Origin of the sequence: Flavobacterium labens (assembly GCF_048286755.1) — a bacterium.
Classification (GTDB): Bacteria; Bacteroidota; Bacteroidia; order Flavobacteriales; family Flavobacteriaceae; genus Flavobacterium.
Map to the genome: position 1 here is coordinate 173,015 of NZ_JBLVPL010000004.1, position 94,042 is coordinate 267,056.

At 32.8% G+C, this 94,042-nt stretch carries 77 protein-coding genes and 1 pseudogene (1 of these 78 only partly in view); 39 read left to right on the top strand and 39 right to left on the bottom strand.

All coding sequences use genetic code 11. The features are described from left to right. The 4 genes from ACNQF8_RS11095 to ACNQF8_RS11110 all read left to right on the top strand — a co-directional run. On the top strand, positions 1-1,017 hold the 3' portion of the coding sequence (locus tag ACNQF8_RS11095; RefSeq protein WP_417950146.1) for a glycosyltransferase family 2 protein. 393 nt of this gene lie to the left of the window's left edge; 1,017 of the gene's 1,410 nt are visible here — the last part of the coding sequence; its start codon lies beyond the left edge, outside the window; its stop codon occupies positions 1,015-1,017. 393 nt (positions 1,018-1,410) lie between these two features. Then, entirely contained in the window at positions 1,411-3,474 is a 2,064-nt protein-coding gene (locus ACNQF8_RS11100; RefSeq protein WP_417953519.1) for a sulfatase-like hydrolase/transferase, read from the top strand. After that, positions 3,471-4,736 carry a YaiO family outer membrane beta-barrel protein gene (locus ACNQF8_RS11105; RefSeq protein ID WP_417953518.1) on the top strand — a complete coding sequence of 422 codons (1,266 nt, stop codon included), beginning with the start codon at positions 3,471-3,473 and terminating at the stop codon, positions 4,734-4,736. The genes ACNQF8_RS11100 and ACNQF8_RS11105 overlap by 4 nt, the downstream gene beginning before the upstream one ends. Before the next feature lie 91 nt (positions 4,737-4,827). Continuing rightward, positions 4,828-6,180 (top strand): DEAD/DEAH box helicase, encoded by a 1,353-nt coding sequence (locus tag ACNQF8_RS11110; RefSeq protein WP_315207822.1) that lies wholly within the window; start codon positions 4,828-4,830, stop codon positions 6,178-6,180. A gap of 58 nt (positions 6,181-6,238) precedes the next feature. On the opposite strand, the gene ACNQF8_RS11115 is transcribed toward ACNQF8_RS11110, so the two are convergent. Further along, positions 6,239-7,351, bottom strand: coding sequence for a lactonase family protein (locus ACNQF8_RS11115; protein WP_315207820.1), 1,113 nt, complete (start codon positions 7,349-7,351; stop codon positions 6,239-6,241). A gap of 182 nt (positions 7,352-7,533) precedes the next feature. Here ACNQF8_RS11115 and ACNQF8_RS11120 point away from each other — a divergent pair, with 182 nt between their 5' ends. The 4 genes from ACNQF8_RS11120 to ACNQF8_RS11135 all read left to right on the top strand — a co-directional run bounded on the left by ACNQF8_RS11120 (position 7,534) and on the right by ACNQF8_RS11135 (position 11,831). Next, on the top strand, positions 7,534-9,462 hold the full coding sequence (locus tag ACNQF8_RS11120) for a BatA domain-containing protein (protein ID WP_417953516.1): 1,929 nt from the start codon (positions 7,534-7,536) through the stop codon (positions 9,460-9,462). Between the two features lie 113 nt (positions 9,463-9,575). After that, the gene (locus ACNQF8_RS11125; RefSeq protein WP_417950158.1) at positions 9,576-10,829 is read left to right on the top strand and encodes a dihydroorotase; all 1,254 of its coding nucleotides are present in this window, start codon (positions 9,576-9,578) and stop codon (positions 10,827-10,829) included. A 4-nt stretch (positions 10,830-10,833) separates the two neighbouring features. Further along, on the top strand, positions 10,834-11,178 hold the full coding sequence (locus ACNQF8_RS11130; protein WP_417953515.1) for a hypothetical protein: 345 nt from the start codon (positions 10,834-10,836) through the stop codon (positions 11,176-11,178). Positions 11,179-11,183: 5 nt separating this feature from the next. Beyond that, positions 11,184-11,831, top strand: coding sequence for an alpha/beta hydrolase (locus tag ACNQF8_RS11135; protein WP_417951275.1), 648 nt, complete (start codon positions 11,184-11,186; stop codon positions 11,829-11,831). Between the two features lie 7 nt (positions 11,832-11,838). Here ACNQF8_RS11135 and ACNQF8_RS11140 read toward each other — a convergent pair whose 3' ends face one another. The 3 genes from ACNQF8_RS11140 to ACNQF8_RS11150 are packed head-to-tail and all read right to left on the bottom strand — an operon-like array spanning position 11,839 to position 13,564. Continuing rightward, the gene (locus tag ACNQF8_RS11140; protein WP_417950162.1) at positions 11,839-12,285 is read right to left on the bottom strand and encodes a hypothetical protein; all 447 of its coding nucleotides are present in this window, start codon (positions 12,283-12,285) and stop codon (positions 11,839-11,841) included. Between the two features lie 2 nt (positions 12,286-12,287). Next, entirely contained in the window at positions 12,288-12,788 is a 501-nt protein-coding gene (locus ACNQF8_RS11145) for a hypothetical protein (protein WP_417950163.1), read from the bottom strand. An 11-nt stretch (positions 12,789-12,799) separates the two neighbouring features. Then, the gene (locus ACNQF8_RS11150) at positions 12,800-13,564 is read right to left on the bottom strand and encodes an MBL fold metallo-hydrolase (protein ID WP_417950165.1); all 765 of its coding nucleotides are present in this window, start codon (positions 13,562-13,564) and stop codon (positions 12,800-12,802) included. Positions 13,565-13,658: 94 nt separating this feature from the next. On the opposite strand from ACNQF8_RS11150, the gene ACNQF8_RS11155 reads away from it, so the two are divergent. Beyond that, complete coding sequence (locus tag ACNQF8_RS11155; protein WP_417950166.1) at positions 13,659-15,119, top strand: TonB-dependent receptor; 1,461 nt, start codon at positions 13,659-13,661, stop codon at positions 15,117-15,119. 79 nt (positions 15,120-15,198) lie between these two features. On the opposite strand, the gene bcp is transcribed toward ACNQF8_RS11155, so the two are convergent. Beyond that, on the bottom strand, positions 15,199-15,651 hold the full coding sequence (gene bcp / locus ACNQF8_RS11160; RefSeq protein ID WP_417950168.1) for a thioredoxin-dependent thiol peroxidase: 453 nt from the start codon (positions 15,649-15,651) through the stop codon (positions 15,199-15,201). 89 nt (positions 15,652-15,740) lie between these two features. Between bcp and ACNQF8_RS11165 the strand changes: the two genes are divergently transcribed. Further along, entirely contained in the window at positions 15,741-16,391 is a 651-nt protein-coding gene (locus ACNQF8_RS11165) for an endonuclease III domain-containing protein (RefSeq protein WP_315207802.1), read from the top strand. A 303-nt stretch (positions 16,392-16,694) separates the two neighbouring features. Here the strand turns inward: ACNQF8_RS11165 and ACNQF8_RS11170 are convergent, their stop codons facing one another. The 8 genes from ACNQF8_RS11170 to ACNQF8_RS11205 form a co-directional block, all read right to left on the bottom strand. Next, positions 16,695-17,279 (bottom strand): RNA polymerase sigma factor, encoded by a 585-nt coding sequence (locus ACNQF8_RS11170; protein ID WP_282715214.1) that lies wholly within the window; start codon positions 17,277-17,279, stop codon positions 16,695-16,697. A 343-nt stretch (positions 17,280-17,622) separates the two neighbouring features. Beyond that, on the bottom strand, positions 17,623-18,378 hold the full coding sequence (locus tag ACNQF8_RS11175; RefSeq protein ID WP_417953514.1) for a glycoside hydrolase family 16 protein: 756 nt from the start codon (positions 18,376-18,378) through the stop codon (positions 17,623-17,625). Between the two features lie 6 nt (positions 18,379-18,384). Next, complete coding sequence (bglX, locus tag ACNQF8_RS11180; RefSeq protein WP_417953512.1) at positions 18,385-20,685, bottom strand: beta-glucosidase BglX; 2,301 nt, start codon at positions 20,683-20,685, stop codon at positions 18,385-18,387. 65 nt (positions 20,686-20,750) lie between these two features. After that, complete coding sequence (locus tag ACNQF8_RS11185; protein WP_417953511.1) at positions 20,751-22,394, bottom strand: family 16 glycosylhydrolase; 1,644 nt, start codon at positions 22,392-22,394, stop codon at positions 20,751-20,753. A 91-nt stretch (positions 22,395-22,485) separates the two neighbouring features. Continuing rightward, positions 22,486-24,081: a PKD domain-containing protein gene (locus tag ACNQF8_RS11190; RefSeq protein WP_417953510.1), complete on the bottom strand. Its 1,596-nt coding sequence runs from the start codon at positions 24,079-24,081 to the stop codon at positions 22,486-22,488. A 19-nt stretch (positions 24,082-24,100) separates the two neighbouring features. Next, the gene (locus ACNQF8_RS11195; RefSeq protein ID WP_417950177.1) at positions 24,101-25,579 is read right to left on the bottom strand and encodes a RagB/SusD family nutrient uptake outer membrane protein; all 1,479 of its coding nucleotides are present in this window, start codon (positions 25,577-25,579) and stop codon (positions 24,101-24,103) included. An 11-nt stretch (positions 25,580-25,590) separates the two neighbouring features. Then, positions 25,591-28,650, bottom strand: a complete 3,060-nt coding sequence (locus ACNQF8_RS11200; RefSeq protein WP_417953509.1) for a SusC/RagA family TonB-linked outer membrane protein — start codon at positions 28,648-28,650, stop codon at positions 25,591-25,593. A gap of 236 nt (positions 28,651-28,886) precedes the next feature. After that, positions 28,887-31,655 carry a helix-turn-helix and ligand-binding sensor domain-containing protein gene (locus ACNQF8_RS11205; RefSeq protein WP_417983519.1) on the bottom strand — a complete coding sequence of 923 codons (2,769 nt, stop codon included), beginning with the start codon at positions 31,653-31,655 and terminating at the stop codon, positions 28,887-28,889. Between the two features lie 220 nt (positions 31,656-31,875). Between ACNQF8_RS11205 and uvrA the strand changes: the two genes are divergently transcribed. Further along, complete coding sequence (gene uvrA, locus ACNQF8_RS11210) at positions 31,876-34,674, top strand: excinuclease ABC subunit UvrA (protein ID WP_417950181.1); 2,799 nt, start codon at positions 31,876-31,878, stop codon at positions 34,672-34,674. 5 nt (positions 34,675-34,679) lie between these two features. Here the strand turns inward: uvrA and ACNQF8_RS11215 are convergent, their stop codons facing one another. The 5 genes from ACNQF8_RS11215 to ACNQF8_RS11235 form a co-directional block, all read right to left on the bottom strand. Further along, positions 34,680-34,979, bottom strand: coding sequence for a hypothetical protein (locus tag ACNQF8_RS11215; protein ID WP_417953507.1), 300 nt, complete (start codon positions 34,977-34,979; stop codon positions 34,680-34,682). 378 nt (positions 34,980-35,357) lie between these two features. Beyond that, complete coding sequence (locus ACNQF8_RS11220) at positions 35,358-36,827, bottom strand: lipopolysaccharide biosynthesis protein (protein ID WP_417950185.1); 1,470 nt, start codon at positions 36,825-36,827, stop codon at positions 35,358-35,360. Between the two features lie 47 nt (positions 36,828-36,874). Further along, a complete protein-coding gene (locus tag ACNQF8_RS11225; protein WP_417953506.1) occupies positions 36,875-38,158 on the bottom strand; it encodes a glycosyltransferase family 4 protein in 1,284 nt (427 codons plus the stop codon). A 76-nt stretch (positions 38,159-38,234) separates the two neighbouring features. Continuing rightward, entirely contained in the window at positions 38,235-40,661 is a 2,427-nt protein-coding gene (locus ACNQF8_RS11230; RefSeq protein WP_417950188.1) for a YfhO family protein, read from the bottom strand. Positions 40,662-40,709: 48 nt separating this feature from the next. Continuing rightward, entirely contained in the window at positions 40,710-40,991 is a 282-nt protein-coding gene (locus ACNQF8_RS11235) for a DUF4834 family protein (protein ID WP_417950190.1), read from the bottom strand. Between the two features lie 125 nt (positions 40,992-41,116). Here ACNQF8_RS11235 and ACNQF8_RS11240 point away from each other — a divergent pair, with 125 nt between their 5' ends. Both ACNQF8_RS11240 and ACNQF8_RS11245 read left to right on the top strand, forming a co-directional pair. Further along, the gene (locus ACNQF8_RS11240; RefSeq protein WP_417950192.1) at positions 41,117-42,076 is read left to right on the top strand and encodes a transporter; all 960 of its coding nucleotides are present in this window, start codon (positions 41,117-41,119) and stop codon (positions 42,074-42,076) included. Further along, positions 42,076-43,194, top strand: a complete 1,119-nt coding sequence (locus ACNQF8_RS11245; RefSeq protein ID WP_417950193.1) for a GTP cyclohydrolase — start codon at positions 42,076-42,078, stop codon at positions 43,192-43,194. The genes ACNQF8_RS11240 and ACNQF8_RS11245 overlap by 1 nt, the downstream gene beginning before the upstream one ends. 90 nt (positions 43,195-43,284) lie before the next feature. On the opposite strand, the gene ACNQF8_RS11250 is transcribed toward ACNQF8_RS11245, so the two are convergent. Continuing rightward, positions 43,285-43,758: a hypothetical protein gene (locus ACNQF8_RS11250; RefSeq protein ID WP_417953505.1), complete on the bottom strand. Its 474-nt coding sequence runs from the start codon at positions 43,756-43,758 to the stop codon at positions 43,285-43,287. A gap of 120 nt (positions 43,759-43,878) precedes the next feature. Further along, positions 43,879-45,141 (bottom strand): cysteate-C-fatty acyltransferase, encoded by a 1,263-nt coding sequence (locus ACNQF8_RS11255; RefSeq protein WP_417950197.1) that lies wholly within the window; start codon positions 45,139-45,141, stop codon positions 43,879-43,881. Between the two features lie 307 nt (positions 45,142-45,448). Here ACNQF8_RS11255 and ACNQF8_RS11260 point away from each other — a divergent pair, with 307 nt between their 5' ends. After that, complete coding sequence (locus tag ACNQF8_RS11260; protein ID WP_315207766.1) at positions 45,449-46,213, top strand: NYN domain-containing protein; 765 nt, start codon at positions 45,449-45,451, stop codon at positions 46,211-46,213. On the opposite strand, the gene ACNQF8_RS11265 is transcribed toward ACNQF8_RS11260, so the two are convergent. Then, positions 46,210-48,591: a hybrid sensor histidine kinase/response regulator gene (locus ACNQF8_RS11265; protein WP_417953504.1), complete on the bottom strand. Its 2,382-nt coding sequence runs from the start codon at positions 48,589-48,591 to the stop codon at positions 46,210-46,212. The genes ACNQF8_RS11260 and ACNQF8_RS11265 overlap by 4 nt on opposite strands. A 1,073-nt stretch (positions 48,592-49,664) precedes the next feature. On the opposite strand from ACNQF8_RS11265, the gene ACNQF8_RS11270 reads away from it, so the two are divergent. The 4 genes from ACNQF8_RS11270 to ACNQF8_RS11285 all read left to right on the top strand — a co-directional run bounded on the left by ACNQF8_RS11270 (position 49,665) and on the right by ACNQF8_RS11285 (position 53,721). Beyond that, entirely contained in the window at positions 49,665-50,243 is a 579-nt protein-coding gene (locus ACNQF8_RS11270) for a non-canonical purine NTP diphosphatase (protein ID WP_417950201.1), read from the top strand. A 205-nt stretch (positions 50,244-50,448) separates the two neighbouring features. Continuing rightward, on the top strand, positions 50,449-52,380 hold the full coding sequence (locus ACNQF8_RS11275; protein WP_417950203.1) for a DEAD/DEAH box helicase: 1,932 nt from the start codon (positions 50,449-50,451) through the stop codon (positions 52,378-52,380). A gap of 88 nt (positions 52,381-52,468) precedes the next feature. Next, a complete protein-coding gene (locus tag ACNQF8_RS11280; RefSeq protein ID WP_315206817.1) occupies positions 52,469-53,236 on the top strand; it encodes a carboxypeptidase-like regulatory domain-containing protein in 768 nt (255 codons plus the stop codon). Positions 53,237-53,382: 146 nt separating this feature from the next. Beyond that, entirely contained in the window at positions 53,383-53,721 is a 339-nt protein-coding gene (locus tag ACNQF8_RS11285; protein WP_417950206.1) for a DHCW motif cupin fold protein, read from the top strand. 253 nt (positions 53,722-53,974) lie between these two features. Here the strand turns inward: ACNQF8_RS11285 and ACNQF8_RS11290 are convergent, their stop codons facing one another. Continuing rightward, positions 53,975-55,438 (bottom strand): aminoacyl-histidine dipeptidase, encoded by a 1,464-nt coding sequence (locus ACNQF8_RS11290; protein WP_417950207.1) that lies wholly within the window; start codon positions 55,436-55,438, stop codon positions 53,975-53,977. 109 nt (positions 55,439-55,547) lie between these two features. Between ACNQF8_RS11290 and ACNQF8_RS11295 the strand changes: the two genes are divergently transcribed. Continuing rightward, positions 55,548-56,609: a DUF3810 domain-containing protein gene (locus ACNQF8_RS11295; protein WP_417950209.1), complete on the top strand. Its 1,062-nt coding sequence runs from the start codon at positions 55,548-55,550 to the stop codon at positions 56,607-56,609. Positions 56,610-57,047: 438 nt separating this feature from the next. Here ACNQF8_RS11295 and ACNQF8_RS11300 read toward each other — a convergent pair whose 3' ends face one another. Beyond that, the gene (locus tag ACNQF8_RS11300) at positions 57,048-58,352 is read right to left on the bottom strand and encodes an NAD(P)/FAD-dependent oxidoreductase (RefSeq protein ID WP_417953502.1); all 1,305 of its coding nucleotides are present in this window, start codon (positions 58,350-58,352) and stop codon (positions 57,048-57,050) included. A gap of 304 nt (positions 58,353-58,656) precedes the next feature. Between ACNQF8_RS11300 and ACNQF8_RS11305 the strand changes: the two genes are divergently transcribed. Together ACNQF8_RS11305 and ACNQF8_RS11310 are read left to right on the top strand one after the other, a co-directional pair. Beyond that, on the top strand, positions 58,657-59,160 hold the full coding sequence (locus tag ACNQF8_RS11305; protein WP_091171887.1) for an RNA polymerase sigma factor: 504 nt from the start codon (positions 58,657-58,659) through the stop codon (positions 59,158-59,160). Further along, positions 59,157-59,789 (top strand): hypothetical protein, encoded by a 633-nt coding sequence (locus ACNQF8_RS11310; RefSeq protein ID WP_417950214.1) that lies wholly within the window; start codon positions 59,157-59,159, stop codon positions 59,787-59,789. The genes ACNQF8_RS11305 and ACNQF8_RS11310 overlap by 4 nt, the downstream gene beginning before the upstream one ends. 76 nt (positions 59,790-59,865) lie before the next feature. Here the strand turns inward: ACNQF8_RS11310 and ACNQF8_RS11315 are convergent, their stop codons facing one another. Together ACNQF8_RS11315 and ACNQF8_RS11320 are read right to left on the bottom strand one after the other, a co-directional pair. Further along, positions 59,866-60,675, bottom strand: coding sequence for a lysophospholipid acyltransferase family protein (locus ACNQF8_RS11315; RefSeq protein ID WP_315206833.1), 810 nt, complete (start codon positions 60,673-60,675; stop codon positions 59,866-59,868). A gap of 137 nt (positions 60,676-60,812) precedes the next feature. Next, positions 60,813-61,454 (bottom strand): NUDIX hydrolase, encoded by a 642-nt coding sequence (locus tag ACNQF8_RS11320; RefSeq protein ID WP_417953501.1) that lies wholly within the window; start codon positions 61,452-61,454, stop codon positions 60,813-60,815. A gap of 94 nt (positions 61,455-61,548) precedes the next feature. On the opposite strand from ACNQF8_RS11320, the gene ACNQF8_RS11325 reads away from it, so the two are divergent. After that, a complete protein-coding gene (locus ACNQF8_RS11325) occupies positions 61,549-61,989 on the top strand; it encodes a DUF4268 domain-containing protein (RefSeq protein ID WP_417953500.1) in 441 nt (146 codons plus the stop codon). A 193-nt stretch (positions 61,990-62,182) separates the two neighbouring features. Here the strand turns inward: ACNQF8_RS11325 and ACNQF8_RS11330 are convergent, their stop codons facing one another. The 5 genes from ACNQF8_RS11330 to ACNQF8_RS11350 all read right to left on the bottom strand — a co-directional run bounded on the left by ACNQF8_RS11330 (position 62,183) and on the right by ACNQF8_RS11350 (position 67,286). Then, positions 62,183-62,593: a hypothetical protein gene (locus tag ACNQF8_RS11330; protein ID WP_282715152.1), complete on the bottom strand. Its 411-nt coding sequence runs from the start codon at positions 62,591-62,593 to the stop codon at positions 62,183-62,185. 10 nt (positions 62,594-62,603) lie between these two features. After that, a complete protein-coding gene (locus ACNQF8_RS11335; protein WP_417950218.1) occupies positions 62,604-63,548 on the bottom strand; it encodes an NAD(P)H-dependent flavin oxidoreductase in 945 nt (314 codons plus the stop codon). Positions 63,549-63,560: 12 nt separating this feature from the next. Next, a complete protein-coding gene (locus ACNQF8_RS11340) occupies positions 63,561-65,177 on the bottom strand; it encodes a S8 family serine peptidase (RefSeq protein ID WP_417950219.1) in 1,617 nt (538 codons plus the stop codon). 132 nt (positions 65,178-65,309) lie between these two features. After that, entirely contained in the window at positions 65,310-66,497 is a 1,188-nt protein-coding gene (gene mnmA / locus ACNQF8_RS11345) for a tRNA 2-thiouridine(34) synthase MnmA (protein ID WP_417950221.1), read from the bottom strand. Positions 66,498-66,569: 72 nt separating this feature from the next. Beyond that, positions 66,570-67,286: a toxin-antitoxin system YwqK family antitoxin gene (locus ACNQF8_RS11350; RefSeq protein WP_417950223.1), complete on the bottom strand. Its 717-nt coding sequence runs from the start codon at positions 67,284-67,286 to the stop codon at positions 66,570-66,572. 459 nt (positions 67,287-67,745) lie between these two features. Here ACNQF8_RS11350 and ACNQF8_RS11355 point away from each other — a divergent pair, with 459 nt between their 5' ends. Next, the gene (locus ACNQF8_RS11355) at positions 67,746-68,708 is read left to right on the top strand and encodes a fasciclin domain-containing protein (RefSeq protein WP_417950226.1); all 963 of its coding nucleotides are present in this window, start codon (positions 67,746-67,748) and stop codon (positions 68,706-68,708) included. A 49-nt stretch (positions 68,709-68,757) separates the two neighbouring features. Here the strand turns inward: ACNQF8_RS11355 and yidC are convergent, their stop codons facing one another. From yidC to guaA, 6 genes are all read right to left on the bottom strand, one after another. Next, complete coding sequence (gene yidC / locus ACNQF8_RS11360) at positions 68,758-70,662, bottom strand: membrane protein insertase YidC (protein ID WP_417950229.1); 1,905 nt, start codon at positions 70,660-70,662, stop codon at positions 68,758-68,760. 66 nt (positions 70,663-70,728) lie between these two features. Continuing rightward, positions 70,729-72,342, bottom strand: a complete 1,614-nt coding sequence (locus tag ACNQF8_RS11365; RefSeq protein WP_417950231.1) for a CTP synthase — start codon at positions 72,340-72,342, stop codon at positions 70,729-70,731. Positions 72,343-72,494: 152 nt separating this feature from the next. Then, positions 72,495-72,728, bottom strand: a complete 234-nt coding sequence (locus ACNQF8_RS11370) for a DUF3820 family protein (protein ID WP_099714715.1) — start codon at positions 72,726-72,728, stop codon at positions 72,495-72,497. An 87-nt stretch (positions 72,729-72,815) separates the two neighbouring features. Continuing rightward, entirely contained in the window at positions 72,816-73,217 is a 402-nt protein-coding gene (locus tag ACNQF8_RS11375; RefSeq protein ID WP_315206865.1) for an OsmC family protein, read from the bottom strand. A 64-nt stretch (positions 73,218-73,281) separates the two neighbouring features. Then, positions 73,282-75,234 (bottom strand): PBP1 and LysM peptidoglycan-binding domain-containing protein, encoded by a 1,953-nt coding sequence (locus ACNQF8_RS11380; protein ID WP_417950234.1) that lies wholly within the window; start codon positions 75,232-75,234, stop codon positions 73,282-73,284. 129 nt (positions 75,235-75,363) lie between these two features. Continuing rightward, complete coding sequence (guaA, locus tag ACNQF8_RS11385) at positions 75,364-76,893, bottom strand: glutamine-hydrolyzing GMP synthase (RefSeq protein ID WP_417950236.1); 1,530 nt, start codon at positions 76,891-76,893, stop codon at positions 75,364-75,366. A 187-nt stretch (positions 76,894-77,080) separates the two neighbouring features. Between guaA and ACNQF8_RS11390 the strand changes: the two genes are divergently transcribed. Next, positions 77,081-77,608, top strand: coding sequence for a hypothetical protein (locus ACNQF8_RS11390; protein WP_417950238.1), 528 nt, complete (start codon positions 77,081-77,083; stop codon positions 77,606-77,608). Positions 77,609-77,633: 25 nt separating this feature from the next. On the opposite strand, the gene ACNQF8_RS11395 is transcribed toward ACNQF8_RS11390, so the two are convergent. Beyond that, entirely contained in the window at positions 77,634-78,329 is a 696-nt protein-coding gene (locus ACNQF8_RS11395) for a hypothetical protein (protein WP_417953499.1), read from the bottom strand. A 120-nt stretch (positions 78,330-78,449) separates the two neighbouring features. Beyond that, on the bottom strand, positions 78,450-79,055 hold the full coding sequence (locus tag ACNQF8_RS11400; RefSeq protein WP_417953498.1) for a hypothetical protein: 606 nt from the start codon (positions 79,053-79,055) through the stop codon (positions 78,450-78,452). 284 nt (positions 79,056-79,339) lie between these two features. Here ACNQF8_RS11400 and ACNQF8_RS11405 point away from each other — a divergent pair, with 284 nt between their 5' ends. The 7 genes from ACNQF8_RS11405 to ACNQF8_RS11435 all read left to right on the top strand — a co-directional run bounded on the left by ACNQF8_RS11405 (position 79,340) and on the right by ACNQF8_RS11435 (position 86,964). Further along, entirely contained in the window at positions 79,340-79,750 is a 411-nt protein-coding gene (locus ACNQF8_RS11405; protein WP_099714710.1) for a RidA family protein, read from the top strand. Positions 79,751-79,784: 34 nt separating this feature from the next. Beyond that, positions 79,785-81,041 carry a voltage-gated chloride channel family protein gene (locus ACNQF8_RS11410; RefSeq protein WP_417983517.1) on the top strand — a complete coding sequence of 419 codons (1,257 nt, stop codon included), beginning with the start codon at positions 79,785-79,787 and terminating at the stop codon, positions 81,039-81,041. A gap of 83 nt (positions 81,042-81,124) precedes the next feature. Continuing rightward, positions 81,125-82,600 (top strand): rhomboid family intramembrane serine protease, encoded by a 1,476-nt coding sequence (locus ACNQF8_RS11415; RefSeq protein WP_417953496.1) that lies wholly within the window; start codon positions 81,125-81,127, stop codon positions 82,598-82,600. 176 nt (positions 82,601-82,776) lie between these two features. Beyond that, positions 82,777-83,781 (top strand): DHH family phosphoesterase, encoded by a 1,005-nt coding sequence (locus ACNQF8_RS11420; RefSeq protein ID WP_315206887.1) that lies wholly within the window; start codon positions 82,777-82,779, stop codon positions 83,779-83,781. Between the two features lie 3 nt (positions 83,782-83,784). Then, positions 83,785-84,438: a gliding motility-associated peptidyl-prolyl isomerase GldI gene (gldI, locus tag ACNQF8_RS11425; RefSeq protein WP_417950249.1), complete on the top strand. Its 654-nt coding sequence runs from the start codon at positions 83,785-83,787 to the stop codon at positions 84,436-84,438. Positions 84,439-84,560: 122 nt separating this feature from the next. Further along, positions 84,561-85,688, top strand: a complete 1,128-nt coding sequence (locus ACNQF8_RS11430; RefSeq protein WP_417950251.1) for a peptidylprolyl isomerase — start codon at positions 84,561-84,563, stop codon at positions 85,686-85,688. A gap of 34 nt (positions 85,689-85,722) precedes the next feature. Further along, positions 85,723-86,964 carry a peptidylprolyl isomerase gene (locus tag ACNQF8_RS11435; RefSeq protein ID WP_417950253.1) on the top strand — a complete coding sequence of 414 codons (1,242 nt, stop codon included), beginning with the start codon at positions 85,723-85,725 and terminating at the stop codon, positions 86,962-86,964. A 139-nt stretch (positions 86,965-87,103) separates the two neighbouring features. On the opposite strand, the gene ACNQF8_RS11440 is transcribed toward ACNQF8_RS11435, so the two are convergent. Next, positions 87,104-87,544: a hypothetical protein gene (locus ACNQF8_RS11440; RefSeq protein WP_338647908.1), complete on the bottom strand. Its 441-nt coding sequence runs from the start codon at positions 87,542-87,544 to the stop codon at positions 87,104-87,106. Positions 87,545-88,032: 488 nt separating this feature from the next. Between ACNQF8_RS11440 and ACNQF8_RS11445 the strand changes: the two genes are divergently transcribed. The 8 genes and pseudogenes from ACNQF8_RS11445 to ACNQF8_RS11480 all read left to right on the top strand — a co-directional run bounded on the left by ACNQF8_RS11445 (position 88,033) and on the right by ACNQF8_RS11480 (position 93,905). After that, positions 88,033-88,194 carry a hypothetical protein gene (locus ACNQF8_RS11445; protein ID WP_417950255.1) on the top strand — a complete coding sequence of 54 codons (162 nt, stop codon included), beginning with the start codon at positions 88,033-88,035 and terminating at the stop codon, positions 88,192-88,194. Next, a complete protein-coding gene (xerA, locus tag ACNQF8_RS11450) occupies positions 88,133-89,077 on the top strand; it encodes a site-specific tyrosine recombinase/integron integrase (RefSeq protein ID WP_417950257.1) in 945 nt (314 codons plus the stop codon). The genes ACNQF8_RS11445 and xerA overlap by 62 nt, the downstream gene beginning before the upstream one ends. A 116-nt stretch (positions 89,078-89,193) precedes the next feature. Further along, positions 89,194-89,985 (top strand): hypothetical protein, encoded by a 792-nt coding sequence (locus ACNQF8_RS11455; RefSeq protein ID WP_417953495.1) that lies wholly within the window; start codon positions 89,194-89,196, stop codon positions 89,983-89,985. Between the two features lie 237 nt (positions 89,986-90,222). Continuing rightward, the gene (locus ACNQF8_RS11460) at positions 90,223-90,786 is read left to right on the top strand and encodes a TetR/AcrR family transcriptional regulator (protein WP_417950261.1); all 564 of its coding nucleotides are present in this window, start codon (positions 90,223-90,225) and stop codon (positions 90,784-90,786) included. Between the two features lie 40 nt (positions 90,787-90,826). Further along, positions 90,827-91,237: pseudogene (locus ACNQF8_RS11465) on the top strand (DUF1348 family protein). 11 nt (positions 91,238-91,248) lie between these two features. Next, entirely contained in the window at positions 91,249-92,217 is a 969-nt protein-coding gene (locus tag ACNQF8_RS11470; protein WP_417950262.1) for an alpha/beta fold hydrolase, read from the top strand. A 172-nt stretch (positions 92,218-92,389) separates the two neighbouring features. Next, the gene (locus ACNQF8_RS11475; RefSeq protein WP_417950263.1) at positions 92,390-93,307 is read left to right on the top strand and encodes an alpha/beta hydrolase; all 918 of its coding nucleotides are present in this window, start codon (positions 92,390-92,392) and stop codon (positions 93,305-93,307) included. A 187-nt stretch (positions 93,308-93,494) separates the two neighbouring features. Continuing rightward, a complete protein-coding gene (locus ACNQF8_RS11480; protein ID WP_417950264.1) occupies positions 93,495-93,905 on the top strand; it encodes a hypothetical protein in 411 nt (136 codons plus the stop codon). Positions 93,906-94,042: the final 137 nt, after the last annotated feature.

Consider the following 94,042-nt stretch of genomic DNA (forward strand, 5'->3'; position numbering starts at 1 on the left):
AACCCCGCTTTTGAAAAATTAATTGTGGTAGATAAGGAAAATGGAGGTAAGGCTGATGCATTAAATACCGGATTAAACATAAGTCCAAATAAATATGTAGCTTGTATAGATGTAGATTGCTTATTACTAGAAGAATCTTTACAAAAAATGATTAAACCTTTTTTAGAATCTACTGACAAAAAAGTGATTGCAGCAGGCGGAGTTATTCGTATTGCAAATTCATGTGTTATCAAAGATGGTAAATTATTAGATGTCAACTTGCCAAAAAACTTAATTGTAAGGGGACAAATTTTAGAATATCTAAGAGCCTTTTTATTAGGTCGAATGGCTTGGAGTAAATTGAATGGTTTATTAGTTATTTCGGGCGCCTTTGGATTATTCGATAAAAAAATAGCCATTGAAGTTGGAGGTTATGATACTAAAACTGTTGGAGAAGATATGGAAATCATTGTAAGAATGAGAAGACATATGGAGGAGAAAAAAATAAAATACAAAGTGGCTTATATCCCAGATCCTCTTTGTTGGACTGAAGCTCCTGATAATTATAAAATATTTATTTCACAAAGAAATAGATGGACACGCGGAACTATAGAAACATTAAAAAAACATCGTGAAATTGGTTTTAATCGTAAATACAATGCATTAGGAACAATTAGTTTTCCATATTGGTTAATATATGAAAGACTAGCTCCTGTGATTGAAGTATTGGGTTTGTTTTATTTTTCATTTCTATTAATAAATCATAACGTTAAATGGGATTATGCCATTGCATTTATTGTCCTTTCTTATTTATTTATTGTATTCTTTTCGATTATAACTATCATATCCGAAGAGCTTACTTACCATCAATATAAGAAAAAAGGGATGGGCTTAAAATTGATAACTACAGCTTTTTTAGAACCTTTTACAAATCATCCCTTTATTTTGTATGCTGCAATAAAAGGTAATTTTGACTACTATTTTAACAAAAAAATAAAATGGGGAGAAATGACTAGAAAAGGAATGACAAATGATTAAATTGCTCAAAAAACAGAAGAATAAAATATGAAGATTAAGTCCTTTTTAAATAATTGTTACCCGTATATTTATTTAACAATTTCCTTAGTAATTGCTTTTGGTTTCATTAGTGTTTTTGAAATATATACAAAGATAACTAACGGTATAAACATCCCAAATGTAACTGCAACACTCTTCTATAAATTAATTAATGAATTGGTTATAGGAGTATTAATTGGATTATTGTTTTTTCCAATCTATATCATTTTTTATTTGATTAGAAAACCATGGAGCGTCGTTGCAATAAAAATCATATTTTCATTAGTAATCATTGGTCAATTTGCATTAGTTAAATACAACCTTACCACTCTTGTAAATCTAGGTGCAGATATTTTAGGATATTCCTACAGTGACATGTATACAACTGTAACTGCATCTGAGTCATTATCCTACTTATATTTCATTCCTTTTGTTATTTTCCCACTTCTTTATTTAGGAATTAATAACCTTTTTGTAAATTATGGAAATCCAAAAATCGCTTATATTATTTCAGGAATTTCAATACTAATTTTAGGTGCAATAAAATTTGGATTGCCCGACGTGTCAGATTCATCTTATCAAAACAAACTATCCTTCTTTGTAAGCGATATTTTTCGTTTTCAAAATGATAAAAATGCATTTAATGCCGATGATTTATTTTATAAAAAAGAATACCCTCTGCTCCAGCCATTTTCATCTTCTCCTGATGTTTTAGCCCCATTTTTTGAAATACATGAGGAAAAACCAAATATTGTAATGATTGTTGTCGAAGGATTAGGTGATGAATTTATTGGTAAAAATGCCTACAGAGGATTCACACCTTACCTAGATTCATTAATTCCAAAATCGCTTTATTGGGAAAACTTTGTTAGCAATGCAGGTAGAACTTTTGGTGCATTACCATCCATATTAGGCTCTTTGCCTTACGGAGAAAAAGGTTTTTTAGAGATGAACCCATTGCCTTCTAATATTTCACTAGTGAGTATTTTAAAAGCTAATGAATATACTACTTCATTTTATTGTGGTGATGAATCTAGTTTTGATAGAAAAATAAATTTCTTAGAATATAACGGAATAGATAATGTTATAGATATTAATAAATTTGGACCTGGTTATGTTAAGACCAAAGAAAATTCCGGAGGCTTTTCTTGGGGATATCCTGATGGTGAAATTTTCAAAAAAACATTATCTGAATTAGATTCAAAAAAACTTCCAAGATTAGATGTTATCATGACACTGACCAATCATGAACCATTTGATTTTCCTGAGAAAAAAGAGTATTTAAAAAAAGTTGATGATATAATTAATTCAAATAGAACTCTTGAGGTAACAAAATCTGAGGTAAAAACATATAAAGACATATTTGCTAGTCTATTATACACTGATAACTCTATTAAAAACTTCATGGAATCTTACTCTAAAAGACCCGATTACAAGAATACTATATTTGTAATTACTGGTGATCATAGACTAATTCCTATTGCTCAAAAAGATAAATTATGTCGCTTTCATGTGCCATTATATATTTATAGTCCATTATTAAAAAAACCACAAACATTTAAATCTGTTTCATCCCATTGGGATATAACACCCAGTTTAGTTTCTTTTTTAATGAATAATTACAAAATGAATAAAATGGAGAAAACAGCATGGATGAGTACAGGTTTAGATACTGTAAGAAAATTTAGAAATATCCATACTATTCCTATAATGCAAAATAAAGGAAGTATTAATGAAATGATTTATAAAGATTATTTATTATCTAACGGAGATTTATTTAAAATAAATGAAAACTTTGATATTGCAAAAGTAAATGATGCTGAAATACTTAAAGCAATAACTGATACTTTAAATGAGGCCAAAAAGCTTAATGCATACTTGACTCAAAAAAATAAAATCATTCCAAACGCTATTAATATTTATACCAAGCCTGCATTTGCATTTACTAAAGCAGATCTAGTTACTATAAAAAAACTAACTAATGGGAAGACTTATGATCAAATATTTTTTCTTGCTAGAGAATTAGCTTTTAACAAAGAACGAGATAAAGCAAGACTGTTATGTAATTACATTTTAAATGAATTTCCAAATTATGCTGATGTTAGAACATTAAAAGGAAGAACTTTAGCTTGGGATAAAAATTATCAAAAAGCAGAAATAGAATTTCTTGAAGTAATAAAAAGAACACCTTATTATAATGATAGTTATCTTGCTTTAATGGATATGTATTGGTGGTCAAATCAAAATGAAAAGGGAATTACTACTGGAAAAAAAGGATTAAAAAATAAAGTCGAAGTAACTGAACTAGGTGTAAAATTAGCGCAAGCCTATTTCCGAACAAATAATTCCATAATGGCAAATAGAATCATTGACAGTGTTATAAAAAAACATCCAAAAGAAAAAGAGTTATTTACAATTAAAAAAACCTTTGCAAAATGATTCCAAAAAAAATAGTTAAACTAACCTTTGTACTTTGCTTTACAATGATTTTTCAAATGTATGGGCAAGAAGAAAAATACAATGGAAATCCAGATACTTCATTTGAAACTGCTCGTACTCTTGCCTTCAGTAATCAACGAAAACAAGCACAGGATACCTTGTTGTCTATTTTGACTAAATATCCTAATTACCATGAAATCCGTTCTTTTTTAGCAACAACCTATTCTTGGGATGGCGAATATAAAAAAGCCAGAAAAGAGTTTACTTATATTTTTGACAAAGAAAAAAAGGATAAAAGCATTTGGGAAGCAGCAATTAAAAATGAATTATGGGATGATATGCCTTATCCTGCTTTAGAAATGACAACTGAGGCTTTAAAAAATTTCCCTAATGATCCTGAAATATTATATTTAAAGGCCAGTGCACAAGAAAAAACAAATAATCCATTAGAGGCATTAAATACTATTGAATCAATATTGACTCAGAATCCTAACGACCAAAAAGCAAAAGATTATAAAATCAGTTTGAATAATTCTTTAAGTCAAAATGCAATAGGAATAACTTCATCAGTAGATATTTATTCAGATGTTTTTGATCCAATGCAATATTATGCGATAATGTACAGGCGACAAACTAAATATGGAAGCATTATAGGAAGAGTAAATTTAAATAGGAGATTTAATGAAAATGGATTGCAATATGAAGTTGATTTATACCCTAAAATTGCAAAAGGTCTTTATGCTTATGTAAATATTGGCCTGTCAAATTCTTTTCTATTTCCTGATGTGAGATACGGCTTGGAATTATACAAATCTTTACCTAAAAGCTTCGAAGTTTCCTTAGGTTTGCGAAGTTTGAAATACAGTACTACAACAAACATATATACCGGTTCTTTGGGTTGGTACACAGGAAATAGTTACATGTCTTTTCGACCTTACATAACTCCTGGAGAAACTGGAACGAGTAAATCCGGAACTTTTACCTATCGAAAATACCGAAGTGATGCAGATAATTATTTAGGAGTATCGCTTAGTGTGGGTTTTTCTCCCGAAATTAATCAGTTCAACATCAATGAAGATGCGGCAAAATTCGTCGACTTAAAATCCCAAAGAATCAATCTTGGATATTATTTTACTTCCTCAAATAAACAAAATGCTTGGGGAACCCAATTTGGAGTTTCACACCAAGAAATAATATTTGACCAAGGAAATTACTTTTGGATTTATTCAGTTGCTTTGTCATGGGAGTTAAAATTCAAGTAAAATAGCACAAAACAAAGTCCTCTTTTCTTGAATATAGTCGATTTTACAGTTTTACTTTCAAAAAGACTATCTTTGCACAAAATTTAAGCAAATGAGTACTTTCGAACAATTCAATCTCCCTAAATCTGTGCAAAAAGCAATAGATGATTTAGGATTTACTTCTCCAACTCCCATCCAGGAAAAAACTTTTTCTGTGATTATGTCTGGAAGAGATATGATGGGAATTGCACAAACTGGTACAGGTAAAACATTTGCCTATTTATTGCCTTTATTAAAATTATACAAATTTACTCCGGGACATACTCCTAAAATAGTAATTCTGGTTCCTACACGTGAACTTGTAGTTCAAGTGGTGGAAGAAGTAGAAAAATTGACAAAATACATGTCAGTTCGTACAGTTGGTATTTTTGGTGGTGTCAACATCAATACCCAAAAAACAACCGTTTATCAAGGTTGCGACATCCTAGTGGGAACTCCAGGAAGAATCATGGATTTAACGCTGGACAATGTGATTCGTTTTGAAGAAATGCAAAAATTGGTAATCGATGAGTTTGACGAAATGCTTAATTTAGGTTTCCGCACCCAATTAACGGCTATTTTGGCTATGATGCCAAAAAAACGTCAAAACATACTATTTTCCGCAACTATGACGGATGAAGTAGATGCTATTTTGAATGATTATTTTGATTATCCGGAAGAGGTTACGCTTTCGGCATCAGGAACTCCATTGGAAAACATCCAACAAATCACCTATAATGTTCCCAATTTTAATACCAAAATAAATCTTCTGAAACACTTATTACAAAACAACGAAGACATGAGTCGTGTGCTGGTATTTGTTAATAATAAGAAGATTTCAGATATGGTTCACGAACGTATCGAAGAAGATTTTGAAGGTCAGTTTGGAGTAATTCACTCGAATAAATCACAAAATTATCGTTTGAGTACTATGGCTTCTTTTCAAGAAGGAAATCTGCGTGGATTGATTACCACAGATATTATGGCAAGAGGTTTAGATATTTCCAATATCACCCATGTCATCAATTTCGAAATGCCGGAAATGCCAGAACTATACATGCACAGAATTGGTAGAACTGGACGTGCAGATGCTACAGGAACCGCAATAAGTCTTATCGCTCCTCGTGAAGAAGAATCTAAAGTGGAAATAGAAGTGCTAATGAATATGGAATTAGCAATCGAACCTTTTCCGGAAACCGTTGAAGTTTCTTCAAAATTAATCGAACCTGAAAAAGACAGACAACCGATTAAGTTTATGATGAAAAAACAGAAACTGGCAGGAGATGGTGCTTTTCAAGAAAAAAGCAAAAAGAATAAGAAAGTCAATTTGGGCGGACCTGGTGTAACCAAGAAAAAAACGCACGGTTCTGTAAATAGAAATATGCTAAAAACCAGAGACAAAAAGAGAAAAGACAAGAATAAATAATACTAAAAAAAGGCTAAAAATGACAATCATTTTTAGCCTTTTTTCTTGAACTGTATTATTAATTCTTGGTAAAAACCAAGCAAACAGGAGAACATAAAGCAATCTTTTTACCAGTATCAGTAAGTAATCCAGTCTTTTTACTTCTTTTAAAAATTACCACGTCATTTGTATATTGATGAGCTACCAAAAGAAAATTCCCAGTAGGATCAATCGCAAAATTCCTAGGTCCTTTCCCTAAAGTACTGTTTTGTCCTTTCAATGCTAATTTTCCGTTTTTTAGAATTTTAAAAATTGTAATGTTATTTGCTTCACCGCGATTAGACGCATATAAAAACTTCCCATCAGGCGAAATATGAATATCCGCAGAACTGAACGTTCCTTTAAAGCCTTTAGCTAAAATAGTCGTTTCATCAATCTTCTTTAATATTCCGTTAGCGTAACTAAAAACTGTTAACGCTCCGTCAAGTTCCTGTAATAGATAAACAAATTTTCCGTCTTTGCTAAAGGTTAAATGTCTTGGTCCACTTCCTGATTTTACAGAAATACTATCTTTCAATTCTAAAACAGTATTAGCAGCATTAGGATTATAGCCATAGGAATACACTTTGTCATTCCCTAAATCATTGGACAAAACGAACTTTTTATCTGGAGAAAAATGAACCATATGCACATGAGGACGTTCTTGTCTTTGTGCGTTAATCCCTTTTCCATAATGCTGTATTACTTGCTTAGCTCCAGCAAGACTTCCATCATCATTTTTACTGAAAACAGAAATATTTCCGCCAGAATAATTGGCAACGATTACATTTTTATCATCGTTTATAATGTAACAAGGATCGGCACCTTTGGAGTTTTGCTTGTTGATTAAGTCTAATTTTCCACTTGCTGGATTATAACTAAAAGAACTTACTGTGCTTTCAGCACCAAATTCATTTACGGAATACACAAAATTATTATCTTTTGAAACCGTCAAGTAACTTGGATTTATAACCTTTTCAGTAGCATTTTTAAAACTGAAATCGCCTGTGTTTGAATCAAAATCATATACATAAATTCCTTTACTGTCACAACTTTGGGTATAGGTTCCAATCAGTAAATTGAATTTATTTTTTTGTGCCTGAACACTTGTAAAAATGAAAACTAATAGAAGAACAGCAAACGGCTTTTTCATGTTTTTAAAATTTATTAGAAAGCTAAAATACACATTATATTCATAATGAATGTCAATTGTTTATTCCTTTGAAAAATTATAACAACTTCAACTAAAACTGTCAACAAATTTGTATTTTTGACTCACGAAATTCAATGAACTCCATTGAAAATAAAATCCAGTGAAGTAAACTCAACCTCAGAATGCATTTTAAACATCCCGAAATTTTATACTTTCTGTTCTTGTTGATTGTTCCAATTTTGGTTCATTTATTTCAATTACGCCGTTTCAAAAAAGAATATTTTACTAATGTTCGTTTCTTAAAAGCACTTTCTATACAAACCAGAAAAAGCTCTAAAATCAAGAAATGGCTGCTTCTCGCCTGTCGTTTATTACTGCTAACTTGTATTATTATAGCATTTGCGCAGCCTTTTTTTGCGTCCAAAGACAGTAAAAATGCCAACAATGAATTGTATATCATTTTGGATAATTCTTTTAGTATGCAAGCCAAAGGCAAAAAAGGAGAATTGCTAAAAAGAGCAGTTCAGGAACTGCTAGAAGAAACTCCTGAAAATGTAAATTTTTCTTTGCTCACTAATTCCGAGAATTATTGGAACACCGATATAAAGTCGGTTCGTAGTGCCTTGCAAAATCTAAAATACAGCGCTACTCCGTTCCAATTGGACAATATAATGGCAAAAATAAAAGCGCATAAATCGGCTTTTAAAAAGGACATCATTGTCATTACCGATGCCTTAGGTCTTGATGAAAAACAACTAAAAAATAGTGATGCAACTGATTCGCCTTTATTTATAATCCCAAAAGCAGAACAAAAAAATAATGTTTCTATTGACAGCGTTTTCATCAATAAAACATTAGAAAATTTTTATGAAATTAGTGTGCAAATATCCGGTTATGGAGATGATTTCAACCCGATTCCAATTTCTTTATACAATGAAAACAAGCTTATTGCTAAAACGATAGTAACTTTAGACACGAAGAAAAGAAACCTCAACTTTACGATTCCAAAACAGTCCTTTCATGGTTATTTCTCCATAGTTGACAACGGTTTGTCTTATGATAACACGTTATATTTTAGCATTTCTAAAACGAAAAAAAACAACATCATCAGCATTGGAGAACCAGCAAAAAGCAACTTCCTTTCCCGAATTTACACCAGTGAAGAATTCAATTTCAACAATTATACTTTAAGCGCATTAGACTACAATAAACTTGAAGAACAAAACACTATTATTTTAAATGAATTAGATGAAATTCCCCAAGCTTTGGCAACCACGCTGAAATCTTTTGTAGAAAAAGGCGGCAATTTAATTGTGATTCCTTCGGCGATAAGTTCCATTACAAATATGAATTCTTTTATGTCGAATTTTGGAAACCTAAAATTCAATTCTTTAGAAAATAGAGAAAAGCTGATTACTAAAATCAACTTTAATCATCCTATATTCAATAGTGTTTTTGAAAATAAAGTGACTAATTTTCAATATCCAAAAACAAAAAATTCGTTTGTATTATCAAGTTCCAGTCCTGCTGCTTTATCTTATGAGGACCAAAGTGTTTTCTTGACATCGATAGCAAATTCAGTTTCAGCAGTTGCTGTTTTTGCAGCTCCTATCAACATTGAAAATTCAAATTTCCAACAATCTCCATTAATTGTACCTACATTTTATAAGATGGCGATGCACAATCAAAATAACGGTGTAAATGCTTTGATAATTGGGAATAACAATCCGCATTTAACAGAAGTATCGCTAAACAAAGATGCTATTTTAACCGTAAAAGGCTCAGATGAACAATTTATTCCGATACAACAAATTCTCAATAATAAAGTCAAAATGACTTTCAATGATTATCCGGAACAAGCTGGAAATTTCAGCATTTACAATAAAAAAGAGTGGATTGAAAACATCAGTTTTAATTACAACAGAACCGAAAGTGATTTGGCTTCAGCCAATGACAATATCCTTTCTGACTATAAAACAATCGAATCAATCCCATCGCTATTTGACTCTTTACAAACTGACAGGACCGATAATCAAATTTGGAAATGGTTTGTTATCTTTGCACTGTTATTTCTAATAACCGAAATGGCAATTATACGATTCGTAAAGTAAATAACGAAGGCCCAAAATTAAAAAATAAAGATGAAATGAGCATGACCGTAATTTGGTCGTAAAAGTTAATGCAAATTCAATATTCTATTAAAAAAAACAAATATTATCTACATATGAAATTAATCATCAGAGAAGCAAAAATTATCGATTCGAAAAGTCCCTTTCATAATAAGACTGTAGATATTTTAATTGTTGATGGTTTTATAAAAAAAATTGGAACAACGCTTCCAAATCCGGATAAAGCAGAAGAAATACAACTTGATAATTTACATGTTTCCCAAGGCTGGTTTGACAGTAGCGTTTCTCTTGGAGAACCTGGTTTTGAAGACCGAGAAACTATTTCAAACGGGCTTACTGTAGCTGCTAAAAGTGGTTTTACGGCAATCGCATTACAACCCAACTCCTTCCCTATTATTGACAATCAATCCCAAGTGAATTTTGTGTTAAACAAAGCATTAGGATTTGCAACTCAACTCTATCCTATTGGCGCTTTAAGCAAAGAAAGCGCAGGAAAAGATATGGCTGAATTGTATGATATGAAAAATGCGGGAGCAGTTGCTTTTGGTGATTATAATAAAAGTTTAGATAATGCTAATTTGTTAAAAATCGCTTTACAATACGTTCAGGATTTTGATGGATTAATTCTTGCTTTTTCTCAAGACGAGAATATAAAAGGAAATGGAGTTGCAAATGAAGGCATTGTTTCTACCCGATTGGGTTTGAAAGGAATTCCAAATCTTGCTGAAGAATTACAAATTGCAAGAAATTTATTTCTATTAGAATATACCGGAGGAAAACTTCACATTCCGACAATTTCGACTAAAAAATCAGTTCAATTAATCAAAGAGGCTAAAGCAAATGGATTAAATGTAACGTGTAGTGCGGCAGTACATCATTTGGTTTTAACCGATGAAAAACTAGAAGGTTTTGACACTCGTTATAAAGTTTCGCCGCCGCTAAGAACTGAAACCGATCGAAAAGCATTGTTGAAAGGGATAAAAGACGGAACTATCGATATGATTACATCCGACCATAATCCGATAGACATTGAACATAAGAAAATGGAATTTGACGGTGCCAAAAATGGAACAATCGGAATGGAAAGTGCTTTTGGTGCTTTGATGACCGTATTGCCATTAGAAACCGTAATAGATAAATTGACCGCTGGAAAATCCACATTCGGTATTGATATCCAAGTTATAAATGAAGGTTCAAAAGCAAATATTACCTTATTCAATCCTGAACCAAAAAACATTTTCACAAAATCATCCATTTTGTCAAAATCAAAAAATTCTGCATTTTTAGGTGCCGAAATTAAAGGGAAAGTGTACGGAATTGTGAATCAAGGAAAATTAATTTTAGCATAGAAAAATGAATAATAATAATAATAATAATAATAATTCAGAGTCAGGTAAAACTGCCGCTATTACCAGTTATATCTTGGGAATTGGCGTTTTCATAGCGATGTCAATGAACTCAGAGGACAAAAATGCATTTGCTTCCTTTCACATTCGCCAAGGATTGGGACTTACCTTAACATTCATATCATTGGGATTAATCATCAGCAATTTTGACAGCTTAATGATTTCAGCTCCAATGTGGATTTTCGTGTTTGTTTTATGGTCTTATGGCATTACAAGTGCTATAAAAGGCGAAACAAATCCGGTTCCATTATTAGGGAATTATTATCAAAAATGGCTTTCAAATATATCATAATTACAATGAATTTATCTTTAGAATATAAAATACGAGAACCTAAAATAAAATTAGACAAAAATCCTCTTATCCTTTTATTACATGGATACGGGAGCAACGAAGATAATTTATTTTCATTTGCAACCGAGCTTCCTGATGAATACTATATTATTTCAGCGCGTGCCCCTTATGATATGCAATACGGTGCTTTTGCGTGGTATGCTATAAACTTTGATGCAGACGAAAACAAATTTTCTGACCACGAACAAGCCAAAGTTTCAAGGGATTTAATAGCTGGATTTATTGATGAATTGATTGCTAATTATCCAATTGATGACACACAAATTGCTTTAGTTGGCTTCAGCCAAGGTTCAATCTTGAGTTATGCTGTTGCGCTTTCTTACCCAGAAAAAATTCAAAAAGTGGTCGCTATGAGCGGCTATTTGAATTTAGAAATTGTAGCTGAGGATTATCTTAAAAACAACTTTACTAACTTGAAAATATTTGCTTCACACGGAACTGCAGATCAAGTAATCCCTGTAGAATGGGCTAGAAAAACACCTGCAATATTAGAAAATTTAGGAATAAATATAACTTATAAAGAATATCCTGTGGGTCATGGAGTGGCGCCACAAAATTTCTATGACTTTAAAAATTGGTTAGTAAACAACTAACCGATTTTTATTGTCCTGTATATTTAATTTCTTCTGTTTTTTTCAAAACATAACCTTTCCAAGTAATCAATTGCCAATCATCCTTAACCCATGGTTGGCCTTCGGATTTTCTCTCTAAAATAATAGACTCCTTTTGGGTATCCAGAAATAATTCTGCTTTATTACCGTTGTTAGCTTCAAAAATCACAAAAGCTGATGTAGTTGCAGTTTCTCCGCTTTGCTCGTAATGATTTAATCGAGTTCCGATTTCAAAAACCCGAATACACTCCTTTCTCAACACAGACCAAGTATAACCGGCAGAAGCTTTACAACCGTTTTCATCCAAATCGCCTCCTACTAATGGTGGTTTTTCTTCTTTTAGAATTGGACTCTTAGATTCCTTTTTATGATCCATTTGCTTTGCACAAGAAAAAGCAAAAATGATTATTATCAAAAATAACAATCCCTTTTTCATACTTATTTTTGATATAACAATGATTGATTTATTTCGAATGAAATACTATCATCAGGATTGACAAAATATTTTAATAAAACTTCTCCCCAAATTTCGCCATCACTAAAATCCGCAATAATCCATCTGTGGTTTAGGACCCTTACTTTATTGATAATAAATTCATTAGCTCCAATTTGATCTTGACCGGTATAAGGATTCCCTTTTGGGTTGGAATTAAAATCTAATAATTTTTCGGTAACAACAGGAATTAGTTTTTCGTATTGAATTATTTTATCTGAACTTCCTGAATCAAAATAATTTTGGGCATTTTCATTTTTAGCCAAAGAAAAATAGTTCGCATCAGCTAACTGATTCGAAACTAAACGTATACTGTCTCTTAACTTTTTTGTAGTTTTTTCATACCTTGTTTGTTCAAATGTAACCTGTTTACTCAAAAACATATAAGTAAAAATTGAAGAAAGTACTGCTAAAATAGTGAGATAAAGGAATAGTGATTGTTTCATTGTAGATTAAATTATAATGTAATTTCTAAATTATCATACGCTAGGAAAACATTTGGAGGAAGATTTTTTTGAACCTCTTCATGATATCCCATAATATGACTAATGTGTGTAAGATATGTTGTTTTCGGCTGGACCAAAGTTATAAAATCTAATGCTTCTTTCAAATTGAAATGCGTATCATGAGGCTCTTCTCGTAACGCATTTATTACCAATACCTTCAAATTTTTTAATTTTTCTATTTCGCTTTTTTCAATCGTTTTTACATCAGTCAAATAGGCAAAATCATCTATTCGATATCCAAAAACCTGAAGATTTCCATGCATTACATCAATAGGAATTACCGTTTTATTTCCTAGAGAAAATGGTTGATTGTTGACAACTTCTATAATTGCAACAGAAGGTGCGCCTGGATATTTATTTACCGTTTCAAAAACATATTCAAACCGTCTTCTCAGATTATCTATAACCCTTTGATGTGCGTAAATTGGTATTTCTCCCTGCTTGAAATTAAACGGACGAATATCATCTATTCCCGCAGTGTGGTCAGCATGTTCATGAGTAAAGAGGATTCCATCTACTTTTTGACAATTTGAAGAAAGCATTTGCTGCCTGAAATCAGGTCCGCAATCGATTACAAAAGAATGATTTTCCCAAGAAATCCAAACGGAAACTCTTAGTCTTTTGTCTTTAAAATCAGTGCTTTTACATACTGGGTGATTGCTCCCAATAACAGGAATCCCTTGTGATGTGCCAGTTCCTAAAAAATATACCTTCAATTTTATTGCTTTTATTTACAAAAATAGGGTTAATTATCTTTCATTAGAAACCTATTTCATTAACTTTGCAAAATATTAGCCATATTAAAAGAAAATGGATACAGAAATAAAATTAAAAGGTGACAAAATCATCGAACAAATCCCTTCGATTAAAGACAAAGCACTACGTATCAATTTAAATGAAAATATTTACGGAACTTTTGCAGAAATTGGAGCTGGTCAAGAAACTGTAAGACATTTTTTTAGATCTGGTGGTTCTTCAGGTACAATTGCAAAAGCAATGTCTGCGTATGACAAAGATTTTAGTGATGCTGTATATGGCATTGAAGAAGACGGCCGTTACGTAACAGAAAGCCGACTTAAAAAAATGCTTTCTCATGAAGTAAATCTAATAGAAAAAAGATTGAGCAGAGAGAAACATCCTAACAAAATGTTTTTTAGTTATGCCAATACTGTAGCTACTATTGATTTTGCAAAACAATTTAAAGGACATGGTTGGGTTGGAATTAGTTATCAAATTGAACCGGATGAAGATTATAACGAAATTATCATTCACATTCGATTTAAAGAAACTGATGTACGATTACAGCAAGAAACACTTGGTATTCTTGGTGTAAACTTAATCTATGGCGCTTATTATAAATACAATGATCCTAAACGATTGTTGCGCTATTTATACGACCACTTAGATAAAGATCAATTAGAAATAGATACTATAAATTTCTCAGGACCTCGTTTTGCTGATGTAGACAATCGTTTGATGAGTTTACAATTAGTAAAAAATGGAATGACTGATGCGGTAATGTTTAACCCAGAAGGTAAAAATATTCTTCCCGCAGCAATTTTATACAAGAAAAACATTCTTGCTTTTAGAGGTAGTTTTCGTCCCGTTACAAAAGTGAACATGGACATGTATGAGAAATCATTGAAAATGTTCTTGAACGAGAATAAAGTGAATGCCGAAAATACACTGGTAGTTTTTGAAATTACATTATCAAACTTACGTTCTGATGGTGAAATTGACGAAAGAGATTTTATGGATAGAGCTGAATTACTTTGTTCTCTTGGACAAACGGTAATGATTTCAAACTTCCAGGAATATTATAAAGTGGTGGAATATTTTGCTAATTACACCAAAGCCAGAATGGGATTAGCCATGGGCGTGAATAATTTAGTCGATATTTTTGATGAAAAATATTACCGTCATTTAAGCGGTGGGATTTTGGAAGCATTTGGAAAGTTATTCTATCGCGATATGAAAGTTTTCTTGTATCCAATGATTGGAGAAGATGGAGAAATAATCACATCAGAAAACTTAAAAGTACATCCAAGAATGAAAGAATTATACAAATTCTTTAAATTCAACGGAAAAGTAGTCGATATCGATGATTATGACCCATCTATTTTAGAAGTCTTCTCTCGTGAAGTTTTAAACATGATTAATAATGGGAAACCAGGTTGGGAAACAATGCTTCCTACTGGTATTGCAGAAATAATCAAAGAACACCGTCTCTTTGGGTATGACCCAAATAAAGTTTTGAAGGAAAGTAATTAAGTAGTTTTCAAAGTAAAAAAAGAGCCAACAAAAAGACAATTTTAATGTCTTTTTCTTGGCTCTTTACTTAAAAAAAAGATTATTTCAATATCTGAGCGGCATGAGCCTTAGTTTTCACATCTGAAATCACGTCCTCTATAATTCCTTTTTCATCAATTACAAATGTAGTTCTGTGAATACCATCATATTCTTTTCCCATGAATTTTTTTGGTCCCCAAACACCAAAAGCCTGAATCACAGATTTATCTTCATCAGCAAGTAATGGAAAAGGGAAATCATATTTTTCTTTGAACTTGGCTTGTGCTTTTTGAGCATCGGCACTAACGCCTAACAGTTCGTAATTATTAGCTTGAAATCGCTCAAAATTATCTCTTAAGTCACATGCTTCTGCTGTACATCCTGGTGTATTTGCTTTTGGATAAAAAAAAACGACTAATTTCTTACCTGCATAATCCACTAATTGATGTGATTTTCCGTCTTGGTCTAAACCAGAAAAATCAGGTGCTTTATCTCCTTTTTTTAATGTTGTCATTATTTATATTTTTTATTTATTTGAATTGAATTTGACTTTTGCTATTGCCATTGAAATTGTTTTTCTTTACAAATCAAATTTAATGAATAATGAATAAACAAGAACGTGTAACGTTTGTTATAAATACGTTAAAAGAGCTATACCCAACGATTCCTATCCCTTTAGACCATAAAGATCCTTATACATTATTGATTGCTGTTTTACTTTCGGCACAATGTACAGATGTTCGCGTGAACCAAATCACACCTTTACTTTTTGCGAAAGCAGACAATCCATATGATATGATAAAAATGTCTGTTGAGGAAATTAAGGAAATCATTCGTCCATGCGGCTTATCGCCAATGAAATCAAAAGGAATTCATGGTTTATCCCATATTTTAATTGACAAACACGGTGGAAAAGTACCTCAAAGTTTTGAGTTTTTGGAGGAATTGCCAGCTGTAGGACATAAAACGGCAAGTGTCGTAATGTCACAAGCCTTTGGGGTTCCTGCTTTTCCTGTTGACACTCACATTCATAGATTGATGTACCGATGGAATTTGACAAACGGAAAAAACGTTATTCAAACTGAGAAAGATGCGAAACGTATTTTTCCTGAGGAAATTTGGAATGATTTACACCTTCAGATTATTTGGTACGGAAGGGAATATTCTCCGGCTCGTGGCTGGGATTTAGACAAGGATATTATCACTAAAACAATTGGAAGAAAAACAGTCATTGATTCCTATTACAAAAAATAAACCGTTCTTAACAAAAAATCCCACTATTTAAAAATAGTGGGATTTTTTAATAATTTAAAACCAAATTAAATACACTTATGACCACCAATAATTGGAGTTGGTGTTTTTAATTCGATATGATTTCGAAACTTTTATTGTCTATTTTTATTATGCTCAACGCTTTGGAATAACTTAATAAGAAAGAAATTGTTTCTTTACTTGGTTTCTTTTTTTCTGAAACTGATGCTTTTTTTGAGTAAATTTTTGCCATAGAGTAATATATATTTTTCTTTATATTACAACGCAGCAAGTTCAAACATATTGTTAATTGGTCAAAACAATTTGGTGTTTGTCTATCACTTTTCTCAAATTCATCAAAGCATAACGCATTCTCCCTAAAGCGGTATTAATACTAACTCCAGTAGATTCCGAAATTTCCTTAAAGCTCATATCTTGATACATTCGCATCACCAATACTTCTTTTTGATCCGCTGGAAGTCCTTCGATTAGCTTTTTTAAATCCATTTCGACTTGTTCCGAAATTATTTTATTTTCTATCGTCTGACAATCATCTGACATTATGGAAAATATAGAGAACTCTTCGGTTTCTCTAAACATAGGCATTTTTTTTGTTTTCCTGTAATGATCTACAACCAGATTATGAGATATACGCATAACCCATGGTAAGAATTTACCTTCTTCGTTGTATGAATTTGATTTCAAAGTTTTAATCACTTTGATAAAAGTATCTTGAAAAATATCGTTGGTAATATCTTTATCCGGAATTTTCGAATAAATAAAACCATAAATTTTTGATTCGTGCCTTTTTATTAATTTAGCTAAGGCATCCTCGTTACCTGCGACATAATCCTTTACTAATGACGCGTCAGGGAGTTGTATATTAACCATAATAATACTTTTTAGTTTTAAAATAAAATAAGAGATTTCTCTAAAAAGTAGTTTTTTATTATAGGCTAGTGTATATTTAGGTTTGTTAAGTTTTCAAATTTAACTAATTATTGTTTTAACATGCAAGTAAAATTAATAAAAATTAACATATCATGAATAAAATTTGTTAAAATTTTTCTTTTATTTTTCACATTTATTATACAAATAGCATGCCGTTGCATAAAAAAAGAATAGTTTATATCAAGGAATTCTTAAAAAGAAAAAAAACAAAATAAATCCTGATTATCAATTAATTACAATCAAACCTTATTTTGTTTTTAAATATTTTACTTAATATTTCTGATTATTGATAAACTCTGATGTAATCAATTATGAAATCTTGCGGAAGGATACTATCATTCACTTCGGGACCTCCAAAATTTCCTCCTATCGCCATATTAACAATAAAATAAAAGGGCTGGTTGAATGGCCAAATCGCTTCTGTTTTATTTTTAGGTTGAAAGGTATACACTAAAGTATCATCTACAAAAAAATCAATTTTGTCTTTCGTCCATTCTACAGCGTAAATGTGAAAACCTTCCTCAATAGCATCAAATCTTGTTCTCTTAGTATTTATAGTGTTTCCGTGACTGTCTTGCGTATGCAAAGATGTAAAAACCATATTAGGTTCTTTCCCAACATATTCTAAAATATCGATTTCTCCCGATTTAGGCCAACCGACTTCACTGATATTTGAACCCAACATCCACCAAGCGGGCCAAACTCCTTGTCCAACAGGAAGCTTTGCTCTTGCCTCGAAACGACCGTATTGAAACTCTTTTTTGCCTTTGGTGGTAATCCGTGTCGAAGTATATTTATCAGCCTCCTTTTTAGCCGTGATGACTAATTGATTTTTGGCAACCTTATGGTTTTGTTTCGTGTACAATTGTCGTTCGTTGTTTCCCCAACCACAGTTAGGACAACCATCTCCAAGTTCAAAATTCCAAAATTTTTCATTTAATTTGGTACCTCTAAAATTTTCTTCCCAAACCAGTTTTCGCTTGTTCTGTTGCGCAAAAGAAAAATTGGCCACAAGTAATAATACTAATAATTTTTTCATTTTATTTTAATTAGAATATTGAAAATCACTTTCCAATTTTGTTACTGAACTTCCTCCAATGAATACTTTAAAATCTCCAGCTTCTGCTTCCCATTTTTTGTTGGCTGTAAAATACTCAATTGTTTTTTCATCGATTGAAAATACTACTTTTTTGGTTTCGTTGGGTTGCAATTCGATCATTTCAAATCCTTTCAACTCTTTTACCGGACGAGTAATACTTCCTATCAAATCTCTAATATACAATTGAACGACCTCTTTTCCGATAACTTTTCCAGTATTTTTTATAGTTACAGAGACTTCAATTTTACCATTTTTAGCAAATGCATTAGATGATAATTGCAAATTAGAGTATTCAAATCTAGAATAACTAAGTCCATGACCAAAAGGGTACAAAGGCGTGTTCTTTTCATCAATATAATGCGACCAAAATACACTTTCGGGCTCATTCATCACCGGTCTTCCCGTATTTTTATAATTGTAATAAATAGGAACCTGACCTACATTTCTAGGAAAAGTCATTGGTAATTTTCCGCTTGGGTTGTAATCGCCATATAAAACTTGCGCTATTGCGTTACCACTTTGCGTTCCCAAGTGCCATCCTTCAACAATTGCAGGAATATTTTCATCTGCCCAAGGGATAGCTAATGGACGACCGTTATTCAAAACCAAAACCACATTAGGATTGACCTTATAAATTGCTTCCAACAATTCTTGCTGAACACCCGGCAAACCTAAATCGGTTCTGCTTCTTCCCTCACCTGATTGCAAACCGTGTTCTCCCAAAACCATAATTACTACGTCAGCTTGTTTTGCAGCCGCAATGGCTTCTGCAAATCCACTTTTATCAGTACTATTGATTTTAGTTTCCCAAATGAATTGTGTTCTTCCCTCAGTTACATCAGCTCCTTTAGCATACATTAGCGTATTTCCGGTATACTTTTGTAATCCTTCCAGAACTGAAACTGCCGAATTATCGTCAGCTGCGATTCTCCAACTTCCCAAAGGACTCGTTTTATCATTGGCCAAAGCACCGATTAATGCAATTTTTTGACCTGATTTTTTTAAAGGCAATAATTCCTTTTCATTTTTCAAAAGTACAATCGATTTTTTGGCTACATCTAAAACTCCTTCTTGAAATTCTTGTTTCCCAACGGTTGTCAATTCTCGATTTTCATCACAATATTTATATGGATCGTCGAACAAACCCAATTCGAATTTTACTTTCAAAATTCGTCTAGCTGAATCATCAATATCACTTTCTTTGACTTTACCTTCTTTAACTAATGCCTCCAAATGTTCCACATACGCACTAGATTCCATATCCATATCTGAACCGGCATTAATCGCTATTTCAGCGGCATGCTTACTATCCTTAGCATATCCATGTGAAATCATTTCATTGATAGAACCCCAATCCGAAACTACAAAACCATCAAATTTCCAATCTCTTTTTAAAACTTCTCTTTGCAAATACCCATTTCCTGTTGCGGGAATTCCATTCAGTTCATTGAAAGAATTCATAAACGTTCGTACACCTGCATCAACAGCCGCTTTAAAAGGTGGGAAAATTGTATTCTGCAACACGGTTTCACTTATATCAACCGTATTATAATCTCTTCCGGATTCTGCAAAAGCATATCCTGCAAAATGTTTGGCGCAAGCCAAAATAGTATTTGTAGCGGATAAATCATCGCCTTGAAAACCTTGTACACGTGCTACGGCAATTTTACTTCCTAAAAAAGTGTCCTCACCAGCACCTTCCATAACACGTCCCCAACGAGCATCTCTGGAAATATCAACCATCGGTGCAAAAGTCCAGTTCAATCCTACCGAAGCGGCTTCTTCTGCGGCTATTGCTGCTGACTTTTTTATTGCATCTAAATCCCAACTTGCTGCTTCAGCGAGCGGAATAGGACTAATCGTTTTATAACCATGAATAACATCAAATCCAAAAAGTAACGGAATTCCCAATCGCGTTTGTTCCACCGCTAATTTTTGCAACGCTTTTACATCTTTCACCCCTTTTACATTCAGCATCGATCCTACTAAACCTTTTTTCAAGTCTTCGTATTTTTTTGCTGCCTGACCTTCTTTCGGTGTTGGACCTGTAATATCCCAAAAACCATTATACTGATTGAGTTGCCCTATTTTTTCTTCCAAAGTCATCAATAGGAGAACTGAATCTACTTTAGTATTTAAAATATTTCCTTTGGAATAAGAAACAGGAGATTTCAAGATTTTATTACTGCAACCTGCAACTATTAGAGCTGCTATAGCAAATGATGCTACTAGGGATTTATTTCTCATCTCTAAACTTTTTATATAATTAAAAGGCCGGTACAAAACCGACCTTTATAAATTCATTACGTGTTCTATTGATAAACCCTAACATAATCAATCTCCATCGAAGATTGTGAAAAAGCAGGATCAATCGCACCTCCAAAACTTCCTCCCATTGCCACATTCAAAATTAAAAAGAAATCTTTATTAAATGGTAAAGAATTATTATTTGCTACTGTATGATATAATTTGTCATCCACAAAGATCTGAACTGAAGTAGGACTCCAAATGGCTTTGTAAATATGAAACTCAGAAGAAGCATTTGCAATAGTTGTTGAATTAGTATTACCCGCTCCTGGAGAAACTGCAGGATAATGGAGTGTTCCGTGTATTTTAGTAGGTTCACTACCTTTAAATTCCATTATATCTATTTCACCGCAACCCGGCCATGTATTTGTTGCATAATCCTGTCCTAACATCCATATTGCAGGCCATGTTCCTGCACCAGTAGTAAGTTTGGCTTTTACTTCAATTTTCCCATAAGTAAATTCAAATTTATTTTCTGATTTTAGTCTTGCGGAAGTGTATCCTGACCCTGATTTCTTAGCCGTAATTTTTAGATTTCCTCCTTGTACAATAACATTATCAGCTGCACTTGTATACGTCTGGGCTTCACCATTACCCCAACCGCCAGCACCAAGGTCATATCCCCATTTTGTAGGATCCGGTGCACCGTCAACATTAAATTCGTCAGAGAATTTCAAAACAGTATAATTTGCAATCGGGGTCGGAGTTACAACTGCACCAGGGGCAGTTGTTGTAAAAATATGATACCATGCTAAAAATGGGTTTCCTGACTGAATCACTCGCACAACCATACGATTATCTGTAATTGATAGAATTTCGTAAGAACTGGTTCCAACAAAATAACCCATAAAACCTGCATCAGCTATATTTAAAACCGTACCTCTAGTTTGAGTTGCACTATCTGGATTTTTTGACACAAATGAATCTGATTTACTCAAAGTTACTGTTTTTGTACCACTGGTATTTAAATCATAACAAGCATCATCGCCACCGCCTTTAAAAGCACCATTATAATACGTTTGACCTTTGTTATCCAATTCAAATTTCATTTGAGCTCCTACTAAAGAAAAAGTCATTACGCTATTATATAAACATGTAGCTGATTTTTCATTTGCTTTAGCACTATAAAATGAAGGATAATAATTTTGTTTTCCAAAAGTAGGATCAGACCATGCTACGTTTGGACCAACTCCCAGGTGACCTTCCTCACTTTGTGCCCAATACCATTTTCTAGACGCACCACCTGTTAAGAATTGTACCGCTTGTTCATCTTTAAAATCACTGAAAACGGTTACTTCCAAAGTCATATTGGTAGCAACTCCTCCAGCTCCAGATGCAATTACAGTCACCGTGTACGTATTTGTACCTGGTGTAGCAAAGGTGTTTTCAAGAATCCCACTTGGCGAATTCTTAGAAGTTCCATCACTAAAAATGTACTTATACGAAATTGCATTTTCTGCAGTACTGGTAAATTTTACTTTTCCGGAACCATCTCCGTTTGGTAAAGCTGCTGTTTTACCTATTATTTCTGCCGTAACCTTTAGGTTGGTTGGCGTGTCTAACGCTCCAAAACCCAAATTATCTTCCTGACAATTGACCATCAAAAGAAGGACAAAAACGGATACTATGTTTATTATTATTTTTTTCATTTTTACTATTTTTTAAAAAATATAATTGTGATACTCCATGTATACCAACTCATTCTAAATTCATAATTAGTTACTAATATCTATATTTTAATTAATTATGAAAATAAACATTATCAATATAAACGGTATTATTTCCAGAAGGCGCGCCTACATAAATTAACTGCGCAATGTGTGCTCGCGTGGTTAATCCTGTAAAAGAGCTCAACGGAATATCTAAACTTACCCAAGATCCTTTTGCTGGTGAAGGAATTGTGATTTCATGTTCTACATCATCTCCACCTCCAAAAGCTCCATTAGCTCCAAAATCGACTAATTTTATTTTGAATTGTGTAAAATCTGAGGACCAAACATCAGTATGAAAATGGGTCATCGCAGTAGCATTTATAGGAGTTGTAGTTGCTTCTATACCAACAAAATCCAATGCACTATATTTTTTCGTCGCATTTCCATTAATGCTTAAATCCGTCAAGGTAGCACTTGACCAAGAAGTTCTCCAAGTGTTAACAGGAACATTTGTATAAGCATCGCTGAACATAGAAATTACTTTAGATGCTGCTAGAGTTGGAGTTGGCGCTGCCGTAATAGAACCGGCTTTATTGTAAAAGAAAACATTATCTACATAGACAGTTGTACTTCCAAATGGTGCACCTACAAAAATTAACTGTGCTATATGACTGCGTGTCGTCAATCCAGTGAAATCACTTAATGGAATATCTAAGCTCACCCATTTTTCCTTAGCGGGATTAGCGATTGTAATTTCATGTTCTTTATCATCCCCTCCACCAAAAACACCATTAGCTCCAAAATCAACTAATTTAACTTTAAACTCTGTAAAATCAGATGACCAAATATCGGTATGGAAGAAAGTCATTGCCGAAGCATTTATAGGAGATGTAGTCGCTTCAATACCCACAAAACCTAATGAACTGTACTTTTTGGTTTTGTTACCACTAATATCAATATCTTCTAAATTTGCCTGTGACCATGAAGTCCTCCAAGTGTCAACCGCAACATTTGTATAACTATCGCTAAACATAGAAATAACATTTGCTTCAGGAATAGTAGGCACAGGAGCAGCAAATAAATTAGTTACTGTTACACTTTGTATTTTTTGTGTCGTAGCAACCCCTCCGCTTAATGCTACCACTTTTACTTGATAGGTTCCCGGATTTAAATACGTATGTGTAATCACTTCATCTTGCATGAAATCTACCGGAACTTCATTCGCTACATCTCCAAAATAAACTTGAAAGAATGTCTCTAACTCCGCATTAGCGGTTACGCTAATCGAAAGATTACTTCCAATAGTTATGGTCGGTTCAAAATTTGTCGGTGCCAAAAAAGAGACTGTTACCTCTTGAATAGTTTCGGTTTTTTTACCGTTAATAGTTACACCTACTATTTTTGCCTGAAATTTACCTTCTTTATATTTGTGAGTAATAGTAGCTCCAGGATTTACATAAACAGGAACTGTCGTTGCATCTCCAAAATAAATTTCGAATTGAGTTACACCTTCTCCTTTTGGTAAAAAAGTAACATTTCCTGAGTTATCTTGTGTAATGGTTGTCAAGGCAGATATATTTGAAGGTGCATTAACGCCGTCTAGATCTACGTCATTATTTTCATCTGAACATCCCAAAAGGATAGTTAGCACAAAAATACTTAGTATTAATTTTAAGTTTTTCATATTTAAATAATATTAGTTTTTAGTATCCAGGATTTTGTGTCCAATTTCCATTAGCAAATTGAATTTCCTCAATAGGAATAGGAAACAATTCATTTTTGTTGGCTTTAAATCCAGTAATTTCCTGAGCTGCTTTACCAGTACGTACTAAATCGAAGAAACGGTGTCCTTCACCAACTAATTCCACTCTTCTTTCTGCTAAAATAAAGTCAGTCAAAGCTGCTCCAGAAGACGAAATATCATGATTCAAATCACCAAAAGCACGTCTTCTAACTTGGTTCAAATAACCTCTTGCTTTAGTATCATCGATTCCACCGCGATTGTAAGCTTCGGCCGCCATCAAAAGAACATCTGCATAGCGAATGGCTCTGTAATTATTAGGATTTGTAAGATTTAAATCTCCTTGCGCATTGGCACTTCTTTTTCTTGGAATGTATTTTCTATTAAAAAAACCGGTGTGTTCATATCCTTTTCCGAAAGTTGCACCTGTTGAAGCTGCCCAAGCTTCGATGTCTAATATTGCTACCGCTTTTCTTCTGTCTCCGGCTTCAAATGCATTTACGACTTTCTGAGTTGGCACATTAAAACTGAAACCTGACGTAAATAAATCGCCTGAATAATTTCTTGGTCCACTGAAACCAACCGCTACATTTCCTTCACTACATTGGAGACATCCAAAACCTGCACCTTCCACATCTGTATATTGTACTTCAAAAACTGATTCTAATCCATTTTCTCCAGCATTTTCAAAAATAGTATTGTAGTCTGAAACCATTGAATAGGCAGATGTTCCAATTAAACTTTCGAAGGTTGACGCCGCTTGTGGGTATTTATTCTGGTACAAATAAGCCTTTCCTAATAATGCTAATGCTGCGCCTTTCGTTGCTCTTCCTTTTTGGGATGCTGTTGCAGATAAGTTTTGAGAAGCAAAGATTAAATCAGCTTCAATGGAGGCATATACTTCTGAAACGGATGAACGCGGAATTATTTTCTCATCACCAGAACTGAATCTTGCATCCCCTTTCAATGGGATTCCACCAAACCATTTTACTAATTCAAAATGATAATAGGCTCTAAGAAAACGGGCTTCACCAATCACTTGATTTTTCCCTTCAAAATCAGTTTTGTCTTTGAATTCCAAAATGTAATTAGCTCTTTGAACTCCTGCAAACATCCAGTCCCATAAATTTTTTAGATTACTGTTCACTGGTGTGTGAATCATATCGTCAATTTGCTGAAAACCAGGAGTATCTGATTGACTTTCGCCTCCGGCCAAAGTATTATCTGAAGCTATTTCGCCTAACAATGCATTCAGATATGTAGTTTGCAACAAATCATACGCTGCAATTAAAGCGTTGTCATAATCTGATTTTGAATTAAAATAATTCTCAGAATCAATCGAATATTCGATAGGTCGATCTACAAAATCATCACTACAGGAAATGGTTACTGTTGAGAAGATTGTTATCGATATAAGGGTAATAAATAGGTGCTTTTTCATTTTAATACGAATTAAAAATTAATGTTTAAACCTAATAAATAGGTTCTTGGGATTGGATAAAAACCATAGTCAATTCCTCCGCCAATTGGAGCTCCATTAGAAGCACCCGGATCAAAACCTTTGTACTTTGTAAATGTGTATAAATTATTTACACCTGCATACAAACGTAGTTTTGTGATTCCTGCTTTTTCAGAAAAGTTAGAATTTATTGAATATCCCAATTGCATGTTTTGGATTCTTAAATAAGAAGCATCTTCAACAAAATAACTGGAGAAAGTAGAATTTCCTGTAGCACTTGTAGTCACTCTTGGAGTAGTATTAGTACTTCCTTCGCCGGTCCAACGGTCTAAAACATAATTAAGTCGATTGACATCGGTAAGATTTCTTTCGTAATTTCTTACCATATCATTCCCTACTGAAGCAAAAGTATAGACTGCAAAATCAAAATTTTTGTAATTCATTTGTAAATTGAAACCCATTGTAGCATCAGGAATTGGATTTCCAATATTCATTCTGTCATTAGAGTTAAGAATTCCATCTCCATTCACATCTACAAATCGAAGGTCTCCAGGACTGGCGTCAGCACCCAAAGATAATTGAGACGGGTGTGCATCAACTTCTGACTGGTTTTGAAAAATTCCGTCTGTTTTATAGCCATAAAAATAACCTATTGGCTGACCTACTTCCATTCTTGAAGGTGCTTGTTGGCCTACGCCAAATGAACCTCCTTCTATATATCCTATTCCGTTGTTTACGGCTAATACTTCGTTTTTAAGGAACGTAACATTGTACCCAACACTCATCGAAAAATTCTCCGAGAATTTGTTCTTGTAATCTATTGCAAACTCTAATCCTGAGTTTCTTACCGTTCCTGCATTGATTGTTGGTGAACCTGCACCAGGAGCTGCTGTTCCGTTGATTCCTGAAACAGGTATAAATGGGATTAATAAATCGGCTCTTGTATCAATAAAATAATCCGCAACAATAGAAACTTTATTTTGTATCAATTTAAGATCTAAACCAACGTCAAATTTTCTTGCTTCTTCCCATTTCAAATTTGGATTTGGAATTTGTCCTGTAGCTAAACCATTCACTAAAACATCATCAAAAACGTACGTCGCTTCTCCGCTTAGTTGTGAAACATAACCATTGTTAGGAATTTGGTCATTTCCTAAAGTACCGTAACTCCCTCTCAATTTCATGAAGTTTATTAGTTTGTCTTCTCCAAAAAAGCCTTCATCAGAAATTACCCAACCCGCAGTAAATGATGGAAAATAACCCACTTTATTTCCAGGTCCAAATTTTGTAGAAGCATCACGTCGTATCATCGCAGAAAAAAGGTATTTCCCTTTGTAATCATATTGTGCTCTTGCAAAATAAGAAAGTCTTCGTTCGTCATAATTATACGAACCGTTTGGTACGGTTTCAGAAATTCCTTTGGTCAATGCTATATCTGCAAATTCCCATGAATTGTAAGGAACATCAAATCCAGTAGCAAATAATCCGTTTCCATATTGTTTGAAAATAGTATTTCCCACTGTCGCCACTACATTATGGTTTTCTCCAATTTTCTTAGTGTAAGTTCCAAATAAATCAAATGAATAATCATTATCATTAATAGCGCTTTGGGAAACCGAACTTCTCAAAACATCAAATACTTTATCCGAAGGATTTATCCAATATAAAATTTGCTTGGCAAACGATTTAGACTCACTGTTTGAAGTATTAAAACCAATAGAACTTGAAATCGTAAAATCTTTGAAAACCTTGTAATCCAATCCAAAATTACCATTGACTTTCTTGAAGTTGTAGTCATTATAAGTATTGGCAATTTGAGCCAATGGATTTATAATTTCAATTCCTAACCCAGTATTTGTAGGCACTTTAGTAAAATCACCATTCGCATCATAAGGAGTTAATGTTGATGGAGTATTCAAAGCATTGAACAAAATAGAACCTAAACCACCTTCGTTTAATGATTTTCTATTAAAATAAGTGTAGATTACGTTTGTTTTCAGTTTCAATTTATCGGTAACATCAGCACCTACAGAAACTCTTGCCGTATTTCTTAAAAAACCAGATTTACTTTCGCCAATAATTCCTTCCTGATCTAAATGAGAACCACTTACCGCATAGGTAATTTTATCAGATCCACCAGAAAATGAGATGTCATGATTGATAATAGGAACACTGGTACTGAAAACTTCATTTTGCCAATTTGTTCCTTTACCTAAACCAGAAACATTAGGAAAAGGAATTGAGTTTCCACCATTAGCATAACTTTCATTCAATAATAAGGCGTATTCAGTAGCATTCAACATAGGTAATGTTCTTGACGTTTCCTGAAAACCTGTATAAGTGTTGTAACTAATTTTTGATTTCGAATTCTTTTTCCCGGATTTTGTCGTGATAAGAATAACCCCATTTGCACCAATAGTACCATAAATAGCTGCTTGAGCATCTTTTAAAACGGTGATAGACTCGACATCATTTGGATTTAACAATCCAAGTTCTCCAACATATCCATCGATGATAGTTGTAGGTCTATTTTCACCATTAGTTGCAATACCTCTGATGCGAATATCCAAAGCTGCACCTGGAGCACCCGAAGTAGTTGTAACATTTACTCCTGAAACAGTTCCTTGTAAAGCTTGCTCAATTTTAACCGGTTTTAAAGCTTCCAACGTTTTACTGTCTACCACAGAAACTGCTCCTGTTACTTCTCGCTTTTTTTGACTTCCATATCCAATTACTACAACTTCATCCAATACTTTAGAATCCTCTTGTAACGAAATAGAAAGAGCACTATTATTAGATACTACTTTATATTCTAAATTTTTATATCCTAAATATGAAAATATTAAAGTTGCTCCAGAGGAAACTCCTTTTAGAGAAAAACGACCATCCATATCTGTCGCCGTCCCAATAGTTGAATTTTTAACTTGAACATTTACTCCTGGTATAGGTAAACCAGAACCGGTTTCTTTAACAACTCCTCCTACATCATATCCTTGGGCAAAACCAAAAGAGGATAGAAGTAGAAAAAGGATTAGTAGATAGTTTGACTTCATAATTTATATTTTTTGTGAATTATAAAATTAATCGGATGAACTAATAATAAATTAAAAAGAACCTCTACAAAAAACATACAATGCAAAAAATCACTTGTTTAATTCATAATATTTAAAAAAGGGCTGAGAATTAAGAAGAAATTAAGAAATTCAGATTTTCTCTAAAACAAAAAAACCACAACAATAACGCTATTGTTGTGGTAATGTATAGTTTTATCTGTAAAATATAGAAGGAACTATACAGCTAAAATGTACTCTACAAGTCCTTGTTCGTGCGACAATTCCATTTTCTTACGCAAACGATATCTTTTTATCTCAACGCTTCGTACAGAAATATTTAACAAAGGTGCCACTTCTTTTGAGGAAAGATTTAATCTCAAGTAGGCACATAATCGCAAATCGTTTGGAGTTAAGGATGGATGCGCCAATTTCATCTTTTTCAAAAAGTCTTTATCGGCATTATCAAAAGCTTCTTTGAATACACTCCAGCTATCCCCTTCAGTTATGTTCTTATTTATTGTAGAGATGACTGATTTTATACTTCTGTTGCCATCATCTGGTGTTTTCTTTAAATCATCTTTGATAAAAGCCAACAACTCATTTTTACTGTTCAAACTCATCGTAGAAACAGCCAACTCTCTATTTTTAGTATCTACATCTTGAGAAAGCTGTTCGTTTCTAATGCGCATTAATTCCTGCTCGTTTTCAAGTTCTTTAATCTCTAATAACAAATTATTCTCTTCTATCAATTTCTCTTTTTGTTTTTGATAGTAATTTTTATAGGTCTTATGAATAAATCGAGCCATCACAATCACAAAAACAAAATAGAAAAAAAGAGCAACATTAGTTAAATACCAAGGTTTTTCAACAGTAAAAGTATATATAGCTGTATATTCTAAAGTTGAATTTACAAATTTAGCTCTCACCTTAAAAGTATATTCCCCAGGAGGCAAATTTTTAAAATTCACTGTTGGTTTTGCGCTCCATTCGCTCCACTCCTCTTGAAATCCTTCTAATAAATATTGAAATTCAGCATTGATGTATTTATTAAATTCAGGAACCGTATAATTAATGGTTATATTATTTTCATCATATTTAAAACTGCCTTCTTCCTGAATGGAACGGTTTTCAGAGCTTTCATTTAGTTTATTTGTTGTAATTGCGGAAATAGAGACGTTATGATTTTTAAAACTTAATTCATTAAGATTCAAAATATAATATCCATCAGTAGTTCCTATCAAATAATTAGAATTGGAAATTTGAGTAATATTTTCATAGCCTAACATCGAATTCGTTAATGAAGCTGGAATAGGAATTACATTTTGCTTCAGTTGATTACTTAGTTTACTCAATGAAAAATAATGGATGTAATTCTTTGAAAACAACCATATTTTATTGGAATTATCCACAATCAATTTTCCCGAAGTATATTCATCTTTTTCGAAAACAGAACTTAATAAATTATCCTTACTGAATTGTTTTGTCTTCTCATTCAATTTAAAAATACCTTCTTTATTAGCATAGTAAATTATGTTGTTGAACTTAGTTAGACTGGCATTTTTACCTTTTTCTGGTGTTTTATAGGTCACAAAAGGTTTTGTTTTTGACAGTTTCCCATCTAATTCCAGCCTGTAAACTCCTTTATATTCGTGACTTACATATACATTCAAAGTATTAGTGATTTCAAAATATTTTGAGGAATAATCAAATCCTGCAATTTTATTTCTAAAACTCCATTGATTATTCGTTTTTTCCAAAACAGAGATTCCGTAGTAATTCCCTTGAAGTAAAAGCCCTTTTTGATTGGGGACTGTTTCAAATTTCCAAGTTCCTGATGCTGAAAATATATTTTTTGCAACAGCGTTTTCAATCACAAATGTTCCTGAATCATGACCGCAAAAAAGCGTTCCATCGTACTCAAACAAAGACCAAACCTGCCCTTTAGTTCCGTTTACAAATTTGAATTCATCATTAGTCAGATAGTTTTTATAAAACAAACCTTGATTGGTTCCTACATACAAATTACCTTTATAAAGTTTTGATGTATAGACGGTTCCTAAAATTCCAGTGTCATCAACAAAATTTTGTATGGGAGATTGCAGATTAATGCAATTGATTCCGTTGTCCAATCCTACCCAAAGATTCTTGTCGGCATCTTCAAATAAAGATAACGCTGTATTATTACTCAACCCTTTGTTTTGATTGATGTGATATTTAATTCTCCCGTTATTGTTTAAGATAAAAATCCCATTAGAGACTGTTCCCAAAGCAAAACTTCCATCCGATAGCAATTGACTGCTATACACGCTACTGGATGCTAATTCCGAGTCCACTTCGGTAGTAAATTTAGTCAAAACAGTTCCTGTAAGTTTATAAAATCCATTCAGCTGAGTCTGGATTAAAAGGCCTTCATCAATAGCAAAAACGTTGACAATCCTATTGTTTTGTAGAATAGGATTATTAGATACCAAGCGCCCTTTTCCGCTTTCAATTTCAAAAAGTCCTTCATTTATACTTTGAAAATAAATTGCATTTTTTGTACGGAACGATTTAGTAATATTGTTTTTGGGAGCAATGATTTTGAAACCACCTGTTTTGGTATCATAAATATAAATTCTGTCCAAAGATTGAAAAATCACCCATTGTTCATAGTTCAATATGTTCCAAAACTGTTCGTCATTAAGAATTTGAGTTTTTATTGTTTTACTGAGCGAAGTGTATTTTAGTTTTCCATTTGCCTGCCTTGTCCAGAAACCAAACTCCATGTAGCAACCCGTATAAATTTTAGTTCCAATCACTTTCACAGAACGAACAATAGTCTCGTTTGGTGACGGATATAATTCCCAATTTGAGCCGTTAAATTCCAATAATCCTTCATTATTAGCAAAGAAAACAGAATGATTTTGATCCTGCGAAATCATCCAATTCTGGTTTCCCGCACCATAAGTGGTTGAGGCATATTTTACAATTGGTGGCAATTCTTGAGAAAAAGCACAAAAGGACATTAAAAAAAGAAAAATGTATAGTTTTGTTTTCAATGGTATGGTGAAGTTAATTTTTTTCAAAAATAATCTTAAAAATACTATTTTTTTAGATGATAGAAAACATAAAAACTATACAAGAAGAAAAATCACTTATCAACCACACTTTTAATCATTATTTGTGACTTGTTGAATCCTTTTAGTCAGTTGAAAATTGATTACTTTTGTAAAAATTATCATTTTTATGCAAGTTGACCTTTCGAAATTAGATCCAAAGAAAAATATCATCATAAAAGGCGCACAAGTACATAACCTAAAAAATGTAGATGTTGCGATTCCCCGAAATAAATTAGTGGTTATTACAGGACTTTCAGGTTCTGGAAAATCAAGTTTGGCTTTCGATACTTTATATGCCGAAGGGCAACGCCGTTATGTAGAAAGTTTATCTTCGTATGCGAGACAATTTCTTGGACGATTGGATAAACCAAAAGTGGAATACATCAAGGGAATTGCTCCTGCGATTGCTATCGAACAAAAAGTAAATACAACAAATGCACGTTCTACAGTAGGAACTTCAACCGAAATATACGATTATATAAAATTGCTTTTTGCCAGAATAGGCAGAACATATTCTCCTATTTCTGGTCGTGAAGTCAAAAAAAATACGGTGACTGATGTGGTTACCGATGTAAAAACTTTTGAATTAGAGAGCAAATGGTTGCTTCTTGCTCCTATTCATTTAGAAGAAGGACGAAAACTGGAAGACAAACTAAAAGTACTTTTACAACAAGGTTTTGCAAGGATTTTGATCAATAATGAAATGGTACGTCTGGACGAAATAGACCAACATTCTTTAGAAAATAAAGACATCAAGCTTATTATTGATAGGATTGTGGTTAATCCCAACACTTCGGGAGAAGAAGAGTTCTACAATCGATTGGCTGATGCAGTTCAAACTGCTTTTTTTGAAGGAAAAGGAATTTGCTATTTACAAGAATTAAACTCTGATAAAAAGTATTCGTATTCCAATAATTTCGAATTGGATGAGATTACATTTTTGGAACCAAATGTACATTTATTCAGCTTCAATAATCCGTATGGAGCATGTCCAGTATGTGAAGGATATGGCAATATTATAGGAATTGATAGCGAATTAGTGGTGCCAAATACGACTTTATCCGTTTTTGAAAATGCAATTTTCCCTTGGAGAGGTGAAAGCATGAGTTGGTTTCGAGACGAATTAGTCAATAACGCGTACAAATTTGATTTCCCAATCCACAAACCATATTACCAATTATCTGAGGATCAAAAAGAACTGATTTGGAATGGAAACACCTATTTTCAAGGTTTAAATGATTTCTTCAAAGAACTGGAAGAAAAGAATTATAAAATTCAAAATAGAGTGATGCTTTCTCGTTACAGAGGAAAAACCAAATGTCATTCCTGCAAAGGAAAACGCTTGAGAATTGAAGCTTCCTATGTAAAAATTAATTCAAAAACAGTTTCTGACTTAGTTGATTTACCCATTAAACATTTGGTTACTTTTTTCGAAAATATTGATTTAGATGTTTATGAAAAACAAATAGCCAAACGATTATTGGTGGAAATTAACAACCGTTTGTCATTTTTAACCGAAGTAGGATTAGATTATCTGACATTAAACAGAAATTCAGCTACACTTTCCGGAGGAGAATCACAACGTATCAATTTAGCGACTTCGCTTGGAAGTAGTTTAGTGGGTTCTATGTATATTTTAGATGAACCTAGCATTGGTTTACACCCAAAAGATACAGAACGCCTGATAAAAGTACTGTTATCGTTACGAGATTTAGGAAACACGGTTATTGTGGTAGAACATGATGAAGATATCATGAAAGCCGCAGATATGATTATTGACATTGGTCCGGAAGCAGGTACTTTTGGAGGTAATCTGGTAGCTCAAGGCACGTATGATGAAATATTAAAATCCACTTCACTGACAGCAAAATATCTGAATGGTGATTTAGAAATTTCGGTTCCAAAAAAACGTAGGCTTTTCAAGAATTTTATTGAGATAAAAGGAGCACGAGAAAATAATTTACAGAATATAAATGTTACTTTTCCACTAGATGTACTAACGGTCATCACCGGAGTTTCGGGAAGCGGAAAAAGTACGCTTGTTAAGAAAATCCTTTTTCCAGCGATGCAAAAAAAGCTGGAGAATGTGGGTGAAAAAGCGGGACAGTTTACTGAAATGACCGGTTCTTTTTCGCAAATCAAGCATATTGAATACGTAGATCAAAACCCGATAGGAAGAAGTTCCCGTTCTAATCCTGTAACGTATATCAAAGCGTATGATGATATTCGAGAATTGTATGCCAAGGAAAAACTATCAAAAATAAGAGGCTACCAAGCCAAACATTTTTCTTTTAATGTTGATGGTGGAAGATGTGAAACCTGTAAAGGAGAAGGTTCCATAAACGTAGAAATGGTTTTCATGGCCGATGTACAATTGCCTTGTGAAACCTGTAACGGGAAACGCTTTAAGAAAGAAGTTCTGGAAGTGGCTTTTGAAGGCAAAAACATTCACGATATACTCACGATGACAATAGATGATGCTATTGCTTTTTTTATCGCCAATAAACAAGCTAAAATCACTCAGAAATTGCAACCTTTACAGGATGTTGGATTGGGTTATGTGCAATTAGGACAATCATCTTCTACACTTTCCGGTGGAGAAGCACAACGTATAAAACTCGCTTCATTCCTAGTAAAAGGAGCCACGAAGGACAAAGCTTTATTTGTTTTTGACGAACCCACAACTGGATTGCATTTTCATGATATCAAAAAATTATTGGCTTCTTTTGATGCTTTGATAGATAAAGGTCACTCTATATTAGTAATTGAGCACAACCTTGATTTAATAAAATGTGCAGATTGGATTATTGATTTAGGACCTGAAGGCGGAGAAAATGGAGGAAAATTATTAGCCGTAGGAACTCCTGAACAAATTGTAAAAATAAAAGATTCAGTTACTGGAAAATACCTGAAGGAAAAATTATAAAAATGCTATTCTGAATAGCATTTTTCTTCAAATGTATTTCCATCTTCATCGATGGCTATCACTATATTTTTTTCTTTGGAAGAAACATAAGTCACATAAATCCAGCCAACTGACCATACTCCTAAAGTCATACAACAAAGTAAAAAATTAAATCCATGATCTACCTCTTTCCTGCCTTTAGACAAAACTGCAAAAGGTAAACTATCGTTTTGCTCTATAATAGTAAATCCATGGTGGATTTTATTAGCTAGCGTACTAGTAAATTTTTGTAGACTTTCTTCGTTAATGTATGTATTGCTTTTCATAATTATTGGTATAAATTACTTTAGCTATTTATTATTTTCTAAAAACAGTTTGTTAAAATAACACTCCGCAAAAATAAGTGTAATCTATTATTTCCACAATACCCACTTTTAGTGATTTTTGATCAATCCAAAACAATTAAACTGCTAGTTATTTTTACTATTAAAGTTCTACACAAATATATTTTTTTTAGATACTTTAAAAGTTATACAATAATTATATAAAGTTATAATATTCACATACAAAACTCTTTAATTAACTTTACAATAAGACTTCTGTAACTATTTTCTCAAGCAAGAAAACGTTAGTCTATGATAAACTTTAGTTTGAAAGATGATTTTAGGAATTAGAATTAGTACTATTTCTGAACTAAAAAAAAATTATACTTTAATTCTTAATTTTTTAAAAACCACATCTAACGCTTGATTAATTTCAATAGAAATAACAAATTTATAATTAATATAAACGTATAAAAGAGTAACCAAAATAGATTTTAACCCAATACTAATTATGGGACTAAAAGGAAATTCCCAAAAATAAAATAATAAAAATATTCCAAAAGTGATTACAAGAGAATAAACTGTTTGTTTTGTAAATGGATACAAATGCATACGCTTGACTACAAAAAGTAATTTAGCCAAACTGTATAGAGTAATTGATAATAAAGTTGCAACTGCTGTCCCTGTTATAGCATATCTTGGTATAAAAAACATGTTTAATCCTACTGTTAAAAAAACAAGCAATAATCCTAAAAACAAAACCATTCGATAATATTTTGAATTGAAAATTATAGCATTATTATTTCCTAAAATCAAATCAAAATATTTAGAAATCCCAATCAAAAATACCACAAGAATTCCTCCACTATATTCTTTTGGAACCATTACATATAATTGATTGATATTAACAAAAATACACAACATCACAAAACCACCAACAACTTGCAGATTTATTGAAGTCTTTTTGTACAAATCATTTAATTCATCATGTTTATTCTCATGCATCAATTTAGCCGTTATGGGATATGTAATCTGATGCATCGCACGACTGGGAACTGCAATAACAGAAGCGATATAAGTCGCAACTGAATAATAGGCAATATTCTCAATTTTAATATATTGATTCAGCATAATCTTATCAATATCCAGTAACATAACTGCAACACTACCTGATAAAATAATGAAAAAAGTATATACTAAAACATCTTTCACATTTTGAGGAATGGAGAACTGAAAAACAGGTTTTTTTATTCGGAAAGCATAAAACATCGTGATAATAAAAGCCAAAAAATAAATAATAGCCGTAACATAAATAAAATCTACAACAGTAATCCATTTGTAATAAACTCCTATCAAAGCAAACAAAGAAAATAATCTAAGTCCCACCTCTTTAACAAAATTCCCAAAGACTGAATGCATGTGAACTCTTGCCCAGGCATAAAAAATTTCGAAATAAGCCATACTCAGCCCTATAAATGGAATAAGCCATAAATAATCCTTAACCACCGGATTTTCTTTACTCAAGTACAACGATATGGGTTCAAAAAAGAATAATCCAATCAATACTAAAGGAATGCACAATAAGAAAGGGATTAGTACTGTAAACGAGAGAAAACGAGAGCGCTCTTCTTCTGTTTTATATTGAGTATAAAACTTCACCAAAGTATTTTGCATCCCAAAAGCCAACAACGGCATAATAATATTTGCCCAAGAAAGTATATAGTTTGTTAAAGCATAAAATACCGTTCCTAAAAAAAATGGATACAAATAAAGTGTGTTAATTGCACCAATTCCAAAACCCAAATAGGTAATTATCGTATTCTTTAAAGATTGATTTAATACTATTCCCATTTTAGGCGTTTAAAATTTAAGGTTAAAAGAAGGTAAAACTTCTAATTTTATTGGATTAATTGTGACAATTCTTTCGTGAGATTTTTTCTGGAATAACTTTGTAATCCAACTCCGTTTGCTTGTAATTTTCCCTCCAAAAACTGATTATAAAAATCCAAAATTACACTTTTAAGTTTCATTTTCTCTGAATAATCAAAAAATACACCTGTGTTGGTTTCTGTTATGATTTCGGCAAAATCAGATCCGTTAGGACCAACCGCAATAATAGGTCGGTTTGAAACCATATATTCGAATAATTTCCCTGGGATAATGCTTTTTGTGTCCTCGGAATCAATTTCGATGAGCAACAAAACCTGTGATTTTCTTTGATGTGCAATGGCTTCTGCATGCGAAACATAACCTAAATTATTCAAATAGGAATTTAGCCCAAATTGAGTAATGGTTTCCAAAACTTCCTGACTGACTGCTCCGATCAATTTCACTTCCAAATGTGATTTGAAATCTGGAATTTCATTAATCAATTCCACTAAACTTTCCCATAAAATTAAGGGATTTCTCTCGGAAAGAAAGGAACCAATATGCGCTAAGCTGAACTTTGAATCCAAAGTTTGTTTTTCTACATTTTCTGCGTCATAACCATTCGTTATTACGGCAATTGGTTTATTTGTAATCGCTTGAAATTCCGTTTTAGTGGTTTTACTAGTTACAATAATTGTATCGGCTGTATTTAAAACCTTATGTTCTAATACTTTGTGTTTTTTGGCAGCAAAACTGGACAATCGTAAGGATTTATGATAGCCAATAGTCGTCCATGGATCCCTGAAATCCGCAAACCATTTCAAATCAAATTTTTGTTTTAATTCCAATCCAATAAGATGCAGACTGTGTGGCGGACCAGAAGTTATAATGGTATCGATATTATTTTCAACAATGTATTTCTCCAAATAAGCAACCGATGGTTTTACCCAAAAAACCCGTGCATCCGGAATGAAAAGATTCCCACGAATCCAAAGAAAGGTTTTATCCAAAAAAGATTGCTTTTTCTCATTTGGAATAATTCCCGAACTGATTTTTTTAGTTTTGTTTTTCGAAAGAAAAGAAGCCAATTGATACGGTTCAAAAATGGTCTGTTTCAGAATAATCGCTTTATCTGAAACTTCTTTAACCAAGTTCTCGTCAACAATAGGATACGTTGGATTCTCTGGAATATAAACAATAGGCTGAATACCAAAATCCGGCAAGTACTTAACAAACTTGAGCCAACGTTGAACGCCTGGTCCGCCAGCCGGTGGCCAATAATAGGTAATTATTAAAATTTTTTTTGGTTCCAAGTTTAAGGTTTAAGGTTTAAGGTTTAAGGTTACGAAACCTCAGAATTCAACATAATTATTCAAAATTCAAAAAACTTTAAACTTTAAGCTTTAAACCTTTCTTCCTTTCGTAATAAATCCCACCTACTAAAAGTAAAAGCATTCCTATGGAACTTATCAAAGTAATCAAGCTTCCTGTTTTTATTACTTGAGGCTCAAATTTAAATTCGATTGTGTGTTTTCCTGCTGGAATATTCAAAGCTCTTAAAACGTAATCCACTCTAATATGGTCTGCACTTTTTCCATCAATGTAGGCATTCCAACCTTTTCCATAATACATTTCGGAGAAAACAGCTAAACCTTCTTTTGAATTATTAGAAACATATTTCAAGTAATTAGGTTTGTAATTTTCTAAAGTTATAGTTGCTGAACTGTCTTTGGCGAAAGCCGTATTTTTAATATCAAAATCTTTACTATTTACAACCGCAACTTCTTTAGAATCCAAACTATCCAACGCTTTCATCTCTTCATCAGCTGAATTCACCAATTTTATTTGGCTCACAAACCATGCATTTCCATTAACATCAGGATTTGATACTGGGAATTCTTTTCCTTCTTTGTCTTTTTGAATAACATACTTGACATTGAGCATATTAAGGACTTCAATGTTATTTTTTGAAATTTGATAATCAATTAATTGCTGCATTCTTCTAGGTCTTACGGCACTGTAACCACCAATAGATTTATGGAAATAAGAAGCTCTTGCCCCCATGATATCGCCTACTTCAAAAACGCGGTAATTAGCCGTGTCTTTTAGAATCTCAGTATCCGAAGGTGACTCTTGAAAAGGTACTTCAACTTGACTTCCGCTTACAAAATCTTTCCCGGAAACATATTTTTTATCTACAAAAAACAAATCGGAAACCATCAATAAACCTACAATTATAATGGCTGTATTTTGGGCAAATCTGTCTTTAATGAACAACCATAAAACTCCTGCTGTTAGCATACTAAAGAAGCCTGAGCGCAACAAATCAGCGCTATACAAACTCATTCTATCCAGTTTAAGCGCATTTACAAACTCAGGACCGTAACTTTCTTGAAAATAAGCATCGTTTCCTCCAGAAAAGCTGAACATACTTTTGCTTAAAAATAAAATCAAAATAATTCCTAAACCAAAAATTGTGGTTTCATATAATGCTTTCTCCCGAAGTTTCGGGACATTTTTGTCTAATTTGAAGAAAGACTGTAATCCCATAATAGCCAAAACTGGAATACACAATTCTAAAACAACTTGGATAGAAGAAACCGCTCTGAATTTATCGTACATTGGAACATAATCAATAAAAAAGTCCGTTAAAACAGGGAAGTTTTTACCCCATGAAAGAACTAACGCAACTATTGAACCCGATAGAAATACATATTTAATCTTTCTTTTATCAATAAATAAAGCCAAAATTGCCAAAAAGAACACTACAATTCCAATATATGCAGGAGCTGCAACAATAGGTTGATCTCCCCAATATGTTGGCATTCCTGAAACAAAATCAGTTGCCTGATCTTCCGGAACTCCCTGACCTATCATGAATTCATACATGTTACTGTCTTTCCCAACAGCCTCATTATTAGAACCACCAAAAAGTCGTGGTGCAATAAGATTAAAACTTTCCATCACCCCATAACTGTACTCCGTGATATAGTCCTTAGACATTGAAGAAGTAGTCTCGTTTTTTGAACCGTTTGGATTAAATGTCAGTTCGCTTTTACCACGAATACTAAAATCAGCATACTCAGAAGTTGCTAATAGATTTGTAGCATTGGCACCAATAGCTAAGATTCCTGCTGCGGCTAATACTCCAAAGGAATACAACAACGATTTATACTCCTTCTCTTTTACTTGCTGATATAAAAAATAAGCAGAAAGAATCAATAGAAAAATCAATAAGTAATAGGTCATTTGGAAGTGATTCGCATTGATTTCTAATGCTGTCGCAAAAAGCGTAATCAAACCTCCCAGAATATATTTTTTTTGAAATACCAGAATAAATCCGGCAATAACAAGTGGCATATAAGCAATAGCATGCGCTTTGGCATTATGACCAACTCCAAGAATAATAATCAAATAGGTAGATAAACCAAAGGCCAAAGCTCCAAAAAAGGCCTTCAAAGGATCTACTTTTAGCACCAGCATCAAACCGTAAAATCCAAGGAAATATAAAAACAAATAATCCGCAGGACGCGGTAAAAACCGTAAAACATCGTCTATCGCGCCAATATAATCATGTGGATATTTTGCTCCCAACTGATACGTTGGCATTCCACCAAAAGCAGAATTAGTCCAATACGGTTCAACATCATCCGTGGCTCTAAAGTCATTTTGTTCTTTGGCCATTCCTGTATACTGCACAATATCTGATTGGAAAATTTGTTTTCCTTGCAACACAGGATAAAAATATAGGAGAGAAATCACAACAAAACCAAGTATGGCAAGGGCGTGCGGATAGAACTTATTTATTATTTTCAATGTAAAATGGTTTGGATTAGAATAAAAACGGTACTAAAAACGACAAATTTAATCTATTTCTTCGTAATCAACATAATCGCCCACTTTTTTGGTTTCGCGTGGGTTTTTAGCATTTGCCGTATTGTAAATTACTTCATCCTTAGTTTGAGTTTTTTTCCAAGAATTATCTTGTGCATATTGCTGTTGCTTCTGCATATTTTCTCCCGCTTTTTCGACTACCTTTTTAACCAATAATGGCAAAAATAGTTTTGCTAAAAATCTAAAAATATAATAGAAAGCGATCATGTAAAAAAGCGCTTTTATAAAACCAATGAAAGAAGCTGTTTGCATATAAGTGTAATTTTTTTCCAAAATTAATAAATCAACCGTTCAAAATTAAAATATCTCTCTTAAATAAATAATAAAATATAGTACATTTGAAAAGCGTTATTACTTTTTAACCCAAAAAAAATAATATGTCCAAAATCAAAATCTTACTTATCGCTGCTATTTCAATGCTTCCAAGTATTCATTATGGCCAACATACAGATCAAATAAATTCTAACAGACCAGGCGAAACTATGTCGGCTTACGCAGTTGGAAAGTCAGTAATCCAAATAGAAACAGGCGTTTACGGCATAAAACAAAATCATAGCTTATTGAATTATGATGCCAATGGTTTTGGGGTTGATGCCACCTTACGATGGGGATTATTTATGGAAAAACTGGAATTGATAGTCGATATACAATATCAAAATGAAACCTACACCTCCTTGTTAAACAAAACTGCCATTGCTGATTTCAAACAAACTGTTTTAGGAGCTAAATATTTGATTTACGATCCTTTCAAAAATTACGAAAAAAAGGTAAACATATACAGTTGGAAAGCCAATCGAGCATTCAATTGGCACCAGTTAATTCCAGCTATCTCTGGATTTGTGGGCGTTAATTATTCTGCAGAAAACAATCCCTATGCGCTTTCAAATAGAAACCCAACCGTGAGTAGATATCCTGCACAATTCTCACCAAAAGCGATGTTAATTACTCAAAACCATTTTGGTGACGGAAGATGGGTTTTAGTGTCAAATATTACCGCAGATTACATTGGTACAGATTTTCCTAGCTATGGATATGCCATTACACTTACACGCGGCTTTAACAACAAATGGTCTGGTTTTGTAGAAAATCAAGGCCTAAAAAGTGATTTGTATGCTGATGCAATAGTTCGTGGTGGCACGGCTTATTTATTGAATAAAGACATGCAAATTGATGCATCAATAAGCACAAGCCTTAAAGACACACCTTCGGTACTTTATGGAGGTATTGGTTTTTCTTGGCGCTACGACGCCAATTATCAAGAAGTACGAATAAACATTGACAATAAGGATTCCGATAAAAAAGCATTAAAAAGAGCAAAAAAGACAAAAAAAGGATAATGATTACAATAAAAGAAGCTAAAACAAAAAGTGAATTAACGGATTATATCAAATTCCCTTTTTCCCTATACAAAAACAATAAATATTGGGTTCCGCCAATCATTGCTGATGAATTGGAAACCTTTGACAAAACAAAAAACCCAGCTTTTGAAAATGCCGAAGCATATTTTTATATTGCTTACAAAAATAATGAAATAGTAGGTAGAATTGCGGCAATCATCAATTGGAGTGAAGTAAACGACCAACAAAAAAAGAAAGTTCGTTTTGGTTGGTTTGATGTGATTGATGATATTGAAGTAACTAAAGCACTTTTGGAAAAAGTGTATGAATTAGGTCGAAAAAACAATTTAGAACACGTTGAAGGCCCGATGGGATTTTCAAATTTAGATAAAGTTGGTGTCCTAACGGAAGGTTTTGATGAAATTGGAACTATGATTACGTGGTATAATCATACGTATTATGCCACTCATTTTGAACAATTAGGATATAGTGTAGAAAAAGAATTCTTAGAAAGTAAATTCCCTTTCGAAAATGTAAAACCGGAATTTTTTGAAAAGGCAAATGATTTGGTAAAAAGAAGGTACCAGTTAAGTCCGCTTAATTTCAAAACGACCAAAGAAGTGATGCCACATGTGGATAAAATGTTTGATTTATTCAATGAATCTTATGCATCCTTATCGTCTTTTGTAGCTATTTCAGACGTTCAAAAAGAATATTTCAAGAAAAAATACATTAGTTTTATCAATCCTGAATTCATCAAATTTGTGGAAGATAAAGACCATAATATTGTTGCTTTTAGTATTGTAATGCCTTCCTTTTCTGAAGCGTTGCAAAAATCAAAAGGAAAATTATTCCCATTTGGATTCCTTCATTTGCTTAAAGCAAAAAACCAAAGTAAGGACATGATTTTCTATTTGATAGGTGTTCATCCAGATTATCAGAACAAAGCGGTTACAGCGATAATTTTCAATGAATACTACCTTACTTTCAAAGAAAAGGGAGTCATCAATTGTTTCAGAACTCCTGAACTAGCGGACAATCTTGCCATTCATAACTTATGGAAACATTTTAATCCTGTTGTTCACAAAAGAAGATGTACTTTTCTAAAGAATTTATAACAATTTAGATTTTAGCATTTAAAACAAAAAAATCCATTCGTCGCAGCGAATGGATTTTTTGTTTTGAATAATGTTGTTTTATAATGAAAATTACATTTTACAATCTACTTTTGACAAAACGATATTTCCTTCAAATTTTAATTGTTTGGCATCTTTAAAAGTAACTTTTCCTTTATTGTCATCTACAACATCGCCATAACCTTCAACATACGTATTTCCTTTTTTCAAAAAAGCAACTTCACGAATTGACGAAACTCCTTCTGACATAAAAGTATACTCTGCAAAAAGCGTATCGCCTTTTATTTCTCCCACTAAAGTTCCTTCATTTTTATCTTTTTCAAAAAACTTATAACTCAATTTCCCAGAAGCTATTTGATTTCCTTTTACATTCAAATACATCGAAATAGTGTCTTTTTTAATAATTGTACTATAGCATTCTTCTGAAACAGTTTCTTCTACAACTATTTCTTCTGGTGCAATTGGCGTTTCTTCCGTTTCCTTTTCTTTTTTACAAGAAACAAAACCAGTTATAAAAACGACACCTAATAAAATTACTTTTTTCATAACCTTTAAATTTTAAGTTGCATAAATATACTCATTATTCGCTAGATACATTTCAAAAAAAATCCATCAACAAAAGCTGATGGATTTTTTATAAACTTAAAATTGCTATAATTTCAAAAACTAAGCGTCTAAATCAACCGTAGTTCTGCTTGCAATTTCTTTGTACGTACCATTTTCAAGTTTCTCACGAATTGCTTCAAAAGCAGTTAATGTTTCATCAACATCTGATAAAGTATGAGACGTTGTAGGAATCATTCTTAACAAGATAATCCCTTTTGGAATAACAGGATAAATTACAATCGACAAGAAAATTCCGTAGTTTTCTCTTAAATCATTTACCATAATCATTGCTTCTGGCACACTTCCTTCAAGATATACTGGAGTTACACAAGTATTAGTATCTCCAATATTGAAATTACGCTCTCTCAATCCGTTTTGCAATGCATCTACATTCTCCCACAATTTATCTTTCAATTCCGGGTGATTACGCAACAATTCTAATCGTTTCAAAGATCCAATTGTTTGAATCATTGGCAATGCTTTTGCAAACATTTGAGAACGTAAATTGTATTTCAAATAATCAATAATGTCTTTATCAGCCGCTACAAACGCACCAATGTTAGCCATAGATTTTGCAAAAGTAGAGAAATAAACATCAATTCCATCTTGACAACCTTGCTCCTCACCTGCTCCGGCACCTGTTTTTCCTAGTGTTCCAAATCCATGTGCATCATCAACCAATAAACGGAAATTAAATTTTTCCTTCATGGCAACAATTTCCTTCAATTTTCCTTGTTGTCCACGCATTCCAAAAACACCTTCAGTAATAAAAAGGATTCCTCCTCCAGTTACTTCAGCTAATTTCGTAGCACGTTCCAAGTTTTTTTCCATACTGGCAAGATCATTATGACGGTATGTAAAACGTTTTCCCATGTGCAAACGAACGCCATCAATAATACAAGCATGCGCATCTACATCATATACAATTACATCATTTTTTGTAACCAAAGCGTCAATTGTTGACATAATTCCTTGGTATCCAAAATTCAATAAATATGCTGACTCTTTCATTACAAAAGCAGCCAATTCATTCTCTAATTGCTCATGATATTTGGTGTGACCGCTCATCATACGAGCTCCCATTGGATAAGCTGCACCATATTGAGCTGCTGCTTCCGTATCTGCCTGACGCACTTCCGGATGATTAGCAAGACCTAAATAGTCATTCAAACTCCAATTCAAAATATCTTTTCCACCAAACTGCATTCTTGGACCTAACTCACCTTCCAATTTAGGAAAAACAAAATAACCTTCAGCTTGCGAAGCCCATTTCCCTAACGGTCCTTTATTGTTTTGGATCCTTTCGAATAAATCTTTTACCATAATATATCAAGTAATAATTTTAATTTTAAGAAGTTGCAAAAATAATTATTTAAATTTTATAAAGGTATTGAAAGCGAAATTATTTTTCAGGGTTTATTCTAATGAGTATCAGGAGCTATTTAGCTGCACTGAATCTTCGATGTCCTGCGCTACACTGTATATTTTGTGCTTTCAAGAAAGATTACTCCGTTCCTCGCAATAACAGCACAAAAGGATACCGTTTCAATCAAGGCTAATCCTCAAACTTCGAGAGGTTTTCCCCAATAAACTTTGTATATTTGAATAAATATTTCAACATTAGAAATTTATGTCACAAGATACAAAAGAATTAAAACTGGCTGTTCTCATTGATGCTGATAACGTTCCTTATAGTAATGTAAAAGGAATGATGGAAGAAATTACCAAATTTGGAACACCGACCACCAAGCGTATTTATGCCGATTGGACTAAACCGAATGCAGGTGGATGGAAAAGTGTATTATTAGAACATGCTATCACGCCTATACAGCAATACAGTTACACCGTAGGGAAAAATTCATCTGATTCTGCCATGATTATTGACGCCATGGATTTATTATATTCGGACAAAGTAGATGGTTTTTGTATTGTTTCCAGTGATTCTGATTTTACACGTTTAGCAATTCGACTCCGTGAATCCGGTATGAAAGTCATTGGAATTGGAGAACAAAAAACGCCAAATTCATTCATAGTTGCCTGCGACAGGTTTATTTATATTGAAGTTTTGGATGGAGCTATCAAAAAGAAATTACCAAAACGAACTGCATCCGACACTAAAAAAGCAACTCCAAAAAGCCTAAATAAAATTGATTTACAAACTATCGAGTTAATAGAATCTACCATTGAAGATATAGGCGATGATAGCGGCTGGGCATTTCTTGGGGATGTAGGAAACCTAATAGTAAAGAAAAAACCAGAATTCGATCCAAGAAATTATGGCTTTTCTAAACTTACTCCAATGCTAAAATCCCTTACGGATATTCTAGAAATCGACGAAAGGGATTCAGACAAAAAAGGCATTAAACACGTTTATGTACGATTGCGTTTTAGTTAAACTAAGTTTTTAACCGCACTGTATAAAGTGTCATTCTTAATTGGTTTAGATAAATAATGATTCATCCCAATTTCTGTCACACGTAATTTAGTACTTTCCATTACATCAGCAGTAACTGCAATAATGGGGACAGAAGCATTAGCAGCTCCTGCTTCCCCATTTCTAATCGCTATAGTTGCTTCGTAGCCGTCCATCACCGGCATTTGAAGATCCATTAATACAATATCAAAATGATTTGTTTTAAATACATCCAAGCATTCTTGACCATTATTAGCATAGACAACAGTTGTATTCAACCATTTTTTAGTTATCATTTTAACAACCATTTGATTAATGGGATTATCTTCAACTACTAAAATTGATTTACCTTCTAAATCATAAACAATAGGCATAGTCAAGACTTCTGACTTTTTTTCTTGCGGTACAATATCAAAATCTAAAGTAATAATACAAGTCGTGCCTTCATTGACTTTACTATCCATATCAATGGTCCCATTTTGCATATCCACTAAAGTCTTTACAATATAAAGCCCTAATCCAAGTCCGCCGAACTTTCTTTTATTATCAATACTATTTTGAGAAAACGAATCAAAAATACTATTCATTTTTTCTTTAGGAATTCCTACACCAGAATCTGAAACTGTAAATTTCAAACTTGCTCGATTATTTTCTTTAATCTTGCAGTCTATATCAAACTTCACAAAACCTTTAGATGTAAATTTGATGGCATTATTTAATACATTATTTACAACTTGAACCAATCTAGTCACATCGCCAATTAAAAAATCAGGAATCGCATCTGATTTTGAAAATTGAAACTCTAGTCCTTGATCATTAGCTCTATTGATCGCATTATTTTTTAAATTTTCCAGAACTCTCGCGGGATCAAACTTAACGGATTCCAATTTTAATTCCTTTTTCTCAATTTTAGAAAAATCTAAAATATCATTTACAGAACTCAATAAACTGTGTGAAGAATACTTTATAATTTGGCAATTTTTTCTGATTTTATCATCCTGAACTTCTACAGAAATGGAGTCAATCAAATTCATAATTGCATTCAAAGGAGTTCGTAATTCATGACTAATATTCGATAAAAAATAGGATTTCAAATCATTCATTTCTTCAGAACGAACCAAAGCAAGACGATTGAGTTCGTTTTTCTCATTTTTAAGATTCCGAATCAAATTTGACATCGATAATGAAAGAAAAATAACCTCTAAACCTGTTCCCAATTTCGAACTGTTTTGAGTAAAAAAGTTAATAGGAAATAACCCGAAATTATATAAAATAAATATACCAAAACCTAAAATCAAAAATAAAATACCAGTTGTAAACAAAAAGTCTACAGGCTTTTTTTTGTAATAAAGATAAATTATTGAATATACAATTAAGATCAAAAAAACCAGCGTAAGCACATTGACTAAAACATAGCAAAACAACAAGAGTGATGGAATAAAAATCACACAGAACAATAACAAAAACAATAATGCATACGCTACATTGAATAGAATATAAATTTTCTTGCTATTCTCTTTAATTTTCAAAAACAATTCACTGTATTTACCCGATAGAAAAACAGCAATTATCGCAATAAATAATACGCCATGATTGGAAAACCATCCTGCATTTGGAGTGACATACTTATAGAAAAAACCATCTAAAGCAAATTGCAGTAAACCAACAAATAAAACATACAAACTATAGTATAAAAATATCTTTTCGTTTAAAGCAAAAAAGAAGAAAAAATAGATAATTGCCGCGATTAACAAAATACCATAAAATATTCCAAAAAATAATTGCTCATTTGAAATCATAGTTATGAAACTTTCCGATGAATACAGCATTACAGGAATTTTTATTACTTCACCATCGCTCTTTAGATGCAAAAACAATTTCAGATTGGATTTAGGCTGAATTTTTAACTCGAAAATTGATTTTCTATTATCAAAACTACGCTCAGAATACCGCATTCTATCACCACTTACCATTTTGACAATTTTCCCGGAGGCGCCATCAACAATATACAATTCTACCAGATCAGTTATTGGCCTTGCTGTTTCGAGATAATATTCTAAGGATGTATCTGTTCGATTTTCAAGTTCGACTTTAGCCCAAAAATTGTTCTCAGTAAAACCCAAATCATCATTTTCGGTTTCAAGTTTTTTGGGATTTAAAGACTCGTAATTAGCAATTACCTCTTGAATTTTTAAATTTTGCTGGCCCACATCAGCAATTGTAGTAAAACTATGGAGCGATAACTCTGTAGGAAGTGAATTTTTATTAAAAATATATTGTGAAAAACTATTGGTTGAAAACAAAAAAACAAAAAATAATAGTAAAACAGTATGGGTGGTATTCGATAATCTTTGATACATGTGCATATAATTTTAGTATTATGTATTTACGATAAAAATAATACGTTGGATTTTTAAAGTAGTTAAATTAAGTCTTTATTTTCTGGTAAAAAAGCTTAATTTTCAATATCCTCGTTAATTTAGTTCAAAAACTTTAACAAGAAACAATAAATTTTCGTTTTAGGAATCACCGTATTCACAATTTATCTGATTATTTTGTACTGTTTATTCAGATAAAAATGCTTGTGCAATTTTGGTTTTGACTTATAAACTGGAGGAAGTTTTTTGTTTTTATAAATACACTTTACATGCTGTAAATTAACTTTTGGCTGTCACTAGTAAAAAAGCTTTGCTGATATTAAATTTTCATGGGTGGTGACGAATTTGCAAAGCGTAACCAGATAGTAAAATTACGACAACAAAAAGGAGGACCTTTTGAGTCCTCCAGTTGTCGGTTCTGATTTACCATTATCAACTCATACAATTATAGTAGTATAGCTGACTATTGAATTATCATATCTTATTGTAAGAGTGATATACTCAAGTAATTAATCAAAACCACATTCAAAGATACAATCTTATTTAATATAAATCACTCAAAAACAAACGTTTAACTAATAATTAACGCATTAGATCACAGCATATAAATTACAATTAGTAATCATTTCACATCTTGAAAAATGTCCTTTTAATTCATACTTTAAAAATTTAAATCCTTAAAATTATACCACAAAAAAAAGGAGGCCTTTTTAAAGGGCCTCCGATTGTAAATTTTGATTTACCATTTATCAAACATACCGTTCAGTACGAAATGACAATTTGAATACTCTTCTCCTTGCAGATAGTTTTTATTGAAGTGATTAATCAAAACCACACTCAAAGATACAACTTATGTTAGTTTAATCATTAGAAAACAATACTTTAACTATTAATTAACATATTGATTTCCAATAAATTACATCCGTAAACATTTAATAACCTCCAAACACACAGCTACTCGTATTATCAATAGACTCTTCGGACTGATCTTGACACCATCTCAACGCACTATCTAAAAAAATGTATCTTTGAAGAGTAAAATTAAAACTAATAAAATGCAACTTGTCTTCGCTTCCAACAACAAAAATAAAATACTAGAAATACAAAGTATACTTCCTGACACGATTGAAATTCTGAGCTTAGAAAGTATCGGCTGTTATGAGGACATTCCTGAAACTGCCACAACAATTGAAGGCAATGCGATTCTGAAAGCTAATTACGTTACACAAAAATACGGTTACAATTGTTTTGCTGATGACACCGGACTGGAAGTAGATGCCCTGAATGGAGAACCTGGCGTTTACTCTGCAAGATATGCCGGAGAGCAACGGAATTCTGATGATAATATGGATAAATTATTAGAATGCTTATCCGATAAAAGTAATAGAAAGGCACAGTTTAAAACAGTGATTGCATTGAATTTAAACGGAAAACAGCATCTTTTTACAGGAATTGCCCGTGGCGAAATTACTTTAGAAAAATCAGGTAATCAGGGATTTGGTTACGACCCTATTTTCAAACCTGAAGAATATCAGGAAACTTTTGCCCAATTATCATTGGATGTAAAAAATAAAATCAGCCACAGAGGAAAAGCTACACAGCTATTAATTGATTTTTTAAAACTGAATAAATAAACGCCATAAAATACAACATTTTTATAACAAAAAAACAAAATCCAAGGCGTAATTTCACACCAAAATCCTAAATCAAAACGCATAATTCGCAAATAAAAAATATAACTTTCTGATAATCAAATTATAATAAAACATTAAATCTTAAAATAGCATTAGTTTATATCGATTATTAACAGTAATTTTGCACCCTATTTTAAAAATACATATGAATAAATTTGAACAATTAGGATTGAGTGAATCGTTACTGAAGGCGATTTTAGATCTAGGATTTGAGAATCCGACCGAAGTACAGGAGAAAGCGATTCCCCTATTATTGGAAAAAGACACAGATATGGTTGCGTTGGCTCAGACAGGGACAGGGAAAACGGCAGCTTTTGGTTTTCCAGTTATTCAGAAAATTGATGCCAACAACAGAAACACACAAGCATTAATTTTATCTCCAACACGCGAACTTTGTTTGCAGATTACCAACGAAATTAAAAACTACTCTAAATACGAAAAAGGTATTAATGTGGTAGCAGTTTACGGTGGAGCTAGCATTACAGAACAAGCGAGAGACATAAAGAGAGGCGCACAAATTATTGTGGCAACTCCAGGAAGAATGCAAGACATGATTAATAGAGGGTTAGTAAACATCTCTCAAATTAGTTTTTGTATTCTAGATGAAGCTGACGAAATGTTGAACATGGGTTTCTACGAAGATATCGTAAACATCCTTTCTACTACGCCAGATGAAAAAAACACATGGTTATTCTCTGCAACAATGCCTGCTGAAGTAGCACGTATTGGAAAACAATTCATGAAAGACCCAATTGAAATTACAGTTGGTGCTAAAAACTCAGGTTCTGCTACCGTTTCTCACGAATTTTACCTTGTAAATGCACGTGATCGTTACGAAGCTTTGAAACGTTTAGCTGATGCTAATCCAGACATCTTCTCAGTAGTTTTTTGTAGAACTAAACGTGATACACAAGCTGTTGCTGAAAAATTAGTTGAAGATGGATACAGCGCTGCTGCATTGCACGGAGATTTATCTCAAGCGCAACGTGATGGTGTTATGAAATCTTTTAGAGGAAGACAAATTCAAATGCTTGTAGCTACTGACGTTGCTGCTCGTGGAATCGATGTTGATAACATTACTCACGTAGTGAATTATCAATTACCTGACGAAATTGAAACCTACAACCACCGTTCAGGTCGTACTGGTCGTGCCGGAAAATTAGGAACTTCTATTGTAATCGTAACTAAAAGTGAATTGCGTAAGATTTCTTCAATTGAAAGAATCATCAAACAAAAATTCGAAGAAAAAACAATTCCTTCTGGAATTGAAATCTGCGAAATCCAATTATTACACTTAGCTACTAAAATTAAAGATACAGAAGTTGATCACGAAATTGACAACTATCTTCCTGCAATTAACAGCGTACTTGAAGGTTTATCGAAAGAAGAATTAATCAAGAAAATGGTATCGGTTGAATTTAATCGTTTTATCAATTACTACAAGAAAACTAGAGATATTTCTAATCAAGCTTCAGGTTCTGAAAGACGTGATCGTGACGATAGAGATGGTGCTCCAAGAGAAAATAACAATGGTGGTGCAACAAGATATTTTGTGAACATAGGTTCTAGAGATAACTTTGATTGGATGTCATTGAAAGATTACTTGAAAGAAACATTAGACTTAGGTCGTGATGACGTTTTCAAAGTAGATGTAAAAGAAGGTTTCTCTTTCTTTAACACTGATCCGGAACATACTGATAAAGTAATGGAAGTATTGAACAACGTACAATTAGAAGGACGTAGAATCAATGTTGAAATTTCTAAAAATGATGGTGGCGGAAGACGTGACCATAACGGAAGAAGTTCTGGTGGAAGTTTTGGTGGTGGAAGAAGTTCTGCTCCAAGAAGAGAAGGAAGCTTTGCTCCAAGAAGAGAAGGTTCAGGTGGTGGATTTAGAAGCGATAGAAATTCAGCTCCAAGAGAAGGTGGATTCGGACCAAGAAGCTCATCAGCTCCAAGAAGAGAAGGTGGTTTTTCTTCTGACAGACCTAGAACTGAAGGTTCATCTGACAGGGCACCAAGACGTTCTGAAAGCTTTGGTGACTCACCAAGACCAAGAAGACCAAGAAGAGACTAACATTCATTGTTAATTTTCTTATAATTATATACTGGAACTACAAAATATTTAATCCTGTTTTATTACTTTTAAAGTCTTAAACCAGTTTATGAAATATTTTGTAGTTTTCTTTTTTTTAGTACTCTCCGCAACTGCATTTGCGCAAGTTAAAGAACCCTCCCAAAAAGTTAATGGTATCATTATCAGCAATACTACTAGACAAGTATTATCTAGTGTAAATATCATTAATATTAATAAAGTTAGAGGTGCAACAACCGATTCAGGAGGATATTTTGAAATAGATGTACAATTGAACGACACGCTTCACATTACTAGTTTAGGATTTCAATCACTTCGCGTTCGTGTAACCAATGACTGGATAAAAAACAAAAGCACCAAAATACAACTTACCGAAAAAGCAATTGCACTTGAAGAAGTCGTAATCAGACCTTTTAATCTAACAGGATATCTTGAAGTAGATACTAAAATTATCCCGGTTAGAGAAAACTACAGATATAGTATTTCCGGCTTAACGCAAGGATATGAAGCAGGGGAATATTCTCCAAATGCTTTTGGAAGAGTGCTGGGTTCTATATTTAATCCCGCGGACATGCTCTATAATTTCTTTGGTAAGAATCCAAAAGAGCTCAAGAAACTGAAAGAAATGAAGAAAGATGACACGGTAAGAAATCTTTTGGAATCTAAATTTGACAGAGAAACAATATCAGTTCTTTTAGGTGTTGACAAAAATGAAATAGCTGAAATTCTGCAACGTTGTAACTACTCTGAATCTTTTATAAAAACAGCTAATGATTTGCAAATCATGGATGCTATAAGCGGATGTTATGAGGAATACAAAGTTCTAAAGAAAAAATAAATACAGTATTCCATTACTTAAATAACTAGTCATTTTGAAATAAAAAACAATTTAATCCCCGATTCCGAAAGTAGTTGGGGATTTTTTATTTTAAAGCGCTTAAATTCGAGTTATCAACGCAATTAAATAATCTAAAAATAAATTCTATGTCTATCATACCTTTCCAAACTATCAATTGGGATTCAATAGAAAAGACCGAACATATCGGGATAACAGGAATGGCGCATTGGCAAACGATACAATTAGGCGGACTTAGAATTCGTAAAGTAATGTATTCCAAAGATTATCTGGCAGATCATTGGTGCCAAAAAGGACATATTGTACATTGTCTCGAAGGAGATTTTATTAGTGAATTAGAATCCGGTGAGCAAATCCAACTCTCTAAAGGAATGACTTATGTGGTTTCAGATGACGCCAGTTCTCATCGCTCTATAACTGCTAATGGAGTTGAATTATTAATCATAGACGGGGATTTTTTGAAATAATATTTAAAATAAATCAAAATATTATATACATTTACTTATACCAAAATTAAAAACAAAATTAAATACCTATATCATGGCAAAAAGTCAAGACGCTAAGAAGACCGTAAAAAAAGAACCTTTAAAAACGGCTAAAGAAAAGAAAGAAGAAAAAAGAGATAAGAAAAACAGTCCTAAAAGAGACTAATTCTTTTTTATAAAAACAAACCCTCGTTTATTGCTAAACGAGGGTTTTATCTTTTATTAAAATTCAAGATTATTTCACTGGAATATTAGCTAAAATCTCCAATACAAATTTCCAGAATTTCTGAGAAGAAGAAATACTTGCTCTTTCATCAGGAGAATGTGCACCGTGAATCGTTGGTCCAAAAGAAATCATATCCATATCTGGATAATTCGTTCCCAGAATTCCACATTCTAATCCTGCGTGACATGCCACTACTTTTGGTTTTTCGCCGTTTTGTTTTTCATAAATTGGAACTAAAACATCTAAAATCTCTGATTCAGAATTTGGTGTCCAACCTGGATATGAACCTGAAAATTCCACTTCACAACCCATTAATTCAAAAGCAGAACGCAACGCATTCGCCAAATCAAATTTAGAGGTTTCAACCGAAGAACGTGTTAAACATTGCACCGAAAGCTGTCCTTCGCCAACAATTACTTTAGCGATATTATTAGATGTTTCCACCAAATTATCAAAATCAGCACTCATTCTATAAACGCCATTATGAGCTGTGTACATTGCTCTTACAAAGTAAAACTGAGCAATTGAAGGCATTACTTTAGCAGGAGTTGCATCCATTTTTTCAAAAACAACTTCTAAAGTTGGTTCTGTTGTTTTTAACTCCGTTTTGATTTCGTTTACAATTTGCTGCATGTCAAAAACAAAAGCTTCATCATACACTTCGGCAATAATTACTTTTGCTTGACTTTCACGCGGAATCGCATTACGCAGACTTCCACCTTTTATTTCGGAAATTTGTAAACCAAAATTATCAAAACCATCAAATAACAATCGGTTCATGATTTTATTGGCATTACCTAAGCCTTTGTGAATATCCATTCCAGAATGCCCGCCCTTCAAGCCTTTTACAGTAATCGTATATCCTACAGATCCTTCCGGAGTTTCCTCTTCATCATACTCAGCAGTTGCAGTCACATCAATTCCTCCAGCACAACCAATGTCGATTTCATCATCTTCTTCCGTATCCATATTCAAAAGAATTTGACCTTGCAGAACTCCTCCTTTTAAGTTCAACGCTCCTGTCATTCCTGTTTCTTCGTCAATGGTAAACAAAGCTTCTATAGCAGGATGCGGAATATCTGTACTTTCTAAAATTGCCATGATAGCTGCAACTCCAAGACCGTTATCAGCACCAAGAGTGGTTCCGCGAGCACGAACCCAATCCCCATCAACATACATATCAATTCCTTGTGTATCAAAATCAAAAACGGTATCCGAATTTTTTTGGTGCACCATATCCAAATGTCCTTGAAGCACTATTGCTTTTCGGTTTTCCATTCCTGCAGTAGCCGGTTTTCGGATAATTACGTTGCGAATTTCATCTTCGAAAGTTTCTAATCCAAGGCTTTCGCCAAAGTTTTTCATGAACGCAATCACACGCTCTTCTTTTTTAGAAGGACGAGGTACAGCATTCAAATCGGCAAACTTGTTCCAAAGTGCTTTTGGTTCCAGATTTCTTATTTCCTGACTCATTTATTTTCGTTTGAGGTTTAACATTTACAAGTCCCAAAGTTACAAAGTTTAAATTCCTTACGGTAGTAATTGATATTGTAATTATATTTACATTACTAAAATTCATCCTGTGCGAACAAAATATTTTCTTTCCTTCTTTCTTTTTGTCCAAATACTAATTTTACAGGTTCTACCTTATTTTCCGCTACAAGTAGAACAATTTTACAGTAATGGTTTTTATCCGATACTTTCAAAATTTTCAAGATTAGCATTGGGCAGCATTCCATTTTCTTTGGGGGATTTAATGTATATTATTCTTATTGGTTTTATTTTAAAATGGTTTTGGAACCAACGAAAATCTTGGAAATTAAAATGGAAAAGCAATATATTATCCATATTAAGTTTCTTTTCGGTGTTCTACTTCTTGTTTCATTCACTGTGGGCGTTTAATTATTACCGCCAACCGCTTTTTGAAAAAATGGAAATTAAAAAAGACTATTCAGATGCTGATTTATTGGCTTTTACCAAAAAGTTAATCACTAAAACAAACGCCATTCAAAAACAAATTACAAAAAATGATAGTTTGAAAGTAGTATTTCCTTACTCACAAAACCAAGTTTTTAAGATGAATTTGAGTGGGTACAAAAAACTAGCTGAAGAACATCCCCATTTTACTTATAATCATTTAAGCATCAAAAAATCACTTATCAGTTTACCTTTGACATACATGGGTTTTGGAGGTTATTTGAATCCGTTTACCAATGAAGCGCAGGTTAATTATTTGGGTCCAATGTACAGTTTCCCAATGACCACGAATCATGAAATGGCACACCAAATAGGTTATGCAAGCGAAAGCGAATGTAACTTTATTGGATTCTTAGCTTCAATAAAAAATGATAATTTATACATTCAATATTCGGGTTACAGCATGGCTTTGCGGTATTGTTTAAGCAATTGGCAAGCCAGAGACGAGGCTGTTTTTAAACAATTATTAAAAACTGTTCATCCCGGTATTTTGAAAAATTATCAAGAAAGTGAACATTTCTGGAAACAATACGACACGATTATCGATAAAGGTTTTCATGCTTTTTACGACCAATTCCTTAAAGTAAACCAACAAAAAGACGGAATAGAAGGCTACAGCAAATTTGTGAATTTGATGGTGAATTATTACGAAGGAAAAGTATTGTAGATTTAAAAATCCCTAAAAATCTTTTTTTAAGACTTTTAACCTGATTAATTGTCCAATTGAAAATATGGGTATTAAATAAAACCAATTATTATATTGATATGTTGATGCTAAGTAACAAGAAATAAAAACTATAACAAAGCATTCCAGTAAAAATAATTTCTTGCAATCTGTAACCGAAACTTTTGATTTCAACCCTATAATTTCAATTAATAAAATAATTAAAACTAGTAATGGCCAAACTAAAATTCCATAAGTAAAAAAACTAAAAATAGAGCCAAAAATACCTATCAGAAAAACACTTGATAAATCTCCGTTTTTTAAACCTAAAATGCTATCAACCACTTCAGAAAAAAATCCCAAAGCAACTGTACCAGATAAAAGACTAAAAAAAATAATATAATTACTGATTAAAATATCTGAACGCTTCATACCCTCAATTTACACTTCATCACTCGTAAATGTTGTAAAACTTTTCTTTTTGTACGGCCTAATGATTAATCTTCCTTCGCGATCAAAACGAATGTAATTGTATACCCAATTCAGAAATACGACAGCTTTATTTTTGAATCCAATAAGGGAAAACAAGTGAACAAACATCCAGACAAACCAGGCAAAAACGCCATTGAAATGGTATTTAGGCAAATCAACAACCGCTTTATTTCTTCCTATGGTAGCCATAGAGCCTTTGTCATTGTATTCAAAAGCTTCCATAGGTTTATTTTCAATTAATTTTATTAAGTTTTCACCCAATAATTCCCCTTGTTGCATCGCTGGTTGCGCCATCATTGGATGTCCTTGCGGATAGGTTTCGGATTCCATGGAAGCAATATCGCCTACTGCAAAAATGTTTTCGTAGCCCACTACTTGATTGAATTCATTGACACGTATGCGTTCTACTTTTTCAACCAAAGATTTTCCATCTAATCCGGCAACAAGAGCGCCTTGAACACCTGCTGTCCAGATTACGGTGGCAGTATCAAATGACAAATCGGAATTTGTGGTTATAGTACGTCCGTCATAATTAGTTACTCGGACGTTTTTCCAGATTTTTACACCCAAACTGGTTAGAAATTTTTCGGCAGCTTGAGAGGATTTCTCACTCATGGTATTCAGGATTCTATCGCCACTTTGAATCAGATTGATTTCCATTTTGGCAATATCAAGATCCGGATAATCTTTTTGCAGAATGGCTTTTTTCATTTCGGCCAAAGCTCCTGCAAGCTCTACTCCTGTTGGTCCACCACCTACGAGTACAAAATTGATGAGACTATTTTGTTCTACTACATCGGTGGTTAAAACAGCTTGTTCAAAATTTTCAAGAATCAGACTGCGGATATTTAGCGATTGCGGTATGGTTTTCATAGCCATACTGTTGCGCTCGATTTCTTTGTTGCCAAAATAATTGGTTTTAGAACCCGTGGCAATCACGAGATAATCATACTTTAATTCTCCAATTTCGGTGATTATTTTTTTATTATTAGTATCGATTTCTTGGACATTGGTGAGTCTAAAATAAACGTCATCGTATTCCTGAATTACTTTTCGGATTGGGTATGCTATAGAACCAGCTTCGAGGCCGCCTGTAGCTACTTGATATAATAAAGGCTGGAAAGTATGGTAATTGTGTTTGTCTAGAAGGACAACCTGAACTTTTTTGTTTTTTAGTTTTTTGGCTAATGCAATTCCCGCGAAGCCTCCTCCTATAATTACTATTCTGGGTAAAGTTGAATTTGGGATGTTCATGTTTGTAAAAAAGTTCAAAATTGTTAAAAACCAAAGATACAAAGTTTTCTATTGCTACATTTCATCAAATAGTATCGAAATTTTTGTTTGTTTTAGAAATGTTCTTCTAATAAATAAACGTGTAAATTAGCCCTGATAGTCCCGAAGCTTCGGGAGAAATCCTTTATTTTTCTGATTTGTTCAGAAAAATAAAGATTGCAATGTACAGCGGGACTAATCATAATTATGAAATGAATACTGTTGTGCTACTAAAAAAAATGTACTACTTTGTAACAAAAACCAGCATTGACTTACTAACGTATATATGAGTGATAATTTAGAACATTCTTTTGTAAAGCAGTTGCAGGAAAATCAGAATATAATCCACAAGATTTGTAGGTTGTATACTAATGGCGATGATGCACACAAGGATTTGTTTCAGGAAATCACGATTCAGTTATGGAAGGCTTTTCCAAAATTTAGGGGCGACAGTAAATTTTCGACCTGGGCCTATCGAGTCGCGCTGAACACAGCGATTACTTTATACCGAAAAACAAAACGATCCATAAATACTATCGAATTTGAAGGGCGACAACATTTCCTGAATGATGTGGAATATGATTATGAGGAGGAAGAGCAACTAAAACTAATGTATAAAGCGGTTTACCAGCTCAATGATATTGAAAAGGCGTTGATATTTATGTATCTGGAAGATAAGGATTATCAAGAAATATCAGAAACTTTAGGAATTAGCGAAGTAAATGCAAGGGTAAAAATGAATAGAATAAAAGGGAAATTAAAAAAAATATTAAATCCATTAGGAATATGAAAGAGTTGGATTTATTAAAAAAAGACTGGCAGAAGAGTGATAATTCTTTTGAGCAGGTATCAGAAATTGAGATTTATAAAATGATACATAAAAAATCATCTTCGATTGTGAAGTGGATTTTGATTATTAGTATTTTAGAGGTTTTATTGTGGACGTGTTTGAGTTTTTGTTTTGACTCAGATGGGTACTTAAAAAACATCCAACATTCTGAATTAATTGGCTATTTTGAGGTACTAAATTATGCCAATTATGCTGTAATTTTAATTTTTATTTATTCTTTTTATAAAAGATATAAAGTAATATCTACAATTGCTACAACCAAACAATTGATGCAGGATATCCTGAAGACCAGAAAAACAGTTCAATATTATGTTTGGTATAATTTAGGAATGTTAGTGTTTAGTTTAATCGTAGGATTTATCATTGCTTTTGCCTACAATCCTGAAATGGATGCTTTCAAGCAGCAAATAAATAGTAGTGCTAAGATTATGGCCATTACAATTGGAGTTTTAAGTATTTTTAGTATTGCGTTATTTGGCTTACTTTGGTTGTTTTATCGAGTATTATATGGCACTTTACTACGTCGTTTGTATGCTAATTATAAAGAACTAAAGAAAATAGATCTTTAAGTCCAAGAGAAAAAGTCTTAAAATTCAACGCCATATAATATTGAATTTTAAGACTTTTGACTTTATGACTAAATTTTTAATATTCCCATTTTCTTAATCGGTTCAATTCTTCTTGCTCCTTTATAATTTCAGATGGAATAACTTTTAGAAATGAAGGATGTTGCTCAATTGCATATTCTACTTTTTCTACAATTTCCTCGATTGTATCATTATCGTAATCAATATCAAGAGGTTCTTTGATAATAAAGGACTGCAGAATTCCTTTTTTCTTCATACGAAATCCCTTTTTGTCAAACGAACGACGAAAACCATCTATAACAATAGGCACCACAATAGGTCTGTGTTGTTTAATAATATGAGCCGTTCCTTTACGAACCGGTTTAAACGATTTTGTAGTTCCTTGCGGAAAAGTAATTACCCAACCATCAGCTAATGCAATTTTAATATTTTCAGTATCATTGGGGTTAATGTCTTTTTTCTCCTGAACATCAACTCCTTTAGCACGCCATGTACGTTCTACAGAAATTGCTCCGGCATACGCCATAATTCTTGGCAATAATCCCGCTTGCATAGTTTCTTTAGCAGCTACATAATAGATATTCATTTTAGGTTGCCATAAATAGCAAACATTCTTGATAGTATCATCGCGACCGCTCAAACTTGCATTAAAAACATGGAACATAGCAACGACATCCGCAAAATAGGTTTGGTGATTAGAAATAAAAAGTACGTTGTTGTCCGGTAAATTTCTAATAATTTCCGAACCTTCAATTTGCAACTCATTAAATCCTCTATACCGTCTATGCGTCATGGCTCCGAAGATTCGGATTAGCCATTTTTTTATAAATAATATGTGTCCGAAAGGATTTCTCTTCAACAATCCCATAAAATTGTGTATTTTTTTGTGAATTTGGATTACAAACTTACGAAATTTATATTTGAAGTTGGTCGCTGAATTCAACAGAACTATTTGAAAATTACAAGCAATTAATAGGCGCTTTTCTAACTGTAACATTTTATTTTTTAACCTAGAACCTCTTTCAAAACTTCTTTTAATTCACTCAACATCATTGCAGTAGCCCCCCAAACAATATGTTCCTCTATTTTGAAAGCTGGGATACTGATATTATCAGCGTAGGAAGTTGACAAATTTGTATCCACTACAAGTGCATCGTCTAAGAAAACTGACAAAGGCAATTCGATAATATTGGCAACTTCCGAAGGTTGTGGTACAAACACCAGTTCTTCTTTACTGATACCTAAAAAAGGATGTACCATAAAGTTACTTGGCGGAATATATAATTCTGTAAATGGTTTAAGAATTTCTATTTTATCAGGATGAATCCCCACTTCTTCATGTGTTTCCCGAAGTGCCGTTTCGGCAAAATTCTCATCATCTAGTTCGTATTTACCTCCCGGAAATGCAATTTGTGCCGAATGAACCCCTTTGTAGGAATTTCGGACAATCAATACCAAATGTGTTGCCTCAATTTTAGGATAAAAAAGCATCATTACTGCTGCTATTCTGGGCTTTTTCCCTTCAATATTGCTATTCTTTAAGCTTTCTAATCGTTCTAAAGGGGCCATTTTCACATGTGCGTCAAAAGCTGGAAGCCTAGCTTCAATTAATTTAGGAACATACCGTAAAAATTCTTGAAAATCCATAATCAAAGTCTATTTTTGCATATAAAATAGCATATAAATATAGTTTAGAAAATACAATTGCGCAAGTTTTTCTAAAACCAAAAAGTCATCACAAATGTACAGCAAAGAAGAAACACAAAGATTAAAGCGAGAATTCTGGATTGCATTCGCAGAGAAATACCCTAGAAAATGGGTATTATACGATACTAAAATCAAGGATTTTTCTTTTAAATTTTATGTAGACAATAAAAAAGCTCAAGTTTTAATCGATATTGAACACCGAAGTGATGAAAAAAGAATTGCTTATTTTGAAAAACTGGAAGCACTAAGAAATATTCTCGAAGAGGATTTTATAAAAGACTTGATTTTCGAAAAAGACTATGCACTGGAAAGTGGCAAAACCATCAGTCGAATTTGGGTTGAAAAACTAGGAGTTGGTGTTAGTAATCGAAATTATTGGGATGAAATATTTGACTTCTACAATGAAAAAATGAATGCTCTTGAACTGTTTTATTTAGAGTACGATGATTTTATAAAGGACATTGAAAAGCTTTAATGACATTAATCAAAATATAGTCCAATATTTCTTTGTCTCATCGAGCGCAGTCGAGATGCGATACAGGTTCTCGACTGCGCTAGAACTGACAAATTAGAAATAATAATATAAATTAGAAAGCCATTCATTATCAAAAAAAGTATTAATTCGAGCGATTTAATTGTTCAAATTAATGCTTTTTTTATCTAATTCATCACATATTGAAGATGTTATACACAATAATCCGATCTTCATAATTGATATACAATTGCTTCCTATTATCCTGTTTTTTTCTGGTGATGATAGAAACAGTACAGTCTAATCCTTCATTATCCTTACAGGTAAAAGAATAAACAATATCAGTATCATTCTCTTCTATAGGCTGATAATCTATGATTTCAAATAATTGAATGATTTGAGAATAGACAACTATTCTATTTTTATCAGTATCTAATGTGACTAAAATATTGACCAAATCTAAATCAGACCATTTACCCCATTTCCCTTTTTCAGTTTTTTCTAAAACACTAAAGCCCGAAGTTTTAAACTTATAATTCTGGCCAAAGGAATGCTGTAAACCCATCACTAAAAAAAGTAATACTATATATATTTTTGTCTTTATCATTCCTTATAAATTAAAAATCGAAATTAATTATTTCTTTTCTTGCTGTGTCAAAATCGGTTATCATTTCCTTAATAATAGCTTCTGCTGATTTTATGTCGTGAATCAATCCTGCTATTTGTCCTATCTCTAATTCGCCTTCGATTAAATCGCCTTCAAACATACCGCGTTTAGCTCTTGCTCTCCCTAACAAACCAATAAGTTCTTCTTTTGTTGGACATGTTTCATACAATTGCTGAACATCCTGATAAAATTTATTCTTAATCAATCGAACAGGAGCGAGTTCTTTCAAGGTTAGTTGTGTATCGCCCTCTTTAACATTTACAATCGTTTCCTTAAAATTCTCATGTGCAGATGATTCTAATGATGCAGCAAATCTACTTCCTACCTGAACTCCGTCAGCTCCCAAAACCATCGTTGCAAGCATACCACGACCGGTTGCTATACCTCCGGCGGCAATTAACGGAATAGTGATCTTTTCTTTCACCATAGGAATCAGTGTAAGCGTAGTCGTTTCTTCTCTACCATTATGTCCTCCGGCTTCAAAACCTTCAGCGACAATTGCGTCTACACCTGCATCTTGTGCTTTTAGTGCAAAAACAGAACTGCTAACGACATGTACAACAGTTATGCCATTTTCTTTCAAATAAGAAGTCCAAGTTTTTGGGTTCCCAGCCGATGTAAAAACGATTTTTACACCTTCATCAACAATAATTTTTATGATTTCTTCGATATTGGGATACAACATCGGAACATTTACTCCAAAAGGTTTTGAGGTGGCCTTTTTACATTTTTGAATGTGTTCCCGCAAAACTTCAGGATACATGGAACCTGCTCCAATCAATCCTAAACCTCCGGCATTACTCACTGCACTTGCTAATTTATAACCACTATTCCAAATCATTCCTCCTTGAATAATTGGATATTTAATTTTAAAAAGTTCTGTGATTTTATTCATGTAGTATTAATGCTATAATTTCTTAATTATTTTTCCAGTTTTAGAAAAACCATCTGATTCCATTTTATAAAGATACACTCCTTGATGCAGAGATTTCAATGAAATAATAGATGCTTGCGGTGTGATTTTTTGTTCTAAGACTTTTTGACCCAAAATGGAATAAATATATACTGTTCCCATATCAAATGTTGAAGGTAAATAAACCGAAACAGTGTCACTGGCAGGATTGGGATAGAGTATAAAATCATCTTTAGAAAAAGATTCTAAATTCAACTGGTTGCTTACTGCCAATGCAAAATCAGGAATCCCAAATCCATATTGATTATTTGGATTCGAAAATTTATCCGAGGATTTTAATACTAATTCTCTAATTTCCTTATTTGTTTTTTGAGGAAACGCCTGCCACAAACAAGCTATCATTCCAGCCATTATAGGACTTGAAAAAGAAGTTCCATTAGCAGTCACGATATTTCCGGCTACATCAGAGACTATAGCTGCTTGTCCTTGTGCCATCACATCTGGTTTTATCCTTCCGTCAAAAGAAGGACCTACTGAACTGAACGAAGTCAATGCTTCCGAAGAATTTACTGCACCTACAGCAATTACTGAAACAGCATCAGCAGGAGTTGCAATATGTGGCTCTGCTGTACCGCCTGAATTACCCGCAGATGTTACTACAATCATACCTCTGCTAAATGCAATTTCTGCACCACGGGATATAAATGCATTTGTACCATTTATTTCACTATATGTATGACTATACGCATCATTATCGTAATCAAAATACCCCAAAGAAGTATTAATAATATCAACTCCTAAACTATCTGCTCTTTCTGCCGCTTCAACCCAAAGTGATTCTTCTACAGGATTTTCTGAGGTATCATCTTCAGTAATAAATAAATAATAAGATGCATCTGGTGCCGTTCCCACTAACGAATTTTCTTTATAACCACCCATCGAAGAAAGCACCGAAGTTCCGTGTGAAACTCCAGTATAAAAATCCGGATTTCTTAATACAAAATTATATCCTCCTAAAATCTGGTTGTTAGCTCTTAATCTTTGAAAAGGCTGAGCAGTATCGACTCCTGGAAATCCACCATCTAAAACCGCTATTATTTTACCGGAACCTGTATAATTCTGTTGGTGCAGCTTTTGACCGTTAAGCATCTGAATTTGATTCGATGAAGAGCCATAAGCATATTCAATTTTGGTTTTCTTAATTTTATTTACCTTTTTTATTTTTGAAAGCTTCGCTATTTTTGCAGTTTGATTCAGTGATTTATCCGCAAAATCAACTTTACTGACAAAAGAAAGTAGTGCTAATGAGTTTATATTAGCTTGAGATCCTCGAACATGGACTGCATTCAGCCATTTGGATTTTGCCATGACAGTAATTCCAGTAGCTAATTTTACTTGATTAATATAAGATTCCTCAACTGGAACATCTTTAAAGTCTAAAGCAATATTCTGAGTAGTCCTTCTATCTAATGCTCTTTGACTAAGCATTTCCAAAGGTCTATCTAAATAAAATTGAGAATTGGGCTTTGCATTAAAATATACCCAAGCGTCTTGTTGTGAAAAACCAGCTGAAGTAATCAGCAAAAAAAGAAATATATAGATTTTTTTCATAGTTAACTTTATTTATTTAGCCCTAAAAACTTCAACTATTACTAGGATTGAATCATTATTATTATTTTTCAGGAGCTACTTAATTCCAGAAAAGCATTTGTTTTAGACCTTTTTATAAATTAAAGTACTAAACTAAGAAATTACTCCCGAACCAACTAATTCTTCTCCTAAATACCAGGCTGCAAATTGCCCTTCTGTTATTGCAGATTGCGGTTCGTCAAAAGCTATATACATTCCGTTTTCAAATTGATGCAAGGTGGCGCTTTGCAGAGGTTGTCTGTATCGGATTCTAGCCATTACATGCATAGTTTCTCCATTGGCCAAAGCCAAATCTTCACGAATCCAATGCACTTCATTTTTTTCTATAAATAAGGCTTTCTTGAACAATCCAGGATGTTGACTGGTCAATCCAGTGTAAATAGTATTGGTTTCCACATTAGTGGCGATAATAAACAATGGATCAGTTGTTCCTCCTACATTCAGTCCTTTCCGTTGTCCAATAGTGAAATAATGAGCACCTTGATGTTTTCCCACTACTTTCCCCATATCTGGAGTGTACGGGATTTTTCTAGCATCAGATAGCAAACTATTTTCTAAAGTTAATTCGCCTTCTTGTTCAAAACTATAAACAGGATCGTTTTTGTCAATTTGAATTATAACTCCGTCTTTTGGTTGCAATTTTTGTTGTAAAAACTCTGGCAAACGCACTTTTCCAATAAAACATAATCCTTGGGAATCTTTCTTTTCTGCAGTAATCAAATCCATTTGAGCCGCTATCTCACGAACTTCCGGTTTTGTCAATTCTCCGATAGGAAATAATGATTTTGCTAATTGCTCTTGAGATAATTGACACAGAAAATACGATTGATCTTTATTAGTATCGGCACCGGCTTTAAGTTGATAAACCGTTTCTCCGTTCACTTCGATTTCACTTTTTTGGCAGTAATGTCCGGTAGCCACATAATCAGCACCAAGACTTAAAGCAATTTTCATGAATACATCAAATTTTATTTCGCGGTTACAAAGTACATCAGGATTTGGAGTACGCCCTTTTTCATATTCGTTGAACATATAGTCCACGATTTTCTCTTGGTATTCTTCACTTAAATCAACCGTTTGGAAAGGAATTCCTAACTTTTCAGCAACTAATAAAGCATCATTACTGTCTTCAAGCCACGGACATTCATTAGAAATGGTAACCGAATCATCATGCCAATTTTTCATAAAAAGACCTATGACTTCATACCCTTGTTGTTGCAATAAATAAGCAGCAACACTTGAATCTACACCTCCAGAAAGTCCTACAACAACACGCTTCATCTTCAAAAAATTATAATTTTACAAGGATGCAAAGTTACAAAAGATTTACAACAGTATTTGTTAAGTATAAAGTTAATTGTTTTTGGATTTTGTCGCATTTTCAGGAAAACTCATATTCGTTTCTTTTACCAATTTCCCTTTTTCAAAAAACTGCCAAATTCCTGATTTTTTACCATTTACAAATTGCCCTTTAGAAACTATATTTCCATTTGTATCGCTGAAAATTGCTAAACCACTGTAGATGTTATTTTTAAACATCGACTCTTCTAATAAAATTCCTTTCTCAGTATATTTTTTATAAAAACCATTCTTCAAATTGTTTTTATAACTGATTTCTTCTGCAATTTTACCACTAAGATAAAAAACGGTTCGCAAACCTTCCAACTTTCCATTTACGTAATTCTCTGTAGTCATAATATTTTTTGAAGCTTGATGGTAGTACTTCCATTGTCCTTCAAACAATTTATTCACCACTTTACCTTCACTTACTTTATTCTTATTCTGGTCATAAAAAATGGTATACGCTGAATTATCTTTTGCATTAAATTCTCTTGTAGCAATTATGGATTTAGCTTTGGTATCATCGTAAAAATTAAAAATTCCAATTTCTTTTCCGTGCTCAAAAGTACCTTCATATCTAGGTCTTTTTGATTCCTGATAAAAACCTTTCCAAACTCCGTGTTTTTTACCTTTTTCATCTAATTTATTAAATTCTGTTTGCGAGACAATATTTTGGCTAAAAAAAACCAACATCAAAAGTGTAAAAAAACTCATCTTATATTTCTTCATTATTTCTCTATGTTTACATATTATCCTAACTGATAATTTACTTTTTTATTTTGGTCAACTTATTAATTACAATTATTTCTTTCCTGACTATTTTACAAATATACTACTCTATTCTTTTGAGTCGTTGCAAAAGTAATTGTCAATTCAGGATTATAGATTCAACCTATATGTTTAAAAATATCGTTGATTTTATAACAAAAATGCTTTTAATAAATCATTTTATAAAATGTTTAAGTATTTTATTATTATTTTTTTTCAATAGTATACTAAAAAACCCAACAAACACATACAAATCTTATTATCAGCATATTACTAACTATCTCGTACTAATAAATAATAAATTAAACAAACCTAAAAAAAATAATAAATTTTAATGTTGTTTATCATTTTTACAAAATTATTGAACAAAATAAAAAATCAATTTATTATTTTCGAAGAAACAAATAAACAACAAACACTATGAAAAATGTATCTAAAATTAGAAATTGGGCTCTGATTGTATTATTTTCAGTTGTAGCAGTATCGTGTGATGACGACGATAACAATGTAGTTGTAGACAACACCATTACAGGAAAAGCATCAGCCACTGCTAATTTAAGTATTTTGGTTCAAGCTCTTGTAAAGGCAGAATTAGCAACTACTTTGCAAGGATCTGGACCGTTTACAGTTTTTGCACCCACTAATGAAGCATTTGCAACTTTTCTTGCAACAACACCTTATGCAACTATAAATGATGTACCAAAAGAAGCTTTGACTCAAATCTTATTAAATCATGTTGTTACAGGTACTGTGAAATCTACTGATTTAACCACTGGCTATATAAAAACTTTAGCTAAGGGTACCGCATCAACCACTAATACATTGAGCATGTACGTCAACACATCTTCTGGAGTAAAACTCAATGGAATCGCAACGGTTACAACTGCTGATATCATGGCTTCAAATGGTGTAATACACATAGTTGATAAAGTCATTGATCTTCCAACAATAGTAACTCATGCTGCGGCAAATGGCAATTTTAGCACTTTAGTTAGTGTTCTAAATCGATCAGGTCAACCCAATTTTATAACTGCATTATCAGCTACGGGTCCGTTTACAGTTTTTGCCCCTACAAATGCTGCGTTTACTGCATTAAATACTGAATTAGCTCCAGGAGGAATTGCAGGCGTTTCAGCGGCAAACTTGACTAAAGTTTTACAATACCATGTAGTAAGTCCAGCTAATGTGTTAGCAGCCAGTTTAACAGAAGGACAAGTTGTAACTCCAATTTTGACACCAGCACAAACATTTACAATTCAACTTACTGGTGGTGCAAAAATTAAAGATGCTAACAATCGAATTTCAAATATTATCACAACTGATGTCCAATGTTCCAATGGAGTTATTCATGCCATTGACAAAGTATTATTACCTGTTCTCTAATTTTATATCCACAAAAAAAGCTCTCAGAAATGAGAGCTTTTTTTATGAATTATTTTTTCTTTTGTTGTGCTTTTTGAGCTTCAGCTTGTTCCATAACTTCTTGTAGTTTTTTCTGAAATTTACCTTGTTTCTTTGGCTCTTTCAATTTATTTTCTTGAATTTGAGCATGAATCTTGTCACTATCGATAAAGTATCTTTTGATGACAATCATAATCCCAATGGTAATTAGATTCGAAATAAAGTTATACAAACTCAATCCCGCTCCATAACTATTGAAGAAAAACAACATCATTATTGGCGATACATAAATCATGATTTTCATCATTTTTGCCATATCTGGCATTCCTTCTTGTTGCGGAGCCGCCATTTGTTGGTCACCAGAAGTCATTTTCATATAGAAGAAAATAGCTATCGAGGCAAGCACTGGAAACAAACTGATGTGATTTCCGTAAAAAGGAATATAGAAAGGCAATCTAATTATTTCGTCAAAAGAAGATAAATCATCTGCCCAAAGGAAACTTTTTTGTCTTAACTCAAAAGCCGATGGGAAAAACTGAAATGAAGCGTACATAAAAGGAAGCTGAATCAAGGCTGGAATACATCCCGCCATAGGATTTACACCTGCTTTGTTGTATAATTTCATTGTTTCCTGTTGTTTCTTCATTGGGTCTTTTTTGAATTTTTCTCCCAATTCAGTAATTTCAGGTCGCAATACTTTCATCTTTGCCTGTGACAAGAATGATTTGAAGGTAATAGGCGACATTGCTAATTTTATAATTATTGTAAAAATAATTATCGCAATTCCATAAGCTATATAAGAACTTAAAAATCCAAATAATGGAATGAAAATAATTTTATTAATCCATCCGAAAATACCCCAACCTAATGAGATAATTTTTTCTAAATTTTTATCATAATGACTTAAAGTCTTATAATCTGTTGGTCCAAAATACCAACTCATTTTATGATCTAATTCTCCATTTTCAAAAGCTAATGGAATATTTGCTTTAAATTGTTTCGTAAAAGTGGTATCGATTTTATCGTCTTTAACCAAGTTATCAGACTTCACTTTAGCAGTTTCGAAAGGAGCTTTTGTCAAAAGTATAGTTGAGAAAAAGTGCTGTTTGAAAGCTACAAAAGTTGCTTTTTCAAGATCTGATTCTTCTGATTGACCTAAACCAGCATAATCAACTTTTCCTTCTTTGTGCTCAAAATAAATTTCAGTATAACGGTTTTCGTAAGATACACTTTTCTCATTTCTATAGGTTTTCAAGCTCCATTCTAAATCCAACGGTTTAGCTGTATTTAAAACTTTGTTTAATCCTTGAGAATGGATATCAAAACCAATCATATAATCGTTTGGTTTTAATATGTATTTGTATTCCAAAAATTCATTAGCTCCCGCTTTCAACTTCATGGACAAAACTTGATCTGCTCCAACTTTTGTCAAAGTAGGTTCAAAATACAAGTCTTTAGAATTTAAAGTACGGTTATCACTGGTAAGCAATTGTACATTTAAATTAGCGTTATTGTCTTTTATCAATTCAACTAATTGCCCGGAACCTTTCTTGAATTTTTCAAATTTTTTCAAAGTAGCCTCAACAATATATCCACCTTTATTGGCTATTTTCAATTTAACCAATTCGTTTTCAATAGTTGTAAAACCAGCTGTAGCCGAAGGAAGTGTAGCAGAATAAGCAAAATTTCCTAACGTTTTTTGCAATTGAGCCAATTGTGTAGAATCTCCGGTTGCCGCAACTGCTATAGTAGCTTTTGCAACAGTTTTCACCTCTAATTCTTTGGCTTTAGCCTGCTTAATTGCCAGCTGTTTTTGTGCTTTTTCAGCTGCAACCACTTTCGGGTCAGGTTGATTTTGGTACATGATGAATACCAAAATACCAAAAATTAATGCAAAACCGATAATCGAATTGAGGTCGAATTTTTTTTGTTCCATTATTATATTTAAAAAAAGTTTAATCTATTAGTATGCACTTTGATGAATTGTTTCAAAAAACAACAACTATTTTTTCTTTGCCTGAACCGCTGCTGCTACGAAATTTACAAAAATAGGATGCGGATTCGCTACTGTACTTTTGTATTCCGGGTGGTATTGTACTCCAATGAAAAATGGATGATCTTCAATTTCTATAATCTCAACCAATCCTGTATCTGGGTTCACACCTGAAGCAATCAATCCTGCATTTTGCAATTGCGCTACATAATTACTGTTGTACTCATAACGGTGACGGTGACGCTCTGATATTGTCTCTTTTCCGTAAATTTTGTAGGCCAATGAATCTTGTTTTATATCACATTTCCATGCTCCAAGACGCATTGTTCCTCCTTTATCAGTAATCGTTTTTTGCTCTTCCATAAGGTTTACTACCGGATGTGAAGTATGCTCATTCATTTCAGTAGAATTTGCATCAGCATATCCTACAATATTTCTTGAATATTCGATAATTGCCATTTGCATACCCAAACAAATTCCGAAAAACGGCACTTTATTTTCACGGGCATAACGAACTGCTTCGATTTTTCCCTCAATTCCTCTTTCTCCAAAACCAGGAGCAACAAGAATTCCGTCTAAACCGGCTAATTTCTCATTTATGTTTGTGGTATCAATGTGTTCTGAATGAATAGAAATCACATTTACTTTAGTTTCATTTGCTGCACCTGAATGAATGAATGCTTCCAGAATAGATTTGTAACAATCTTGCATTTCTACATATTTACCAATCAAACCGATGTTTACAGTATGCTTTGGATGTTTCAATCTGCGTAAAAAAGTATTCCAGTTTTTCAAATCCGGAGCCGCTTTTTTAGGTAAATCTAATTTCTTTAATGCAACTACATCAAGTCCTTCTTCCAACATTAAATTTGGCACTTCATAAATCGTCGAAGCATCAATAGATTGAATAACAGCTTCTCTTTTTACATTACAGAATAATGCCAATTTATTTCTTAGTTCTTCAGAAATTTCATGCTCTGTTCTACAAACTAAAATATCAGCTTTAATACCACTTTCCATCAACGTTTTAACGGAATGTTGTGTCGGTTTTGTTTTTAATTCTCCTGCGGCAGCCAAATAAGGTACCAAAGTAAGATGAATCACAATTCCGTTGTGCTCTCCTAATTCCCAAACTAATTGACGAACAGATTCTATGTAAGGTAACGATTCAATATCTCCTACCGTACCACCAATCTCTGTAATTACAATATCATAATCACCTGATTTACCAAGCAATTGCATTCTATCTTTAATTTCATTGGTAATATGAGGCACTACTTGTACCGTTTTACCAAGAAATTCTCCTCTTCTTTCTTTTTCAATAACCGAAAGATAAATTCTTCCAGTAGTAACATTATTCGCCTGAGAAGTAGGAACATTCAAGAAACGCTCGTAATGTCCTAAATCTAAATCTGTTTCTGCTCCATCATCAGTAACATAACATTCCCCATGTTCATAAGGATTTAATGTTCCTGGATCTACATTAATATAAGGGTCAAACTTTTGGATAGTTGTACGGTACCCTCTGGCTTGTAACAATTTTGCCAATGATGCTGCTATGATTCCTTTCCCTAGAGAAGAAGTCACACCGCCAGTGACAAAAATATATTTCGTTTGATTCATTCTGTTGTTGTTTGTGTTGTAGTTGAGTAAAAAACTTGGCAAAAATACAATTATAAATTGAGAAAAAGCTAATTTGAAAATGAGATAATTTTGAAATTTAAGAATTATTAAACGTTCCAATTTAAAATTCAGAACATTATTGAATTCATAAATTAAAGTGGTTTAGGGTATCTTTTTTTAATATTTCGTATCAATTCCTCTAATCCGTTTAATTTTAGCTCATAAATTAGCTGAAGCTGCTGTCCTAACTCGCCCTTCGGAAATCCTTTATTGCTGTACCATACCACATAATATTCAGGCAGGTCAATCAGATACTTTCCTTCGTATTTACCAAAAGGCATTTTAGTATGAGCAAGTTTGATGAGTTGTTTTTGATTTTGATCCATTTCTTTTGGAGAAAAAAAGAAAAAAGAGGCAAGAAGTAAGCTTTATTTAATAGTCTTACTCCTTGCCTCTTTCTTCTCTACTCTATTTTATTTCCAGTTAAAAATAATACGTTTTTCGATTTCGGTATTTAAGCTCAGAAAAACAGGACATGTCATGGCAACTCTTTCCAAAATGGTTTTATTCTTTTGATCGGCTTCTCCATACATTTCAAAAGTAATTTCTATTGCACCGATGCGTCTTGGTTCAGCATTCATGATTTTAGTAACTTCAGCAGTTGAGCCTTTCAAATCAACTTCTAAATCACGTGCTTTTATTCCCATAACCGTCATCATACAACTTGCCAAAGCATTAGCTACCGTATCCGTTGGAGAAAAAGCCTCACCTTTACCATTATTATCTAAAGGTGCATCCGAAATGATTTCATTTCCAGATTGCAGATGTATTGATGATGTTCTTAAATCACCTAAGTAGGTTACTTTTGATGTCATAATTTTATTATTATTTTATTCTACTGCTTTGACTGAATACTAATTTACTGAATACTAAACACTTTTAATTAGCTTCTTTTATAGTTAAATCAGTGTCATAATATAAGATATACACTCCTTTATTAATATAGCCACCGTCTTCTTTTTTGTAAAATTCGAACTTATTATCTACTTGCTCCGTAGCAGTATTATCAACCGTTTCTTGATATTTTTTGTCTTGTGACAATCGCATCATAGTATCAAAAGTAATATCAAAACCTCGGGTTGCAAATGCACTAGGATAAATTTTGTTTTTCTTTTTAAACTCTTTTTCAAAAACTAAAGCTTCAGGAGATTCGTTTTCACGAGTAACAGAAGGGTACATTAATTTCAATTTTGTTAAATTCACAAAACTAATTTCGTCTGTATCTAAAGTTTCATTTGGCTCCAAAATAACCAATTGCACTTTATAAGCAGCTATAGCACCTAACATAGTAGCCATAGTTGATTTAATCATTCCAGTATTTCCGGTTTCCATCACCACATAGTTTATTTTATCTTTTACAAATAAACTTTTCAAATTTTCAGCAGATACACCACCATTTGCAGTAAGCGCTGAAAATTTTACATCTTTATGATTCTCTTTAATAAACTGTATAACCGACTCTTTTTTCTTATCAACTACCGCTATAATATTCCCATTCTTAGCTCTCATGAAATCGAACATAGCATTTTTAACCGCTATAGCAGAAGGGATCGTTTGAAGCATATTGCTAAACGAATTACCTGTATCTTTTGACAAAGGTGAAATAACCGGTACTTGATTTGCACTTAATAGTTCGGCAGTTTTCTCTACATTATTTTGATAAAAAGGTCCAATAATAGCATCTGAATTTTCAAGATTATTTTCTTTAATAATTGCAGCAATATTAGAAGTGTTTTTAGTTTCCTGAGAATCAAACACACTCACATCTATAGCAAGTCCAAGTTGTTTAGCCGAATCAATCGCTACCAAAGCTCCTGCATAAAAATCTAAAGTCATGTTCAAGAACTTGTCTTTTTTCAAGCGCATTGCAGTCGAATTGACCGTATCACCCTCAATTTTTGAAATATTGAAAGGCAAAAGCAATACTAATTTTTTCCTACCGTTACTTTTCTTTGAGATTACAGCGTATTCTTTTTTAGTTTCCTGTGGGATACTAATCGTTGCCGGAACTTTTAAAATCATTCCTTCTACAACACCTTGAGATAAAGCAGGATTAAGAGTAATTAATTCTTCCTGACTCATACCTACCATTTTTGATAAACTATACAAGGTTTCTTTTGGTTTTACCGTATAATTCAAATAATTGACTGCGGTAGAAACTTTTTCGGGACTGGCTTTTACAATTTCTTTTTTAGCTTCAACCACAGTGGCAGTTTTATCATCTTTTGGTCTCGAAGTTTCGGGAGTTCCTTTGATAATTAATTTATAACCAATAGGCAAATTCGTAACTATTTCAGGATTTTTTTTCTCTAATTCTTCAATGGTAATCCCATATTTTTTGGCAATAGAATATTTGGTTTCTTTTGGAAGAACATCATGATATACTGCTTTTGTTTGTACTGAAGAAGTATTTTTTTGTCCAATGCCGGAAGGAATAGTAAGAATTTGACCAATTTGCAATCCATCTTTTTCCAAAAAAGGATTTGCTTGTTTTAAGGCTTCATCCGAAACACCATATTTTTTTTCGATACCATACAAAGTTTCCTTTGGTGCTACTTCATGGGTAATCGCTTTCACATTTGCCTTAGATTGAACCGCTACTTTTTGTTTTCCGTTGCTTTTTGGAATCAGCAAAACACTATTGGGTTTTAAACCACTTAGCGCATCTGGATTTAATTGGTAAATATCATACGGAGTAACGTTGTATTTTATTGCAATCTGACTGATTGTCTCTCCTTTCTCTACTTTATGCGTAGTCGTTTTTTCTTGTGAAAAAACACTATAATTAAAAAACAAAACCGTTATACAAATCGCAAAAAAATATTTCATCATTTTTATTTATAAAATTATTCAATCATTAATAACGGAACGGTATCAAATTTTATTCCAAAAATCTGATACCGTTTTATAGAGAACATTAAAAACAATGATGTTCAAAAGATTAGATTAAAATCTAAATTATTATTCCCACTCAATAGTTGCTGGCGGTTTTGAACTAATATCATACACCACTCTGTTGACTCCTTTTACTTTATTGATGATATCATTAGATACTTTCATCAAGAAATCATAAGGTAAATGCACCCAGTCAGCTGTCATACCATCTGTAGATTCTACTGCACGAAGCGCTATCACTTTCTCATAAGTACGCTCATCGCCCATTACACCTACACTATTAACCGGAAGCAAAATTGCTCCTGCCTGCCAAACTTTATCGTATAATCCCCAAGATTTCAATCCTTCGATAAAAACAGAATCTACTTCTTGTAAAATTCTAACTTTCTCAGGTGTTATATCTCCTAGAATTCTAATTGACAATCCTGGTCCCGGGAAAGGATGTCTTCCTAATAATTCTGGATCAATTCCTAATGAAGCTCCTACTCTGCGTACTTCATCTTTGAAAAGCATACGAAGTGGTTCTACAATTTTTAATTTCATGTAATCAGGTAAACCTCCTACATTATGGTGCGATTTAATAGTAGCCGAAGGTCCTTTTACTGAAACTGATTCAATAACATCAGGATAGATTGTTCCTTGTGCCAACCATTTTACATCTTCTATAAGGTGTGATTCATCATCGAAAACTTCGATAAATACACGTCCAATAATTTTACGTTTGGTTTCAGGGTCACTTACACCTGCTAATTCAGATAAGAAACGATCTCCTGCATCTACTCCTTTTACGTTTAAACCCATTCCTTTGTATTGATCTAATACATTTTGGAATTCGTTTTTACGAAGTAAACCATTATTTACAAAAATGCAGTATAAGTTTTTCCCAATAGCTTGATGCAATAAAACTGCCGCTACTGTAGAATCTACTCCACCAGAAAGACCAAGAACTACTTTATCGTCTTGTAATTTCTCTTTTAATTCTGCCACCATTTCTTCAACAAAAGCATTTGGCGTAAAATTTTGAGGAACTTCTGCTATTTTTACTAAAAAGTTTTCCAGCATTTTTGATCCATCCGTAGAATGGAAAACTTCAGGGTGGTATTGAATTGCATAAGTTGTTTCACCTTCAATTCTATACGCTGCAAATTCCACATCATGTGTACTTGCAATTTTCACACCATCAGTTGGTAATGCCTTAATACTATCACTATGGCTCATCCAAACTTGGCTGTTCTCAGAAACACCTTCAAAGAAAACTTCATTCTCTTTTATGTAAGACAAATTAGCTCTACCATATTCTCTCGTGTTCGAAGCAGCTACTTCACCACCACTAAAATGCGATAAGTATTGTGCTCCGTAACAAACGGCTAATAAAGGTAGTTTTCCTCTAATTTGAGATAAATCAGGATGTGGCGCATCTTCTGCTCTAACAGAAAAAGGGCTACCTCCAAGAATTACTGCTTTATAAGATGATAAATCACTCGGAAAATGATTGTAAGGGAAAATTTCGCAGAATATATTTAATTCGCGAACTCTACGCGCAATAAGCTGTGTATATTGCGATCCGAAATCTAAAATAAGTACGTTGTGTTGCATGCGCAAAAATACTTTTTATATTTTGAATTGAAAAATTGATTTTTGAAAAATATTCTTTTTATTTGTCTCACCTCAATTATTGCTCTAAAATCAAATCAAATAGCCTTAAAAAAAACCTATACGCTACAATTTTCGTAAGTGAACTTAAAGATTCTAAAAAATTAATTTAAAATAAAACAACATTTAAATGAGAACAAAAATTTATTTATCAATAGTAACAGTAATGCTTTTAATTACTTCGTGTAATGTAATCGATGATTTGTTGACTTTTTCGATAGACAATCAAACAACTTTTAAAATTGAAAGTGGATTTCCTCTTGGCACTGCTTTTAATGTGGTTACTCCAGATGTTACCACAAACTCAAGCTCCACTTTTGAAAACAACAACACCAAAGCTGAATTAGTAAAAGATGTAAAATTAACTGATTTAAAATTGACCATCACAGAACCAAGCAATAAGTCATTCAGTTTTTTAAAATCAATTCATTTATACATATCAACTGATGCAAATGATGAAATAGAATTGGCTTATTTAGATGAAATTAATTCGACTTCAAATACCATAAATCTAACATGTACTTCACAAAAATTAGACAAATACATCAAAGCATCTTCTTATAAAATAAGAACTAAAGCAGTTATTAAAGAGAGTTTGACCCAAGATATCACGGTGAAATCTGATATGAAATTCAAAGTTACCGCTGATCCGTTTTAAGCAATCAGCGGTACTAAAATGCTTTTTATTCTTTAACAATTATAAACTTTCCTTTTACTCCTGCATCCCAATTTTCCCAAAAATCAGATTTAATAAATTTTCCTTCTGCATCATAAATCTGGAATTCAGCTGTATTTCCTCCTAACAAACCTTTGTTAAGAGCTTCAATTTCAAATGTATTTATTCCTTCTTTAAAAAATATTTTAAATTCCTGATAATTTTCTTTCATTACTAATTTTTGTTCGGTAACAACACCATTAAGTGATGCTCTGGCTAAATCTCCATCAATCTGTCCAAAATCACGAAATTTAATTACAAAATAATTTGATTTAGTTCTAATTTCTCCAAAATTGACATCAATTTTAACTAAAAATCTAGAATCTTCTTTCAAACCCTGCTTGACTAATGTTTTATCTAAATCCTTTTCCATTTTATCCATATAAACATCTCCTGGATTAATAAAATCATTTTTTGGAGTCATGTTTATAGTGTTTTCTTCTCCAATTTTCAATACTGAACTTGGGGTTTTAATTTCAGGACTTTTAAAAACATTTGGAGTATAAATTGGCGGTATATCAGTTTCAGATGGAACTGTTTTTTTTATTTTAGGTGCATTATTTTTAAGTGGAATTGCTTTAAATTTTTTACTAAATTCAATCTGACTATAGCTTTTTGAAGAAATACCAATACTAATTATTATAAAAAAAAGAATCTGTTTCATAGTAAGAGAATATTGATAAGTCAATATTTATCGAAAAATTTAAAACTAAAAATAATATTTAAACGACAAAAATAATATAAATTAATTTTATTTATTTATCGAATTTAAAAAAGAACATTCCTAATCTTTCATCAAAATTAAGGTCCCTTTGAAATCTGTTCCAAGATTCCATTGACTGGCAGAAATAATACTACCCTTATCATCAAACACTTGAAATTCTGCTGTATTAGGAGGCGCAAATCCTTCATTTAATGCCTCAAAATCAATCTTATTAATCCCTTTTTCTAATTTTATCTCAAACCCTTTAAAATCTCCATCCAAAACAACCTCGTAATCTACTACTTTATCGTTTAAATATACTCTAATCTTATCACCATCAACATAAGCAGCATCGCGATATCTTACTTTTGCTGTAAGAGAACCCGTTTTAAAAGTTCCCAAATTTTGGTTTCGTTTGTAAGTAACAACGTCTGAATTTTCTGGTTTTTTAATAATTTTATCAGGATTTATAAAATTAATTTTTGGTACATCTAGAGAAACGTCTTGTTTCTTTATAACTTTTTGACTTATCTTTTTTGGTAGATCTGCTTTTGGAGGTGTTTCTTTTTTAATTTTAGGAGCATTATTTTTAAGTGGAACGGGTTTAAATTTTGAACTAAATTCATTCTGAGCATATCCACTTAAGGAGATGCTTATTGCAATCATTAAAAATAAAATCCTTTTCATAACTTTTTTAAATTAGTTTATCAGTGCTTGTAAAATTTTAAAATTAAAAAACGAATCATATATAATGACTAATGATAGTATAATTTAACTTTCATTTATAACATTCAATTTTTAAATTTATTGTCTTCTAGAACATCTAAAATTCTAACAATTCTCAACAAAAATTGAAGTTTTTAATTAAAAATTACTGTTTTTAATTTCAGTATTTTTTATAAATTGCAAATATTATGCCACACCAAAAATTGCATTTAAACAATGTAAAATAACACCTAAACACAATTAAAATGAAAAGAGAAAATATCTTGACAGGTTCACCTTGGGAAGACAAAATGGGATATTGCCGTGCAGTACGCATTGGAAACATCATTGAAGTATCAGGAACTGTTGCCATTGTTGATGGTGAAAAAGTAAAAGCTGACGATGCGCATGCTCAAACACTAAACATTTTAGAACGCGTAGAAAAAGTTCTAGAAGACTTAAATGTAAGCATGAAAGATGTCATTCGTACCCGCATATTTACTACTGATGTTTCTACATTTGAAGCCGTTGCTACCGCTCATGCCAAGTTTTTTAAAGACATAAAACCAACCACTGGTTTCTACGGAATTAACCAACTGGTAGCCCCAGAATATTTAGTTGAAATCGAATTTACTGCTATAGCTTCTGAAAAACCATTAATTCAAGAAGGATTATAATACTTTTGTAAAAAACACTTCTCTAATTAAGGTAATGAATTTAGAAAACGCTAAAAAAATAATGCTTGTCACACTCAAATGGATTTTCATTTGTGTTTTGACAGGCATTTTTTCTGGATCGGCATCTGCCTTTTTTTTAGTAGCACTAGATTGGGTTACACAGTATAGAGAACACAACAACTGGATGATTTGGTTTTTGCCAATAGGCGGTCTTATAATAGGATTGGGATATTATTATTGGGGTAAATCAGTAGTTAAAGGCAATAATTTATTGCTGGAAGAATATGAAAATCCTCAAAAAATAATTCCTTTAAAAATGGCACCTTTAGTGCTTTTTGGCACCTTAATCACACATCTTTTTGGAGGTTCAGCCGGTCGTGAAGGAACAGCAGTTCAAATGGGTGGCGCTATTGCCGATCAATTTACAAGAATTTTCAAACTTGATAATAGAGACCGAAAGACATTAATTATTTTAGGGATTAGCGCTGGTTTTTCCTCCGTTTTCGGAACACCCTTGGCGGGAGCCTTGTTTGCTTTAGAAGTTCTATATTTCAGTACAATCAGTTATAAAAGTATTCCGCTGTCGTTTTTAACGGCGTACATCGCTTATTTCACCGTTGAATTTTGGCATGTTAAACATACTCATTATAGCATTCCTATTATCCCTGAAATGAGTTTTTCAACCTTATTTTGGATAATTCCAGTCGGTATTATTTTTGGTTTAGCCGCCATGTTATTTTCGCGAAGCACCCATTTTTGGGGTCATTTATTTTCAAAAAGCATACCTTTTCCTCCACTTCGTCCTTTCGTTGGAGGAATAATACTTGCTTTAGCGATTTACTTTATTGGAACCACAAAATACATCGGTCTAGGAGTTCCTATAATTGTTGATTCGTTTTCTAATCCAAATGCTTCGTATGATTTTATCTTAAAAATACTATTCACCGGATTCACGCTCGGAGCAGGATTCAAAGGTGGCGAAGTAACTCCGTTATTTTTCGTAGGTGCCACACTGGGAAGTACTTTATCTATAGTAGTTCCTTTACCCATCGCACTTTTAGCAGGAATGGGATTTGTGGCTGTTTTTTCGGGAGCAACACACACGCCTATCGCTTGTACGGTTATGGGAATGGAACTTTTCGGGATAGAAAGCGGTATTTTTATTGGCATTGCTTGTGTCATCGCGTACTTTTCTTCTGGGTCCGTAGGAATTTATAATGCTCAAATAGTAAAAGGAGCAAAATACCATCTGTATCAAAAAATAAGAAGAAAAAACATGGAACTTTTGTAAAGCACAAACACTTTTTTTTTAAATTATAAAATTATTTTTTTGTAGTATTGTTCTTAATTCCACATTAATTTAATTTTACCGCAATGGCTTTTGGACTCCCCTCTACATCTTCACAATACATTCCTCTAAATAACTTATCTAAGTTGCAGCTTATTTACATAGCCATTGAAGTCTTTAAAAAACTGAAGTGGGACTTAACTCAAATAGATGAAAACGGATTAAAAGCCCAATCAAAAAATGATTTAAACACTTGGAATGAAACCATTGTTATTACTTTAGAGGATCACGATCCTTTGATAACAAGCTTTAGCAATGGAAATCAAATCTATGATCGCGGAAGAAATCAAAAGAATATTGATACCTTTTTAGATTTATTTTACGAAATAAAAAAAGAGGAATCCATTTTAGCATTTGACGAAAGTTCACTGAGGGATTCTATAAATACTGAAACTACAAAACAGGAATCAGTAATAACAGAAGCTAGAAGCCTCACTCAATTTTATTCTTTTTTCTCCATATTTATACCTACCAAAGATTATTTTATTACCCCAATTCTCATCAATATAAATATTCTGATTTTTCTTTTAATGAGTTTTTCGGGAGTTAATATCTTTGTACCAAAAACACAGGATATTATTGATTGGGGCGGGAACTTTGGCCCTCTAACAACCGAAAACAACTGGTGGCGATTAATTTCAGCTTGTTTTGTACACATTGGGATTTTTCATTTGCTAATGAATTGTTACGCGCTGGCGTATGTTGGTTTATTATTAGAATCCTACTTAAAAAAAAGAGATTTCCTGCTGACTTATCTTTTTTGTGGACTCATAGCAAGCTTAGCAAGTTTATATTACAATACCGATATTGTAAGTGCTGGTGCATCGGGAGCTATTTTTGGAATGTATGGGATTTTATTAGTATCTATCCTGTTTAATACTATTGACAAAAAAGCAAATAGCTCGCTGTTGCTAACAATAGGAACTTTGATTGTCTTAAATATTGCCAACAGTTTCAAAGAAGGCATCGATGGCGCGGCACATATTGGAGGGTTACTTTCAGGAATAGCATTTGGTGCTATCCTAGCAATATTGGTTAAAAACAGAAAAATTGGAATTACAATAGTCGCATCAACAACACTAATTTTAACTGTAGGTTTATTTACACTTAGTAAAAATTCAAAAGTATACATCTATCAAATCATGAAATATCAAGAAGGAATGCAAGATTTTGTAGACATGGAGAAAATGGCTTTAGAATCCTACACTACTTTTTATGGGGACAGCAAAGAAAATAAATTGTCTGAAATTAAAGACCGAGGCATTTATTATTGGAACGAAAATATAATTCTACTAAAACAACTTGACAAATTATATCTTCCAGAAGCCATACACTTACAAAATGAAACTTTAATTGAATATTGTGAATTAAGGATGGAATTCTATGGACTTGCCTATAAAAAATTAAACGAGAACACCGATAAGTATGATGCTAACATGACAGAACTTAATAATGAAATCAACACAATCGTTATTAAAATAAAAAGCATTACTAAGAAATAGGTACCGAGATTTAATTACAAATTAAAAAAATTAAGACATTGATTCCCAATTAATTTCTTTTCATCCCAGAAACCATTTTGAAGAAAATAGAAATAGAAAAATACTGCCTTTAATAATCCGTGAAATTCCTGTTAATGATTTCAACATTACATTAAAAAAATGTAATTTCGCAATCTATGAAAATACAAGACATTCAAGCGATACAGTTGTTATTATCAACTCCAAAAAAGATTGCCATAATCCCACATCGAGGTCCTGATGGAGATGCCATGGGCTCTACCTTAGGCTTATATCATTTTTTATTAAAAAACAATCATCATCCTGTGGTGGTTTCTCCAAATGAATTTCCTGATTTTCTGGCTTGGATGCCCGGATCAGAAACCGTAAAAGTATACGAAAAAGACAAAGAAAACTGTACTAAAATACTGGAAGAAGCGGAGCTTATTTTCACTTTAGATTTTAATGCTTTACACCGAACTGGCGAAATGGAGCATGTTTTAGCCAAGTTGAAAGCGCCATTTATAATGATAGATCATCATCAAAAACCTGATGATTATGCCGCATTTACCTATTCTGACACCTCGTTTGGATCTACTTGTGAAATGATATATAACTTCATTTTATTTCTTGGAAAAAAAGAAGACATAGATAAAACTATAGGAACTTGTATTTACACCGGAATTCTTACTGATTCAGGTTCTTTTCGTTTTCCAAAAACAACAGGAACAACCCATAGAATTATTGCAGAATTAATTGATTTAGGTGTCGAAAATACGGAGATTCCAACCTTATTATTTGACAACAGCTCTTATGAAAGATTACAATTATTAGGAAGAGCACTTCAAAACATGAAAGTCTTAACGGAGCACAAAACCGCATACACGACGCTAACTCAAGACGAGTTGAATTCTTTTGATCATGTAAAAGGTGATACCGAAGGAATTGTAAACTACGGATTAAGTATAAAAGGAATCGTTTTTACTGCTATATTTATCGAAAATAAAGAAGAAAAAATCATCAAGATTTCATTTCGTTCACAAGGTGATTTTGATGTCAATCAATTTGCCAGAGACCATTTCAATGGTGGAGGACATCGTAATGCTGCCGGCGGAAAATCAGAAGTATCGATGGAAGAAACGATACGAAAATTTGAAGGTTTAGTAACAACGCTAAAAATATAATAGATGTCAAAATTTAGTACGTTAATCGTATTTGGGTTCTTTTTATCCATACTCGCTTCAAGCTGTAAACAGCATCAGGATGCCAGAAAGCCTATTTCACAGACTTCAGGAAGCTTTATGAAGAAATCAATTGCACGCAATAAAAAATTGGTTGCCAACGAAGAAACTCAAATTGAAGCTTTAATCAAAAGTAATCCTAACGTAAAATATATCGCTTCCAAGAAAGGATATTGGTATACTTATGTGACAAAAAATGATATTGATTCTCTGACTCCTAAAAAAGGAGATGTCGCTTTTTTTGACTACGAAATAAAAGATTTAAAAGGTGTTGTAATCTATTCTGAATTAGAATTAAGACCTCAAATCTATTATGTAGACAAACAAAACATCATGATGGGATTGCGTGACGGTATTAAATTAATGCGCAAAAACGAAAAAGTAAGCTTCCTTTTCCCCTCAAATATGGGATATGGCTACCATGGTGACGACAAAAAAATTGGGACAAACCAACCTTTAATTTGTACAGTAACTTTACGTGATTTCAAATCAGAAATGGTGTATAAAAAAGAAAGTGAAGTCCAACAAAAAGTAATACCTACGGCCGCCAAACCAGAAACCAAAGCCGTGCTAAAACCCAGTGACACTATAACTCAATAAAATTAAATGTAGAAATGAAATCGCCATGATTTAATCCCGATCAAGAAGTTTCGGGACGGGACAAAAACAATAAAAAAGAATGGCGATACCATATACCAATAAAAAACAAATATTAAATTAGTATGAAAAAAAAGATCCTATTCGCATTCCTAGTTATTGCTTCCTTTTACTCTTGTAAAGAAGAGCACAACAATCTTCCTGATGGTTTATATGTAAAAATAGAAACCAATAAAGGGGAAATTATTGTACAATTAGATTTCGAAAAAGCACCTATAACTGTTGCCAACTATGTAACATTAGCCGAAGGGAAAAATGAATTTGTCACCAATGAAAACCTTAAAGGCAAACCATTTTTTGACGGATTAAAATTTCACAGAGTAATTCCGGAATTCATGATTCAAACAGGAGATCCTTTAGGAACTGGCTCTGGAGATACCGGTTATAAATTTAAAGATGAATTCTCAGACTTGAGATTTGACAAAGGCGGCGTTTTGGCTATGGCCAATAACGGACCTACAACTAACAGCAGCCAGTTTTTCATCACCCATCTTGCAACACCTTGGTTAGAAGGAAAACATACTATTTTTGGTCATGTAGTCGAAAAAGGGATGGATGTTGTCAACAAGATTGTACAAAATGACTATATCACTAAAGTTACTATTATCAGAAATGGTGAAGCTGCCAAAAAGTTTAATGCGGTAAAAATATTCAACGATTATTTTTCAGTAGAATCTGAAAATCAAAAGAAAAAAGCAGCGATTGATGCTGAAAACAAAAAAATTTACGACGCTAAATACAAAGAAGTTCGCGAACAAAAAATCGCTTATTTTGCCACATTAAAAGCCAAAGCTACTAAAACACCTACAGGATTGCAATATGTAATTACAAAGAAAGGCGGCGGTAAAAAACCTGCAAACGGCACCAATGTTTTCATTCATTACGCCGGTTTTCTGGAAGATGGAGAATTATTTGACGCCAGTGTAGAAAGTGTTTCTAAAACTTTTGGAAAATACGATGAAAACAGAGCTGCTCAAAACGGGTACCAACCCATCCCTTTCCAAAGCGGAAGAAAAGATGGCATGATTCCTGGTTTCATTGAAGGATTGGAACAATTATCTTTTGGGGACAAAGCGGTAATTTTTATTCCATCTCGATTAGGATATGGTGAAGCGGGAGCTGGAGGCGTAATTCCACCAGGTGCTAATATCATTTTTGAAATTGAATTATTGGAAACAATGCCTCAACAATAACAGTTTAAAAAGTTAGACCTTAAATACTTAAAAAATGAAATTTAAAATTCTGTTTTTATTATTTGTGGGAATGCTAAACGTGCATTCTCAAACTATAAAGAAAACTGTTCCGGTAAAAAAACCCGTGACAACAGTTAAAGCTGCTGTGAAACCTGCAGTAAAACCAGTGGTAAAAGCACCTGCAGTAATCGAAGGGATTTTTGCAACAATTTCCACAAACAAAGGAGATATTGTGCTTGAATTAGAATACAAAAAAACTCCGGTTACCGTAGCTAACTTCATCGCGCTTGCTGAAGGTAAAAATACTTTTGTAACCAATGAAAAACTAAAAGAAAAACCGTTTTTTGATGGTTTAAAATTCCACCGTGTCATTAAAGACTTCATGATTCAAGGTGGAGATCCTTCTGGAAATGGCTCGGGTGGACCTGGTTATGCGTTCAAAGATGAAATTACAGATTTAAAACACAACAAAGCCGGAATACTTTCTATGGCTAACTCTGGACCAACTACTAATGGAAGCCAGTTTTTCATTACCCACAAGGAAACGCCATGGTTAGACGGTAAACATACTGTTTTTGGTCATGTGACTGAGGGAATGACTGTAGTTAACTCCATTGCTGCAAATGATGTCATTACTAAGGTTACCATCGTTAGAAAAGGCATTTTAGCCAAAAAATTTGATGCCCCAAAAGTGTTCGCAGATTATTTCAACAATAAATCTGAAGACCAAAAGAAACAGGATGCAATTAACGCTGAAAACAAAGCAAAACAAGCAGCAATTGAAGCCGAAGCCAAAAAAGTGTACACTGAAAAATACGGTCCGGTAGTAGCTGCAAAAAAAGCCTATTTGGCCACTACAAAAGCAACAGCAACCACTACTCCAACAGGATTAGCATACAAAATAATCCAAAAAGGAACTGGCGTAAAACCTGCAAACGGAACTACATTTTATTTCCACTATGCCGGTTATTTTGAAGATGGAACCCTTTTTGACAGCAGTTATGAGGAAGTTTGTAAAAACTACGGAAAATTTGATGCAAACCGTGCCGCTCAAAACGGATACCAAGCATTCCCTTTTGAAGCAGGGAAAAAAGACGGTATGATTCCAGGATTTATTGAAGCATTAGAAAACATGTCCTTTGGAGACAAAGCAGTCGTTTTTATTCCGTCAAATTTGGCGTATGGAGAAAGAGGCGCCGGTGGTGTTATTCCTCCTAATACAACACTTGTTTTCGAATTAGAAATGCTGGAAAAACAAGTAGCTCCAAAACAATAACTCTCAAAAAAACACCAATAAAAAACCCGACAGACTTCAAAATCTGTCGGGTTTATTTTTATAATTTATTTGGTAAGCGTATTGACCCACTAATAGAAATCGGTGTTAATCCGTTTTATCAGCGTTATCGGCATTTCAATTATTTCTTTCCAAATTTCCAGTCAAATTCATCTTTTTGATTGATAATCGCACCAATCTCAAATTTCACCACTTCATCAAATTCCGTTTGAAAAATGATCCAGTTTTCTTCATTGAAATAGTTTTCAAATGTGTCGAATTCCTCTTGTGTGAATTTAGTGATTCCTTTGGCTGCCAAATCTTTTTTGACATCACTGATTTTTCTATTGATAATTTTATTACCAAACAACTCCATTTCAGGACTCGAAGCTACGATATAACCCAATTTAAATTCTTCCTCCACATAGAACGTCAAACGCATTTTTAGTTTGTTGTAGGCAAAAATCACATTATCATCCTCGTCCTTGTAATTCCTGTCTGGTTTACCGTAAATAGCGGTAACATCGTTTTGTTTCATTCCGAAAATGAGCTTGTCAATTCCGTTTTTTGGATTTATTTTCATATATAGATAATATTTGTTTTTTAATGGACTCGAGCGATAGCGAACAGGCGAAGCAATATGGCATCCCCAGATCTTCATCGGTGTTTGCGACAAATGTTGTCATGGCAATTTCATACCTAGTTTATATTTTTTTTAAGCAATATGTAATTTGCATAGCGCTACAGTTGTTAATTTCAAACTTGCGTTATACTCCTTTCATCTCGTATTATTTGACCGCAAAGTTCGCAAAGTTTTTCGCAAAGTCCACTACCTTTTTATTTAAAAATTAATGCTACACAAATACTGCTACTGATTCTAAAATTTACAATTTGGGCGTGACCCGCTAAAAAAATCGGGTCGGGTTATCCGCTTTAATCTCCCGAAGAAAAATCGGGAGGATTTCCGCTTTTATCCCTCACGCAAAAGCCTCGGTACTATAAGAACTTTTGGCTTAACAAAAGAATATTTGTAAAAAAATTAGTATCTTTAAATCACAAAATCAACACAATATGACTTGGACAGCAAAACTGATAAAACACAATAACGAAAACAGAATCGCTGTTTATTTTGAAAAAGATGTTGATTTAATTGCACGAATCAAACAAGTGGATGGCGCTCGATGGAGCCAAAAAAAAAACCGTTTGGCACATTCCGGATACAATCGAAAATAGAGAACGTTTCAAGATAGAACCCCTGAAAAATTCTCTCCCTTCAATCGAGGGAATTGAACACATTACAAAATTCATACAATGGCTATCGTCAAAAAGATATAGTCCCAGCACCATAAAAACCTATAGCGAAGCGCTCAAATCATTTTTAATATTTTACCGTGAAAAGCAAGTTGCGGAAATTACAAACGAGGATTTGATCATTTACAATAACGAATTTATTCTAAAAAACAATTTATCGGCATCGTATCAAAACCAAATCGTTAATGCCCTAAAACTATTTTTCAAAACAATACAAGATAAGCAAATAATTATTGATACCATACACCGCCCTAAACGTGGGAAAGTATTACCTAATATACTGAGCAAAGAAGAAATAAAATTGATTCTTACCGTTTTAACAAATACAAAACATAAAACAATGTTGAGTTTGATTTATGCTTGCGGATTAAGGCGAAGCGAACTTTTACAACTCACTTTTAAGGATATTCAAGCAGACAGAAAACTTCTTGTCATCAAACAATCAAAAGGAAAAAAAGACAGAATAGTGCCTATAAGCGATAAAATAATTGAAATGCTTAGAGACTATTACAAGGAATATCGTCCAAAGAAATGGTTGTTTGAAGGACAACGAGAAAATACAAAATATTCTGACAGAAGTTTAGAAGAAGTATTAAAAAAAAGCATTAGATTAGCTCAAATAAATAAGCCCGTAAGTTTGCATTGGTTGCGCCATAGTTATGCCACACATTTATTGGAAAGCGGAACCGATTTGAGATACATTCAGGAACTTTTGGGACATAGCAGTAGTAAAACTACAGAAATATATACCCATGTAAGTACCAAAAGCATACAAAATATCAAATCTCCATTTGATGATTTATAAAAAATAATGCGCAACCCAAGTTGAGTATATACAATCAAAAAAGAGAGATATACTCATCTTTTTGCACAAAATCTGAGTATATAAATAAGTTGTGCGTAAGCAAAAAAAAAACGATGATGAAAAACATTACATATCTTATTTTAAGCATATTTCTAATTGGTTGCCAAAATAAACAAGAAGAAAAAATAAGTGAAAAATCGGAACTTAATCAAACTAAAATTAATAGCCCAAAAATTGAAAAAGACGTTGATAAAGAAATATGCTGGGAAGGTCAAATAAATAACAAACTACCAATATTTATTCACTATTCCTTACAAGAAAATGTAGTGATTGGAGAAATCACGTATCTTAATACAAAAAGCAAAACTCCAATTAAATTAATTGGCACAATCGAAGATGACAAAAGCTTTAGATTATTAGAGTTTGACAAAAATGGAAATATAACTGGAATCATTACTGGAAAACCAAACGGTGATAAATTTAATGGAACATGGTTTTCTCCGAAAAGCAGAAAAGAATTCAGTTTAAATCTCAACAGGTCAGAAAAACACATAAAATCAGAAAGTAAAACCGTAAACCAAAAAGATATCTTTGGAGATTATCAATATAGTTACGGAGAATTTACATATAGTGGAGAATTCAATGTTGAAAAAATTGACAATAATCATATTGCCTTTGAAATACTATCGGTTGGAAATGGAGAAGCACCACCAATTGCTCAAGTTGAACGCGACACAATAAAACTAGAGAACAATTCTTTTACATACAAGCTTCCTGAAAGTGATGATTGCGAGTTCAAAATCACTTTTTATAAAAATTTTGTATATGCAGAATATCTAAAAGGAAATTGTGCCGGACAATTTGGAATGAATGCAACAATAGAAGGTGTTTTCATCAAGCAAGATTAGTGAAATTGCCTAACGCACAACAGCGGTTTCGCAAGATTTGTGTTTTAGGCTTAATTTGAAATTGGTCTTGTATTTGGAAGATTTGGCAAATCCGAATAATGGACTTAATTTAGTCCCAAACCTCGCGAAGCCGCGGGACGTTAGCAACAAGCAAAAGAAACAACGTGTATAAACAAGAAGAAAAAAAATATTTTAACGAACGTTAGGTAAATAATAATTTTTACTTATTTTTGCACCATGAGACCACAGAAAATTTTAGATACAGATATGATATCTGGACTTACCAAAGTTTTTAGAGATAAAGGCTATGAAGGAACGAGTTTAAATGATTTAGCAGAAGTAACTGGATTAAAAAAAGCAAGCCTCTATCATCGATTTCCAAATGGAAAACAAGAGATGGCAGAATGTGTATTGAACAATATAGATCAGTGGGTTGATGATAATATTTTCTTTCCTCTATTGAACGAAAATAAATCAACAAAATTGAGATTAAAAGATGCTCTAAAAAATATTGAAATTCTTTATGATAGCGGAAAAGAAACGTGTGTTTTAAGAGCATTTTCTATGCATAGCGGATTATCTTTATTTGAGCAACAGGTAAAATCTGGTATGGATAAATGGATTATCGCTTTTAATTCATTAGGTATTGCCTTAAAATTAACTTCCACAGAATCTCAACAAAACGCCATTCAGACCTTAATTGAATTGCAAGGCAGTCTAATTGTAACAAAAGGGTTAGCTGATACAAATATTTTTAAAAATACTTTAAAAAATATTGAAAAGCGATATTCAATAGAGTAAAAAAATTTGAAGTAATTAATTAACAAACGTTCGGTAAATTATGGCACAATTACATCCACTACCACCTTTTAACGAAGAAACAGCGATACAAAAAATTCAAAAGGCAGAAGATGTCTGGAACAGCAAAGACCCAATTCAAATTTCAAAAGCATATACACTTGATACAGAATGGCGTAATCGAAATCAATTCATTAACGGAAGAAAAGAAGTACAGGATTTTCTTGCTGACAAATGGAAAAATGAATTGGATTATAAACTTAAAAAACAACTTTGGACATTTAACGACAATCGTATTGCTGTACGATTTGAGTACGAATATCGAGATAAAAATGGTCAATGGTATAGAGCTTACGGAAACTAAAATTGGGAATTTGATGAAAATGGATTAATGAAAAAAAGGTTCGCAAGCATAAATGACTTAAAAATTAAAGAAACAGAAAGAAGGTTATAAACAATTAGAATATGAAAAAAATAATCCTATTACAACTAATTATCCTATTAACATTATCAGGATGCAAAAACGAAACAAGTAGTAAAACTATCGATAAATCAAAAAGTATGACACACAAACACCCCACATTTTTTAAAACCATCAAAATTAATGGAATTAACATTGCTTACAGAGAGGCAGGAAATCCCAAAAATCCTACAATAGTGCTATTACATGGTTTTCCTTCATCTTCACATCAATACCGAAAAGTTCTATCACAGTTATCTGATGACTTTCATTTGATTGCACCAGATTATCCATCATTTGGAAATAGCGATTTTCCATTGGCAAGTGAATATGAATACACTTTTGATAATATTGCAAAAACTATAGATGCGTTTTTAGAAAAGAAAAAAATTGAGTCTTATGCATTAATGATACAAGATTACGGAGCACCTATTGGTTTCAGAATAGCTACAGCTCACCCAGAAAAGGTTACGGCAATAATAAATCAAAACGGAAATGCATATTTAGAAGGTTTGGGCGAGGCTTGGGCTGGAATTAGAGCACTTTGGAAAGACCGAAATCCTGAAACTGAAAAAGCAATACTACCAGCCTTTTCATTAGACGGTTTGAAATGGCAATACACACACGGAACAAGAAATGTTGAAACAATAAACCCAGATACTTGGCATTTAGATTATTTAAGGCTTTCAAGACCAAATGCACATAAAGTCAATATGGATTTATTTTACGACTATCAAAACAACTTAAAACTATATCCAAAATGGCAACAGTATTTAAGAGATAATCAGCCACCTTTATTAATAGTTTGGGGGAAAAATGATGAGTTTTTTCCTGAAAGCGGAGCAGTTGCTTTCAAAAAAGATGTAAAGGAAATCGACTATAATATTTATGATACTGGGCATTTTGCATTAGAAGAAGATGGAGAAGAAATAATAGAAAAAATTAGAGTATTTATGACGAAAGTTGAGCAGTAATTGCCAGTTGCTAACAGCCTGTAACCGCAATCGCGGAGATTTTGGTTGCAGAACGTTCTGTTTTCACGAAGAAAGTTATATATTGTCAGAGATAACTCAGTTCGCTTTGATCCGCGACTGACGGTTACAGGCGACACGTTGGCAACAAGCTTAAACAACAACAACAACTAAAATGCTAAGACTGAAATTAACCATTTTTACACTCTTCATTCTGACAAATTCATTTGGACAGAAAATAGAAAAAGTATTTCTTGACAAAAATGATTCTAGCAAAAATTGCTACACAATAATTTATCCTCCAAAACTACCTTGGACTGGTTATATATTTATTATTCCAGGATTTGGAGAAACGGCCGAAAGAGTTTTAGAACAAACTGACTTACCTGCACTTACAGCTAAAAGTGGACTTTTGACAATTATTCCAACTTTTCAAGACGGTGTTTTGTCATTTGGTATTGATAACTTAAGCCAACAATCATTCAATAATATCATACTAGACGTAAGGAAAAAACATAAATTAACTGACCTTGATTATTATGTTGGTGGTTTTTCTATTGGTGGAAGTACAGCAATTAAATTTGCTGAAAATGAATCACTAAAACCAAAAGCAATTTTTGCAATTGATCCACCACTTGATCTTGAAAGATATTATAATTCAAGTAAAAGAGAGGTTAGATTATCCGTAAACAAAATTCCCGATGAAGAAAGAGTTTATATGATTGAAAGACTAGAAAAAGAAATGGGAGGGTCACCAAAAATTGCGTTAAAAAATTATTACAAAACATCACCTTATTCATTCAGTGACACTACTCAAACAGCTATTAAGAATATAATAAAACTTCCTTTGAGAATTTACTCTGAACCTGATGTTAATTGGTGGCTAAAAGAAAATGCAGAGGATTTCACAGGGATGAATGTTACGGAATGTTCTGCAATGATTAACGAATTGAATAGACTGGGAAATACTAAAGCAGAATTGATAATTACACAAAATAAAGGATATAGAAAGCCTGAAAATAGTAGACATCCACATTCTTGGAGTATTGTGGACAATAATGAATTAATTGAATGGTTGCTAATACAGAAATAAAGCCAGCAGGTAACACACGCTACAAGCAATTTGGGCACTTGGCTTAATGGAAAGTTATTTTTGTATTTGGGATGATTTGCTTCGCCTGTTCGCTATCGCTCGGGTGGCAAATCCTAAGAATGGGCTTAATTTAGTCCCAAACCCGCTGTAGTACTAAAACGTTATAACCAATTTAAAACCAAAATTGATGAAAAAGCACATTATTCTACTTACATTCCTTTTAATTTCTAATATTATAATTAGTCAAACAATCAAAAAAGAAGACATTATCGGAACGTGGCAAGTTGAAACAAATTTGACAAAAACCACTGATCCAAAATTCAAAGATTTAATTGAAGGATTTAAGTCTTCAATTTTTAAGTTTGAACAAAACGGAAATTTTGAAATGTCCTCACCAAATAAAAGTAAACTTTTTTTGATGACATTAGAAATGACTAAAAACAAAAAATGGAAATTTGATAATAATAGACAATTAATCAAAATTGGAAGTGAAAAAGATTACTTCTCAATTATGGGAATATATGTTAAAAAAAATAGTGGCAAAATAATTTTCCAAATAAGCGAAAGTGAGCTTGAATTTGAAATGATAAAGTTCTAAATAAACTGGCTATAACAGCTACTCCTATGTAAAGCATCATAAAGTTATTCACAACTTTTGAGAGGGTTATATGTTGGTTATTTTTCGAGTATAAAATTCCGTCCCAACGGCTTGTTGAAAAAGTTGGAAACAACTTT

Bases quoted from the DNA above. Each gene is read 5' to 3' on its own strand.
- ACNQF8_RS11100 (WP_417953519.1), top strand. From the start codon at position 1,411: ATGTATACAACTGTAACTGCATCTGAGTCATTATCCTACTTATATTTC.
- ACNQF8_RS11105 (WP_417953518.1), top strand. From the start codon at position 3,471: ATGATTCCAAAAAAAATAGTTAAACTAACCTTTGTACTTTGCTTTACA.
- ACNQF8_RS11110 (WP_315207822.1), top strand. From the start codon at position 4,828: ATGAGTACTTTCGAACAATTCAATCTCCCTAAATCTGTGCAAAAAGCA.
- ACNQF8_RS11115 (WP_315207820.1), bottom strand. From the start codon at position 7,351: ATGAAAAAGCCGTTTGCTGTTCTTCTATTAGTTTTCATTTTTACAAGT.
- ACNQF8_RS11120 (WP_417953516.1), top strand. From the start codon at position 7,534: ATGCATTTTAAACATCCCGAAATTTTATACTTTCTGTTCTTGTTGATT.
- ACNQF8_RS11125 (WP_417950158.1), top strand. From the start codon at position 9,576: ATGAAATTAATCATCAGAGAAGCAAAAATTATCGATTCGAAAAGTCCC.
- ACNQF8_RS11130 (WP_417953515.1), top strand. From the start codon at position 10,834: ATGAATAATAATAATAATAATAATAATAATTCAGAGTCAGGTAAAACT.
- ACNQF8_RS11135 (WP_417951275.1), top strand. From the start codon at position 11,184: ATGAATTTATCTTTAGAATATAAAATACGAGAACCTAAAATAAAATTA.
- ACNQF8_RS11140 (WP_417950162.1), bottom strand. From the start codon at position 12,285: ATGAAAAAGGGATTGTTATTTTTGATAATAATCATTTTTGCTTTTTCT.
- ACNQF8_RS11145 (WP_417950163.1), bottom strand. From the start codon at position 12,788: ATGAAACAATCACTATTCCTTTATCTCACTATTTTAGCAGTACTTTCT.
- ACNQF8_RS11155 (WP_417950166.1), top strand. From the start codon at position 13,659: ATGGATACAGAAATAAAATTAAAAGGTGACAAAATCATCGAACAAATC.
- bcp (WP_417950168.1), bottom strand. From the start codon at position 15,651: ATGACAACATTAAAAAAAGGAGATAAAGCACCTGATTTTTCTGGTTTA.
- ACNQF8_RS11165 (WP_315207802.1), top strand. From the start codon at position 15,741: ATGAATAAACAAGAACGTGTAACGTTTGTTATAAATACGTTAAAAGAG.
- ACNQF8_RS11170 (WP_282715214.1), bottom strand. From the start codon at position 17,279: ATGGTTAATATACAACTCCCTGACGCGTCATTAGTAAAGGATTATGTC.
- ACNQF8_RS11175 (WP_417953514.1), bottom strand. From the start codon at position 18,378: ATGAAAAAATTATTAGTATTATTACTTGTGGCCAATTTTTCTTTTGCG.
- bglX (WP_417953512.1), bottom strand. From the start codon at position 20,685: ATGAGAAATAAATCCCTAGTAGCATCATTTGCTATAGCAGCTCTAATA.
- ACNQF8_RS11185 (WP_417953511.1), bottom strand. From the start codon at position 22,394: ATGAAAAAAATAATAATAAACATAGTATCCGTTTTTGTCCTTCTTTTG.
- ACNQF8_RS11190 (WP_417953510.1), bottom strand. From the start codon at position 24,081: ATGAAAAACTTAAAATTAATACTAAGTATTTTTGTGCTAACTATCCTT.
- ACNQF8_RS11195 (WP_417950177.1), bottom strand. From the start codon at position 25,579: ATGAAAAAGCACCTATTTATTACCCTTATATCGATAACAATCTTCTCA.
- ACNQF8_RS11200 (WP_417953509.1), bottom strand. From the start codon at position 28,650: ATGAAGTCAAACTATCTACTAATCCTTTTTCTACTTCTATCCTCTTTT.
- ACNQF8_RS11205 (WP_417983519.1), bottom strand. From the start codon at position 31,655: ATGTCCTTTTGTGCTTTTTCTCAAGAATTGCCACCAATTGTAAAATAT.
- uvrA (WP_417950181.1), top strand. From the start codon at position 31,876: ATGCAAGTTGACCTTTCGAAATTAGATCCAAAGAAAAATATCATCATA.
- ACNQF8_RS11215 (WP_417953507.1), bottom strand. From the start codon at position 34,979: ATGAAAAGCAATACATACATTAACGAAGAAAGTCTACAAAAATTTACT.
- ACNQF8_RS11220 (WP_417950185.1), bottom strand. From the start codon at position 36,827: ATGGGAATAGTATTAAATCAATCTTTAAAGAATACGATAATTACCTAT.
- ACNQF8_RS11235 (WP_417950190.1), bottom strand. From the start codon at position 40,991: ATGCAAACAGCTTCTTTCATTGGTTTTATAAAAGCGCTTTTTTACATG.
- ACNQF8_RS11240 (WP_417950192.1), top strand. From the start codon at position 41,117: ATGTCCAAAATCAAAATCTTACTTATCGCTGCTATTTCAATGCTTCCA.
- ACNQF8_RS11245 (WP_417950193.1), top strand. From the start codon at position 42,076: ATGATTACAATAAAAGAAGCTAAAACAAAAAGTGAATTAACGGATTAT.
- ACNQF8_RS11250 (WP_417953505.1), bottom strand. From the start codon at position 43,758: ATGAAAAAAGTAATTTTATTAGGTGTCGTTTTTATAACTGGTTTTGTT.
- ACNQF8_RS11255 (WP_417950197.1), bottom strand. From the start codon at position 45,141: ATGGTAAAAGATTTATTCGAAAGGATCCAAAACAATAAAGGACCGTTA.
- ACNQF8_RS11260 (WP_315207766.1), top strand. From the start codon at position 45,449: ATGTCACAAGATACAAAAGAATTAAAACTGGCTGTTCTCATTGATGCT.
- ACNQF8_RS11265 (WP_417953504.1), bottom strand. From the start codon at position 48,591: ATGTATCAAAGATTATCGAATACCACCCATACTGTTTTACTATTATTT.
- ACNQF8_RS11270 (WP_417950201.1), top strand. From the start codon at position 49,665: ATGCAACTTGTCTTCGCTTCCAACAACAAAAATAAAATACTAGAAATA.
- ACNQF8_RS11275 (WP_417950203.1), top strand. From the start codon at position 50,449: ATGAATAAATTTGAACAATTAGGATTGAGTGAATCGTTACTGAAGGCG.
- ACNQF8_RS11280 (WP_315206817.1), top strand. From the start codon at position 52,469: ATGAAATATTTTGTAGTTTTCTTTTTTTTAGTACTCTCCGCAACTGCA.
- ACNQF8_RS11285 (WP_417950206.1), top strand. From the start codon at position 53,383: ATGTCTATCATACCTTTCCAAACTATCAATTGGGATTCAATAGAAAAG.
- ACNQF8_RS11290 (WP_417950207.1), bottom strand. From the start codon at position 55,438: ATGAGTCAGGAAATAAGAAATCTGGAACCAAAAGCACTTTGGAACAAG.
- ACNQF8_RS11300 (WP_417953502.1), bottom strand. From the start codon at position 58,352: ATGAACATCCCAAATTCAACTTTACCCAGAATAGTAATTATAGGAGGA.
- ACNQF8_RS11305 (WP_091171887.1), top strand. From the start codon at position 58,657: ATGAGTGATAATTTAGAACATTCTTTTGTAAAGCAGTTGCAGGAAAAT.
- ACNQF8_RS11310 (WP_417950214.1), top strand. From the start codon at position 59,157: ATGAAAGAGTTGGATTTATTAAAAAAAGACTGGCAGAAGAGTGATAAT.
- ACNQF8_RS11315 (WP_315206833.1), bottom strand. From the start codon at position 60,675: ATGGGATTGTTGAAGAGAAATCCTTTCGGACACATATTATTTATAAAA.
- ACNQF8_RS11320 (WP_417953501.1), bottom strand. From the start codon at position 61,454: ATGGATTTTCAAGAATTTTTACGGTATGTTCCTAAATTAATTGAAGCT.
- ACNQF8_RS11325 (WP_417953500.1), top strand. From the start codon at position 61,549: ATGTACAGCAAAGAAGAAACACAAAGATTAAAGCGAGAATTCTGGATT.
- ACNQF8_RS11330 (WP_282715152.1), bottom strand. From the start codon at position 62,593: ATGATAAAGACAAAAATATATATAGTATTACTTTTTTTAGTGATGGGT.
- ACNQF8_RS11335 (WP_417950218.1), bottom strand. From the start codon at position 63,548: ATGAATAAAATCACAGAACTTTTTAAAATTAAATATCCAATTATTCAA.
- ACNQF8_RS11340 (WP_417950219.1), bottom strand. From the start codon at position 65,177: ATGAAAAAAATCTATATATTTCTTTTTTTGCTGATTACTTCAGCTGGT.
- mnmA (WP_417950221.1), bottom strand. From the start codon at position 66,497: ATGAAGCGTGTTGTTGTAGGACTTTCTGGAGGTGTAGATTCAAGTGTT.
- ACNQF8_RS11350 (WP_417950223.1), bottom strand. From the start codon at position 67,286: ATGAAGAAATATAAGATGAGTTTTTTTACACTTTTGATGTTGGTTTTT.
- ACNQF8_RS11355 (WP_417950226.1), top strand. From the start codon at position 67,746: ATGAAAAATGTATCTAAAATTAGAAATTGGGCTCTGATTGTATTATTT.
- yidC (WP_417950229.1), bottom strand. From the start codon at position 70,662: ATGGAACAAAAAAAATTCGACCTCAATTCGATTATCGGTTTTGCATTA.
- ACNQF8_RS11365 (WP_417950231.1), bottom strand. From the start codon at position 72,342: ATGAATCAAACGAAATATATTTTTGTCACTGGCGGTGTGACTTCTTCT.
- ACNQF8_RS11370 (WP_099714715.1), bottom strand. From the start codon at position 72,728: ATGGATCAAAATCAAAAACAACTCATCAAACTTGCTCATACTAAAATG.
- ACNQF8_RS11375 (WP_315206865.1), bottom strand. From the start codon at position 73,217: ATGACATCAAAAGTAACCTACTTAGGTGATTTAAGAACATCATCAATA.
- ACNQF8_RS11380 (WP_417950234.1), bottom strand. From the start codon at position 75,234: ATGATGAAATATTTTTTTGCGATTTGTATAACGGTTTTGTTTTTTAAT.
- guaA (WP_417950236.1), bottom strand. From the start codon at position 76,893: ATGCAACACAACGTACTTATTTTAGATTTCGGATCGCAATATACACAG.
- ACNQF8_RS11390 (WP_417950238.1), top strand. From the start codon at position 77,081: ATGAGAACAAAAATTTATTTATCAATAGTAACAGTAATGCTTTTAATT.
- ACNQF8_RS11395 (WP_417953499.1), bottom strand. From the start codon at position 78,329: ATGAAACAGATTCTTTTTTTTATAATAATTAGTATTGGTATTTCTTCA.
- ACNQF8_RS11400 (WP_417953498.1), bottom strand. From the start codon at position 79,055: ATGAAAAGGATTTTATTTTTAATGATTGCAATAAGCATCTCCTTAAGT.
- ACNQF8_RS11405 (WP_099714710.1), top strand. From the start codon at position 79,340: ATGAAAAGAGAAAATATCTTGACAGGTTCACCTTGGGAAGACAAAATG.
- ACNQF8_RS11410 (WP_417983517.1), top strand. From the start codon at position 79,785: ATGAATTTAGAAAACGCTAAAAAAATAATGCTTGTCACACTCAAATGG.
- ACNQF8_RS11415 (WP_417953496.1), top strand. From the start codon at position 81,125: ATGGCTTTTGGACTCCCCTCTACATCTTCACAATACATTCCTCTAAAT.
- ACNQF8_RS11420 (WP_315206887.1), top strand. From the start codon at position 82,777: ATGAAAATACAAGACATTCAAGCGATACAGTTGTTATTATCAACTCCA.
- gldI (WP_417950249.1), top strand. From the start codon at position 83,785: ATGTCAAAATTTAGTACGTTAATCGTATTTGGGTTCTTTTTATCCATA.
- ACNQF8_RS11430 (WP_417950251.1), top strand. From the start codon at position 84,561: ATGAAAAAAAAGATCCTATTCGCATTCCTAGTTATTGCTTCCTTTTAC.
- ACNQF8_RS11435 (WP_417950253.1), top strand. From the start codon at position 85,723: ATGAAATTTAAAATTCTGTTTTTATTATTTGTGGGAATGCTAAACGTG.
- ACNQF8_RS11440 (WP_338647908.1), bottom strand. From the start codon at position 87,544: ATGAAAATAAATCCAAAAAACGGAATTGACAAGCTCATTTTCGGAATG.
- ACNQF8_RS11445 (WP_417950255.1), top strand. From the start codon at position 88,033: ATGACTTGGACAGCAAAACTGATAAAACACAATAACGAAAACAGAATC.
- xerA (WP_417950257.1), top strand. From the start codon at position 88,133: ATGGCGCTCGATGGAGCCAAAAAAAAAACCGTTTGGCACATTCCGGAT.
- ACNQF8_RS11455 (WP_417953495.1), top strand. From the start codon at position 89,194: ATGAAAAACATTACATATCTTATTTTAAGCATATTTCTAATTGGTTGC.
- ACNQF8_RS11460 (WP_417950261.1), top strand. From the start codon at position 90,223: ATGAGACCACAGAAAATTTTAGATACAGATATGATATCTGGACTTACC.
- ACNQF8_RS11470 (WP_417950262.1), top strand. From the start codon at position 91,249: ATGAAAAAAATAATCCTATTACAACTAATTATCCTATTAACATTATCA.
- ACNQF8_RS11475 (WP_417950263.1), top strand. From the start codon at position 92,390: ATGCTAAGACTGAAATTAACCATTTTTACACTCTTCATTCTGACAAAT.
- ACNQF8_RS11480 (WP_417950264.1), top strand. From the start codon at position 93,495: ATGAAAAAGCACATTATTCTACTTACATTCCTTTTAATTTCTAATATT.